The sequence below is a fragment of the Trinickia violacea genome (genome assembly GCF_005280735.1).
In the GTDB taxonomy this organism is placed as follows: Bacteria; Pseudomonadota; Gammaproteobacteria; order Burkholderiales; family Burkholderiaceae; genus Trinickia_A; species Trinickia_A violacea.
Genome location: NZ_CP040078.1, coordinates 3,198,376 through 3,313,718 on the forward strand (window position 1 = coordinate 3,198,376; position 115,343 = coordinate 3,313,718).

At 59.8% G+C, this 115,343-nt stretch carries 93 protein-coding genes and 20 pseudogenes (2 of these 113 only partly in view); 52 read left to right on the forward strand and 61 right to left on the reverse strand.

Annotated elements, in window-relative coordinates:
* On the forward strand, window positions 1-307 hold the 3' end of the coding sequence (locus FAZ95_RS36430; protein WP_175425854.1) for a S41 family peptidase. Its footprint begins 1,199 nt before the window's first position; the window shows 307 of its 1,506 coding nt (coding positions 1,200-1,506); its start codon lies off the left edge, out of view; it ends in the stop codon at window positions 305-307.
* 592 nt (window positions 308-899) lie between these two features.
* Here the strand turns inward: FAZ95_RS36430 and FAZ95_RS36435 are convergent.
* The 6 genes from FAZ95_RS36435 to FAZ95_RS36460 all read right to left on the reverse strand — a co-directional run bounded on the left by FAZ95_RS36435 (window position 900) and on the right by FAZ95_RS36460 (window position 8,040).
* The gene (locus FAZ95_RS36435; RefSeq protein ID WP_137337183.1) at window positions 900-1,637 is read right to left on the reverse strand and encodes an ABC transporter ATP-binding protein; all 738 of its coding nucleotides are present in this window, start codon (window positions 1,635-1,637) and stop codon (window positions 900-902) included.
* Window positions 1,638-1,640: 3 nt separating this feature from the next.
* A complete protein-coding gene (locus FAZ95_RS36440; RefSeq protein WP_254700162.1) occupies window positions 1,641-2,522 on the reverse strand; it encodes an ABC transporter permease in 882 nt (293 codons plus the stop codon).
* Between the two features lie 826 nt (window positions 2,523-3,348).
* Window positions 3,349-5,352 (reverse strand): filamentous hemagglutinin N-terminal domain-containing protein, encoded by a 2,004-nt coding sequence (locus tag FAZ95_RS36445; RefSeq protein ID WP_254700164.1) that lies wholly within the window; start codon window positions 5,350-5,352, stop codon window positions 3,349-3,351.
* A gap of 499 nt (window positions 5,353-5,851) precedes the next feature.
* Window positions 5,852-6,649, reverse strand: a complete 798-nt coding sequence (locus tag FAZ95_RS36450; RefSeq protein WP_137337184.1) for a hypothetical protein — start codon at window positions 6,647-6,649, stop codon at window positions 5,852-5,854.
* 671 nt (window positions 6,650-7,320) lie between these two features.
* The gene (locus FAZ95_RS36455; protein WP_175425856.1) at window positions 7,321-7,617 is read right to left on the reverse strand and encodes a hypothetical protein; all 297 of its coding nucleotides are present in this window, start codon (window positions 7,615-7,617) and stop codon (window positions 7,321-7,323) included.
* A gap of 162 nt (window positions 7,618-7,779) precedes the next feature.
* A complete protein-coding gene (locus FAZ95_RS36460) occupies window positions 7,780-8,040 on the reverse strand; it encodes a hypothetical protein (RefSeq protein WP_137337185.1) in 261 nt (86 codons plus the stop codon).
* Window positions 8,041-8,727: 687 nt separating this feature from the next.
* Between FAZ95_RS36460 and FAZ95_RS36465 the strand changes: the two genes are divergently transcribed.
* From FAZ95_RS36465 to FAZ95_RS40785, 3 genes are read left to right on the forward strand one after another with little or no spacing between them, the layout of a single operon-like run.
* Window positions 8,728-9,318: a hypothetical protein gene (locus FAZ95_RS36465; RefSeq protein ID WP_137337186.1), complete on the forward strand. Its 591-nt coding sequence runs from the start codon at window positions 8,728-8,730 to the stop codon at window positions 9,316-9,318.
* Between the two features lie 2 nt (window positions 9,319-9,320).
* On the forward strand, window positions 9,321-9,626 hold the full coding sequence (locus tag FAZ95_RS40780) for a ParB/Srx family N-terminal domain-containing protein (RefSeq protein ID WP_367873018.1): 306 nt from the start codon (window positions 9,321-9,323) through the stop codon (window positions 9,624-9,626).
* Window positions 9,592-9,948 carry a DNA-methyltransferase gene (locus tag FAZ95_RS40785; RefSeq protein ID WP_367873020.1) on the forward strand — a complete coding sequence of 119 codons (357 nt, stop codon included), beginning with the start codon at window positions 9,592-9,594 and terminating at the stop codon, window positions 9,946-9,948. The genes FAZ95_RS40780 and FAZ95_RS40785 overlap by 35 nt, the downstream gene beginning before the upstream one ends.
* On the opposite strand, the gene FAZ95_RS39670 is transcribed toward FAZ95_RS40785, so the two are convergent.
* The 5 genes from FAZ95_RS39670 to FAZ95_RS36495 form a co-directional block, all read right to left on the reverse strand.
* Window positions 9,930-10,154 carry a DUF3489 domain-containing protein gene (locus FAZ95_RS39670; protein WP_175425858.1) on the reverse strand — a complete coding sequence of 75 codons (225 nt, stop codon included), beginning with the start codon at window positions 10,152-10,154 and terminating at the stop codon, window positions 9,930-9,932. The genes FAZ95_RS40785 and FAZ95_RS39670 overlap by 19 nt on opposite strands.
* Before the next feature lie 279 nt (window positions 10,155-10,433).
* Complete coding sequence (locus tag FAZ95_RS36480) at window positions 10,434-10,859, reverse strand: anti-CBASS protein Acb1 family protein (protein WP_137337188.1); 426 nt, start codon at window positions 10,857-10,859, stop codon at window positions 10,434-10,436.
* 157 nt (window positions 10,860-11,016) lie between these two features.
* Window positions 11,017-11,406 (reverse strand): anti-CBASS protein Acb1 family protein, encoded by a 390-nt coding sequence (locus tag FAZ95_RS36485; protein ID WP_175425859.1) that lies wholly within the window; start codon window positions 11,404-11,406, stop codon window positions 11,017-11,019.
* Between the two features lie 811 nt (window positions 11,407-12,217).
* Complete coding sequence (gene terL, locus FAZ95_RS36490; protein ID WP_137337190.1) at window positions 12,218-12,553, reverse strand: phage terminase large subunit; 336 nt, start codon at window positions 12,551-12,553, stop codon at window positions 12,218-12,220.
* Window positions 12,554-12,967: 414 nt separating this feature from the next.
* Entirely contained in the window at window positions 12,968-13,450 is a 483-nt protein-coding gene (locus FAZ95_RS36495; protein ID WP_137337191.1) for a hypothetical protein, read from the reverse strand.
* Between the two features lie 1,037 nt (window positions 13,451-14,487).
* On the opposite strand from FAZ95_RS36495, the pseudogene FAZ95_RS36500 reads away from it, so the two are divergent.
* The 3 genes and pseudogenes from FAZ95_RS36500 to FAZ95_RS36510 form a co-directional block, all read left to right on the forward strand.
* A pseudogene (locus FAZ95_RS36500) lies at window positions 14,488-15,817 on the forward strand (transposase).
* Between the two features lie 516 nt (window positions 15,818-16,333).
* The gene (locus FAZ95_RS36505; RefSeq protein WP_137337192.1) at window positions 16,334-16,651 is read left to right on the forward strand and encodes a hypothetical protein; all 318 of its coding nucleotides are present in this window, start codon (window positions 16,334-16,336) and stop codon (window positions 16,649-16,651) included.
* 439 nt (window positions 16,652-17,090) lie between these two features.
* Window positions 17,091-17,736: pseudogene (locus FAZ95_RS36510) on the forward strand (tyrosine-type recombinase/integrase); the annotation flags it as partial.
* A 93-nt stretch (window positions 17,737-17,829) separates the two neighbouring features.
* Here FAZ95_RS36510 and FAZ95_RS36515 read toward each other — a convergent pair.
* Both FAZ95_RS36515 and FAZ95_RS36520 read right to left on the reverse strand, forming a co-directional pair.
* On the reverse strand, window positions 17,830-18,807 hold the full coding sequence (locus FAZ95_RS36515) for a phytanoyl-CoA dioxygenase family protein (protein WP_175425861.1): 978 nt from the start codon (window positions 18,805-18,807) through the stop codon (window positions 17,830-17,832).
* A gap of 229 nt (window positions 18,808-19,036) precedes the next feature.
* The gene (locus FAZ95_RS36520; RefSeq protein WP_137337195.1) at window positions 19,037-20,671 is read right to left on the reverse strand and encodes a tetratricopeptide repeat-containing glycosyltransferase family protein; all 1,635 of its coding nucleotides are present in this window, start codon (window positions 20,669-20,671) and stop codon (window positions 19,037-19,039) included.
* 423 nt (window positions 20,672-21,094) lie between these two features.
* On the opposite strand from FAZ95_RS36520, the pseudogene FAZ95_RS40385 reads away from it, so the two are divergent.
* The 11 genes and pseudogenes from FAZ95_RS40385 to FAZ95_RS36570 all read left to right on the forward strand — a co-directional run.
* Window positions 21,095-21,761: pseudogene (locus FAZ95_RS40385) on the forward strand (circularly permuted type 2 ATP-grasp protein); the annotation flags it as partial.
* Window positions 21,759-22,113, forward strand: a pseudogene (locus tag FAZ95_RS40390) (alpha-E domain-containing protein); the annotation flags it as partial. The pseudogenes FAZ95_RS40385 and FAZ95_RS40390, both read left to right, overlap by 3 nt.
* A pseudogene (locus tag FAZ95_RS40955) lies at window positions 22,061-22,339 on the forward strand (transglutaminase N-terminal domain-containing protein); the annotation flags it as partial. The pseudogenes FAZ95_RS40390 and FAZ95_RS40955, both read left to right, overlap by 53 nt.
* Window positions 22,340-22,709: 370 nt before the next feature.
* Entirely contained in the window at window positions 22,710-23,045 is a 336-nt protein-coding gene (locus FAZ95_RS40960; RefSeq protein WP_437437766.1) for a hypothetical protein, read from the forward strand.
* Window positions 23,042-23,935, forward strand: coding sequence for a proteasome-type protease (locus tag FAZ95_RS36535; RefSeq protein ID WP_137337196.1), 894 nt, complete (start codon window positions 23,042-23,044; stop codon window positions 23,933-23,935). Before FAZ95_RS40960 ends, FAZ95_RS36535 begins: the two co-directional genes overlap by 4 nt.
* Window positions 23,932-24,393 carry a response regulator transcription factor gene (locus tag FAZ95_RS36540; protein WP_137337197.1) on the forward strand — a complete coding sequence of 154 codons (462 nt, stop codon included), beginning with the start codon at window positions 23,932-23,934 and terminating at the stop codon, window positions 24,391-24,393. The genes FAZ95_RS36535 and FAZ95_RS36540 overlap by 4 nt, the downstream gene beginning before the upstream one ends.
* Window positions 24,378-25,796 carry a tetratricopeptide repeat protein gene (locus FAZ95_RS36545; protein ID WP_137337198.1) on the forward strand — a complete coding sequence of 473 codons (1,419 nt, stop codon included), beginning with the start codon at window positions 24,378-24,380 and terminating at the stop codon, window positions 25,794-25,796. The genes FAZ95_RS36540 and FAZ95_RS36545 overlap by 16 nt, the downstream gene beginning before the upstream one ends.
* A 694-nt stretch (window positions 25,797-26,490) precedes the next feature.
* A complete protein-coding gene (locus tag FAZ95_RS36555) occupies window positions 26,491-26,718 on the forward strand; it encodes a hypothetical protein (RefSeq protein WP_137337199.1) in 228 nt (75 codons plus the stop codon).
* Window positions 26,719-26,932: 214 nt separating this feature from the next.
* Entirely contained in the window at window positions 26,933-27,367 is a 435-nt protein-coding gene (gene tnpA, locus FAZ95_RS36560) for an IS66-like element accessory protein TnpA (RefSeq protein WP_137337785.1), read from the forward strand.
* The gene (gene tnpB, locus FAZ95_RS36565) at window positions 27,364-27,708 is read left to right on the forward strand and encodes an IS66 family insertion sequence element accessory protein TnpB (RefSeq protein ID WP_137337200.1); all 345 of its coding nucleotides are present in this window, start codon (window positions 27,364-27,366) and stop codon (window positions 27,706-27,708) included. The genes tnpA and tnpB (FAZ95_RS36565) overlap by 4 nt, the downstream gene beginning before the upstream one ends.
* Before the next feature lie 30 nt (window positions 27,709-27,738).
* A pseudogene (locus FAZ95_RS36570) lies at window positions 27,739-28,299 on the forward strand (transposase domain-containing protein); the annotation flags it as partial.
* Window positions 28,300-28,400: 101 nt separating this feature from the next.
* On the opposite strand, the gene istB reads toward FAZ95_RS36570, so the two are convergent.
* From istB to FAZ95_RS36585, 3 genes are read right to left on the reverse strand one after another with little or no spacing between them, the layout of a single operon-like run.
* Complete coding sequence (istB, locus tag FAZ95_RS36575) at window positions 28,401-29,159, reverse strand: IS21-like element helper ATPase IstB (RefSeq protein ID WP_137337201.1); 759 nt, start codon at window positions 29,157-29,159, stop codon at window positions 28,401-28,403.
* A gap of 9 nt (window positions 29,160-29,168) precedes the next feature.
* Complete coding sequence (gene istA, locus FAZ95_RS36580) at window positions 29,169-30,707, reverse strand: IS21 family transposase (protein WP_137337202.1); 1,539 nt, start codon at window positions 30,705-30,707, stop codon at window positions 29,169-29,171.
* Between the two features lie 53 nt (window positions 30,708-30,760).
* Window positions 30,761-30,946 (reverse strand): hypothetical protein, encoded by a 186-nt coding sequence (locus FAZ95_RS36585; protein WP_137337203.1) that lies wholly within the window; start codon window positions 30,944-30,946, stop codon window positions 30,761-30,763.
* A gap of 28 nt (window positions 30,947-30,974) precedes the next feature.
* Here FAZ95_RS36585 and FAZ95_RS36590 point away from each other — a divergent pair, with 28 nt between their 5' ends.
* The 4 genes and pseudogenes from FAZ95_RS36590 to tnpC (FAZ95_RS36605) form a co-directional block, all read left to right on the forward strand.
* Window positions 30,975-31,361, forward strand: a complete 387-nt coding sequence (locus tag FAZ95_RS36590; protein WP_254700156.1) for a transposase — start codon at window positions 30,975-30,977, stop codon at window positions 31,359-31,361.
* Window positions 31,358-31,693 carry an IS66 family insertion sequence element accessory protein TnpB gene (gene tnpB, locus FAZ95_RS36595; RefSeq protein ID WP_175425850.1) on the forward strand — a complete coding sequence of 112 codons (336 nt, stop codon included), beginning with the start codon at window positions 31,358-31,360 and terminating at the stop codon, window positions 31,691-31,693. The genes FAZ95_RS36590 and tnpB (FAZ95_RS36595) overlap by 4 nt, the downstream gene beginning before the upstream one ends.
* A gap of 65 nt (window positions 31,694-31,758) precedes the next feature.
* A pseudogene (gene tnpC / locus FAZ95_RS36600) lies at window positions 31,759-33,292 on the forward strand (IS66 family transposase).
* A 41-nt stretch (window positions 33,293-33,333) separates the two neighbouring features.
* Window positions 33,334-34,353: pseudogene (tnpC, locus tag FAZ95_RS36605) on the forward strand (IS66 family transposase); the annotation flags it as partial.
* Window positions 34,354-34,945: 592 nt separating this feature from the next.
* Here the strand turns inward: tnpC (FAZ95_RS36605) and FAZ95_RS36610 are convergent.
* The gene (locus tag FAZ95_RS36610; RefSeq protein ID WP_137337204.1) at window positions 34,946-35,740 is read right to left on the reverse strand and encodes a class I SAM-dependent methyltransferase; all 795 of its coding nucleotides are present in this window, start codon (window positions 35,738-35,740) and stop codon (window positions 34,946-34,948) included.
* A 955-nt stretch (window positions 35,741-36,695) separates the two neighbouring features.
* Between FAZ95_RS36610 and FAZ95_RS36615 the strand changes: the two are divergent.
* The 3 genes and pseudogenes from FAZ95_RS36615 to FAZ95_RS36625 all read left to right on the forward strand — a co-directional run.
* Window positions 36,696-37,348: pseudogene (locus FAZ95_RS36615) on the forward strand (hypothetical protein); the annotation flags it as partial.
* A gap of 226 nt (window positions 37,349-37,574) precedes the next feature.
* The gene (locus FAZ95_RS36620) at window positions 37,575-37,823 is read left to right on the forward strand and encodes a GlsB/YeaQ/YmgE family stress response membrane protein (protein WP_137337205.1); all 249 of its coding nucleotides are present in this window, start codon (window positions 37,575-37,577) and stop codon (window positions 37,821-37,823) included.
* A 15-nt stretch (window positions 37,824-37,838) separates the two neighbouring features.
* A complete protein-coding gene (locus FAZ95_RS36625) occupies window positions 37,839-38,633 on the forward strand; it encodes a glycosyltransferase family protein (protein ID WP_137337206.1) in 795 nt (264 codons plus the stop codon).
* Window positions 38,634-38,660: 27 nt separating this feature from the next.
* Here the strand turns inward: FAZ95_RS36625 and FAZ95_RS41025 are convergent.
* The 7 genes and pseudogenes from FAZ95_RS41025 to FAZ95_RS40965 form a co-directional block, all read right to left on the reverse strand.
* A pseudogene (locus FAZ95_RS41025) lies at window positions 38,661-38,894 on the reverse strand (hypothetical protein); the annotation flags it as partial.
* 225 nt (window positions 38,895-39,119) lie between these two features.
* On the reverse strand, window positions 39,120-39,368 hold the full coding sequence (locus tag FAZ95_RS36630) for a hypothetical protein (RefSeq protein WP_137337207.1): 249 nt from the start codon (window positions 39,366-39,368) through the stop codon (window positions 39,120-39,122).
* Between the two features lie 273 nt (window positions 39,369-39,641).
* Complete coding sequence (locus tag FAZ95_RS36635) at window positions 39,642-39,845, reverse strand: hypothetical protein (RefSeq protein WP_137337208.1); 204 nt, start codon at window positions 39,843-39,845, stop codon at window positions 39,642-39,644.
* Between the two features lie 571 nt (window positions 39,846-40,416).
* Entirely contained in the window at window positions 40,417-41,790 is a 1,374-nt protein-coding gene (locus FAZ95_RS36640) for a glycosyltransferase family protein (protein ID WP_137337209.1), read from the reverse strand.
* A gap of 250 nt (window positions 41,791-42,040) precedes the next feature.
* On the reverse strand, window positions 42,041-42,619 hold the full coding sequence (locus tag FAZ95_RS36645) for a hypothetical protein (protein ID WP_137337210.1): 579 nt from the start codon (window positions 42,617-42,619) through the stop codon (window positions 42,041-42,043).
* Between the two features lie 60 nt (window positions 42,620-42,679).
* A complete protein-coding gene (locus FAZ95_RS36650; RefSeq protein ID WP_254700166.1) occupies window positions 42,680-43,417 on the reverse strand; it encodes an OmpA family protein in 738 nt (245 codons plus the stop codon).
* 23 nt (window positions 43,418-43,440) lie between these two features.
* The gene (locus tag FAZ95_RS40965) at window positions 43,441-43,959 is read right to left on the reverse strand and encodes a YadA family autotransporter adhesin (RefSeq protein ID WP_437437803.1); all 519 of its coding nucleotides are present in this window, start codon (window positions 43,957-43,959) and stop codon (window positions 43,441-43,443) included.
* Window positions 43,960-44,098: 139 nt separating this feature from the next.
* Here FAZ95_RS40965 and FAZ95_RS40970 point away from each other — a divergent pair, with 139 nt between their 5' ends.
* Window positions 44,099-44,896: a hypothetical protein gene (locus tag FAZ95_RS40970; protein WP_437437767.1), complete on the forward strand. Its 798-nt coding sequence runs from the start codon at window positions 44,099-44,101 to the stop codon at window positions 44,894-44,896.
* On the opposite strand, the pseudogene FAZ95_RS40975 reads toward FAZ95_RS40970, so the two are convergent.
* Window positions 44,893-44,997 (reverse strand): annotated as a pseudogene (locus FAZ95_RS40975) (hypothetical protein); the annotation flags it as partial. The gene FAZ95_RS40970 and the pseudogene FAZ95_RS40975 overlap by 4 nt on opposite strands.
* Here FAZ95_RS40975 and FAZ95_RS40795 point away from each other — a divergent pair.
* On the forward strand, window positions 44,957-45,298 hold the full coding sequence (locus tag FAZ95_RS40795; RefSeq protein ID WP_254700173.1) for a hypothetical protein: 342 nt from the start codon (window positions 44,957-44,959) through the stop codon (window positions 45,296-45,298). The pseudogene FAZ95_RS40975 and the gene FAZ95_RS40795 sit on opposite strands and share 41 nt — an antisense overlap.
* 3,476 nt (window positions 45,299-48,774) lie before the next feature.
* Here the strand turns inward: FAZ95_RS40795 and FAZ95_RS40800 are convergent.
* A pseudogene (locus FAZ95_RS40800) lies at window positions 48,775-58,638 on the reverse strand (beta strand repeat-containing protein); the annotation flags it as partial.
* A 996-nt stretch (window positions 58,639-59,634) separates the two neighbouring features.
* A pseudogene (locus tag FAZ95_RS40980) lies at window positions 59,635-59,715 on the reverse strand (ESPR domain-containing protein); the annotation flags it as partial.
* Between the two features lie 1,294 nt (window positions 59,716-61,009).
* Between FAZ95_RS40980 and FAZ95_RS36665 the strand changes: the two are divergent.
* Complete coding sequence (locus FAZ95_RS36665; protein WP_137337211.1) at window positions 61,010-61,321, forward strand: DUF2968 domain-containing protein; 312 nt, start codon at window positions 61,010-61,012, stop codon at window positions 61,319-61,321.
* A 149-nt stretch (window positions 61,322-61,470) separates the two neighbouring features.
* Here FAZ95_RS36665 and FAZ95_RS36670 read toward each other — a convergent pair whose 3' ends face one another.
* The 8 genes from FAZ95_RS36670 to FAZ95_RS40410 form a co-directional block, all read right to left on the reverse strand.
* Window positions 61,471-61,827 (reverse strand): PleD family two-component system response regulator, encoded by a 357-nt coding sequence (locus tag FAZ95_RS36670; protein WP_137337212.1) that lies wholly within the window; start codon window positions 61,825-61,827, stop codon window positions 61,471-61,473.
* 185 nt (window positions 61,828-62,012) lie between these two features.
* Window positions 62,013-63,275, reverse strand: a complete 1,263-nt coding sequence (locus FAZ95_RS36675) for a glycosyltransferase family protein (protein ID WP_137337213.1) — start codon at window positions 63,273-63,275, stop codon at window positions 62,013-62,015.
* 195 nt (window positions 63,276-63,470) lie between these two features.
* A complete protein-coding gene (locus FAZ95_RS36680) occupies window positions 63,471-64,619 on the reverse strand; it encodes a DUF2827 domain-containing protein (RefSeq protein ID WP_137337214.1) in 1,149 nt (382 codons plus the stop codon).
* Window positions 64,616-65,191, reverse strand: a complete 576-nt coding sequence (locus FAZ95_RS36685) for a DUF4019 domain-containing protein (RefSeq protein WP_137337215.1) — start codon at window positions 65,189-65,191, stop codon at window positions 64,616-64,618. The genes FAZ95_RS36680 and FAZ95_RS36685 overlap by 4 nt, the downstream gene beginning before the upstream one ends.
* A gap of 121 nt (window positions 65,192-65,312) precedes the next feature.
* Window positions 65,313-66,467 carry a DUF2827 domain-containing protein gene (locus tag FAZ95_RS36690; protein ID WP_137337216.1) on the reverse strand — a complete coding sequence of 385 codons (1,155 nt, stop codon included), beginning with the start codon at window positions 66,465-66,467 and terminating at the stop codon, window positions 65,313-65,315.
* On the reverse strand, window positions 66,464-67,615 hold the full coding sequence (locus tag FAZ95_RS36695; protein ID WP_137337217.1) for a DUF2827 domain-containing protein: 1,152 nt from the start codon (window positions 67,613-67,615) through the stop codon (window positions 66,464-66,466). Before FAZ95_RS36695 ends, FAZ95_RS36690 begins: the two co-directional genes overlap by 4 nt.
* Before the next feature lie 115 nt (window positions 67,616-67,730).
* Entirely contained in the window at window positions 67,731-67,883 is a 153-nt protein-coding gene (locus tag FAZ95_RS40815) for a YadA-like family protein (protein WP_367873676.1), read from the reverse strand.
* Window positions 67,841-68,011: a hypothetical protein gene (locus tag FAZ95_RS40410; protein ID WP_254700178.1), complete on the reverse strand. Its 171-nt coding sequence runs from the start codon at window positions 68,009-68,011 to the stop codon at window positions 67,841-67,843. Before FAZ95_RS40410 ends, FAZ95_RS40815 begins: the two co-directional genes overlap by 43 nt.
* Window positions 68,012-68,921: 910 nt before the next feature.
* Here FAZ95_RS40410 and FAZ95_RS36705 point away from each other — a divergent pair.
* Together FAZ95_RS36705 and FAZ95_RS36710 are read left to right on the forward strand one after the other, a co-directional pair.
* On the forward strand, window positions 68,922-69,644 hold the full coding sequence (locus FAZ95_RS36705; protein WP_137337219.1) for a response regulator transcription factor: 723 nt from the start codon (window positions 68,922-68,924) through the stop codon (window positions 69,642-69,644).
* A 223-nt stretch (window positions 69,645-69,867) separates the two neighbouring features.
* Window positions 69,868-71,154 (forward strand): CHASE2 domain-containing protein, encoded by a 1,287-nt coding sequence (locus FAZ95_RS36710; protein WP_137337220.1) that lies wholly within the window; start codon window positions 69,868-69,870, stop codon window positions 71,152-71,154.
* Between the two features lie 227 nt (window positions 71,155-71,381).
* Here the strand turns inward: FAZ95_RS36710 and tnpC (FAZ95_RS36715) are convergent.
* The 5 genes and pseudogenes from tnpC (FAZ95_RS36715) to FAZ95_RS36735 form a co-directional block, all read right to left on the reverse strand.
* A pseudogene (tnpC, locus tag FAZ95_RS36715) lies at window positions 71,382-72,807 on the reverse strand (IS66 family transposase); the annotation flags it as partial.
* Window positions 72,808-72,853: 46 nt separating this feature from the next.
* Window positions 72,854-74,113, reverse strand: coding sequence for an IS256 family transposase (locus FAZ95_RS36720; RefSeq protein ID WP_137330674.1), 1,260 nt, complete (start codon window positions 74,111-74,113; stop codon window positions 72,854-72,856).
* A 30-nt stretch (window positions 74,114-74,143) separates the two neighbouring features.
* On the reverse strand, window positions 74,144-74,278 hold the full coding sequence (locus FAZ95_RS40615) for a hypothetical protein (RefSeq protein WP_302674749.1): 135 nt from the start codon (window positions 74,276-74,278) through the stop codon (window positions 74,144-74,146).
* Between the two features lie 65 nt (window positions 74,279-74,343).
* Complete coding sequence (tnpB, locus tag FAZ95_RS36730) at window positions 74,344-74,679, reverse strand: IS66 family insertion sequence element accessory protein TnpB (protein WP_175425850.1); 336 nt, start codon at window positions 74,677-74,679, stop codon at window positions 74,344-74,346.
* Entirely contained in the window at window positions 74,676-75,062 is a 387-nt protein-coding gene (locus tag FAZ95_RS36735; protein WP_254700156.1) for a transposase, read from the reverse strand. Before FAZ95_RS36735 ends, tnpB (FAZ95_RS36730) begins: the two co-directional genes overlap by 4 nt.
* Window positions 75,063-75,188: 126 nt before the next feature.
* On the opposite strand from FAZ95_RS36735, the gene FAZ95_RS36740 reads away from it, so the two are divergent.
* The 4 genes from FAZ95_RS36740 (at window position 75,189) to FAZ95_RS36755 (ending at window position 79,058) form a co-directional block, all read left to right on the forward strand.
* The gene (locus FAZ95_RS36740) at window positions 75,189-75,725 is read left to right on the forward strand and encodes a sensor histidine kinase (RefSeq protein WP_175425862.1); all 537 of its coding nucleotides are present in this window, start codon (window positions 75,189-75,191) and stop codon (window positions 75,723-75,725) included.
* 110 nt (window positions 75,726-75,835) lie between these two features.
* Window positions 75,836-77,020 (forward strand): EAL domain-containing protein, encoded by a 1,185-nt coding sequence (locus FAZ95_RS36745; protein WP_217497457.1) that lies wholly within the window; start codon window positions 75,836-75,838, stop codon window positions 77,018-77,020.
* Between the two features lie 1,426 nt (window positions 77,021-78,446).
* Window positions 78,447-78,698, forward strand: coding sequence for a hypothetical protein (locus FAZ95_RS36750; protein ID WP_137337788.1), 252 nt, complete (start codon window positions 78,447-78,449; stop codon window positions 78,696-78,698).
* A 36-nt stretch (window positions 78,699-78,734) separates the two neighbouring features.
* Window positions 78,735-79,058 carry a hypothetical protein gene (locus tag FAZ95_RS36755; RefSeq protein ID WP_175425864.1) on the forward strand — a complete coding sequence of 108 codons (324 nt, stop codon included), beginning with the start codon at window positions 78,735-78,737 and terminating at the stop codon, window positions 79,056-79,058.
* A gap of 65 nt (window positions 79,059-79,123) precedes the next feature.
* On the opposite strand, the pseudogene FAZ95_RS36760 reads toward FAZ95_RS36755, so the two are convergent.
* The 3 genes and pseudogenes from FAZ95_RS36760 to FAZ95_RS36770 form a co-directional block, all read right to left on the reverse strand.
* Window positions 79,124-79,414: pseudogene (locus FAZ95_RS36760) on the reverse strand (ATP-binding protein); the annotation flags it as partial.
* Window positions 79,415-79,792: 378 nt separating this feature from the next.
* Window positions 79,793-80,746, reverse strand: coding sequence for a LysR substrate-binding domain-containing protein (locus FAZ95_RS36765; RefSeq protein ID WP_137337224.1), 954 nt, complete (start codon window positions 80,744-80,746; stop codon window positions 79,793-79,795).
* 125 nt (window positions 80,747-80,871) lie between these two features.
* Window positions 80,872-81,681: a response regulator transcription factor gene (locus FAZ95_RS36770; protein ID WP_137337125.1), complete on the reverse strand. Its 810-nt coding sequence runs from the start codon at window positions 81,679-81,681 to the stop codon at window positions 80,872-80,874.
* A 381-nt stretch (window positions 81,682-82,062) separates the two neighbouring features.
* Here FAZ95_RS36770 and FAZ95_RS36775 point away from each other — a divergent pair, with 381 nt between their 5' ends.
* Window positions 82,063-83,016 carry a LysR family transcriptional regulator gene (locus FAZ95_RS36775; RefSeq protein ID WP_137337225.1) on the forward strand — a complete coding sequence of 318 codons (954 nt, stop codon included), beginning with the start codon at window positions 82,063-82,065 and terminating at the stop codon, window positions 83,014-83,016.
* Window positions 83,017-83,547: 531 nt separating this feature from the next.
* On the opposite strand, the gene FAZ95_RS36780 is transcribed toward FAZ95_RS36775, so the two are convergent.
* Complete coding sequence (locus tag FAZ95_RS36780; protein WP_137337226.1) at window positions 83,548-84,912, reverse strand: MFS transporter; 1,365 nt, start codon at window positions 84,910-84,912, stop codon at window positions 83,548-83,550.
* A gap of 56 nt (window positions 84,913-84,968) precedes the next feature.
* On the opposite strand from FAZ95_RS36780, the pseudogene FAZ95_RS36785 reads away from it, so the two are divergent.
* A pseudogene (locus tag FAZ95_RS36785) lies at window positions 84,969-85,462 on the forward strand (DDE-type integrase/transposase/recombinase).
* Window positions 85,463-85,814: 352 nt separating this feature from the next.
* On the opposite strand, the pseudogene FAZ95_RS36790 reads toward FAZ95_RS36785, so the two are convergent.
* From FAZ95_RS36790 to tnpB (FAZ95_RS36805), 4 genes and pseudogenes are all read right to left on the reverse strand, one after another.
* Window positions 85,815-86,090, reverse strand: a pseudogene (locus tag FAZ95_RS36790) (BrnA antitoxin family protein).
* A gap of 9 nt (window positions 86,091-86,099) precedes the next feature.
* Window positions 86,100-86,300, reverse strand: a pseudogene (locus tag FAZ95_RS36795) (hypothetical protein); the annotation flags it as partial.
* Between the two features lie 259 nt (window positions 86,301-86,559).
* Complete coding sequence (locus FAZ95_RS36800) at window positions 86,560-86,808, reverse strand: energy transducer TonB (protein WP_137337227.1); 249 nt, start codon at window positions 86,806-86,808, stop codon at window positions 86,560-86,562.
* A 465-nt stretch (window positions 86,809-87,273) separates the two neighbouring features.
* The gene (gene tnpB / locus FAZ95_RS36805; RefSeq protein WP_175425865.1) at window positions 87,274-87,591 is read right to left on the reverse strand and encodes an IS66 family insertion sequence element accessory protein TnpB; all 318 of its coding nucleotides are present in this window, start codon (window positions 87,589-87,591) and stop codon (window positions 87,274-87,276) included.
* A gap of 944 nt (window positions 87,592-88,535) precedes the next feature.
* On the opposite strand from tnpB (FAZ95_RS36805), the gene FAZ95_RS36820 reads away from it, so the two are divergent.
* Window positions 88,536-88,844: a hypothetical protein gene (locus tag FAZ95_RS36820; protein ID WP_137337229.1), complete on the forward strand. Its 309-nt coding sequence runs from the start codon at window positions 88,536-88,538 to the stop codon at window positions 88,842-88,844.
* The gene (locus FAZ95_RS36825; RefSeq protein WP_137337230.1) at window positions 88,819-89,205 is read left to right on the forward strand and encodes a hypothetical protein; all 387 of its coding nucleotides are present in this window, start codon (window positions 88,819-88,821) and stop codon (window positions 89,203-89,205) included. The genes FAZ95_RS36820 and FAZ95_RS36825 overlap by 26 nt, the downstream gene beginning before the upstream one ends.
* A gap of 187 nt (window positions 89,206-89,392) precedes the next feature.
* Here the strand turns inward: FAZ95_RS36825 and actP are convergent, their stop codons facing one another.
* The 8 genes from actP to FAZ95_RS36865 all read right to left on the reverse strand — a co-directional run bounded on the left by actP (window position 89,393) and on the right by FAZ95_RS36865 (window position 99,031).
* Entirely contained in the window at window positions 89,393-91,078 is a 1,686-nt protein-coding gene (actP, locus tag FAZ95_RS36830; protein ID WP_137337231.1) for a cation/acetate symporter ActP, read from the reverse strand.
* A gap of 3 nt (window positions 91,079-91,081) precedes the next feature.
* Window positions 91,082-91,399, reverse strand: a complete 318-nt coding sequence (locus FAZ95_RS36835; protein ID WP_137337232.1) for a DUF485 domain-containing protein — start codon at window positions 91,397-91,399, stop codon at window positions 91,082-91,084.
* 128 nt (window positions 91,400-91,527) lie between these two features.
* A complete protein-coding gene (locus FAZ95_RS36840; protein WP_137337233.1) occupies window positions 91,528-92,736 on the reverse strand; it encodes a CaiB/BaiF CoA transferase family protein in 1,209 nt (402 codons plus the stop codon).
* Between the two features lie 193 nt (window positions 92,737-92,929).
* The gene (locus FAZ95_RS36845) at window positions 92,930-94,009 is read right to left on the reverse strand and encodes a porin (protein WP_137337234.1); all 1,080 of its coding nucleotides are present in this window, start codon (window positions 94,007-94,009) and stop codon (window positions 92,930-92,932) included.
* A gap of 214 nt (window positions 94,010-94,223) precedes the next feature.
* Window positions 94,224-95,405 carry a lipid-transfer protein gene (locus FAZ95_RS36850; RefSeq protein WP_137337235.1) on the reverse strand — a complete coding sequence of 394 codons (1,182 nt, stop codon included), beginning with the start codon at window positions 95,403-95,405 and terminating at the stop codon, window positions 94,224-94,226.
* 87 nt (window positions 95,406-95,492) lie between these two features.
* Entirely contained in the window at window positions 95,493-97,034 is a 1,542-nt protein-coding gene (locus FAZ95_RS36855) for an AMP-binding protein (protein WP_137337236.1), read from the reverse strand.
* Between the two features lie 27 nt (window positions 97,035-97,061).
* Window positions 97,062-98,183, reverse strand: a complete 1,122-nt coding sequence (locus FAZ95_RS36860) for a DUF5938 domain-containing protein (protein ID WP_137337237.1) — start codon at window positions 98,181-98,183, stop codon at window positions 97,062-97,064.
* Between the two features lie 44 nt (window positions 98,184-98,227).
* Window positions 98,228-99,031, reverse strand: coding sequence for an SDR family NAD(P)-dependent oxidoreductase (locus FAZ95_RS36865; RefSeq protein ID WP_137337238.1), 804 nt, complete (start codon window positions 99,029-99,031; stop codon window positions 98,228-98,230).
* A 23-nt stretch (window positions 99,032-99,054) separates the two neighbouring features.
* On the opposite strand from FAZ95_RS36865, the gene FAZ95_RS36870 reads away from it, so the two are divergent.
* The 4 genes and pseudogenes from FAZ95_RS36870 (at window position 99,055) to FAZ95_RS36885 (ending at window position 102,538) form a co-directional block, all read left to right on the forward strand.
* Window positions 99,055-99,951 (forward strand): TetR/AcrR family transcriptional regulator, encoded by an 897-nt coding sequence (locus tag FAZ95_RS36870; RefSeq protein ID WP_254700180.1) that lies wholly within the window; start codon window positions 99,055-99,057, stop codon window positions 99,949-99,951.
* A 299-nt stretch (window positions 99,952-100,250) separates the two neighbouring features.
* Window positions 100,251-100,442, forward strand: a pseudogene (locus FAZ95_RS36875) (IS30 family transposase); the annotation flags it as partial.
* A 765-nt stretch (window positions 100,443-101,207) separates the two neighbouring features.
* A pseudogene (locus tag FAZ95_RS36880) lies at window positions 101,208-101,723 on the forward strand (outer membrane lipoprotein).
* 41 nt (window positions 101,724-101,764) lie between these two features.
* On the forward strand, window positions 101,765-102,538 hold the full coding sequence (locus tag FAZ95_RS36885; protein ID WP_254700182.1) for a peptidoglycan DD-metalloendopeptidase family protein: 774 nt from the start codon (window positions 101,765-101,767) through the stop codon (window positions 102,536-102,538).
* Window positions 102,539-103,156: 618 nt separating this feature from the next.
* Here FAZ95_RS36885 and FAZ95_RS36890 read toward each other — a convergent pair.
* Window positions 103,157-103,462, reverse strand: coding sequence for a YciI family protein (locus tag FAZ95_RS36890; protein WP_137337239.1), 306 nt, complete (start codon window positions 103,460-103,462; stop codon window positions 103,157-103,159).
* Between the two features lie 520 nt (window positions 103,463-103,982).
* On the opposite strand from FAZ95_RS36890, the gene FAZ95_RS36895 reads away from it, so the two are divergent.
* From FAZ95_RS36895 to FAZ95_RS36925, 7 genes are all read left to right on the forward strand, one after another.
* Entirely contained in the window at window positions 103,983-104,396 is a 414-nt protein-coding gene (locus FAZ95_RS36895) for a contractile injection system protein, VgrG/Pvc8 family (RefSeq protein ID WP_137337240.1), read from the forward strand.
* A gap of 52 nt (window positions 104,397-104,448) precedes the next feature.
* Window positions 104,449-105,300, forward strand: a complete 852-nt coding sequence (locus tag FAZ95_RS36900; protein ID WP_137337241.1) for a hypothetical protein — start codon at window positions 104,449-104,451, stop codon at window positions 105,298-105,300.
* 601 nt (window positions 105,301-105,901) lie between these two features.
* A complete protein-coding gene (locus tag FAZ95_RS36905; RefSeq protein WP_137337242.1) occupies window positions 105,902-106,318 on the forward strand; it encodes a lysozyme inhibitor LprI family protein in 417 nt (138 codons plus the stop codon).
* A gap of 1,232 nt (window positions 106,319-107,550) precedes the next feature.
* On the forward strand, window positions 107,551-108,012 hold the full coding sequence (locus FAZ95_RS36910) for a transposase (protein WP_137337243.1): 462 nt from the start codon (window positions 107,551-107,553) through the stop codon (window positions 108,010-108,012).
* Window positions 108,013-108,079: 67 nt separating this feature from the next.
* Complete coding sequence (locus FAZ95_RS36915; RefSeq protein WP_137337244.1) at window positions 108,080-108,829, forward strand: response regulator transcription factor; 750 nt, start codon at window positions 108,080-108,082, stop codon at window positions 108,827-108,829.
* 28 nt (window positions 108,830-108,857) lie between these two features.
* Complete coding sequence (locus FAZ95_RS36920; protein WP_137337245.1) at window positions 108,858-109,106, forward strand: DUF3824 domain-containing protein; 249 nt, start codon at window positions 108,858-108,860, stop codon at window positions 109,104-109,106.
* 203 nt (window positions 109,107-109,309) lie between these two features.
* Window positions 109,310-109,579, forward strand: coding sequence for a hypothetical protein (locus tag FAZ95_RS36925; protein ID WP_137337246.1), 270 nt, complete (start codon window positions 109,310-109,312; stop codon window positions 109,577-109,579).
* A gap of 91 nt (window positions 109,580-109,670) precedes the next feature.
* Here the strand turns inward: FAZ95_RS36925 and FAZ95_RS39680 are convergent, their stop codons facing one another.
* The 4 genes from FAZ95_RS39680 to FAZ95_RS36945 all read right to left on the reverse strand — a co-directional run bounded on the left by FAZ95_RS39680 (window position 109,671) and on the right by FAZ95_RS36945 (window position 111,024).
* The gene (locus FAZ95_RS39680) at window positions 109,671-109,943 is read right to left on the reverse strand and encodes an SOS response-associated peptidase family protein (protein ID WP_175425867.1); all 273 of its coding nucleotides are present in this window, start codon (window positions 109,941-109,943) and stop codon (window positions 109,671-109,673) included.
* Window positions 109,944-110,157: 214 nt separating this feature from the next.
* Window positions 110,158-110,358 (reverse strand): hypothetical protein, encoded by a 201-nt coding sequence (locus tag FAZ95_RS36935; RefSeq protein ID WP_137337791.1) that lies wholly within the window; start codon window positions 110,356-110,358, stop codon window positions 110,158-110,160.
* On the reverse strand, window positions 110,358-110,708 hold the full coding sequence (locus tag FAZ95_RS36940) for a hypothetical protein (protein WP_137337247.1): 351 nt from the start codon (window positions 110,706-110,708) through the stop codon (window positions 110,358-110,360). The genes FAZ95_RS36935 and FAZ95_RS36940 overlap by 1 nt, the downstream gene beginning before the upstream one ends.
* Window position 110,709: 1 nt before the next feature.
* Window positions 110,710-111,024 carry a hypothetical protein gene (locus FAZ95_RS36945; RefSeq protein WP_137337248.1) on the reverse strand — a complete coding sequence of 105 codons (315 nt, stop codon included), beginning with the start codon at window positions 111,022-111,024 and terminating at the stop codon, window positions 110,710-110,712.
* An 88-nt stretch (window positions 111,025-111,112) separates the two neighbouring features.
* On the opposite strand from FAZ95_RS36945, the gene imuA reads away from it, so the two are divergent.
* The 3 genes in view from imuA to FAZ95_RS36960 are tightly spaced (at most 58 nt apart) and all read left to right on the forward strand, a layout consistent with a single transcriptional unit that may run on beyond the window.
* A complete protein-coding gene (gene imuA, locus FAZ95_RS36950) occupies window positions 111,113-111,826 on the forward strand; it encodes a translesion DNA synthesis-associated protein ImuA (RefSeq protein WP_137337249.1) in 714 nt (237 codons plus the stop codon).
* Between the two features lie 58 nt (window positions 111,827-111,884).
* The gene (locus FAZ95_RS36955; protein ID WP_254700184.1) at window positions 111,885-113,222 is read left to right on the forward strand and encodes a Y-family DNA polymerase; all 1,338 of its coding nucleotides are present in this window, start codon (window positions 111,885-111,887) and stop codon (window positions 113,220-113,222) included.
* Window positions 113,223-113,225: 3 nt separating this feature from the next.
* Window positions 113,226-115,343: the 5' portion of an error-prone DNA polymerase gene (locus tag FAZ95_RS36960; RefSeq protein ID WP_137337251.1), read on the forward strand. Its footprint extends 1,029 nt past the window's final position; the window shows 2,118 of its 3,147 coding nt (coding positions 1-2,118); its start codon is at window positions 113,226-113,228; the stop codon falls past the right edge of the window.

Genomic DNA, 115,343 nt, shown 5'->3' on the forward strand with positions numbered 1-115,343 from the left:
ACCCGCTGTGCGCGAAATCGATCTTGCGAACCATTTGGCCAACCCGCTCAACCCAAACGAAGCGTTACTCGAGGTTCTGCACCAACGAGACGTGCTGGATACACTCCGCACAGTGGAGGCAAAGCAGCCCCACGAATCGTCGCCGCCTCGACGCCCCGGTCAGCGACGTCCGCCTGTCGAATTTGGAAAATCTAACGATTTCGTCTTGAAGCAAGCCTTGAATTGGCTTCGAGGTCGAATCGTCCTCCTGTCCAAAGCACAAAGCGTTGAATATTGTAATGGGGCATCAGGCAATGTTAGCCCATAAAGTAACAATTTTTTAACGCTGATTTCCGGTCGCGACGAGCGTGGCGCGCTACTCAATAGCCTATACGCTGCGAAAGGATTTCTGGTGCAGGTATCACGGGTGGACACGACACGTGTGACGCGTCTCGCCCGGCTGACTCACCGTGAAAGGCCAGTGATGGACATCGTGCACTCTGCAGACTACGTTTTGCAAGATTAGCAGAACCAGTTGGGCCCCTTTCTCGACATGCTTGTCCGGCTTCTGGTGTTGATTCGCACCCGAAATTGAGGTGACGACCGCACTAATCATTGATACCTGCGTCCGGATCAAGTCATCGCCGCGCGGAAGAATCCGCATTGATCGCAGGCGCTGCCCTGAACTATCCTTGAAGCCTTGTCCCATAAGGCTTCGAGAATAGTTCAGGCTCGACTACCGAAGCAAATCGACCCGGGCAGTGGTCTTGCGCTCCACATTTTCCACACGGTCTCCCTCATGAACAGCCGGTGCCAGGTACTCGCTTACGCGTGAGTTCATATTTCGGCGAACGTGATCACTGGTTCCTATTGATGGCATCAAGCAAATCACTCCAGCAGTGTGCCGTCTGTTTGTCTTGTCAGGCTACGCTCGCCGGCACACCCGACGACCGCTCGATGGCCTTGATGACCCCGTGCTCGAGCGTCAGCTTCACGTTGCAAAGATCGCTAATGATCTGCGGATTATGTGACGCCAGAATCATGATGCTCGCGCGACCGACGAACGACTGCATGCGTTCTTCAGCCTTCGCGACGAACGACGCGTCGCCGACGCTAAGCCATTCATCCATCAATAGGATGTCGGCTTCGACGCTGGTCACGATAGAAAACGCGAGTCGCAACACCATGCCGCTCGAATACGTCCGAACGGGCATGTGCAGGTACTCGCCCAACTCGGAGAACTCGGCAATCGACGGCGTCAACTCACGCATCTGTGCCTTTGAGGCACCGAGCATCAAACCGCGGAGAAGAATGTTTTCGTATCCGCTTGCCTCGTGGTCGAGACCCAACGTGACGTCGAGCAAGCTCGTGATGCGCCCCTCGCTGCGCAGGGTACCGAAAGTCGGTTCATAGATACCGGCCAGCATCCGCAAGAGCGTCGTCTTACCGGCGCCGTTGTGCCCGACTAAACCAACACGGTCGCCCGGACGAATATCGAGCGTAATGTCGCGCAATGCTTCAACCACCGTGATATTCCGGCTGCCCGCCGCAATGCGGCCGCCCGTCGCCGCCGACAACACCATCTGCTTGAGTGAACGGTTGCCCGTCCCGTAGACAGGCAGGTGCAGGGTGCACTTGTCAAGACTGAGATAAGCCATTGTTCAAATCCAAAACGCGATACGGGAGCGAAAACGCACGAAAAGCGGTGCCGCAATCAGGTAAAGAACGACGGTAACGCCGATTGCCCCACGGTAAATACCTGTAGAGGGAATCGTGCCGTAGATCGGTCCGCGCACAATCTCCATAAACAAAGCGAACGGATTAAACGCGGCGAGATACGCACGCGTTCCCAACGCTTCCGGTTTCCAAATGATCGGAGTAAGAAAGAAGGCAAGCTGCACGATACTTCCGACGATCGGCTGCATGTCGCGAAATCGCGTGCAGAAAATACCCAGGATAATCGATGCCGGAAATGCGGCGACCATGACGAGCAACACCCCGGGAATGGCCATCAGCCACGTCCAGCGAGGCGCGATGCCGAGCAACAGCATGATCGGCACATAGGCAAGGATGTTGTGGCCGAACATCACGAAATTACGCCACAAGGCGCGCATGACGTGCAGCGTCAGCGGCAGGCGCACGGACCGCACCACCGTTTCAACTGCGCTGAAACATGCACATCCGTCGAGAAGAAGAGATGAAAGCAGACCCCAGGTAATAATGCCGAGGGCGAGATACGGCACGAAAGTATTCACGTCAATTTTGAACAGCGCGCCGTAAAGCGGCCCCATACCCGCGATGGTCACCAACATGGTCAGCGTAATCCAGAACGGGCCAAGCACCGAACGCTTGTAGCGCTGGCGAATGTCTTGCCATGCAAATGTGGCCCACACTGGATAGTTTGTTACACCTTCGATGACGTCTCGAGCGGCTTTCGCGGCTCTGCTATCGCCGTTAGGGCTTAAAACGCTAGCTTGCATAAAGAATCCTATATGAGCCGTGATGTCGGGAGCGCCGGAAAATGTTGGAAAATATTCATTCACGCGAAGCCCCAGGGAGAAACATAGACATCCTGGTATATTTTCCTATGACTTCCGGCGCGTAGTAAGGCCCACCGATCAAAGTAATCTTCTCCAGTGGTATCGGCACGCATAGTACAGCGCCATCCAGATCGACAACGGTAACGTTCCATCCCTTGTCGAGAAGATAATTGGTCAAATGAAAACCAATGAATCCGAGTCCACAAGCTATTAATGCTCTCATCCCTTAAAATTCACCAGGCTATCTATTTGATACATGCGACGTCATGGACTTCTTAGATTTACTGCAGTATTTTGAGTAATATGAGTGCAATACCTGATCATTATTCAAAGACATGGATTCTTTAGCGCTTATCCGGCCGGGCGAACAAAACGCCCTAAGCTTCTCGCAATGGTGCGTCGCATTCATCCGATATCGTTGCAAGGCGAAGCGACGCCGCGGAGCGCAGCTCGAAAGGCTCATTTCTCCACACGGCGGATCACTAAATCTAAGCATCCGACGTTCATGTCCTCGTCAATGGTTGTTTTCGGCACGATTGTTGAGCCGCACGGTGGCTTTAAGGCTTATGGGCGGCTTCTCGCCAATTATTTCGGGAAGGTCCATCTTTGCTGCCGGGTAGCTGCGAACTTGGGCATAGAGGTTTCCGCGTGTCACAGCCTCCGAATGCCGCACCCGTCTAAAAGGGTCTTTACCTAAACCTCTCGGGGCGCATCCGCGGCAGCACGTCCGGCTTCGATCCATGTTCGTCGGCTACACGCCACGACGCGTACGATCGAGCAACCAAGCTGGGACCGAGACGGCAGTACCTTCGGACTGCGTAGCTGTTGACTACAGCCCAAAGGCGGTGGGCGTGGTAGAGCGATTTCGTCTTTTCATCTCCACAACCTTCGGTGCTACTACTTCAAAGCGAAAGAACTGTTCCATTTTCGATCCTAATAGCTTGGCATGCTTACATTGAATGCAGTATGGTATAGAGCCGCGCGACGAACTATTAACAATTGTGAACGGCAGTTGCGTAGCGCTGTCAAACCGCACCGAGCCCAAACGGATGCTATGAATGCGCTTGCGGGCAGATTCTGGCGCGTTTCCAACGGCAAATGATCCTGTTACCGGTGCGACACGCACGATTTGACCGTCACCGGGGCAACGCGGATGGATGATCCTCACCGGTTGATCGTCCACTTTAACAAATCGCAAATCCGCTCCCTTGACTAGGTGCGCGCCATCCTCGACGGCACGCGCGCGCTCGACTTTGCTCCCGCTGCAAGCCCCGGTGATCGTCATGAGTGGGTCGCCGCGGTGCCGCGCCGCTTCCCTTATAACCAGATCAAACGGCCTCATCGTGCGCTTGTCCTGCGCTATTCGCGACGCTTTCGCGGCTTCAGCCGCGCTCACATGAAAAGGTTGGTGCAGGGCTGGACACGCGGGCAGAGGCTCGCTTGGGTGAAGGGCGCGCCCGCGAATGCCTTCGCCTGTCGCTACACCGACGAGGATCCGTTCACGCTCGCTGGGGCCTGCGAGAATGCGAGCGTTGTCGTTGGTGATACTGCCTTGGGCAGTGAGCGACATCGCGCCGTTGGCGGCGAAGAGAATACCGAGGTTGGCCGCGCTTGAATCGTTCGTGATGTTGCCGCCTGCCGTGAGCGTCACCGTTCCACCCGTCGCGGAGCCGTTCGAGGCGACCTCCCCTACCTGGATGACGCTTCCCGTATTGGAGATGGTGCCGCTGTTGGTCAAATTCACTGACCCGTCCTGCGCAGTCAGCGTCGAGGGGCCGGTCGTATCGTCGGTCAAGGTGATGCCGCTCACGCGGACGCTCACGTCATTGGCCGCCGCCAAGTGCGTGCCCTGCAGCGAGACGGCGCCCGGTGTCGAGATGGAAATATCGTGCGCGGCGGTGATGGCACTGTCCGCCGCACTCACCTTCCCGTTCGTCGACACCACCACGTCGCCCGCGTTCGCGTATAGGGGACCGAGGCCGCGCACATCGGCGCCCTGGTCCGTCACAATCAGTTGCACGCGACGGGCCGTAAGTCCTCCCGTCGGGGTGATGTCCACCGCGATGCCAGGATTCGATGCGCCGGGCGACATTTGGCTGCTGAGCCAGTCGTGGGTGTTGTCCGAAGCGGAATAGCTGGTGTCGTAGGTCGCCGTGCTGCTACCGATGATGGCGCGAATACCGCTGGAGGAACTTGTGTAACTGTTCGTCACCGGATCATTCACCGCCAACTGCTTCGCGATGAGGTCGAGATTGACCAGCGTGCTCGACAGGCCGCCCAGGCCGATGGTGATGCCACCGTGGTTTGTGGTCAGGATGACGTTGCGCTGGGTGACGTCCGGCGCGAGCGTCAGGTCGTCGAAACTCACCTGCCCAGTCGAGAGCACGACGTGGCCCGCGTTCTGAAAGCTGCCGCCATCGACCGTGATTCCGTTCGGATTGGCCAGAATGACGTTCGCACGCGGACCAAGCACGTTGATAGCGCCCTGAATCAGCGACGAGTTCGTGCTCGTCACCTCGTTGACAATCGTCCCTGCGTTGATGCCCACGTTGTTCAAATCCGCGACAGCCGCCGAAACGTTGAACGACGAATAGGTGTTGTGCGAAACAGCGCCGACAGTCGGCGCGATGTTGACTATCTGGTGTCCATTGGCAGCGGTTGAAACCGATGTCGCGGTGCCGCCGTCCGCAACGATGGCCGCTGCGTTCGCTCCGGCGGCAAATACCGGCAGTACGGCCGGCACGAATAGTCTAGGAACCAAGCCCAAACCCAACGGGTAACGCCAACCAAATTTCATGGAAATTGGGAAATAGTCAAAAATTCGTATCCACATGGCAACTGCCGAACCCAGCGCCGTTTGTGGCCGTCGCACCACAGCCGAATACACTGCAGGCCGTCAGAAACAGCGCTACCGAAAAGAAAACCATCAGTCGAGCCAGGAGAAGCATTTCTACCACGCGGTTAGATATGCAAACCAACTCATTTCAAAGCCTCTTTCGGACTAGTCCCACAAACTCGCACGGCTCTCACTCCCGACGACTCGCGCATCAAGCGTCCCTGACGCTCTCAATTTCGACGTGAAGGCATGCCACACCAAAGACGAATGCGGTAATCGCCTTGCCCAACCAAACATCCAAGAAAGACGCGTTGCCGTCAAAAACATCAAATGCCTGATGCAAGCAATACACCCCGAACACAAATAGCGAAATTCCAGCGGTTACAAGAAAAAGGTGAACCAATCTATGATTGAAAATATTTCTCACGTCTCCATCGAAAGTAGCGTTTTGTGATGCACGACCGATGGCAGCGTTTCAGGCTTTGTCTGATTGAATTCATCCATAAATGAGCGCTCTCAGTTTCCATTGCAGGCTCGCCGTGTCTTCCCCGGCGAAGCAGTCATCAGACACCTGAATTTCGGTAACACCGCTCACTAGCCCACTCACGCGCAACCATTCAGCCGAATGCACACGCGCCCTGCTATTGGGCCCGACGCGAGCCCAAAACAAATCGCTTAGCCACATCGTTGCTCCTATCGCTTCCACGTAGCCACGCCGCGATTCCCAGTGCCCCGGGTTCTCGGAAATATCAATCACCGTCCGCTCGTAGGGCGGCGGCAATTCGTTCGACTCCATGGCCAAATGTGAGCAAGACCGGCCAGCGATTTCATACTCGAGCGGGTCTCGTACGTTCTGCCAATGGCCATACTGGACATCCGACACCCACGCTTGAACAAATCCGTGCAAAGGCAGGAAGGACTTCACCCACTGTTCCCATTTTCCCGCTGCACCGCCTTGAATTTCCCTGACAACGATGAAGGCGTGCTCGCGCGGACTAACCACCTCATACTGAAATGAAAGGTCGGTGGTTTCGAGATGCGCCCAAGTTCCTCGTAACGCTACCTTCCTTAAGATCGCCTCGGCCGAGACGGTTGCACCCAGCTCGAGAAAAGTCGTATCAATTTCAAGCCGCCTCATCACGTTAATGATCAGCTGTAACGCTTCCAAGCAGTCAATTGCAGCGCCTCTGGGCTGCAAGCTCACGGCGCCTCGAATTAACTCGATATCCTTCCAATTAACAGCGTCCCGAAGAGCAAAGACAAGCCTCAATTCTTCCGTTCTTGCGCGCGTCATCGATACGCCCCCACCGTCGGTGCCAACCTTGGATTGAGAAGGAACGTCACTGTTAGGCGCCCGACCCGTCATCACTTACGACCACCAGCCCATGGACTTAATTCGCTCCGCACCGCCCACACACCCATGAAAGCCAAGGCACTGTCAATATCCGCTAGGACTTTCACGCGTTCGTCTGCGGCCATCTTGATGACACTGCCCCCTGCCACGACCCAATCCGTTAGCGTATCCTCGTACACGCTGGCCAGCCCCCCGAGCTCAACCGTGACGCAAGCCATTCGCTCATCCCCAAAATATTCAACCTTATCGCGGACTACAATCTGTATGAGGAAGCCGTCCGAATGGCTCACGCATTGCGGCGAATGCCTTTCGAACACGCTGATTTCTTTCTATAAGGACGCCAGTCAAAGGCCGTCGCGCGGAATTTCAAGTTAATGGAGAGGCTCCCGGTGCTACCCTATGCCCCGTGTGACAAGCGATGTACCACACGCTCTACAGTCGAGTCTCAAAGCATGTTTAGCGATAAACGACCACTCTTTCAGACTTCTCTCCGGAACTAACCGGACGGACCGCTCGAAAGTTGTCAACAACGGAATTAACTGACACCGGGCTTGGCAGGCACCGGCCAGACTGAATCCGGCCGCGTGCCGCCACCACACGCATCGGGCCGGTCAATCGTGGTGATCGTCGTCGTGCCCGTGTTGCTTCGCCTCGTGCATCGGGTGTTTATCCCCATGCTCGTGCGCGACCTGCCGTTGATGCGCCTCCCAATCTTTCCGTTCCCACATGCGATGGCCATCGTAATAACGGTCGCCATGCCAACCTGGCGTTTCGACAGCCGGTGCTGCCGGGGAGTTAACCGCCGAGTCCTCACCGAAGTTGATTGTCACACCCGCATGGGCCGCACCGGCAGCGGCGAGTCCAAGGCAAGCGATGAGCGAGGGAACGAACGGAAGCTTCATTTTCATAAGGATGATTCCACAAAAAGCAAATTGAACAATTTCGACACCGATCCTTCCTTGCGTAGCGGAGCTCTCCCGCAGACTACGAACACTTTAGCCATCTTGAGTTTTGTTTTGGCTGCGCGATCGGTTCGCGCATGGTGTACAACGGGCAGCTGAATTGACACGTCAGGCGACCTTTCCAGCGACGAGGCCGATAAGGAAACAGACGGCGGTCACCAACCAAGTGACGATCTCGACGAAATCCTGCTCATCGAGACACGCCCCATGGAAACACCATATCTCCAATACCTCTGCTGCCACCAGCCAGATCAGGAGCGCTGCGACACCACCTTTCAGAACACTAAACTTGCCGATTCTGTTGTTCGTTTGCATGAGCTGCAGGCGAGAAGAATCGATCCATCCCGCGATGGGACGGCGCGGGAACATTTTGCTGGCGCGTCAGGTGCCCTGCGGCCGGCTACAACCCGACGTCGAGGTCGCAAACTCGCGCGACGATAAAGTCTATCGCCCTGCCCGCAAAACAACTGTCAATAATTGACACGCCGATTGGGCGTGGACGCCGCGCTCGCGGAGCCGCCAGAAAAATGCGCCATGCAAGTGGTCTGTGACGTGAGGTCGACAGTGGAAAACGTTGTGGAAAACTTCGTAAGGTTGAGGGCGTGATACGATGCGTAACGTTTAGGCAAACTGAGGATCTGGCGGTGTTGCGTGTGTAGCGGGCGTGCGGGGCGATGCAAGAAAGTTGTGCACAAGGATAGCGCGTGACAATGTGTCTTATTTCCACTTCGTGAGCAGGTGCCGCCGCTAAATGCCCCTCAACCAGGCCGACAGATTGTGTTGATTCGCACGGCATTCCTGCCTTTGCGAGGCCCATAAATGCTCGATCGGCGCGCACAGGACACGCGAAAGTACGCGCCTGGTACGTGCAAGGCCCCGTTTAGCGCGCATGCGCAGCAATACCTCCGCTACCCTGCCCCGCCGACATTTTTTACGTTCTGTTTGACAATTAACATTTCCGGTCTACTATCGCCTATTAATTGGAAGCTGTACTGGTGTGCCCGGAACCCGCCTCGTGCGGGTTCCGACCGTATACGGGGACGCTTTTCGTTCGCCATGAAATCCCCCTACACCGACACGGCACAGGCGCTGCGCGACACGCTGCGCCTGACGGTCGAGCGCAGCGCCGCATCGTCGCTCGCCACCCTGCACCAGCAGGCCATCGGCGAGACCGTGCTGCTTGGCGAGGCGGCCTGCGTCCAGGCCACCCGTATCCGCCGCCAGCTCGAACAACTGCCGCCCCTACAGCAGGCCCTGCTCACCGTCAGCTACGCGCCGCGTGAGGTCGTGTGCTGTCGCCGTCGCCGCCGCTGCGCCGGGCACTATCCCAATCCCGAGTGGGCCCACGCACTCGCGCTCGTCGTCGCGCACACCGCTCCGCTTTTCATCGCCCATAGCCCGAACCTGCGGCTGCGGCAAGCGCTCGTCGCAAACCTGCTCACCCATACGCATGAAACCGCCGTCGAACTGGCCGCGCGCTGCGGCGTGCACCGCATCACCGTCGCGAACCACACGGCCATCCTGTCACACGCGATGATCGGCACCCGCACGAAAGGCGGCGCCCTCAATCACGCGTCCGAGCGCATCGATACGCTTCTGCGCGACGCGAGCATCGTAGTCAGCGCGGATGATGCGCAAGCGGCCTGATCATGCAAATTGTGCAACGCGCGGTCACGGACCTTGTGCCGCACGAACGCAACGCGCGCACGCATTCGCCCGCTCAGGTCGCACGGATCGCTGCGAGCATCCGCGAATGGGGCTTCACCAATCCGGTGCTCATCGACGAGGCGAACCGCGCCCTGGCCGGACACGGGCGGCTCCTCGCGGCGAAAGACCTGGACATGACGCACGTTCCGCGCGTGGTGATAGCAGGTCTGACCGACGCACAGCGGCGCGCGTACATCTTGGTCGACAACCAGCTTGCGCTACGGTGCGCCGCACCGCTGGTGCGATGACCGCAAGCAGTCCACCGTGTGGACGTTCGAGCGGCCGGCGCGCAGTGGCGTGCACCCAACCATGAAGCCGGTGGCGCTCATCGAATATCTGGTTATGACCGGCAGCCGCGCGGGCGACGTGGTGCTCGACCCGTTCGGCGGTTCGGGCTCGACGCTCATTGCCTGCGCGCGAACTGGCCGCGTGGCGCGGTTGATGGAAATCGATGCCCGCTACTGCGACGTGATCGTGAACCGTTGGCAGAACTGGAGTGGTCAGCGCGCCGTGCGCGAGGCGGACGGCGCGGGCTTCGATGTTCGGGCGAATCAGGCTGCGATGCGGTAGGTTCGCTCACCGTCGACACGCTCGCTCTCCACGTTCAGGCCAAGCTTTTTGCGCACCGTGGCGCTGATAAATACGCGAACCGAGTGCGCCTGCCAGCCGGTGGCGGCCATCAAGTCGGCGAGCGTGGCGCCCGTGTCGGTAGCGAGCAAACGCAGAACCTGTGCCTGCTTCGAATCCTCGCGTGGCGCACGAGTGCCATCGGGCACTGCCACCGCTTCTGGCGCGCGTACAGCCTGCTGGCGGGCCCGTGTTAGCTTCGCTGTGGATTGCCTTGTAGGCATCGATGCCGTTGTCCTCTGGCGTGTAGCGGTGACCTTCCCGCTGGTTTTACGGGCGGGCTTAGTGGTGGTCTTGCGGGTCGTCTTTACTGTAGTGGCCATGCTCAGGTCCCGCTGGTTGGTAGCGAGAAAATCGGGTGTCGATGGACACCAGTAACGCATGAAGCCGTACGCGCGCTTCTCTCTGTTCGATGACGCCCGCGTTGATCATACCGATATCGATAACGGCCTCGACCTTGCGCATATTCGCCAATTGCTCCTCGGAGAGCGTCCACAGCGGGACGTAGCTGAAATCGATGTCCAACTCGATGGTGCCGAATAGCGAGAGCCGAACACGTGGAGCAGGCGCGTGAGCTGCGTCGTGAACAACGCTTCCTGCTGCGCCTCGATCCACGCATAGAAGGTGCGCAATTCCCCCTCGCTGGTTGCGTTCAGCCCCGACGGCGTGATGCCGAGCAGCACGATGAGCGGAATGCCGGTCACGGCCGCCATGTGTTCCTGCGACTGCGCCTGCAAGCAATCGAGACTGCCAAGTGGCGCCGAGACGTTCGCGAAGCCCTCGCTGTCGCGGTCGATCATCATCAGGTTGCGGTTATCGCGCGCCTGGTTGAACAGCACTGCGCGCCGCGACATCTGCTCGGCGTCTCCCGGCGCCGAGGACGGTGGCCAGATCGGTCTTGAGCACCATCTTCGAGAACGAGTGCAGCAGGTCCGACAAGCTTTGGCGCGTCCCGCGCCAATTATCGACGTACGGTTTGGCGCTTTGCGAGAGGCTTAAGCCTCCGAACGCTTACGCGGGTTTGAGCGGATCGGGCAGTGGCCGCGACACGAACGCCATTAGCCGGCTCGCATGCACTTCGCGGTTCATCACGATCCAGCTCTGTGGTCGATAGAAGTCGGCGGCGAGGCGATTGGTCGAGTTATACGTCCCGGGATAGGTCCACAACGGCTCGATGACGCGCAGGCCGCGCAGGGCGTTCTGGCCAATCTTGACTGGCGATTCGACGAGTGGCGTGAGGAGCTCGACCGGATCGTCACTGGCGCCGACCTCCACAAAAATCTGTGAGCGCCCGAAAAAGCCGACCTGTTCGGCGGCCTTGCGAAAGGCCGCCTGCACCCCTAACCGTTGCATTTCGGCCTCGGTGGCCGCGAGCTTGTCGCTCTTGTCCTCGTCACCCACGCCTTGCATGCCTGATCCACTTGCGGGTCATCTCCTGGGCCAGAATCTCAGCGGGCCGCCGGTACTCGGGACGCTGCGTGAGTTCAGCGAGATACGGGTAGCCAAGCAAGCCCAGGCCTTGTGCGAATGCGCTTTGCAGTGCCCAGCGGATCGGCGCATCGCGCCGCATCGCAGGCGAGTTTCGCGTCCTGCGCAATCACGCCCGGCCCCGCCTGCGGCAATGCGAACGCGTGTAGGCGCGGCAGCGGGGCGCCGATGACGCCTAGCGCCCCTTCTCGGATATGGCGGATGTCGGTCTGCTTGGATGCCGTTTCCGGTTTTGCATCCGGTAAAGCGGACCGCCCATCCGCAGGAGGCGCCTCGCGCCATCGCCAAAATCGTAGCCCTGGCATGACGATTTTGAATTTTTATCAAATTAGGCCCAACGGGTCGCTGGCTGTTTACTATCCGAACCGCTGGGCACGTGCACCGTTATCACATATGCCGGTGCGATGTTCCTGCGATGACGCGGCCTGATTGGGTACGCGAAAGTAAAGACGTACTGGGAGACCCACGTGTATCTGACCCACAAACAACGCCGTGAATTAAGGGATGTCGCCGAGCTGTCACAGGACTTCGACGCCCGGATTCGGGCGCTTGACATGCTGATTTCCCGTCTTCGCGCCGAGAATCCGAAGGCGTTCCATACCAGTGACACGCTTCAGTGGCGGGCATTCATCCACGAGCCACGACCAGGATCGCCCTGCAGTGCGTTTTCTTGTCCCTTCCCGAAGCAAGCCTGACGCATCTGGCGTGGAATCGGGGTGTACCGTCACACCGCTGCCAGTGCTGCATCGGAAATCCGCATCGGCCGCCGCTCAATCAGCAACGCGAATGCGCGCGAGAGCGCATCAACTTCATCGTCGTGCGTGCCGAACGGAAAGGTGCGCAGCTCGGCGATAAGTGACTGGTCCCAATCGCCGCGCAACATCAATACGTTGCCAGCGTTGACCTGAGCGGCGAACGGCTCAGCGCGCGTGACTTTGTCGCCGGTCTCGGGTGATGAAATGACCCGATAGCCCAGCAGTTGCCGCGTCAGTCGAAAATGCACTATTCCGGCAGGCCCTACGAGGACCTGCGGCGCGTGACTATCTAGCCATCCGCGCATTCCGGTCCCGACACGATCAGGGCCGGCCTATTCTCAGCCTGCCGACCGATACCATTGGCCTCAGTGCAGCAGGTCCACACCCTGCCCCATCTGCCTCTCTCGACGAACTCGTAGATGCGATACGTTACGCGCGACGAAGGGTGCAGCATGAAAGCGAGATGGACAAGGCCGGATCCGTGCACCACTAAAATAAAATACGCGCAGCGCGCGAAAGCCGAAGATTAGCAATTTACTGCGGCGTAGCCATAAATCCGGAATACGAATTGGCGTTCCGAGCACTTACCGCGGCGGCAGCACTTTGCAGCACCCTTGGGCTGCCGCTCCTCTGAATTCAGCATCGGTTGCGGCATGCCCTGACCTCTTCCATCTAAGTGTCTGCATCAGGGCGAGCGCCGGACAGTGTCAATGGCGCCATCAGTTGTGCAGCGCCCGCAGACGTTCGAACAAGAAATCAAATTCTCGGCCATCGAATGCCAGATAACCCAGCGCCAGAGCGGCAACAATTACCAGAGCGATGACCGCAAGCGTCCAAATACGCATTGGACGGCGTGGCTTTCCCGTTTCAGAGGCTAGCGTCGTCACAGGTTCCTTGACCTCTACCGCATTTTCACTATCGACGATATTTGTCCGCAACATGCGCAATTCGTCAACTAGCGAAGTGAGGCGTTCCACTTTCTTTTCAGCAATCTTCTTTTCAACGCGCGTGGCACTGATTTCCGTTCCAAGTCGCTCGATCCTTTCGTGAAGGTTATGTGCTTCTTCCTGGGCATGCCTGAGCAACACTTCGAACCCTTCGTCACGAATAGATTCTACAGATGAAGCAACAACGTCCAGGACAGGATCCGCAGGAATAGTATAGCTAGCGTTCCCCAATGAAGTAGCGGTGTTGATGTTCATACTTCCGAATCTGCTTGGTAATTTTTCTGGTTCCTCGAACATACTGGAATTATCCTGACGGTTTCGAAATTCACTGGTTCGTCAGCCGCAGCACACACTCGTGTTGCGAGCATGTAATTCTAGACCTGAGTGCGATACGCCGTATCAGAACTCTCGCTCTGACTGGCGGCGCAGCATCACCCTCGATGCCCAAAACTCCTCTCCCTTGTATATTAACCACCCCGCGAATGCATCGTAGCTGTACATAGCCAGCAGCATTGGTGCTGAGGTTTCGAGGCCAATTCGCATATGACAGCGGCGCGTCCTTTAGAGATACCGTAGGTGGGCCCGACAAAGTGTAACGACTGACCGGCTACGGTAGAAGGCATCAGAAGATTCACGTTGAGCAACACCATTTGGAAATCGTAAGCCGTACCGCTCGCCAGCCACTGGCAAGTAGGTCGACCGTCGAATGCTGCGTGATCACAATTGGGCCTTCGCGTCTACCTCTCCCCTGGAGCACGTTGAGCCTGGCCGTCAGGCCACCCGCGGCACATTCACTCGGCATGGCTCCATCAGCATGGTGCATGGCAGATCATCCTTCGACAGCGTTGCTGGCGTCAGCTACCATCCTGACAACTGCACTAGCCCGATACCGCACAACACTGCGCGCGCACCAACGCCCTCCCTGACTTTATGCGCCAATCGGCCGAGACACAGTCAACAATTCTCAAGGCTCCTCGGCACATCCCGACGCATGCACCACGACCCTGTCATCGCACGGTGTCCGAAGTGCGTGAGCACGCGAGAGACTCGCAACGGCAGCCAGTACTCTTGCGAGCGCGAATATCAATCTCTGACTACCTGTCGCAAACTCCGGCGGCGAGGCACGTGAGCAACTGATTGTCAGGACTCGCGCTACCGGGTCCTCAGAGGCAGCCCTTTTCAAGGTGTCGGGGACAGAAAGCTGGTAACTTGGCGAGCTATTCAACGCCAGGGACCAGGCAGTGATTGATGGGGTGATGAAGCATTTCGAGCTGCAGGCGCCGATATGCGTAATGGGGCAGCACGCTGTGCTGCAAAGGGCGAATATGCCTCAATGGGTTGATGGTGTGTTCGCCGAGCATCGGCAAAGGCAGTACCGGCGGGAGTTGCTGTTCTCGACCGTGGTGAAACTGATGACGTTGGTGTCGCTCGGGCTAAGCCCGTCGCTGTATGCGGCTGCGACGCGGGCCAGACAGTTGCCGGTGTCGCTGGCCGCGCTGTACGAGCAGGTCAACCGCACGGAGCCGGCGATCCTGCGTGCGCTGGTACAGGGTAGCGCACAATAACTTGAGCCGGTGCTTGCCGCATGGCCGGGCACGCCCAGCCTGCCCGGCTGGCGCATGCGTGTGCTCGATGGCAATCATCTTGCGGCCAGCGAGAAACAGCTGACGGCCTTGCGCGGGCAGTGTGGCGCAGTCTTGCCGGGACACGCCCTGGTGGTCTACGAACCGGATCCGGGACTCGTGACGGATCTAGTGGCCATCAAGAACGCACACGTGCAGGGGCGTTCGGCCATGGCTCCGTTGATCGGGTGCACGGGACTGGGAGAACTGTGGCTGGCTGGCGGACCGGAACTTCTGCACCAGCACGATCCTGCTGGGCTGACAACAGACGCAGGCCTGCTTCATCGTACGCGAGCATGGCAGAAACAGCTCGCCTCTTGAAGGCAACGGTGCTTGGGTGGACGGAGCACGTATCGAGACCGGTCAGGTGCGCGAGCAACGGCTTGATCTGAAGGCCGCCTTAGTCTGGCGCCGCATCGCACTGACGTTGGACAGTCCCACCGAGGCGGGCAACGCCGTGATCAGGCTGCGGAGCAACCTGCCTGCCACCGTTGGCGCACATGAGATAGCCCGTCTGTACCGTAAGCGCTGGCGTATAGAAGGCATGTTCCAGCGGCTCGAGTCAGTCCTGCATAGTGAAATCCGCTCGCTCGGGCATCCGCGTGCCGCGTTGCTGGGCTTTGCCGTGGCGATCCTCGCGCACAACGTGCTGGCCGTGCTCAACCGCAGGGTCGAGATCGACCATGCCCGAACTGATGAAGCGAACACCGAGGCCCCCGATGTTTCGACGTATTACCTGGCACTGGACATTCGCGCCCAGTACGGGGGTATGCTCATTGCACTGCCGACGCAGCACTGGTCGCACTGGAACGATAAGGCGCCGGACGTGCTGGCCGGCATGCTGCTCGAACTTGCCAGCCGCGTCGATCCGTTTCAGGTACGCACCCGCAAACGCGGACCGAAGACGCGCCAACCCGCTCCCTATGTTGATGCTGACACCGCGCGATCCAATCACAGCACCACTCGGCTGCTAAAGCAGGCCCGCGAAAAAACATCCTGATCCCTGCCCCCTTCGTTTGAAGACCTTGAAAAGGCTGGTCCTCAGAGGTCAACTGTCGTGAATTTTCCGAAACGCGAAAAGGACACTCGCGTGACCAAGCGATCATTTGCCGGATTAAAAGTGGGGTACGGTTTAAATAACTGCCGACCGGCGACTCAACTGACCCTTAGTGCAGATTTCACAATTGTTTGCTTTGGAGTGTGCGATTGACCGATATCCTTCCTGCACGTTCGGTATTGGCGAAAGCGAATCTGGGCACGCTTCGTTGAGCTGCCGATTGTTTAACAGTCGGCTCGCACCCAACGGAGGATCTGCTCGGATGAAATTGAACAACTGGATCGTCGTTTTAACGACCGGTGGCGCGGAAGGAGCATCTACCGGTGCACTGTTTCGTTTAACCGCGTCTGGTGCTAGCTCCTCGAACGTACAGCCAACTACATGACAGTTGCACATCGTAACTGTGGCTGCTGGATTAATACCTCAATTCTCGCTTTATTTTCTGCTTGAAATGGAACCATGAACGCGTGTTCAACGGACAGATTCGTCGCAGGTGTTTTGCTTGGAGGCTGCTTAACCGCAGCGTTCGTGGTCGCATTGATGTACTTCGGCTTGCCAAACGCGGATCACTCAAGCGTTTTTGAACGGCTCATAACACCGGTTCTCGCAGCCTCTTGCGTTTTGTATCCTCGACCGATCCTGCTCAAGACGGTCCTGCGCGACCGGCGCGATGCTTTTACGCTCGAGGAAGATATCGACGCGATGCTTCTAGGACGTACAATCGGCGTGCTTGGTGGGTTGGCGATGGGTCTGACATTGGTTACGGAAATCCTTTGACAATCTGATGCGGTGGAATTGCTATAGATAAGTCCTGGCGGAAGTGAAGATCAGTGTGACGAAGGTTTGCACTGGTCGCGCGCAAGATGCGTTAGTCTTAGATTCGGGCAGAACGTCAACCGTCCGCCCCTCTGCCTACGGTGGAGTGTCTTCTAACGACCGTTCCTCTTTCTGGAGTGGGTTTCTTCATGCTTTTGCGCCGGAAATCGTGCGATTGCTTGGGAAATCACCGACATCAACCTCGCGGTGACGTCGCTCGCATACCCCACTGATCGAGCAGCCGTGCAACATATAAGCCTGAGATGTCGTGGTCGACGACGATATCGACGTCCCTTTTGTGGCTGCCACGAGCAGCGACGGTAAATCCTTACGGTTAGACAAAATCCCATCACCGAGATATTGCCGTCGCCGGGTAAGCAGCACGAGTACGAATGCGAGGCTGCACCCCGAGCTCGACACAACGCGCCGCTTCACAGAAGGTGAGTGGCTATTGCGGACGGTCTCGAGTGGTCGTACGGCTGGTCCGGGCCGGCCGCACAGCGGTTGCGCTTCCTGCTCGACTTAGGCTACGCGACTGGCCTGCGCACAAGCGAGTTCGTCGGCGCTGTGCTGCGAGACATCCGCCCCGGCGGGCGCGGCGAGTCGTGGCTTCACCTCATCGGTAAAGGTGGCAAACCCGGCGGGGTGGCGTTATCGCCACTGGCGACCGAAGGGTTGCAATATCTGGTTGAGCGACGCCTGCCGGTCTCACGGCAGCGCTGGAACGCGACTACACCGATCCTTGCAAGCCTCGGCGAAGATGACGGCGCAGGGATTACGGACGCGCACCTCTGGCGCGTAACGCGCTGGTTCTTTCTGAAAGCTGCTGCCGTAATTGAGGGCGATCATCCAGTCCTCGCGGTGAAACTGCGCCGCGCGAGGCCGCACTGGATGCGGCACGCGACGCAGGGCTGACGAGTGTGCGCGACAACCTGCGGCACTCATCAATCTCAACGACCTCGATGTACCTGCGCGGAGATGACCTCAAGCGCTCCCGGCACACCGAGGCCTTTGGACCCCGCGACAAGAAACGGCGTGCCGTCTGATTTACGGTGAAATTGACCACGACCGAGGCTTACCGTACGTAAAAATCCGTTTCTTGAGGGCGCCCGTATTACAGCACGGTTGCCTCACCTGGTTCAGGTCGACAAGCGCCAGTCAGGTGGCAGTTCGTAGGTAATGCCCGAGAGTCCACTCGCAAAGATCACCCGGGCGACATCGCACCATTCCGGCGCAACGGCCGCGTGGCGTGAGTATTGCAAGATTTGCTTCGCGACCATCTCGAGCCGCAGACCAACCGAAGGCAGGACGTCTGGTTTCAGGAGCGGCAGATTCAACGGAGAAAGGCTCGCTACCTGAATCCCAATCGACATGCTAATGCGCGGAGTCTCCGAGAAGACGCTACCGCGACTCCCCCAATGCAGGAGTGCCTGATCCCACAACATCAGATCACCGGCGCAGCCGGGCAATGCTCGAATATCCCGCACGTCAAACGTGATTTGCGACACCCGATCTGTACCAAAATCGGGATCGCGCTCTTTAGGAACCACCATCACACAGCCCGTGACCGTGTTCACGTCCACAAGCGGAATCCAGGCTGACACAGCGCCAGTCTCGCGATCTGAAAGAAGAGATCTTGCGCCGGCGTCACGATGAATTGCCCAACCTGCTTCACCCTCTTTCGCATCCACGTGCCATACCCAAAAGTCTGGCAAGAGGAAGAATTCTCGTTGCCCGAGTGCGGCCTTGATGACGTTGTGAAACTCCCAGTAGGTCAGCCAGAATTCGTCATACACAAATGCGAATACGGTCGGGATTTTTGCACGCGCAAGGCTTACGACAACGTCGCGCATTTTCGCAATGTCCAGAGCGCGACGAATGTCCGGAGCCGGCTGGTAATGCATGTATCCCTCGACGTCCATTCGCTTCGCGATAGCTGACACCGACTGCTCACTCAATCGCATTGCTTGTCGTTGTAGCGTGACATGCGCGATATCGTCAGCGTGAAGATTTTTTCCGAATTGTCGAAAAGCAGCCACTGCGCGATCAAGTTTGAACCGTGATCCATCAGTCGTCGTACACTGCTCGATGAGAGGAGCAACTGAATTGATATTCATACGTTGTCGAAACGTAATCAAAGTAGGTGCGCGGTCAGCATCATCGTGTCGGTTGCTGACGCCGGAAATTGGTGACGTTATCGGATTGGCTTGACATGAGCGGAAGGCGGCAACTTCGAAGTGACATTCCACAACTGCAGTTCGTCGCTGCGAGGAACCGGATGGTCGACAACGCGACGACCTGGCCTCATCCCGTTGGCAACCGATATCGAGGCGTTCAGTATTCGCGTCATCGACCTTCGTTGCGTGCGAATTGCGACAAATCCCCGGCCACATCCTGCAGCACGGGATCCCACTGCGCGAACTGAGCCTGCCGGTACAGTCTCGTCCTCGGGTACCACGGACTGTCGCGCCGGTCAAGCAACCACGGCCAATGCGGGTTCGTATCCAGAAGAACCCAAGTGGGACGACCCAGCGCTCCACTCAGATGTGCCACCGACGTGCATACGGTGATCACCAGATCGAGCGCACTTACGAATGCGGCCGTGTCATCGAAGGTCCTGAACTCCGCTGTGTAATCCTCGAGAAGCAAGCCGGCTGCGCGTGCCGCTTCGATGTCGGCAGTCGCGCCCGGCTGGAGCGAGTAGAACGCCACCCCTTTGATGTCCTTCAGACTACGCGCGTAGCGCTCCCAGCCCACCCGCCGGAACGGGTTGCGCTGATGAGTCATGCTACCGGTCCAAGCCAGACCTACCTTGAGCCGCTTCTCACCCTTAAGGCGCGTTTTCCAGCTCGTCGCCAAGGCTGGGTCCGGTTTCAGGTAAGGCGCAGGAGGAATCGTTTCCTCACGCAACCCGAGCATGAAGGGCACGCTCAACAACGGCAAGTGGTAATCAAAGTGCGGTAGTGCGTCGACTCCCCCACCAGCGGTGAACCCGTCGACGTACCTGCCCAAGCTGCGCGTGAGCAATCCACCCATCTGAGGGAACGAGTTCCACTCGATGCGGCCGTTCTCGCGGTGTACCCGTTCGGCCAACTGCGGTATCAGGCGGCAGAACTGCAGCAGGTCGCCCATACCTTGCTCCCCCCATACCAGCAGCGTCTTGCCCGCCAGCGGTTCGCCGTTCCACCTCGGCCCGGGCAGTTCCGGAAACCTGCCACTCAGCTCCTGTGAGCCTTCCCATCGCGATTCGTGCTCGGCCCAGCCCTGCGCATAGTTGCCTCGCACCAAATGCAAAATCGACAAGTTATGCCGGTGAGACGCGTCCCCGTGCACAATTTTGCAGGCTGCCTGTGCACACGCTTCGGCCTCGTCCCAGCGCTGGGCCTCTTTCAGGGCGATAGCGTAGTTGTTGTGCGCTAACGCATCGCCTGGTACGAGCTCCAATGCCTGCTGACCCGCCGCCAGCGCGCCAGCCAGGTCGAACGCATCGCGACGCGCCATGATGAGGTTAATCCATGCAAGGCTGTCCTGCGGATGAACCTCGATCGCCTGCTCAAGCAGCATGCGCTGTTCGTCCAGATTGCCCTCAGACAAACGGATCGCAGCAGCCAGGTTGTTCCGCAATTGCGGGTAATCCGGGTCGCACGCCATCGCCTGGCGGTAGGGCGTCAGCGCATCGGCGTGGCGGCCTGCAATCTGCAGCGCATAGCCAAGCCGAAAGCCAGACGCCGCGCTATCCGGGTATAGCTGCGTCGCAGCTTCGGCGACGGCGATAGCCTCTTCCAGCGCAGCCTGAGAGATCAAGGCGCTGACTAGGTCAGAAATCGAAGCATCATCCGTTGCATGCAGGTGTGTGGCGGCTTCAAGCCAGAGTGCGTACGCCTCGTGTCGACCAGTCTGAAACGCCATCGCTGCGTTGCGCAGGAAAGCCACGAACGGCGGCATCAACAAAGAAATTGGAGAGGTTGAAGGGGCGGACATCACATTGCGCGCAGGTTCGGATCAGAAAACGGCTCAGCTCGATGGAGCTGTCCACGGCGAGGTCGATCGGTGAGTGGAAGCGATTTTCCCGAGGCGAAAACCGGTATACGAAAATTCACATCCACAACAGGATCGCAGAAAAACGCACCTAGAGCACGATATGTGACGATCGTTGACATTTTGCCCTGAGCGATCCAGGTATGATCAAATTCAGTCGACTCAGCCGGACGGGGGAGTCGACTCTCCCCTGACGTTTTTCAAAGCTGTCAAACGGCTGTCTGGCAGGTTTTTCTCGTCAGCCACCCTCCACTGGGCAATGTAAGGGCCTGCTGTCCGCGATGCTTGAATGGCCCGGATCGCACGACGCGACACTCCTATGACGAGATGCGAGTGGTGCTGACATTCACGCGCGAGAACAAGCCGATGCAAGTCTATGACGAGATGCGCGAAGCGGACGCAGCGCGCCCGCATTACGACCGATTCCAGAGCTGACTGGACCAGCAGACGGGCGGTACTGGTGCGTAAGCGCGCGGAGGCCGACCTGTTGTCCATGCGGATCAGCATCACGTTTGCAGTCAATGGCGACATGTCGGGTACCGAACGGCTCATTCCGTTCGACCTAATCCCGCGCGTCTTCCCTCCCGACGAGTGGGCGCTGCTCGAACGCAGACAGCATCAGCGCGTGAAAGCCCTAAATCTGTTCCTCCACGACGTCTATCACGAGCGCAATATCGTGCGGGCGGGCGTGGTTGCACCGGAGCAGGTCTATACGAACGCCCAGTACCGGCCCGAGATGCAGGGCATCGATCTGCCGGCCGGCGTCTATGCGCATATTGTGCGGATATCGAGATCGTGCGCGACGGCCGCGATGGTGAGTTCTACGTGCCCGAAGACAATCTGCGCGTGCCTTCAGGTGTCTCGTATGTGCTCGAGAACGCAAGATGATGATGCGGCTCTTTCCTGAATTGTTCGTACAACACAAGGTTGCACCGGTAGCACACTACCCCGATCTTTTGCTCGACACATCGCGTTCGGTCGCGCCGGACGGGGGGATGATCCCGCCGCCGTGCTGCTCACGCCGGGCATGTTCTGTTGTTGGACGTCGATCGTGAGTGCGGTGTCCGCGCTGGAAATCTATCGCACGGTGTATCGCACCGTAGCGACGCCAGCGCGTGTCGTCGAACTGTTGATCCCGAACCAGCATATGCCCCGATCGCCGCTGGCCTCGGTCGACTGCGTCTGCGCGAACCTCTCTCCTGCGCACCGAAGCGTCGCGCGAAGTCGAGCGAACGGCGGGCAAGCTGCGCGCGGACCTTCTTTACGCCGATTCGAGGCAGATTTTCTCCGTGGGTGTGCACGCCTTTCTGACGCAGTTCCTTATGCGCGTCTATGAGCTGGGCAACCAGGTCGCGCGCACGTATCTTATGCTGCCGGCCATTTAGCAGCGTATTCGCATATCGATATCCGATTCAACTTGCCAGGAAAGCTTCGTCATGCGACTCGCTATTCGCCACGACACATCTACGCTACGAAGCGACGGTGCACTATTCGGTCCCGCAATTGCGCATTTCGCCGTTCACAACGCCAACACAGATCGTCACCCAATGGCACATCGATGCGCCCAGCAAGCTCGAAGCTGCGCGCGACACGTATGGAAATGCGCTGATGACGCTCGTGCTAACGCCTCCGCACAGGGTAATCCGCCTGCGCGGGCGTGGAAAGGTCGAGACCGTACCACTGACAAACGGCCGGTTACCGGAAGGTGAAGGGCCGATCCCGATGCAACACCGTACCTTAGCAACGAGGCTCACCGAAGCGGACGAAGTGCCCGCGGACTTTGCCCAAAGCCTGCCCGCACTCGACGATGTGCGGGCGCTGCTGGATACGACCGCTCGTGTGACCCCGCGGGTGCGCTACGAATCGGGTGTAACGGATGTGACGCATTCAGCTTTGGATGCGCTCACACCCGGCCGCGGCGTGTGTCAGGATCATGCGCACGATCGCACTGTGCCACGCGCGCGGCGTGCCGACACGTTACGTGAGCGGCTACCTCGATCCAATCGACGTGTCCGATATGGCGAGCCACGCCTGGGTCGACGTCTGGATCGACAACGGCTGGGTGACGGTCGACGTCACGTACGCGTGTTTCGTAAGCGAAAAATATTGTTGGATTGCGATGGGGCGCGACTACGAGTCGGCCGTGCCAGTGCGCGGACCGCGCGTCGGCGGGATGAGCGAGACCATGTCCGTGAGCGTGCAGGTAAACACGCAGGAATCGCAGCAACAGGTTTCCCGATATAGCAACGACAACGGCGACGCATTTCCCATGAGAAACGGCGGCGCCCGCCAACAGCAGGATAAAGGAAACGCATGACGTATTGTGTAGCAATGGCGGTGGATGAAGGTCTCGTGTTCCTTTCGGATACGCGCACGAACGCAGGCGTAGATCACATCAGCACATCGCGCAAAATGGTAGTGTTCGAGGACCCAGGCGAGCGCCTGCTCGTGCTGCTCGTGGCCGGCAATCTCGCAATTACGCAGGCTACGCTACACGTGCTCACCGAACCCCAAGAGGGTCAGCGCCCTACGCTCTGGAACGCCCCGACGATGGTCGAGGCGGCGCGCATCATCGGCGACGCGGTGCGCGAAGTGTATCGGCGCGACGCCGAGGCGCTCAAAAGCTTCAACGTCGATTTCAGCTGCAGCTTCATTCTTGGCGGGCAACTGCGCGCGCAGCCCATGCGCCTGTTCCAGATCTACGCAGCGGGCAATTTCATCGAAACGTCGAGCGTCAATCCCTATTTCCAGATTGGCGAATCAAAGTACGGCAAACCGATCATCGATCGCGTGCTGACGCCACATACACCGCTCGGCGAGGCCGCGAAATGCGCGCTGATCTCCATGGACTCCACGCTGCGCTCGAACCTCTCGGTGGGCTTGCCGCTCGATCTGCTCGTGTACGAGCGCGACTCGCTGCGCGTCACCCGTTATGCGTCGCTCAACCAGTCTAACGACTACTTAAAGTTGATGCACTCGACGTGGGGCACGCGTCTGCGTCAGGTGTTCGGCGAGATTCCCGATCCCTTCTGGACCGACGAAGCCGGTGTGCCGCTTAGCGAACGCGCGACGCTGCCCGCTGCGGCGCGACCGACGCTTGACGGTCACGTATCCGAGCCGCGACCGGCCCAGACGCTCGCGCAGTTAGACCATGGGCACACGTGCGCTTTGCACGCCGTCGGTCCTGTCGTTCTGGAGGCGAGATGAAGATCCTATCGCTCGAAGACGATGCCGCGCACGCCGGGTTGATCCGCACAGCCCTGCAGGCGACCGGGCACGACGTCCTTGTTGTGGACAGCGGCCGGCTCGCCATCCGTCATCTGGAAACGGCTCATGTGAACCTGCTCATGCTCGACTGGCAGGTGCCGAACGTTTCCGGATTCGAGGTCCTCTGCTGGGCCCGCTCGCACATAGGCGAACGCATACCCGCGCTGGTTCTCACCTGTCGCTACCGGGAAGATCAGCTTGCAGCCATGTTCGACGCCGGGGCCGACGACTACGTCATCAAGCCCATCAGTGCGCGCGTGCTCGCAGCACGAGTCAACGCGCTGCTGCGCCGCGTCTATCCCGACTCGGCCCACAATTCGACCTGCATCGAAGCCGGGGCCTATCAGATCGACTTTCCATCTTTCGATGGTGAAAGCCAACAATGTCCGCAGAATTAGAACAGCAGTTACGTGCCGCGCAGACAAGTTACACAAGCGATCCACATAATCTCGCGATCGTGAACGAGATCTGCCACATACTGATTGCGCTCAAACGCGAAGACGCATTACTCCCTTGGGCGGAATACGCACTGACGCTCAGTCCGAACGCCTCCCAATTTGTTGTGATGCGCGCCCTTGCGTTGAACTTGCTGGGACGCCATGCCGAGGCAGCTGACACATGGGCGAGTGACGCATCGTTGTCGAGCGACCCCGTGCTCTATCCGCTGCGGCTCGGTTACAGCCTCATGATGGCCGGCGACCTCCAGCGAGCCATCCCATTGCTGGACAAAGCGCGGCGGGCGGCGGCGCTGTGCAATCCGCAGATCCTCGCGCCAGCCGAACACCTACTGGGCGAGGCAATGCTCAAGGCAGGTAACCCACGGGGCTTTGCGCACTGGCTGCTGCGTAACGAGGACCCGGACGCTGCAGGCAACTACTGTCCGCGCGGGATCCCAATGTGGGCCGGTGAAACCGACCTGCGAGGACGGCGCGTGCTGATCACACATCAATTGGGCTTCGGCGACAACTTCCTGCTGGCCGCGTGCGTGGCTGACTGGCTTGATGCCGGTGCCAACGTAATGATCACTTGTGACCCGCAAGTTCATGCGCTGATGCAAGCGTCGTTGTCCGACTGCGAGGTGGTAAGCGCACAACGTCCATTGCGATTACAGGAAGTAATGCCGGAGGATCTGCAAAGGCGTGTCGACGCATTTGCGCCGCACCTCTACGCCACACTGCTCCATCTTCCGCTTCAGAGAAGCGGGCAGATGGTGTCCTTCGGGTACCACTTCCGGCCCTACATCCAGGCACCGAGTTTGAAACAGAAGATTGCTGAAAAGTGGGCACAACGGCTACGCGCGCAGCATCCGGAGAAGAAGCTGGTTGGCCTGTTCTGGAACTGCGATCAGCGCCACAGGCCCGAACTGGGCAGCATCATGAGGTGTTGGGCTGCGCGTCGCAGCTTGCCACTTGACGCGATCAACTGGCTTGTAACGAATCCGACAGTAGCGGATTGTGTGCATTTTGTGAATCTTCATCACCCTGTGGTCGAAGCGACAGCCGGCATACCGAAAGAAAATATGAGCCGTTATCTCCCCGGCATCTGGCATTTCGATGATACCGCGGCCTGCATCGGGCAACTTGACGCTGTAGTCGCTGTGGACTCGGCGGTCGCGAATCTTGCCGCCATGATGGGCACGCCGACTTGTGTTCCAGTCAATACGTCCGGAGACTGGCGCTGGGGTAGCGAGGGGACCACCAGCCTGTGGATCAAGAACGCAACTGTGCTACGGCAAACTCACGAAGGTGACTGGAATTCCGTCGTATCGAACATCGCGTCATGGTTAGTTAAACGTACCTAATGTCGAGTGTGACCGATTGTCCGTTGGTAGATCAGGAAATTCTGCGATGCTCAGCTGCCAGCAACTCCAATTCGCTCCGAACGCGGTCAATTACGTACTTCCAGTCGCCCGGACGCGCCTGTCTGGATAGACGCGCAGGAGGATACCAAAGCGAGTCGTCGCGATCCGTCAGCCCGCGCCAGCAACTATTGAACCGTGAAAGAATCCACACCGAATGTAAAGGTGTCCCCAACGCCGTATGGACGATGTCAATTAAAATTGCCAGAGTAGAATCCCCATCAATAATGTATGTTCCGCCCCGGCATTGCAGGGCGAACGTTGTCGATCCGACGCACGTCAGTTTGCGTAAATGTATCCGGCCTCTCGCGAAGTCGAACGCGTTTGGCGTTCAGGCCATGATGAGATCTGCGCGTACCGTTCCTAAGAGGTTGACTCGGGCTCGGTGACCCGCCTTTTTTTGTTTCAGACTTACAGCACGCCAGTCAACCGTTGCCTCATCGCGATTTCACGTCCCTGCGAACTTGGAGCCCGGACAGACATACAGACGGTCGCTCGCATTCTCGCGCCACGCTTCAAAACTGATGGATGCGCCCGACAGCGCGCCAATATCGCCGTGACAAACGTTGACGGTAGCCGGTACCTTATCCGGTTACGCTTGCGGCTGTCCCGTCGATATCCAAGATGGAGAAGAACTGTGAGCCCCTTATCCCTGATTGATCTTTCGTACCTGGCCAACCGAATTCGTCCGCCTCAGCCCCTTCACGTCTCAGCGCCCGAAATTACGCCGGTGCCGCATGCAGAGAGCACGGCCGCCGATTTCGCGACACGGCACGCCGATCTCCTGATCCTGATCGGCGCGACCGCGGCCGGCGTCCTGATGCTGCTGGAAATGTTTGTCGCCCTTCACATCCTCCTTGACTGATTGCGCCCTTCCGTATGATGGCCTGGCACCACAGCCCGATGCTGGCGACCACGTCATCCGGATCGCTCGACCGCGATTTTCGTCACCTGCCCTCTCCGCCCGGGGTCGCCTTCAGATCGAGAATTTTGGCGGCCTCATCGAACTCCAACTCGTCTTCAACGTAAGCGGCTCACGTCGGCCGTTGTAGACGGTGACTGAGAGAGACATCAGAGTGATGGCCATCATTTCGGATTTGATGGGCATCACTTTGTCACAGTCTGCAGAGAAGAAGCCGGGTACCCGAATGGGTCGCCCCAACTACCCCCGGGATGTTCGTGAGCGGCTGGCGGCAGCGGCTTGCGAGCCGGGTGTATCGGTCGCGAAGCTGGCTCGGGAGAATGGCATCAACGCGAACATGCTGTTCACCTGGCGGCGGCGATATCTGGCCGATCGGCAAGCTCGGTCGGCTGGGCTCATTCCGGTCGTACTGGTAGGCGACACGCCGACGGAAGTCGTTGCGTCACCTTCGGTAGAACCGCGAGTGCCGGACACGAAGCCTGCATCACCTGTTGGCACGATCGAGATCCGTATCGGTCGTGCCGTGGTTAAGGTGGACGGCTTGGTTGATGCCGACGTGCTGCGAACCGTGCTGGATAGTCTGCGCTCATGATCTCCCTCCCGGCAGGCACGCGCATCTGGATCGCTGCGGGCATCACCGACATGCGCTGCGGCTTCCAGGGGCTGGCCGCGAAGGTACAAACAGCGCTTGAGGAGAATCCGCTGGGCGGCAACGTCTACATCTTCCGGGGCCGTCGAGGTGACCTGGTGAAGATCCTTTGGGCAACGGAGGACGGAATCTGGCTACTCGCGAAGCGGCTTGAACGAGGCCGTTTTATATGGCCTGAGGCAGACGGTGGCAAGGTCCATTTGAGTCCTGCACAACTGTCTATGCTCCTTGAGGGCATCGATTGGAGACAGCCCCGTCGCAGCGCCGCGTTATCGATGTTGTAAACCGCGCGGCAGACTCGTAAACTACGGCGCATGTCGAACGGCGCCGATCTTCCTGACGATGTCGATCTCCTGAAGGCCTTGCTGGTCGAGGCCCGTAGCCTGCTTGCCGAACGAGATGTCGAGATCGAGCAGCTCAAGGCCCAAATCGACAAGCTCAGGCGCATGCAGTTCGGCCGCAAGTCCGAACAGTTGCAGCGACAGATCGAGACGCTCGAGACTCAACTCGAGGATCTGGCCGCCGGGCGCGGCGTCGCGGATGTGCAGCGTGCGCAGGCCCGCCGTGCAAACGTCTCAGCGTCAAGTGCGGCGACGGGCGTTGCGGCTTCGAGGCAAGCGTTTCCTGCGCATCTGCCGCGCGAGGATCACGTGCTCGAGCCCGAATCGAGTTGCCCGGACTGCGGTCAACCGATGCAGACGCTCGGCGAGGACGTGTCCGAACAGCTCGCGCGGGTCGCTGCGGCGTTCAAGGTCATTCGCACGATCCGACGCAAGCTGGTTTGCCCATGCTGCTGCAGCATCACCCAGCTGCCGATGCCCGGCCTGCCTATCGAGCGGAGCATCGCCCATTCGAGCTTGCTAGCGGACATTCTTGCGTAATTCGTGGAAGCTGGACACGCGTTTCGCGTGAAGGTGGACGGCTGATTCTCGCGAAGCTGGACAGTCGGAGCGCAGCGACGCGGGGTTTTCGATTTTTACTCTGACCGGGGTTTGTCGGTCAAACTCTTTTTGTGTTTGCGCATCGATTCGCCGCTGAGATTGACGCGATAGGTGTTGTGCACGAGTCGATCGAGAATGGCGTCGGCGAGCGTCGGGTCCCCGAGTACCGCGTGCCAGTTTTCAATTGGAATCTGACTTGTCACGAGCGTCGAACGGTGGCCGTGACGATCATCAAGAATCTCCAGCAGGTCGCGCACGGCGCCGTCGCTCATGGGAGCCATCGCGAAGTCGTCCATCAGCAGGACATCCGTCTTTGCCCACTGCGCCAGCAGGCGTGCGTAGCGGCCGCTACCGTGTGCAATGGCAAGATCCTCGTTCAACCGGGGCATCTTCAGATACAGCGTTGAGAAGCCCTGACGGCATGCCTGGTTGGCCAGTGCACAAGACAGCCAGGTCTTGCCAAGACCGGTGGCGCCTATGATCACCGTGCTGTTGCGTTCGCGAATCCAGTTGCACGTCAGCAGCTGGCCGATGAGACTGCGGTCGAGTCCCCGTGCCGAGCGGTAGTCGATGTCCTCGGGCACGGCATCGGGGAACTTCAGTTTTGCGCGGCGTAGCCGCGCCGTCGTCTGCCGTGATTCGCGCACGCTGGACTCTCGCTCAACAAGCAGACCCAGTCGTTCCTCGAAGCTCATTGCTTCGATGTCGGCGAGTCCCTGCTGCTCGGTGAGCGCGGCGGCCATGCCGCTCAGGCGTAGCTCGTGCAGCTTCTCGATGGTCGGATGTCTGAGCATATTTCTCCTTCAATGGTAGTAGTTGGGCCCACGCACGTTGGCGTGCGTAAGCGGTAAGTCGGCCTGTACAGATGTCGGCGAGGGTTGCTGATCCAGACCGTTCTTCAGCGTTGAGGCGATGAACTTGTACCCCGGCGCTTTGAGATCGATGGCGCGGCAGCAGGCCACCTCAAGTCGCTCGTTGCCATAGTCCTTTGCGAGCCGAAGCACACCAAGACAGGTGCGATAGGCCTGCTGCGGATGCTGACGACCGCCCAGCAGATGCCCGATGACTGCGGCGGTGTGTGGGCCGATGCTGGCCGCCCAGTTGCGCAGACGCTGTGGGGCCCAGCCAGTGACGGCCTGATGGTTAGCGGGCATGTGTTCATTGAGCGTGGTATGGGCGCCCCGCCGGTCGCTCTTTGCGTGCGCGGCGATACGCTTGCCGCGATGGAAGATCTCGACCGTCGACGTGGTGTAACGAAGGTCAACCTGTTCTCGCGCAAAGCGATGCGGGACCGAGTAGTAATGGCCAGTCAGTTCGACGTGATAGTCGATGCCGACGCGGGCGACCTTCCAGTCGGCGTACTGGTACGGCAGCGCAGGCAACGCCTTGAGCGCCGGACGGTCAAGTTCCTCGAAGGCGCTGCGGCGTGAACCTGGCAGCTTCTTGAAGGCCTTGTTGTTCAGGCTGGCGAGCAATCCGGCGATTGCCCGGTTCGCCTCGGCCAGACTGAAGAAGCGCTGCTTGCGCAGCCGGGCGAGAATCCAGCGCTGGACCAGGAGTACGCCCTGTTCAACCTTTGCCTTGTCGCGGGGCTTCCCGCTGCGAGCCGGGAGGACTGTGACGCAATAATGCGCGGCCATTGCGGCGTAGGTGCGATTGATCAGCGGATCGTAGAAGCTGGGCTTGTGTACGCCTGACTTCAGGTTATCGGGGACGACAATCTCAGGACAGCCACCGATGAATTCGAACGCACGCACGTGCGAGCCGATCCAGTCTGGCAACTGCTGCGTCCAGGTCGCTTCGGCGTACGTGTAGTTCGACGCGCCGAGCACTGCGACGAAGAGCTCCGCCTCACGGATCTCGCCCGTCGCCGCATCGATGATTGCGACCCTGTCGCCGGAGTAGTCGACGAACAGCTTCTCGCCCGGAGCGTGCGTCTGGCGCAATGTCAGGGGCAACGAACTGGCCCACTGGCTGTAGTGCGTGCAGAACCACGTGTACGCATAGCCGTCCGGATGCTCGGCCTTGTACTCGTTCCACAGCAGATCGAGCGTGACGCCCTTGCGCGAGAGCTCGCGACGGACGGTGGGCCAGTGGGGTTCGGGCCGCTGCCCTTCGACCTGTGGCGGCGGCGGGTACAGCCGCGCTTCGAGTTCGTCGTCGGACAGCGTCGCCGACACCGCCCAGGTAAGCCCTGCGCGCTCCATGCGCCGCACATACTGTCCGACAGTCGTTGGAGAGGCACCGACTGCCCGGGCAATCTCACGCTGCTTGAACCCGCAGTCGAAATGCAGCCGCAGCACTTCACGAATTTTACGCATGGTCAACGTTGGATATGCCATGTGGCCTCTCGACGAAATCGTCGAGCGTGCCACGGTTGACCCGCGTCGCTACATCAGAGCGTTACTGTCCAGCTTCGTGTGAAATCGCTGTCCAGCTTGCCGTGAAATCCGTGTCCATCTTCGCGTGAAATGCCTGTCCAGCTTGCCGCGAAATCACTGTCCAGCTTGGTGTGAAATACGTAAGCGCCCGGGGAAGTCATCTTGATTGCGTAAGGCTCGAAGGCGAGGATCGTGTCCATCTAAATTTTTAATGGACAGATGTACACGATGGATGAAACCGAGGTGACGCAGGAGGTTGTGCAACCAACGCGACGTCGGCGGCATAGCAAGGAGTTCAAGGCACAGGTCATCCGGGCGGCGATGCAGCCTAACGTGTCGATCGCGGCGGTGGCATTGCACTATCGCTTGAATGCCAACATGCTGCGAAGCTGGGTGGCTGCGCAGGAAGAGCTGGATGCGGCCGAGGTTGCCCGCAAGTCGATGAGCGTGCCATCGGCAGAGTTTGTGCCGTTGCAGCTGGAAGCGCCCGGGGCTGCATCTAACGCGACAGAGATCCAGATCGAGGTACGTCGAGGAGCAGCGACGGTGACAGTACGCTGGCCGTTGTCGGCGGCGAGCGACTGTGCGGTGTGGTTGCAAGGATGGCTGCGGTGATCCGCATCGACGCGATCTGGCTAGCGACCGAACCGCTGGATATGCGTGCAGGTACCGATACGATTCTGGCGCGTGTGGTGAAGGTGTTCGGCGCAGCGCGCCCTCACCATGCCTATCTGTTCGCCAACAAGCATTCGACGCGCATGAAGGTGCTCGTCTACGACGGGTTTGGAATCTGGCTGGCCGCGCGTCGCCTGAACAAGGGCCGGTTCGTATGGACGAACGGCCACGAGGCAATCGCCGTCGCGTTGAATCCCCAGCAGTTAAGAGCGCTCGTGACGGGACTGCCGTGGCAGACGCTGACGCACGATCACGCGATCTGCGTGGTGTAAAGGGTCGCCGGCGCCGTAAACCGTTTTGCTTCCGTGGCGATACCGGCTCTGGCAGACTGGAGCGCATGAACCTGCCCGCGGACCTCGACGCCCTCAGCCCGGAGCAACTGCGCGCACTGGCCGCTCAGTTGATGACCCAGATCGGCGAGACGGAGCGAGAGCTGCACTATCGCCAGACGCGCATCGACCAGCTCACGCACGAACTGTCCGTACTCAAGCGCCTGCAGTTCGGCAAACGCAGCGAGCAGTTCGATACCGAACAGATGAGCCTGCTCGACGAAGCGCTCGACGCGGATCTGGCCGCACTCGAAACCGAACTCGAGCAACTGCAGCCGGACACCTCGCCGGGCGGACAAGGCCAGAAGCCCAAGCGTGCGCCGTTGCCACCGCAATTGCCGCGCACCGACTTCCATCACGAACCGACGGACCTGAGCTGCTGCGCCTGCGGTTGCCAGCGCGTGCGTGTGGGCGAGGACATCAGCGAAGCTGGACTATACGCCGGGCGTGTTCACGGTCGAGCGGCACATCCGCGGTAAGTGGGCTTGCAAGGCGTGCGAAACACTCATCCAGGCACCGGTTCCGCCTCACGTGATCGACAAGGGTATCCCGACCACCGGGCTACTCGCGCAGGTGCTGGTTGCCAAGTACGGCGATCATCTGCCCTTGTACCGGCAAGAACGCATCTTCGGGCGCGCGGGCCTGGCCATCCCGCAATCGACGCTGGGCGCCTGGGTGGGCGTATGCGGGGTGCGGCTGCAACCTCTGGTCGATGCGCTTCGCCAGGAACTCCTGCGCCACGAGGTGGTGCATGCCGACGAGACACCGGTGCAGATGCTGGCGCCCGGCAAGGGGAAGACACACCGAGCTTACCTGTGGGCGTACAGCACCACGCAGTTTGCCGATGTGAAAGCTGTGGTGTATGACTTCGCAGATAGCCGTGCCGGCGAACATGCCCGTGCGTTCCTGGACAAATGGCGCGGCAAGCTGGTGTGCGACGACTACAACGCCTATAAAGCCGGATTCGAGCTGGGCATGACTGAAATCGGCTGTGCTGCTCATGCCAGAAGAAAGTTCTTCGAGTTGCACGCCAACCACAAGAGCCAGGTCGCGGAACAGGCTTTGAAATACTTCGTCGCGCTCTACGATGTCGAGCGCGACGTCGCTGACCTGAAGAACGATCAAAGAGGTGTCGTTCGTCAGCAGCGAGCCAAACCCGTTGCCGACGCACTGCACGCCTGGATGGTCGGCCAGCGCAAGCTCGTTTCCGAGGGATCGGCGATCGCCAAAGCGCTCGACTACAGCCTTAAGCGATGGGAGGCGCTGACGCGCTACCTGCTCGATGGGGACGTGCCCATCGATAACAACTGGCTGGAAAACCAGATCCGCCCGTGGGCTCTCGGGAGGTCGAACTGGTTGTTCGCGGGCTCATTGCGCGCCGGCCAACGTGCCGCCGCGATCATGAGTCTGATCCGCTCGGCGCAGCTCAACGGCCACGATCCGTACGTCTATCTGAAAGACGTTCTCACACGGTTACCCACCCATCGAGCCGATGACATCGACCAGTTGCTGCCGCATCGCTGGGCTCCGACTGCCGCCTGACAAACCTCCGCAGTGCCTTCACCGGGCGCTTACTGAAATACGCAGACATTCTCGTGTCCAAATACGCAGACCACCAGCCGTTGTATCGGCAAGCGGCGATTGCGGCGCGCGACGGCGTGGCGCTCGATCGGGCCAGTATGGGCCGCTGGGTCGGCCAGTGCGAGGCATTGTGCGCGCCGCTGATAGAGGCGCTGCGCCGCTATACGGTGGCGGCCGCCAAGCTGCACGCGGACGACACGCCGATCCCGGTGCTCGCACCGGGCAACAAGAAGACCCGCACCGGCCGCCTGTGGGTCTACGTGCGCGACGATCACCGCTCGGGTTCGACTGAGCCTGCTTCCGTCTGGTTTGCGTACTCGCCGAACCGGCAGGGCATCCACCCTCAAACCCATCTCGCCGGCTTCAGGGGAACGCTGCAAGCGGATGCTTACGCAGGCTTCGACGAGCTGTTCCTCGACGGCTCGATACGCGAAGCGGCATGTCATGCCCACGCGAGGAGAAAGTTCTACGACATTCATGTGCGCACGCCGTCCGACACGACGCAAAAGGCGCTCGACTATATCGGCGAGCTCTACAGCATCGAGGCCACCATTCGCGGCAAGCCCGCAGCCGAACGGCTGCGAATGCGGCAGGAGAAAGCCAGACCACTGCTTCAAATCTACGAAGCGTGGCTCAGGGCGAAGCTCGAAACGCTGTCATCGAAGTCAGATACCGCCAAGGCGATCAACTACTCGCTCAACCAATGGGCCGCACTGACGCTGTATTGCGAAGACGGTACGCTCGAGATCGACAACAACATCGCGGAAAATGCATTGCGTTGTGTAAGCCTGGGTCGGAAGAATTTTTTATTTGCCGGCTCCGACAGTGGCGGTGAACGCGCGGCCGCGATGTATGCGCTGATCGGCACTTGCACACTCAATGACATCGATCCACGCGCCTACCTGGACTATGTCCTAACTCGCATCGCTGACCACAAAATCAATCGCATCGACGAGCTCCTGCCTTGGCGTGTGGCCGACAAACTGTATAAGCCAACCAGTCCACCGAATCCCGCTACCTGACCGGGCAGGTCTATATCACCATCATGCCTCACGCGCACGCGCATGGACGAATGGCCCGGGCGAGCCGCTTACTCTTCAACACGATAGCGGCGCGCTTCAACGAAGCCCAGATTGACAAGGAACGCGCACAACCGAGGGCTTCCGTCTCGCCCGAGGCGAAAGCGCGCATGCCTTCGGCGCCATCACGCTGCCAGAATTCGATGGTCGCTTGGCCCCATAAAACACCCGGCCAAACCGGAACAGTTGTCCACCGCCACTGCTGGAGTCGTTCATCCGTGACGCGGACGTATGGGTTTCACTTTTCTCGAGATGCGTCCGACCGTACGGCACCATTGTCCGCATTGTGAGACATCCGCCGCGTTAGCGCTCGTGACTTGCGCACACGAGAAGTCACTTTGCACACAGAGCTCTACCATCCTTGCCGGACACGCACGTGAGCGCATGCTGCACTACGTCGGAGTCGAACCACTCAATGGAGGGGCGATGACAGCTTCGATAATCCGAGTCGGGATGGTTTCCAGCTTTTCGAACTGTTTCCGCGTATGTTGATTACCGGAAATCTTACGTTGGCCCACGGGAATTTAAATCGCGGCTAAGACCAAAGCTCGTGGGAATAGCGTGTTGCCCATCCGGGAAGCGCGTCACGATAGAAAAAATGGACCCCTTCGTTAAATGAGCCCGCTTTTAACCCATGGCGATGCGCGATCGTTGCGAGCGCACCCGACGTGAAGAACGAAATGTGTCCGTTACGCGGTGCACAGTACCACCACTTGTCGATACCCGCCTCAAGAACACGTTCCGTTACGAGCAGTGTGCTGAAAAATATCGCGCCGTCTTCCTCGAGGAAGCGCACCATCATGTCCATCAATGCGTGTGGCTCAGGGTGATGCTCGAACACTTCAAACGCAACAACTGTTTTGTATTTCTCGGACAGTACAGAAGTATTTGTGTGCGTCGCATAAGGATCGTATGATTCGACCTCCAAAAAACCACGTGCTCTAAGCTCGCACTCAAGCAAACCGAGGCCAGAACCAAAATCGAGCATCCGTCCCTGAGCCATCTCCGGGAAGCTGTTGGCGATCATCTCCGCGTTCGAACTCGGACGCTTTCCTTTGTAATCTGGATCGTGGCGTTCGTAGTCTTTATTGTAAATGTGTCTGGCGAAATCCTCTGGCTCCCAGTTGTCAAAAGCACGTGTAAATACAAAGCCGCACTGTTCGCATCGGTAGTAGTAAATCGGAACCCCCGAATACGGCTCGACTTTCTTGCCTGCGGCATGATCAGCACCACAGCGAGAGAAATCAACAACTCCACATAGACGGCTTGTGCTACCACAGCATTTACATGCGGAGTCCTCCGGTGCAACGCACATCGGCTTCAAGGACATCAAAGACGCTCCCCAACGAATGAGTCTTCCCGATTGCGTTGCAATGCTCGACAAAGCAGCTTATCGATCAGACAGATCAGTATCTTCGGGATTATTCAATTCATCCCGATTTGCATTAGTATGTGAGCGTGCTGGCAAGCGCGCGCTGTGCGCCGCCGGCACGAACTCATGTCTTGCGACTTGCCCACGCGACTTGCCCACGCAATTTGCATTCACGCCCACTTTCGGCTGGCGCAAAGTTTCGATCAGTTTTCCTTCAATCGATCTCCAGGCAGTAGCCAATCTGATAGAGCTCACGCAGCCATGCCCCGTGACATAGGCTGAGCTCCAGCTTTTGACGCAGGCGGTAGATGTGAGTATTGAGACCCAGGCTCGGTAAGTTAAAGTTCCAAACGACGGCCAGGACAACGGAGAACCCCATTCTGCGGGGTAGTTGGAGGAGCTCTGACCGGGTAGAAGCATGGCGCATCACGCCCACTGAATTGTCAACTTTTGTAGCCGATGTCTCCAATGCTTAATTCCGCCTATGTTGCCTCTTGCGGCAGTACTTTCGTAGTCGACTGCGTTGTTCGCATGCGGTAACGTCTTGAACAAATTGATCAGATAAAGATAAAGATCGATGTCATCGGCGCAACACGTCTCAACGTACGAATCCAGGTTCTCAAGTCTGTTTTCAACGTGGCGGCATGGCTTCTCCCATTGTCTGTTGAGATATTCAGGCGGCTGCGCCATAAACTTTGCTCCCGCATGAGCTCCCTTCTTGGAAACTGGTTCATCAACAGACGCAACGCTGGATTCAGGCTACATGTTTCGTGGCCATGTTGAACGAACCGCGTTCGGTCATCCTTGGCCTTGGCACGCATGGCGAAAGTGGCCCATCTGCTGAGGCCGGTCTAGATGGGTGTATCGCTGCAATCGACTTGCGAGGGTGCCCGACCAGTTCCATCTCGAGGCATCTGGCAGCGTCAAGCAGGCGACGTTCTCCTATACGAGCGCAAGCCCGGTCTTCACGTCGGTCATGGGTCTCGCGAACGCGCCGGCGGGCGGCGAATACTCGATGCCCTTCCTCGGGCGGGATGCTAGCGCCGTCTACTATGCAACTGGCACGGGCGCGAACATGGGACCGATCAAGCAAACGATTGCGACGGGCGCCATGGCCGTGTTCGATCATCCCGCGGGTTTTGAAACCTACTATCCGATTGCGCGTGCGGACGATTCGGCGTGAACGCCGACGCCACGAAGGCCAAGCTCGGGTCGAGCTACTACAGCGGCCCGACTACGCCGCACAACCTGCTTTCGCAGGGGCACCCAGCTGCCGCATCGGCAAGCTATAACTCTCAACTGACACGCAACAAGACGTTCGACGGCAACACTACAAGCGCGCGTTGGGACTTGCCCGAAGGCGCCGGCGTCGATCGGCAATGAATCTCCGTGGATCTCGGTGCGGTGAACTGGCCCACGCTCGACTCGACGAGCGACAGCGTCTCATATGGCCACGTCACGCTCCCGAATCTCAACGGCCATGGCCGCTATGTCCGGATGTATGGCACGAAGCGCGCGACGCCGTGGGGCTACTCGCTCGACGAAATGCAGGTGTGGGGATCGTAAGTGCCCGTAGCGGGTCCGTCTTCGGACCCGCACGCCGTCGCCCACGGTCCGGAGAGTGTAGTCACATGGACACCTCATTGTGAACAGCCATTCGGCGAAAGCCCTAGGCCATCGCCCGTTCAATGACAATCGTTGACAAACCAGATCCCGTCGTACGCTAAAGTGAATTCGCGCGTGCACCCTTGCCTATTTCGAACACTAACTTTCAGCGCAGAGTATTGAGACGATGGAAGGCTTCATTGCATGGATTGTGATTGGTGCAGTTGCGGGATGGCTGGCGGGACTGCTGGTCAAGGGTGGCGGCTTCGGCCTGGTGGTCGACATTATGCTCGGTGTAGTAGGCGTATTCATCGGGGGATGGCTCTCGAACCTGTCGAGCATCTCGCTCGGCCGCGGCTTGATTGGCTCCCTTGTAACGGCGGTGTTCGGCGCGGTAATTCTGCTGGTCATAATTCGCCTCATCAAACGCGGATAGACAATCCGTTACGACATGACTCAATCTGATCCGGGCAGGCACGCTGCTCGCATATTTGTCGCTTCGCCGATCTACAACGACCAGTGCTTCGGCTCGTATACAAACTCGTTGCTCGGCCTGCAAAATGCGCTGTTACAGCGTGGCCACGAGTTCACTTTCGAGTGGACAAAGAACGTCAGCGCGATCGCTCGCGCGCGGAACATGCTGTTCAATCGGTTCCTGCAGGACACAAGGGCAACGCACCTACTATTCGTTGATGCCGATATTGCCTTCGAGGCGAACGACGTTGTTCGGATGCTCGAATACGATTACGAGCTCATGGCCGCGTTGTATCCCAAGAAAGTCATCAGTTGGGCAAACGTCGCGCGTGCCGCACGCGAGCATCCCGATTTGCCGGCGGGCAGTTTGCCCTTTGTCGCGGGTGCTTTCGGCACCTTCAATTTGTTGCCCGGGGACCAAGAGATCCCCATTGACCGGCCCTTCCCGATTGCCTCGGCAGGAACTGGGCTCATGCTGATTCGTCGCAACGTATTTACGCAAATGGTCGATGCCTATCCGGATCTCATGCTTCGAATAGGTGAAGGCGAAGTGCCCTATTTTCCTGGGGTCGACCGCTTGCCCGCTCTTTTCAACGAAATGACAACGGTAGGAGGACGGATTTTGGGCGAGGACCTGTCATTCTGCGAGCGGTGGCGGGCAATTGGTGGTCAGGTGCATGGTTGCGCCTGGTTCACGATTCGACACCTGGGAACCTACGAATACGCGTGCGATATACGGTCCATGGCGCAACTGAGACTGGTTGTTCAGTAGTGGGGCCGAATAGGGGAGAATGGAGCTCTAGTCCGAGTATTGAACCCGGACGTTCGCGACTCCCTTGGTACTTGTATTCACCCAGACTCGCCCTTGTGCCCCAGCGGTAGCAACGCCGGTACCAGTTGCGGCCGCGGGGGACTTCGCAAGAGCAGAAGCAACCGCAACACCCGCAACGGTGTTCGATGCGACATCCCACGACTTGACGCCGTTATGTCCAGCGCAAGCACCTTTTTTCGACGCGCCCGAAAAAGACGTACCGTCCTTGCAGAGTGTGCATCACTCCGGCAGATGCGCCGGCCGGAACCTGCGCGAAAGCAGCATTCGCGGCGAAGAGAAACGAAGCCACCACCAAGAATATAAACGATGTTTTCATTGCATATCCTTTAGACATTCTAATTGATAATGCTCTCTGAAAAGCGGCTTGTATATCGCTTTCCTCTCGTGCGAGGCAACAGTTTGTGTTCAGTGTTGGTCCATCCTCCCCTAACGCATTAGCCGGACCGTATCTGCCACATTGATGCCGACCTGCTCGTCCGCTGTCAATGTCCATACACGGTGCCCATACGCCCTGACTTGCCACACCAGTCTTTGAATCAACGCCCGTCTGAGCAGCATCCGCACCGTGCCATCGCATGTTCCGAGTAATCCGCTGATTTCGCGCACCGAGTATTGAGCCTTAGCAGTCGTGGCGGCCAACAGATCGCCAATCCCCTCACGCTTGATCTCTTCCATCCCCAACAACACCTACCCGCTTTCATCGGCCAGGCCGATCTCGACGCGCGGCATCATCGAGTTGGCCTTGCGGGAGTCGGTACGCGGGCAGTCGCGGCGCCAGCCAATGCGCCAGCATCGGCACGAACGCAATGGTGGCCACCGAAATAAATGCTGCTACGCAAGTCGTACGGATTATGCTGTCCACGTTTAACATCTTCAGGGATTCTTTTTAAAATAAATATCCGATGTCGCTCAAGCGTAAAATCGAGAACTAGAGTTCCCTGAGCTCCATCAACACCATCGTCCGCGACGCCCGCTTCTCCTGAATAGTACGGGGTGCAGCGCGTTACTGGAAATCAGGGCGACGATCCGCATGATCCTGACACCTTTCACACCTGTTATCACCGCCGCGTTCGGGCTGACTCGCGATTCGAGCAGCTCCAGCCGTTGATGTAAGTCCTCCACGGTTTTGACCGGACCGTCAACTGCAACCATCTGACTTCTCCTTCATGAAGGCCTGCCGAACGACACCACTTACGAGACCGCACCCAACGTGCGCGAAACAGGTAGGCCGGTCACTACACTTCTCGCAGAGGGATAATTCTATGGAGTGAATCGACGGCGCGCTGTCAATCTTTATCAAACACGCAAAGGCGTTTTTCGGAGGTTTTCTTCATGCGGGAGAGTTTTCGCAAAACCGCGTGGTGCAACGACACAAACCCACGCGTTCAATCCACCAGATCAGACAGGTCGTGCCAGCGCATTGACGTATTGCCTGATCCCAACTGACCGTGCGGAAAACACGTCACGGCAATCGCGTGCAATGCCCGGATGCCGAGCTCGGCATCTCCGCAGCTTCGTCTGATCTTGAGATCACGCACCCGCCCCTCGTCATCGAGCCAAACACGCGCTATTTACACGCTTCGAAGACGAATCGGAGTGCACAGAAGATGCTCGTGACAGGATACGGTCCATCAAAGACATGCCAAATGCTCCTGTTTGGTTACCAGTCCGTGCGCGATCTTAAGAAGCACGTAAAATACGTACGTGCACTCAAGGATAAAGATCACGATTCCATGCTCCAGCGATTCCAGACTTGCATAACCACGGCGCGATAATGATTGTGCTGAGCGGGGAAATGCACGAATCGATGTTTGCGGGTCGCGTACACAGGCGACGCTGCGAGCGTGGTCGCGTCAACGATATAGCGTGCATCAAGCATACCGAAGTATTCCATTCCCTCCTGAATCGCTTGCTGATCCCCGCCGTTGGAGTAGACGGACGAACGGTCTTCGACAGCCTCGATGCGAGCACACATATGCTCCACCACCTCACGCATCGCCTCCGTATTGCGCACGCCGATCATGCAGGAATTCACCGCCCATGCCGTATGGTCGATTCCAATCACGAAATCCCGTTCGTCAATTACCGGATCGATCCGCTCGAGCTGATTGATCGCGAGAATATCGGCATCCACCCAGAACACGAACGCGTGATCGCGCAGATGGTGGCGAATCAGGTGCAATTTTGCCCAGTTCGCGGTCACGCCAGGTGGCACGAACGGCGGCGGCATCCGATAAGAATGGTATCCATAGCCGTGACGACGGCAATAACGCTCGAAATTCTCTTCGTGAATGTCCCCGTAACCAGCAACGTCTCCCGTATGGAGCGTGACAAACGCGATTGGTGCACGTGAATTGACATGCAACGCAGGCTCGCGAGCGCGTTGTTGCGCGGCTTTCCACAACTGTGAGGCATCCGGGCGGTCTCCGCGTTCAACTAAGCTCGCGTCATGGAGAAGGGCAGTCACGTAGCGAAAATCATAATCAGCAGTCGGGTTCCAGTGCCCGTCCACGCATTGCCAACGCGGCGCATTATGCGCGACCAGTGGCATCGCATCGGCCATAAAGTCGATCGAGAGGCCTCCCTCCCATACGACCTGGACGGACGCAAGATGACCATTGGAAAGGCGGTCCTTGAACGAAAGCGGGATAAATGCGTCCCGCAAATACGACGCCTCGCAGCCGGAAAAGTGGCCGGGCAGATAAACCGCCCAGCGCCCGAGCTCGAGCACCAACCGGCGAACTCGCTCCCGCACATCGAACGTATTGCGGAAAATCATGCCGCTTGCAGCAGGCCACGGCGATCCCGGCGCCTGATTGGTCACGATCGCATCGTATCCGCGAGCAACGTCGTCCAGTGACTGTCGACCAAACACAACCGAAAACGGATCCAGAACGAGCAGCAATTCGCCGTCAGGCGCGCGGACAAGTTCGTGCATAATCGCCTGGTACTTGAAGAGCACCGCCTGCCGCTGGCCATAGATGTGCAATGCATCCGCAATCGCGTGCCGGTAGCCCCAAGCTCGTGCGTACTCCGCATGGTTATCAAGCAGCCCGTCAACCGGACGATTCGAAACCATCGTCAGCACCGTATGCATGCTTTCCCTTCTGCCATCCATACTCGTTCACACGCGCCCTGCTCGCTTCGACAACCCGCCTGGATAGAGCTACTCGAAAAAAGCCGCCAGTCAAAGGAATGGCAGCCTTAGGACATTTCCAAGAGGGCCGATTCGTGCCACTAAAACCGAACCGACTAAAAGTCATCGTAGCCGGATCGGTCGCGGGCAATTGTCAACCATAGTCACCACGAGGTATCGAGGATGCACTCGCCGACCCGTTGACGCTGCATCACTGCGCCGCTCCCCAATGAAACTCGACCTGTCGCCGCAAAACCAGGCACGATGGAGGAGAGTCGACAAGCGTAACCGTCTCCCGCGGCCGCGCCGGATGCGTGTAAACCGTCACGGCGCGAACGAGTTTCGTTGGGTGGTAGCCCGGCAGTTCGGTACGTGCAACTTCCTGGCACGATTCAGGCGCGCTCGAGATCCGCTCCACGAGAATGGCGCACCCGCCCGTTGGTGCGGGAACGGTTGCCAGCGACAGCAGCGCCGCACCGCGCTGGAAATCCATGCCAGACATGGAAAAGAATGGCCCGCCGTCGGGATTGGTGCGATCCCAATCCAGCAGCACATCCGCGTCGGCTGCACCGGTGAACATCCGGCTAGACACTGCGTCGATCGCCGGGCCGCAGCGCCGGATACCCGCAGCGCTCGCCGCACGGGACAGCACGGTCGAGCTTGCATTGCCGGGCGCGGGAGCAGCCCCGGGGATCGGCTGCGCACCAACCAAACTGGGTATGCACATCGACAGCGCGTAGCCGTATCGCCGCAAACGGCGACCAATTCCACGCCTTACCATGCTGTCCATTTTCGTTCTCGGTTCCGAACCCGCGCCCGTGCGCGAGTTCGACGTTGCAGACTGCTAATGCTACTTCGTGTCACCGCCAAACGAAACCTCTACTCGACGATTTTGCGACCTTCCCCCAGCGGTCTCGTTCGATGCAATCGGACTTGCTTTACCATAGCCGCGCGCAATAAACTGCTTCGACTGTAGACCCTGGTTCTTCAGGTAAGCCACAACCGACTGGGCACGTCGTTCAGACAGCGCCTGGTTGTATTTATCGCGCCCGACGCTATCCGTATAGCCGTTCGCCGTGACCGTATCGAATGTCGTACCACGTGCTTCGTCGATGAGCTTGTCCAGACGCTCCCGACCCTCGGGTTTCAGAATAGCCTGATCGAAGTCGAAGTTGGCATCGCCACCGAACGTCATCTTCCGTTCCGGTAGGCGCGGCGCCGAAGGGGGCAAAGCGGGCGCAGCGCGCGGAGGTGGAGGCGGGGCCGAAGCGACTGCCGGCACACCACACTGGAAAGTCAATTCGCGCGTGTTCGGCTCGGTACTGCCCTGCCTCAGGGGGCCCATATCTTGCAAAACACGCACCGGCTGCGTGTCACAAATCTCCCTCGCCTTGCGCTGACAGGTCTCAGCCCCTTCGAACACGCCAAAGCAATCGACGCGATATGCCTTTTCGCCGTTCGGCAGATTCAACGACCATGAGCTGTACGTCGGCCCCGATGCCGACGTACAACCCGTCAGCACCACTGCTGCAGCTACAAGAAATTTCGCTCTTGCTGTTTGAAACATCGAAATGACCTCTGCGTTCATAGGAGCGGTTGGTTTTTGCCCAATCACCACTGGTAACCAATACCCACGCCATAGGCGTAACCATCACTACTCGCACTCGCACCGGCGCGCAGCTTCAAATTCTCCGTAAGGCGGGCAGTAAATCCGAGAGCCACCGCGTGATAACCCTCGTACCCGCCGGTCGCGATGCCAACCGCGATCGTCTTGCCCTGGTCAACGTCCGGAATCATAGTGAGCGCAGTCGCTCCAGCCACACCTGAGTAGGCCTTGCGCGCCACGTTGTTAACCGTTCCGCCCAACGAATTCAGCTGCGACATATTCACGGCGTCCGTCGGATTAACGCCCGGAGCCACGTTCGTGATGCGTCGCTCGTTGTTCGGCGCGCCGACCGATACGGTGTTCGGCTGATTCGCGATCGAATTCGACCCGAGCGCCACCGAATTCGCCGCGCTTGCCGTGGCGTTGGTGCCGATCGCCACGGCATTCGCACCCGAGACGACCGATTTCGCGCCGATGACGGTTGCGCCTTCCGACATTGCGCTCGCACCGTTGCCGATCGCCACGGCGTTCGTGCCCGTCGCGGTTGCATTCGGCCCCAATGCCATCGAATCCACGCCGGTCGCGCCGCTGTTGTCGTAGTTTCCGCTTTGTGTTCCACCATCGTTGACACTGTAGTAATGCGTCCGTGTCGTCGAAACAGTAGTGGAAAGCGACGCGATGCCGGCTGCAGTCGACGTGGACAACGAGGTGACCGCACTGTTGGTCGTGCTCAGGCCCGTCGACAGCGAACTGACACCGGTCGACAACGAGTTGGCCGTCGTGGACGTCGAGGTCGACAGCGACGCGATCGAGCTGTTCGTCGAAGACAGGCCAGTCGACAGCGAGCTGATTCCCGTGGAGGTCGAGGTCGACAGGCTCGACATGTTGCTGCTGGCCGTGCTCAGGCTCGTCGACAGCGAGGTCCCCGACGTGGACAGACTCGCGAGATTGCTGTTGGTCGTGCTCAACCCGGTCGACAGCGAGCTGATACCGGTCGAGGCCGAGGTCGAGAGACTGCTGACACTGGTGGACAGCGAGCTGGCCGACGTCGAAGCCGAAGTGGACAGCGAGGTGACCGTGCTGTTGGCCGTGCTCAGGCCCGTCGACAGTGAGCTGATGCCGGTCGAGGTCGACGTCGAGAGACTGCTGACACTGGTCGACAGCGAACTCGTCGTCGAGGACAACGACGTGGACAGGCTGGTCAGGTTGCTGTCCGTCGTGCTGAGGCCTGTCGACAGCGAACTGATGCCCGTCGACGTCGAGGTCGAGAGACTGCTGACACTGGTCGACAGAGAACTCGTCGTCGAGGACAGCGACGTGGACAGGCTCGTCAGGTTGCTGTTGGTCGTGCTCAGGCCCGTGGACAGCGAGCTGATGCCGGTCGACGTCGAGGTTGAGAGACTGCTGACCCCCGTCGACAACGACGAGAGACTGTTGTTGGTGGTGCTGACGACCGCATAGAGCTCGCTGCCGTTGACCGCGTCCGTGCTCGTGGCCGTGATCTGACCTGCACCGACGTTGGTGAGCTGGCGCTCAGCCCCCGGCGCACCCACGCTCACCACGCTCGTCGGGTTCGTGCCGCCGGCAAAGCTGTACGTCACCCCGCCAACCGTCGCAGTCGCCGTTGGGTTCGGCGCTGCCGTCACCGAGCCCGCGCCCAGCGCGACAGCACCGGCGTTCGCCGCCGTTGCCCCGGCGCCCAGTGCAGTCGCGTTCGTCGCTGAAGCGAGCGCGGTCGTGCCGAACGCACTGCTTGTTGCCCCTGACGCCGTCGTGTTGTACCCAAAGGCCGATGCGTCGGTTCCAAGTGCGGACGAGAAGTTCCCATATGCCGTACCCGGATCGCCCGCCTGCGCACCATAACCGATAGCGACACCGCCGGCACCGCCGCTCGGCCCATTAGCCACTATGGTAGCGTCGGTGCCGATCGCGATACTGTTACTTCCAGTAGCCGGCGTTGTGGCGCCGTATCCCTCGGCAATACTTCCTGGGCCGGCTGCAATCGAATTCGGACCGATCGCGACCGAGTTGAGGCCGAGAGCCTGACTGTCCGGTCCGGTGGAGTTCGCGTGGAAATACTTGATGCCCTGACTATTGATGCTATCGATCGCGGCGCCCACGCTGTTGACATTGGTCGTCGTGCCGTTCGCGTTGTACATGGTGTACGACGGGGCAGAGATCGTGCCAGTCAGCGGGTTGTACGTCGCGCCTCCGCCAAGCGCCGCGGCAGCACTGTTGCCGAGGTTGTTGGTGTTGGTGGTGACTGTACTCAGACCCGTCGACAGCGAGCTGATCCCCGTCGACGTTGAGGTCGAGAGGCTGCTAACTCCGGTCGACAGCGAGCTGACGCCGGTCGAAGTCGAAGTCGACAGCGACGTGAGGTTGCTGTTGGTCGTGCTCAGGCCCGTCGACAGTGAGCTGACGCCGGTCGACAGCGAACTTGCCGTCGTGGACGTCGAGGTCGACAGCGAAGCGACGGTGCTGTCCGTCGTGCTCAGACCCGTCGAGAGCGAGCTGATCCCCGTCGAGGTTGAGGTCGAAAGACTGCTAACACCGGTCGACAGCGAGCTGATACCGGTCGAAGCCGACGTCGACAGCGACGTGAGGTTGCTGTTGGTCGTGCTCAGGCCCGTCGACAGTGAGCTGACGCCGGTCGACAGCGAACTTGCCGTCGTCGACGTCGAGGTCGACAGCGAAGCGACGTTGCTGTCGGTCGTGCTCAGACCCGTCGAGAGCGAACTGATCCCCGTCGACGTTGAGGTCGAGAGGCTGCTAACTCCAGTCGACAGCGAGCTGATACCCGTCGAGGTTGAGGTCGAAAGACTGCTAACACCGGTCGACAGCGAGCTGATACCGGTCGAAGCCGACGTCGACAGCGACGTGAGGTTGCTGTTGGTCGTGCTCAGGCCCGTCGACAACGAGCTGGCCGTCGTGGACGTCGAGGTCGACAGCGAAGCGACGGTGCTGTCCGTCGTGCTCAGACCCGTCGAGAGCGAGCTGATCCCCGTCGACGTTGAGGTCGAGAGGCTGCTAACTCCAGTCGACAGCGAGCTGATGCCGGTCGAGGTCGACGTCGACAGCGACGTGAGGTTGCTGTTGGTCGTGCTCAGGCCCGTCGACAGTGAGCTGACACCGGTCGACAGCGAACTTGCCGTCGTGGACGTCGAGGTCGACAGCGAAGCGACGTTGCTGTCCGTCGTGCTCAGACCCGTCGAGAGCGAGCTGATCCCCGTCGACGTTGAGGTCGAAAGACTGCTAACACCGGTCGACAGCGAGCTGATACCCGTCGAGGTGGACGTCGAGAGACTGCTGACACTCGTCGACAGTGAGCTGACACCGGTCGACAGCGAACTTGCCGTCGTGGACGTCGAGGTCGACAGCGAAGCGACGTTGCTGTCCGTCGTGCTCAGGCCCGTCGACAGCGAGCTGATCCCCGTCGACGTTGAGGTCGAGAGGCTGCTAACTCCGGTCGACAGCGAGCTGATACCGGTCGAAGCCGACGTCGACAGCGACGTGAGGTTGCTGTTGGTCGTGCTCAGGCCCGTCGACAGTGAGCTGACGCCGGTCGACAGTGAGCTGATACCGGTTGAAGCCGACGTCGACAGCGACGTGAGGTTGCTGTTGGTCGTGCTCAGGCCCGTCGACAGTGAGCTGACGCCGGTCGACAACGAGCTGGCCGTCGTCGACGTCGAGGTCGACAGCGAAGCGACGTTGCTGTCGGTCGTGCTCAGACCCGTCGAGAGCGAACTGATCCCCGTCGACGTTGAGGTCGAGAGGCTGCTAACTCCGGTCGACAGCGAGCTGACGCCGGTCGAAGTCGAAGTCGACAGCGACGTGAGGTTGCTGTTGGTCGTGCTCAGGCCCGTCGACAGTGAGCTGACGCCGGTCGACAGCGAACTTGCCGTCGTCGACGTCGAGGTCGACAGCGAAGCGACGTTGCTGTCGGTCGTGCTCAGACCCGTCGAGAGCGAACTGATCCCCGTCGACGTTGAGGTCGAGAGGCTGCTAACTCCAGTCGACAGCGAGCTGATACCCGTCGAGGTTGAGGTCGAAAGACTGCTAACACCGGTCGACAGCGAACTTGCCGTCGTGGACGTCGAGGTCGACAGCGAAGCGACGGTGCTGTCCGTCGTGCTCAGACCCGTCGAGAGCGAGCTGATCCCCGTCGACGTTGAGGTCGAAAGACTGCTAACACCGGTCGACAGCGAGCTGATACCCGTCGAGGTGGACGTCGAGAGACTGCTGACACTCGTCGACAGTGAGCTGACACCGGTCGACAGCGAACTTGCCGTCGTGGACGTCGAGGTCGACAGCGAAGCGACGTTGCTGTCCGTCGTGCTCAGGCCCGTCGACAGCGAGCTGATCCCCGTCGACGTTGAGGTCGAGAGGCTGCTAACTCCGGTCGACAGCGAGCTGATACCGGTCGAAGCCGACGTCGACAGCGACGTGAGGTTGCTGTTGGTCGTGCTCAGGCCCGTCGACAGTGAGCTGACGCCGGTCGACAGTGAGCTGATACCGGTTGAAGCCGACGTCGACAGCGACGTGAGGTTGCTGTTGGTCGTGCTCAGGCCCGTCGACAGTGAGCTGACGCCGGTCGACAACGAGCTGGCCGTCGTCGACGTCGAGGTCGACAGCGAAGCGACGTTGCTGTCCGTCGTGCTCAGACCCGTCGAGAGCGAACTGATCCCCGTCGACGTTGAGGTCGAAAGGCTGCTAACTCCGGTCGACAGCGAGCTGATGCCGGTCGAGGTCGACGTCGACAGCGACGTGAGGTTGCTGTTGGTCGTGCTCAGGCCCGTCGACAACGAGCTGATCCCCGTCGACGTTGAGGTCGAGAGGCTGCTAACTCCGGTCGACAGCGAGCTGATACCGGTCGAAGCCGACGTCGACAGCGACGTGAGGTTGCTGTTGGTCGTGCTCAGGCCCGTCGACAGTGAGCTGACGCCGGTCGACAGTGAGCTGATACCGGTTGAAGCCGACGTCGACAGCGACGTGAGGTTGCTGTTGGTCGTGCTCAGGCCCGTCGACAGTGAGCTGACGCCGGTCGACAACGAGCTGGCCGTCGTCGACGTCGAGGTCGACAGCGAAGCGACGTTGCTGTCGGTCGTGCTCAGACCCGTCGAGAGCGAACTGATCCCCGTCGACGTTGAGGTCGAGAGGCTGCTAACTCCAGTCGACAGCGAGCTGATACCCGTCGAGGTTGAGGTCGAAAGACTGCTAACACCGGTCGACAGCGAGCTGATACCGGTCGAAGCCGACGTCGACAGCGACGTGAGGTTGCTGTTGGTCGTGCTCAGGCCCGTCGACAGCGAACTGACACCGGTCGACAGCGAAGCGACGTTGCTGTCGGTCGTGCTCAGACCTGTCGAGAGCGAACTGATGCCCGTCGACGTTGAGGTCGAAAGACTGCTAACACCAGTCGACAGCGAGCTGATACCGGTCGAGGTCGACGTCGACAGCGACGTGAGGTTGCTGTTGGTCGTGCTCAGGCCCGTCGACAGTGAGCTGACGCCGGTCGACAACGAGCTGGCCGTCGTCGACGTCGAGGTCGACAGCGAAGCGACGTTGCTGTCGGTCGTGCTCAGACCCGTCGAGAGCGAACTGATCCCCGTCGACGTTGAGGTCGAGAGGCTGCTAACTCCGGTCGACAGCGAGCTGACGCCGGTCGAAGTCGAAGTCGACAGCGACGTGAGGTTGCTGTTGGTCGTGCTCAGGCCCGTCGACAGTGAGCTGACGCCGGTCGACAGCGAACTTGCCGTCGTGGACGTCGAGGTCGACAGCGAAGCGACGGTGCTGTCCGTCGTGCTCAGACCCGTCGAGAGCGAGCTGATCCCCGTCGAGGTTGAGGTCGAAAGACTGCTAACACCGGTCGACAGCGAGCTGATACCGGTCGAAGCCGACGTCGACAGCGACGTGAGGTTGCTGTTGGTCGTGCTCAGGCCCGTCGACAGTGAGCTGACGCCGGTCGACAGCGAACTTGCCGTCGTCGACGTCGAGGTCGACAGCGAAGCGACGTTGCTGTCGGTCGTGCTCAGACCCGTCGAGAGCGAACTGATCCCCGTCGACGTTGAGGTCGAGAGGCTGCTAACTCCAGTCGACAGCGAGCTGATACCCGTCGAGGTTGAGGTCGAAAGACTGCTAACACCGGTCGACAGCGAACTTGCCGTCGTGGACGTCGAGGTCGACAGCGAAGCGACGGTGCTGTCCGTCGTGCTCAGACCCGTCGAGAGCGAGCTGATCCCCGTCGACGTTGAGGTCGAAAGACTGCTAACACCGGTCGACAGCGAGCTGATACCCGTCGAGGTGGACGTCGAGAGACTGCTGACACTCGTCGACAGTGAGCTGACACCGGTCGACAGCGAACTTGCCGTCGTGGACGTCGAGGTCGACAGCGAAGCGACGTTGCTGTCCGTCGTGCTCAGGCCCGTCGACAGCGAGCTGATCCCCGTCGACGTTGAGGTCGAGAGGCTGCTAACTCCGGTCGACAGCGAGCTGATACCGGTCGAAGCCGACGTCGACAGCGACGTGAGGTTGCTGTTGGTCGTGCTCAGGCCCGTCGACAGTGAGCTGATACCGGTTGAAGCCGACGTCGACAGCGACGTGAGGTTGCTGTTGGTCGTGCTCAGGCCCGTCGACAGTGAGCTGACGCCGGTCGACAACGAGCTGGCCGTCGTCGACGTCGAGGTCGACAGCGAAGCGACGTTGCTGTCGGTCGTGCTCAGACCCGTCGAGAGCGAACTGATCCCCGTCGACGTTGAGGTCGAAAGGCTGCTAACTCCGGTCGACAGCGAGCTGATGCCGGTCGAGGTCGACGTCGACAGCGACGTGAGGTTGCTGTTGGTCGTGCTCAGGCCCGTCGACAACGAGCTGGCCGTCGTGGACGTCGAGGTCGACAGCGAAGCGACGTTGCTGTCCGTCGTGCTCAGACCCGTCGAGAGCGAACTGATCCCCGTCGACGTTGAGGTCGAAAGGCTGCTAACTCCGGTCGACAGCGAGCTGATGCCGGTCGAGGTCGACGTCGACAGCGACGTGAGGTTGCTGTTGGTCGTGCTCAGGCCCGTCGACAACGAGCTGGCCGTCGTGGACGTCGAGGTCGACAGCGAAGCGACGTTGCTGTCCGTCGTGCTCAGACCCGTCGAGAGCGAGCTGATCCCCGTCGACGTTGAGGTCGAAAGACTGCTAACACCGGTCGACAGCGAGCTGATACCCGTCGAGGTGGACGTCGAGAGACTGCTGACACTCGTCGACAGTGAGCTGACACCGGTCGACAGCGAACTTGCCGTCGTGGACGTCGAGGTCGACAGCGAAGCGACGTTGCTGTCCGTCGTGCTCAGGCCCGTCGAGAGCGAGCTGATCCCCGTCGACGTTGAGGTCGAGAGGCTGCTAACTCCGGTCGACAGCGAGCTGATACCGGTCGAAGCCGACGTCGACAGCGACGTGAGGTTGCTGTTGGTCGTGCTCAGGCCCGTCGACAGTGAGCTGACGCCGGTCGACAACGAGCTGGCCGTCGTCGACGTCGAGGTCGACAGCGAAGCGACGTTGCTGTCGGTCGTGCTCAGACCCGTCGAGAGCGAACTGATCCCCGTCGACGTTGAGGTCGAGAGGCTGCTAACTCCGGTCGACAGCGAGCTGACGCCGGTCGAAGTCGAAGTCGACAGCGACGTGAGGTTGCTGTTGGTCGTGCTCAGGCCCGTCGACAGTGAGCTGACGCCGGTCGACAGCGAACTTGCCGTCGTCGACGTCGAGGTCGACAGCGAAGCGACGTTGCTGTCGGTCGTGCTCAGACCCGTCGAGAGCGAACTGATCCCCGTCGACGTTGAGGTCGAGAGGCTGCTAACTCCAGTCGACAGCGAGCTGATACCCGTCGAGGTTGAGGTCGAAAGACTGCTAACACCGGTCGACAGCGAACTTGCCGTCGTGGACGTCGAGGTCGACAGCGAAGCGACGGTGCTGTCCGTCGTGCTCAGACCCGTCGAGAGCGAGCTGATCCCCGTCGACGTTGAGGTCGAAAGACTGCTAACACCGGTCGACAGCGAGCTGATACCCGTCGAGGTGGACGTCGAGAGACTGCTGACACTCGTCGACAGTGAGCTGACACCGGTCGACAGCGAACTTGCCGTCGTGGACGTCGAGGTCGACAGCGAAGCGACGTTGCTGTCCGTCGTGCTCAGGCCCGTCGACAGCGAGCTGATCCCCGTCGACGTTGAGGTCGAGAGGCTGCTAACTCCGGTCGACAGCGAGCTGATACCGGTCGAAGCCGACGTCGACAGCGACGTGAGGTTGCTGTTGGTCGTGCTCAGGCCCGTCGACAGTGAGCTGACGCCGGTCGACAGTGAGCTGATACCGGTTGAAGCCGACGTCGACAGCGACGTGAGGTTGCTGTTGGTCGTGCTCAGGCCCGTCGACAGTGAGCTGACGCCGGTCGACAACGAGCTGGCCGTCGTCGACGTCGAGGTCGACAGCGAAGCGACGTTGCTGTCCGTCGTGCTCAGACCCGTCGAGAGCGAACTGATCCCCGTCGACGTTGAGGTCGAAAGGCTGCTAACTCCGGTCGACAGCGAGCTGATGCCGGTCGAGGTCGACGTCGACAGCGACGTGAGGTTGCTGTTGGTCGTGCTCAGGCCCGTCGACAACGAGCTGATCCCCGTCGACGTTGAGGTCGAGAGGCTGCTAACTCCGGTCGACAGCGAGCTGATACCGGTCGAAGCCGACGTCGACAGCGACGTGAGGTTGCTGTTGGTCGTGCTCAGGCCCGTCGACAGTGAGCTGACGCCGGTCGACAGTGAGCTGATACCGGTTGAAGCCGACGTCGACAGCGACGTGAGGTTGCTGTTGGTCGTGCTCAGGCCCGTCGACAGTGAGCTGACGCCGGTCGACAACGAGCTGGCCGTCGTCGACGTCGAGGTCGACAGCGAAGCGACGTTGCTGTCGGTCGTGCTCAGACCCGTCGAGAGCGAACTGATCCCCGTCGACGTTGAGGTCGAGAGGCTGCTAACTCCAGTCGACAGCGAGCTGATACCCGTCGAGGTTGAGGTCGAAAGACTGCTAACACCGGTCGACAGCGAGCTGATACCGGTCGAAGCCGACGTCGACAGCGACGTGAGGTTGCTGTTGGTCGTGCTCAGGCCCGTCGACAGCGAACTGACACCGGTCGACAGCGAAGCGACGTTGCTGTCGGTCGTGCTCAGACCTGTCGAGAGCGAACTGATGCCCGTCGACGTTGAGGTCGAAAGACTGCTAACACCAGTCGACAGCGAGCTGATACCGGTCGAGGTCGACGTCGACAGCGACGTGAGGTTGCTGTTGGTCGTGCTCAGGCCCGTCGACAGTGAGCTGACGCCGGTCGACAACGAGCTGGCCGTCGTCGACGTCGAGGTCGACAGCGAAGCGACGTTGCTGTCGGTCGTGCTCAGACCCGTCGAGAGCGAACTGATCCCCGTCGACGTTGAGGTCGAGAGGCTGCTAACTCCGGTCGACAGCGAGCTGACGCCGGTCGAAGTCGAAGTCGACAGCGACGTGAGGTTGCTGTTGGTCGTGCTCAGGCCCGTCGACAGTGAGCTGACGCCGGTCGACAGCGAACTTGCCGTCGTGGACGTCGAGGTCGACAGCGAAGCGACGGTGCTGTCCGTCGTGCTCAGACCCGTCGAGAGCGAGCTGATCCCCGTCGAGGTTGAGGTCGAAAGACTGCTAACACCGGTCGACAGCGAGCTGATACCGGTCGAAGCCGACGTCGACAGCGACGTGAGGTTGCTGTTGGTCGTGCTCAGGCCCGTCGACAGTGAGCTGACGCCGGTCGACAGCGAACTTGCCGTCGTCGACGTCGAGGTCGACAGCGAAGCGACGTTGCTGTCGGTCGTGCTCAGACCCGTCGAGAGCGAACTGATCCCCGTCGACGTTGAGGTCGAGAGGCTGCTAACTCCAGTCGACAGCGAGCTGATACCCGTCGAGGTTGAGGTCGAAAGACTGCTAACACCGGTCGACAGCGAACTTGCCGTCGTGGACGTCGAGGTCGACAGCGAAGCGACGGTGCTGTCCGTCGTGCTCAGACCCGTCGAGAGCGAGCTGATCCCCGTCGACGTTGAGGTCGAAAGACTGCTAACACCGGTCGACAGCGAGCTGATACCCGTCGAGGTGGACGTCGAGAGACTGCTGACACTCGTCGACAGTGAGCTGACACCGGTCGACAGCGAACTTGCCGTCGTGGACGTCGAGGTCGACAGCGAAGCGACGTTGCTGTCCGTCGTGCTCAGGCCCGTCGACAGCGAGCTGATCCCCGTCGACGTTGAGGTCGAGAGGCTGCTAACTCCGGTCGACAGCGAGCTGATACCGGTCGAAGCCGACGTCGACAGCGACGTGAGGTTGCTGTTGGTCGTGCTCAGGCCCGTCGACAGTGAGCTGACGCCGGTCGACAGTGAGCTGATACCGGTTGAAGCCGACGTCGACAGCGACGTGAGGTTGCTGTTGGTCGTGCTCAGGCCCGTCGACAGTGAGCTGACGCCGGTCGACAACGAGCTGGCCGTCGTCGACGTCGAGGTCGACAGCGAAGCGACGTTGCTGTCGGTCGTGCTCAGACCCGTCGAGAGCGAACTGATCCCCGTCGACGTTGAGGTCGAAAGGCTGCTAACTCCGGTCGACAGCGAGCTGATGCCGGTCGAGGTCGACGTCGACAGCGACGTGAGGTTGCTGTTGGTCGTGCTCAGGCCCGTCGACAACGAGCTGATCCCCGTCGACGTTGAGGTCGAGAGGCTGCTAACTCCGGTCGACAGCGAGCTGATACCGGTCGAAGCCGACGTCGACAGCGACGTGAGGTTGCTGTTGGTCGTGCTCAGGCCCGTCGACAGTGAGCTGACGCCGGTCGACAGTGAGCTGATACCGGTTGAAGCCGACGTCGACAGCGACGTGAGGTTGCTGTTGGTCGTGCTCAGGCCCGTCGACAGTGAGCTGACGCCGGTCGACAACGAGCTGGCCGTCGTCGACGTCGAGGTCGACAGCGAAGCGACGTTGCTGTCGGTCGTGCTCAGACCCGTCGAGAGCGAACTGATCCCCGTCGACGTTGAGGTCGAGAGGCTGCTAACTCCAGTCGACAGCGAGCTGATACCCGTCGAGGTTGAGGTCGAAAGACTGCTAACACCGGTCGACAGCGAGCTGATACCGGTCGAAGCCGACGTCGACAGCGACGTGAGGTTGCTGTTGGTCGTGCTCAGGCCCGTCGACAGCGAACTGACACCGGTCGACAGCGAAGCGACGTTGCTGTCGGTCGTGCTCAGACCTGTCGAGAGCGAACTGATGCCCGTCGACGTTGAGGTCGAAAGACTGCTAACACCAGTCGACAGCGAGCTGATACCGGTCGAGGTCGACGTCGACAGCGACGTGAGGTTGCTGTTGGTCGTGCTCAGGCCCGTCGACAGTGAGCTGACGCCGGTCGACAGCGAACTTGCCGTCGTCGACGTAGACGTCGACAGCGAAGCGACGTTGCTGTCCGTCGTGCTCAGACCTGTCGAGAGCGACGCGATGGCGCTGGTCGACGACGACAGGGTCGACGACAGCGAGCTGACCACGCTGTTGGTCGTGCTCAGACCCGTGGACAGCGAGCTGATGCCCGTCGACGTCGAGGTTGAGAGACTGCTGACCCCCGTCGACAGCGACGAGAGACTGCCGTTGGTGGTACTGACAACCGCATAGAGCTCGCTGCCGTTGATCGCGTCCGTGCTCGTGGCCGTGATCTGACCTGCACCGACGTTGGTGAGCTGGCGCTCAGCCCCCGGCGCACCCACGCTCACCACGCTCGTCGGGTTCGTGCCGCCGGCAAAGCTGTACGTCACCCCGCCAACCGTCGCAGTCGCCGTTGGGTTCGGCGCTGCCGTCACCGAGCCCGCGCCCAGCGCGACAGCACCGGCGTTCGCCGCCGTTGCCCCGGCGCCCAGTGCAGTCGCGTTCGTCGCTGAAGCGAGCGCGGTCGTGCCGAACGCACTGCTTGTTGCCCCTGACGCCGTCGTGTTGTACCCAAAGGCCGATGCGTCGGTTCCAAGTGCGGACGAGAAGTTCCCATATGCCGTACCCGGATCGCCCGCCTGCGCACCATAACCGATAGCGACACCGCCGGCACCGCCGCTCGGCCCATTAGCCACTATGGTAGCGTCGGTGCCGATCGCGATACTGTTACTTCCAGTAGCCGGCGTTGTGGCGCCGTATCCCTCGGCAATACTTCCTGGGCCGGCTGCAATCGAATTCGGACCGATCGCGACCGAGTTGAGGCCGAGAGCCTGACTGTCCGGTCCGGTGGAGTTCGCGTGGAAATACTTGATGCCCTGACTATTGATGCTATCGATCGCGGCGCCCACGCTGTTGACATTGGTCGTCGTGCCGTTCGCGTTGTACATGGTGTACGACGGGGCAGAGATCGTGCCAGTCAGCGGGTTGTACGTCGCGCCTCCGCCAAGCGCCGCGGCAGCACTGTTGCCGAGGTTGTTGGTGTTGGTGGTGACTGTACTCAGACCCGTCGACAGCGAGCTGATCCCCGTCGACGTTGAGGTCGAGAGGCTGCTAACTCCGGTCGACAGCGAGCTGACGCCGGTCGAAGTCGAAGTCGACAGCGACGTGAGGTTGCTGTTGGTCGTGCTCAGGCCCGTCGACAGTGAGCTGACGCCGGTCGACAACGAGCTGATACCCGTCGAGGTCGAGGTCGAAAGACTGCTAACACCGGTCGACAGTGAGCTGATGCTGGTCGAAGTCGAAGTCGACAGCGACGTGAGGTTGCTGTTAGTCGTGCTCAGGCCCGTGGACAGTGAGCTGACGCCGGTCGACAACGAGCTGATACCCGTCGACGTCGAGGTCGAAAGACTGCTAACACCAGTCGACAGCGAGCTGGCCGTCGTCGACGTAGACGTCGACAGCGACGTGAGGTTGCTGTTGGTCGTGCTCAGACCCGTGGACAGTGAGCTGACGCCGGTCGAGAGCGAACTGATCCCCGTCGAGGTCGAGGTCGAAAGACTGCTGATGCCGGTCGACAGCGAGCTGGCCGTCGTCGACGTAGACGTCGACAGCGACGTGAGGTTGCTGTTGGTCGTGCTCAGGCCCGTGGACAGTGAGCTGACGCCGGTCGAGAGCGAACTGATCCCCGTCGAGGTCGAGGTCGAAAGACTGCTGATGCCGGTCGACAGCGAGCTGGCCGTCGTCGACGTAGACGTCGACAGCGACGTGAGGTTGCTGTTGGTCGTGCTCAGGCCCGTGGACAGTGAGCTGACGCCGGTCGACAACGAGCTGATACCCGTCGAGGTCGAGGTCGAAAGACTGCTAACACCAGTCGACAGCGAGCTGATGCCGGTCGAAGTCGAAGTCGACAGCGACGTGAGGTTGCTGTTGGTCGTGCTCAGGCCCGTGGACAGTGAGCTGACGCCGGTCGACAACGAGCTGATACCCGTCGAGGTCGAGGTCGAAAGACTGCTAACACCAGTCGACAGCGAGCTGATGCCGGTCGAAGTCGAAGTCGACAGCGACGTGAGGTTGCTGTTGGTTGTGCTCAGGCCCGTGGACAGTGAGCTGACGCCGGTCGACAACGAGCTGATACCCGTCGAGGTCGAGGTCGAAAGACTGCTAACACCAGTCGACAGCGAGCTGATGCCGGTCGAAGTCGAAGTCGACAGCGACGTGAGGTTGCTGTTGGTTGTGCTCAGGCCCGTGGACAGTGAACTGACGCCGGTCGACAACGAGCTGATGCCCGTTGAGGTCGAGGTCGAAAGACTGCTAACACCAGTCGACAGCGAGCTGATGCCGGTCGAAGTCGAAGTCGACAGCGACGTGAGGTTGCTGTTGGTCGTGCTCAGGCCCGTGGACAGTGAGCTGACGCCGGTCGACAACGAGCTGATACCCGTCGAGGTCGAGGTCGAAAGACTGCTAACACCAGTCGACAGCGAGCTGATGCCGGTCGAAGTCGAAGTCGACAGCGACGTGAGGTTGCTGTTGGTTGTGCTCAGGCCCGTGGACAGTGAACTGACGCCGGTCGACAACGAGCTGATACCCGTCGAGGTCGAGGTCGAAAGACTGCTAACACCAGTCGACAGCGAGCTGATGCCGGTCGAAGTCGAAGTCGACAGAGACGTGAGGTTGCTGTTGGTTGTGCTCAGGCCCGTGGACAGTGAGCTGACGCCGGTCGACAACGAGCTGATACCCGTCGAGGTCGAGGTCGAAAGACTGCTAACACCAGTCGACAGCGAGCTGATGCCGGTCGAAGTCGAAGTCGACAGCGACGTGAGGTTGCTGTTGGTCGTGCTCAGACCCGTGGACAGTAAACTGACGCCGGTCGACAACGAGCTGATGCCCGTTGAGGTCGAGGTCGAAAGACTGCTAACACCAGTCGACAGCGAGCTGATGCCGGTCGAAGTCGAAGTCGACAGCGACGTGAGGTTGCTGTTGGTCGTGCTCAGGCCCGTGGACAGTGAGCTGACGCCGGTCGACAACGAGCTGATACCCGTCGAGGTCGAGGTCGAAAGACTGCTAACACCGGTCGACAGTGAGCTGATACCCGTCGACGTCGAGGCCGAAAGACTGCTAACACCAGTCGACAGTGAGCTGATACCCGTCGACGTCGAGGTCGAAAGACTGCTAACACCAGTCGACAGCGAGCTGATGCCGGTCGAAGTCGAAGTCGACAGCGACGTGAGGTTACTGTTGGTCGTGCTCAGGCCCGTGGACAGCGAACTGACGCCGGTCGACAACGAGCTCGCCGTCGTCGACGTCGACGTGGACAGCGACGTGAGGTTGCTCTTGGTCGTGCTCAGGCCCGTCGACAGTGAGCTGACGCCGGTCGACAACGAGCTCGCCGTCGTCGACGTAGACGTGGACAGCGATGTGAGGTTGCTGTTGGTCGTGCTCAGACCCGTCGACAGCGAGCTGATCCCCGTCGAGGTCGACGTAGACAGGCTCGTAATACTCGAGAGCGTCGTGCTCGCTACCGTATAAAGCTGGCTGCCGTTGATCGCATCGGTGCTCGTCGCACTCACCAGACCCGCCGCAACATTCTGGATCCGGCGCTCCGCTCCAGGCACGCCGACGCTCACCACCCCCGCAGCAGCGCTAGCGCCCGCATACGGGCCGAAAGTCGTGCTGCCGATCGTGGTGCTGCTGACTGTACCCGTGCCGCCAGTCGCCGCCGTCGCCGCACCGGTCGTCACGGCACCGGAGCCCAGCGCAACCGACCCCGCCACGTTCGCCGCAGCCCCAGCACCGAATGCCTGCGCATTGGTGACACTGGCGACGGCATTATTGCCAACGGCGACACTGCCGACACCCGCCGCCGTAGCACCACTTCCAAACGCCGCAGCACCGCCTGCCGACGCAGTAGCGTTATTCCCAAACGCAGCAACGTTTCCGCCGACTGCAAGAGCCTGCGGCCCAAACGCCGCCGCCCCCCCTCCGGACGCAGTTGCCAGAGCCCCGACGGCGGTATCGTCAAAACCAAGAGCGGCAGAGGAATCGCCAACCGCTAAAGCTTGCGTATTAGCAGCAGTCGCTCCAGTCCCTACTGCAACACCACCGCTCCCCGAAGCAGCTGCGGAGTTGCCCAGTGCAATCGCATAGGTTCCCGTCGCAGATGCTGCATTGCCGAAAGCGGATGACTGAACGCCCGATGACACTGCGCCGCTGCCCACTGCAGTTGCGTTGTTCGCATTTGCTACTGCAGAGGTGCCTACTGCAATACTATTTTGTCCAGAGGCCGTATCCAGGTGGCCCACAACCGTCGCGTTTTGCCCCGTCGCTGTGGTATAGGACCCTACAGCTATCGCGAAAGAGGCAGTTGCCGATGCGCCGGTGCCAAAAGCTGAAGTGTATTGCTGGGTTGCAAATGCGGCCGTACCAACGGCCGTACTTCCCGCAAACCCGCTGGCGGTTGTGCCGTTCCCAATGGCGATCGCGTCTGACCCGGTCGCTACCGTAGTGCCGCCGAAGGAGCCGAAGCTACCGATCGCAAGCGACCCTATACCGGTCGACGACGCAGTGCCACCAATTGCTTGCGCACCGTTGGTGCCGCCGGAAGTGTTGCCGCCATTCAGCGCCTGGCCATACGCACTGTGGTAAGGCAACGCAGCCAAGGCAAAAACCGCACAAATCGCGACATAAACGTCGCGATAAATCATCGATTTCTTGGCGGGAGATTTCTCAGTTGGAGATACTTCACCGTCGTAATTAGCCTTTGTCGCCTTCCCTTTTTGCCGGGCCACCTCCGAGACAACGACCCAGCCCCCTGTCACCGTACTCCAGATGACTTTGTAGACTTTGTTCATACCAACCTATCCCCATAACCAATCTATTTCAGCTTTCCGACTGAATCACTGGTCGTGAAATTTCAATCGCGCTTTACCAAATCTTTCATTCCTAAGATGGACGAACACTTTGGAGTTCGTGGTGCGCAGCCCGGTCCACAACGGCGTGATGCTCGTCGAAGTGAACAGCGAGTTCGGCCCGACGTGAACCTTGTATTGCCTAGTTCTCACACTCAATATTCAGTTATGCTAAGGCAATACTGAACCGCGAAACTCGGCTGGCATCTCAACAGTGGCTGAGAACACGATTAACCGTTGCGGCGAAATTCGCATCACAACGCGTCCAGTGGATAAGTAATACTAAATATTTACCATTGTGCCGGAAAGAGTTTCCAAATGCCGCCCCACCGCTGCCAAATTCGTCAGACAGCGTTCGGCCCTGGCATTACCCGCGAACGATCCGACTTACCATTGGCGGATTGGCGCTTGCATGAAGTAGTCCATGAGCCACGCGCTTCAGCCCAGATCGTTCTGGCATGACTGGTTCAAGGCACGCATCTCCGCCAAGTTGTGCCCATCTGCACTGATTCGCAGACCAGCCAGATCTTCGACTGCGTATCCGGCAAACAGCGAATCAGGTCGCCTGCCCTACATTGGATAGGTGCAGTATAGGTTGATATAACTTCCGACATTCTGAACAATCGTGAACCGCCCCGGGAATCGTTGGAGGCTGCTTGGTTTAAGTTGATACGAGCACTAAAGCGTTATCGCCTTGCCTCAGCATCTCATCCACCTCCAGTTTCGGTTGCTTTGCAATTCGATCCCCATAAGGTTGGGAAATCTAGTCGTTTATCGGGAGCATAAAGATCTTCGGACACCAGTGTTCTTCAACAACGAAACCAATAAATGATCCTATTCGTTAAATAACGTCAAATCTCCACGCAAAAGTTGACACGGATATAATTTGACGCGCTTTCAAGGCAACCTTCCTCCAAAAGACAACACACTGGATGAGTGGCTTCTTAGCCTCGTCGTCAAGGACTTGAATTGAAGAATGTCCTGCACTCCCGAATTACGTCGCTCGTCACCAGCTCAACGTATTTCGCTCCCAGTGACGACTGGTGGCCCTGCCCAAAATGTCAACGACAATCTGAACGACGAATCGTCATCGGATCTTCCTGCTTCCTCGACCACTGAACCTCTCCCCACTGCGACGCCGATGTTTTCGCTGTGCGGCTTACCTTCGCATAAAGTCAGCCGGGCGCTTCAACTGGCCGACACGACTGATATCGAATGGCTTGCAGAGGAATAAGTAATGAGGTTTCTTCGTATCTTTTCGGGTTTCGATCATTTAGCCAGTCTGCTGCTTCACCAGAATGACCCGAACTATTACATCACGCTGTCTCATAACGGTACCCGATTGCGAGTACTGAAAGCGCCCGATCTCTATAGCACCGAAGCCGTGTTTCACAACTTCGAAGAACAGGTTGTCCGGCTATCGAAATACCAGATGCGGCAAGCCCAAACCGAAGCGCAAGATGAACAGCTCACACGTATGCTTGTGCAAGCAGAAGCACAGGTCAAACGGCTACGCAAGCACCTCCAACGTAAGACCAGCCAGGAGTAGATGGTCGCGAATCGGCAGAATCAGGTCCACAAGGAAGTCATCCAGAACGAGGCACAATGTGCCCCTCACTGGCTTAGCTCAGGGTGTCGGCACCGGCCAGCAAGATCAAAACACCCTTCTATCTCGTCAGCGTGCGACGTCATGAAAAATCAGGGAATATAGATCTCCACGGTCGACCGCAAGAGACGGACGATTTCCGCGGTAGTGAAATCAGTGATCTGGTCGAGAATCAGCAAATCGAATTCGTGACCGTCCACTTGCTCAAAGAACACTCGTGAACTGTTAAATTCATGGCAAGTGTGACCACCCTCCTGCAATACCTCACGTATGAAGCCCGTTTGCGGAAGATCATCGCCAAGGATCGCAATTCTCATTTGTTCACCAATCGACTCTTTCGTGAGCCATTTGATCCTTACCGAGGCGGTGCGCGACAGCATATTGGTATTCGCCGATTCGAAGCGGCATAGCGACAATTGTTCAAAAAGAAGCACGCAATCGAGCCACATCGAGTTCCATTTGAATCGCCTGCATCCTACGGCGTCTGCGGATTCCCCCGGAGGAAGGGCCCCGTTCCTGAATCATGCCGGATTTCTTCAACTCTGACTGGCCCGTAACTCCGGGTCAGCCTCAGTGCTGACTGGTACCCAGTACTTAAAACCTGATGCACTGCCAGCCTGAGAAAACAAACCCGTCAAGCGCTGCTGCTCTCGCATGCCAACGAACGTGCCATCTCTTCGAGCGGCGTGCTCCAGTCGCCCAGCCTGCGCTGCCTGAACAAGCGCATCGACGCATACCACGGCGTGAAGCGCTGGCAGTCATACCATCTGCTATCGCAGGCCTGTGAAAGCAACAGCCAGACAGGCCGCCCAAGAGCGCCTGCGAGATGCACCGGGCCAGTGTCGATCGCAATCAGCAAATCGAGTTGCCGCAGGATATGCGCGGTATCGGAAAACGATTGGATGTGAGTGCCAAGATCGATTGCCTCGTGACGTTCCAGAAGCGCGTGTTCATCCGGAGAAAGTCCGTCCATTTGCAGCGAGAAGAAACGGCAGGCCCTGGACTGCAGCAAAACTTCCAGCTTGCTCAGCTCGACGGAGCGAAACGGTTCATGACGCACCCCAGTGCTGCTGCGCCAGATGACACCGACCCGAAAACGCCCGCTCCCCTGGTCGAGGCATGCCTGAACATGCGGCGGCAGTTCGTGATTGGCCGGCGGTTCGATATAGGCGTCAGCCACGCTCGGAAAATATGGATTCCTCTGATATCTCGCGAAAAGGTTGAACGTCCACGTAATGTAGTCGCACTCTCTCATAGCTGCGCTCGTGTCCTCGACGACACGAATGCAGTCGTCCGACTTCAGGACTCCGTGCAACGACCGCGCCGCGAGAAAATATACCGCATGCGCCCCCTCCTCCTTCATCGCTTGTAGATAACGCGCATACATGATCAAATCGCCAACGCCGCCTTCCATCACGATTGCCACCCGCTTGCCAGCCAGGGACTCGGACAGGCTAGGGACTTTGTCTTCAATCCATTTGATCTGATCTTCGGTCTGTCCGTGGTAAAGATAGCGCACCAGCGTCGAACATCCATCCTTGTCTCTCAGTGCCCGAAATAAACGATGTGCTTCATGGAACTTGCCCAGCGAATATTGGGAAATGGCCAACTCCGAGTTCGCGATGTAGACATCTGTATCCGAAGAGAGATCCGAAACCGCATCCTTGAGCAGCGGTTCGGCACGTTCGAACATACCCAAGAAATTCATGTCGATGCCCAATTGCGCACGCTGCATCGCGTTTTCGGCCCGATCGGCCCATCGCTCTAGCAGATGAATTGCCTCGTCAGCCTGCCCCGCAGCCCGCAACGCGCGAGACAGTTGTATCGCAGACTCATAGTTCATCGCGCGAAGATGTTCCGCGTAGGCGTTCGTTACGTTGTCAAGATTGTGTTGCATGCATTTCGTCCGGTCATTCAGTTGACAACGTTTTCCCGGGCCCACATCGATTGTGATCGTCGCATTCGATGCAACGCAAGGCGAGCCCGCCGGGATCCTTCCCGACGAACGACGTCCTGCAGGCAAGACGCTCGCCACGCCGACGTCTGCCGGTCAGAAACGCCGACATGCCTTGCATTTCCTCGAACCCTCCCCTCATGCAGGCGCGAGGCGGATGGGCCGGCGCATCAGGTCCTCCAGCAGCGCGCTGTAGGTCGCAACAAGCTGCGCGTTATCCGGCAAGTAGCGAGAAATCAGCGCGCGCTGGCGTTCGCGATACCAAGCCGCCTGTGCATCGTGCGTGGCCATGACTTCGAGTACGCGGCGCGCCCCATCATGTACATCGTTATCGTGGTAGTAATACCCGAGATCGGAACAAAGCGACGCATTGTGCACAAGCGGATAGCCCTGCCAGCACGCCTCGAGATAGAGGTAGTTCAGCGGGTTTTCCAGCTGATGCGAGATCAAAATATCCGTGTGTTCCGCAAGAAATTGCGGCGTTTCGTGCCGGCCAAGAAACACCGCCTTATGCGCTCGTACGATATCCAATTGGTTCATCAGTGCGATGAAGTCGATACTATCCCGTGCAATCCGATCGGCATTCGTCACCTGAAGCAGCGCGATGTCATCCCGCCGTTCGCGGTACGCGAGCTCAGCGATCAGCGCCGGATACAGGCAGAACTTGGTGACATTGATATTGGGCTCGATTACCGAAAGGCGTTTTGTGCCGCCCGGACCGCGGTTCGGCCGGTATTCGCCGCCGTTCTGCAGTTTCTGCGAGCGCGCCTTAAGTAGTTCTGGACTCCATACGAACGGTACAACCCGTCCCGTCTGGCGGCGCAAAACCTCGAAATACGACCGGCTTATATTTGCAACTTGCGGAATGATCCAGATGTCATCGTAGCCCTGGTTGACGAACAGATTGCCACCCCAGAGCGGTTTGTTGAACAGCACCCCCTCCATCGCATGGACATACTCGAACCCGCAGCAGTACGAGACCACTCTCACGCCGCGTTGCTTAAGATACGCCGTTTGAGCCTGATCGATCTGACCGCCAAGTTCGATCAGCACATCGACGGAATCCTTCGCTGCTTCGAAAGTAGTGGTCGGCCAGCGCTTGAGATCCCACGGCAGCGAAGAGGTAACCGGAACGACGGTCGTGTTGACGATGACGACATGCTCTACGCCCGAACAGTGCCGCAATGCCTCCACCAGGAACACGGCATTCTGCTTGATGCCGTTATTCCAGAGTGTTTCCGCCGCGTCGTGCAGCCCGATCGTAATGCCGATGCGCAAGCCACTCATGGCTTGGGGACCTGTGCCGATTGCGCAGCCGAATCTTGTGACTTGCGTGGCACATAGCCGGTCAGATGCCACTTGCCGTCGTTCTCCAACCGGAAGCTCAACAGTTCGTAAACAGCCCCTCCCTGGACAAGTGCCGTGGTGAAGTTGACATTCGCATACAGACCAGCCGGAATGCCAGAAGCGTTTGCCGCGTAGCGAATTCGCGTCACGGACGCCCATCCGCGCGCCGCCACTGCGCCGAACGACTGCCGCGACGTTCTCGTGTCCAACACCCACTGATCTTTTGGAATCTTTGCCTTCACAAAAGGCGCCGTGTCGTCCCAGATTTCGCCGAAATGGCCTGCGTCGATCTGCTGAACAACGCCATCCGCGTCATGCAGCAGATCGTCGGCCGACGTACCCGGTTCAGCGAACGCAAGCGCCGTTGCGCATGCAAGCACGCTCGCGACAGTCAGTTTGGCAAACAAAAACTTCAAGATAATCTCCTTGCTGGCAATTACTATGTGGACGCCGGCGCCTTCGGCGAGAGTTTTACATAGCGCCCGATCCCAGACATCCGTATAGACGGTCATGTGACCGAGAAGCGGCGTATTCACAAAAACCCAACAACAAGACCCTCTTCAGCGCGGCGCGACACAGAAACCGCGCCAGAAACGAAAATGGCCTTATAGCAAGACATCCCGCCCCGTCGTCTCAAGCGGTCCGATAGAGCGCATCAATCGCTTCGCTATAGAAGCGAACGTTGGACTCGTTCTCTGGATCAAGGCCGCGCAGAAATTTACTAGCCGTCGCGCGATAGGTGTCGAGGTTTTCGTCGTGCTCCTCAAATGCCCGCACAATCGCACGACCGCCCTCTTCGCAATCGAAATCGTGATAGCGGTAGCCACAATCGCCAATCAGATGGGAATTGTGAATGAGCGGATATCCGCCATAAAGCGCTTCGTAGTAAACGTAGTTCTGCGCATTTTCCCAGTGATGGCAGACGATCACGTCAACGTCGGCGGCGACCACCTGGCAAAACGGAAATCGCCCTTCGAACGAAGTCAGGCCATGCTTCACGATGTCGAGGCTGCACGCAAAGGCGTTGAAGCTCACATGATCCTTGAGATGAAACGTGTTGTACGCCCACACGTGCTCGAGAATATCTGGCCTCGCGCGGTGCGCGGCCTCACAACTCAGCATCGGCACGAAGCTCGTTTTCACCATACAGATGTTCGGCTCGAATATGCCCGCCCGCCAGCGCCGGCGGCCGGAACGATAACCGAACTCGCGGCCTTCTGGAAGTTTCGCCGCTTCTCGATCGAGCGCTAGTGGACTCCACAAATGCGGCACCACTTTCACTGGTGCGCGGAACGTGCTTCCGAAATACGGTACGCAGGTTGCCTCATATTCGGCCAGCGTCCATACCTCATCATAGGGTGCCCCTGAAATCAGGAGACCGTGCGGCTTATCGAAGATCATCCTTTCGATATCGATCACATAGTCGTTGCCCACACGCATCGACACGATCTTGCCACCGCGCTCCCGAAACGCGATCGCCCAATTCCGATCGAGCTGCGCGCTCATCTCGATCATGACATTGACTTCCGACATCGCCGTGTTCATATCGATCAGCGGCACAGGCGAGTTCGCGAGGAAATTCTTCGCTTCGTCGGGGCCACCGTCCCCGCCGCCGACCACCAGATACGCCTGGGCGACGCGCGGCGAGCGCGCGAGCAGCATCACAAGAAACAGGCAGTTCTGGTAGATGCCGTTTTCCCAAAGCGATTGCTCGCCCTTGCGCACATAAATCGAAACGCCGATCCGCAGCCCAACAGCCGGTGCGCCCGAAGAAATTTGGACTGTCATGCGCCGCCCTTCTTGACCGGAAATGGTGTGGCTTCGCAAAGATGACGCAGTCTGTCCGCGTACATCTCGAGATTGCGTCCGCTAAATGGATTGATATCGTCGAAAACTCTCTTCGAACGCTTCCGGTAATCGTCAATCCCGTCACTGTGCTCCGTCGCCGCGCGCAGTAATTGCCGCGCGCCTTCGAGTATGTCGAACCCCGGATAGTAATAACCGGCGTCACGCAGCCAGGGCGAGTTGTGGATCAGGGGATAGTCGCCGTAGAGCACGTCGAGATAACTGTAATTTTGGTCGTTGCCCCATTGGTGCGAAACGACCGCATTTGCATGCTGGACCATGAAACCCGCGATGTCGTGGCGGCCGTGAAAGGTCGCCTTATGCTGACGCACCAAGTCGAGCGAATTGGCGAAATGCAGCATCGTCATGTGATCTTTCATGTGCAGGGTGTTGAGCACATGGATGGCCTTCACGCTGCCGGAATTCTCGCGATAGGCCTCGTCGCAAATCAACATCGGGATGCTCGAAGCCTTGACCACCGAGATATTCGGCTCGAACACGGCAACGCGCAAGCCCTCGCCAACGTCATCGTCGCTGGCGCGATCACGATAGCCGTATTCGTAGCCGTGCGCGGTCAGTTCCTGGATGCGCTGCTCCAGGAACTGCGGATGCCAGATGTACGGCACTTCGTATACGGGGCAACGGTGCAGCGTCCGCATCAGCGGAGCCAGCAATGCATCCTTGGGGAGCAACCAGACTTCATCGCAACGGTCGGGCCGCGCAGCATGCGTGGGCTTGTTGAAGACCACCGGCTCGGCAAGGCCAACGTAAGGCTGTCCGCAGCAATAGAACACCACCTTTTTACCGCGTGCGCGCATCAGATCGAGCCATTGGATGTCGAGCGCCCCCCCCATCTCGACAACGACATCCACCTCGTCGGTCGCTTCCCGCAAGGTCATGATTCGCAGGTTCAACGCATCCAGATCGACCGGTGCAGGCATCGCACGCTGGTCGCCCACATCGATCAGGACGACCGATCGCACGAACGGCAAGCGCCCGAACACTTCGGCAAGAAAAATAACGTTCTGGCCAAGTCCGTTTTGCCAGATGTTCTGGCCATCATGCGTGACAACCGATATTCCGATTCGCATATTCAACGTTCAATTAATGATGTGAAGCCGCGCATGCCGTACGCGCCGTCGGCGATTTGTCGGCCTATGACGTTATGAACCACAGTCGCCAGCCAATTTTCCACATAGGGCCGCCTTACCATGAATATCCGACTCCGACGTTGATCAGCATATGGAGGCCGCTCGCCGTCCTCACACCCATCTTGATGATCGTGCTGTCGCTAATTCTGGCACTGCCGCCAATCGCTAGCGCGGCAAAGCCGCCATAGTTGTCAACACTAGCTCCAATACTGAACTGAACGACTTGCCGGCCTCCACCTGCGGCAAGCCCACGAGCGTGTCGGCCATCGCGACGCCTGAGTAGGTGCTTACCCCAAGAATGTTGACGCTTTGCTGCAATGTCTGCAATTGCGTCATGTTGACCGCGTCGCATGAGGTCGCAAAGCTCGCGACCGTACTTTTGGTCATCCGCAAGAAAACGAAAGCGAATTGATAACGCGACCTTGTACTGATTGACACTTGGATCGGTGTGGCTCGGCGGGCATCGCAGATGCGGTCGAGGACACGATTAACTGCTCCCGCGAAATTCGGACACAACGCACCTAACGATAAGAGTGATGCTGGATATTGATCGTTGTGCGGGAACGCGTTGTCATAAACCGTTCCACCGTCAGCAAATTCGTGAGACGGCGTTCCGGACTCAGCCCTGGCCGCGACTGATTCGGCTTACCTTTGCCAGATTGGTGCTTGCATGTACTAATCCATGAGCCAAGCGCCGTACTCCAGATCGCTCTGTATGACCGGTTCAAGGCACGTGTCTCCGCCAGGCTGCATGCCCATCTGCAATGATTCGTAAACCAGTCAGATCTTCCACTGTGTATCCGCCAGACAGCGAATCAGTTCGCACGCCCTAAATTGAGTAGGCGAAGTGTAGGGTCCTACGACTCCCGACATTCTGAACAATCGTGAACATCCACAGAAAAATGTTACGCCGGCGCACAGCGGGCGAAAAGTCGGACTATTAAAATGATTGCCAGTCCGCCCTGCGCGTTAAGTGGGCCCCATCAGACGCAGGTCTCAAGCGTGACTTGATGATTGATCCAGGCGCCGCGAATTTATACAGAATCCGAAAATTCAAAAACGTTGACAAACCAACACACTTGAAAGCCCCATCATGAGCGCTATTACCAGCAGCCATGGCAACTGGTATCGGGGATCGGGTTCATCAATTCGATGCAAATATCAAAACGGACGGCGAAAGACTTACGCGATGCCCGCGTGATCGCTTCGACCACCCCATCAGACCGGCCGGACAAGTGAGATTCGTATGGAAATCCTGTCATTAGAGGACGATCACGCGCAGGCAGAGCTGATCGTTACATCACTGCAGGCAGAAGGTCACAACGTATGGACGTTTAGCGAAGGCCGCCAGGTGATCCGCCACCTCGAAACTGCGACGGTAGATCTGCTAGTGCTTGATTGGCAGGTATCGGACATTTCCGGACTAGATGTGCTCGGCTGGGTTCGCGAGCGAATCGGGCGCGATTTGCCCGTGCTGTTCGTGACCAACAGGTCGCGTGAAGACGAGATCGTAACGGCGCTGAGCGCAGGTGCGGACGACTACATGATCAAGCCCGTACGCCGCCGGGAACTGATTGCCCGCGTCGAAGCGTTGCTGCGGCGGGCCTATCCGCCCGTCAACCGCAACGAGACGCGCATCGCCGCCGGAGCCTATGTCGTCGACCTGCTCAATCGCATTGTATTGCGCAACGGTGAGCCGATGGATCTCGCTCCGAAGGAATTCGAAATTGCGGCACTTCTCTTCCGCAACCTCGGGCGCACGATGCCGCGCGAACAACTCGTCAAGATCATCTGGGGACGTGAGCTCGACAAGATTTCCCGAAGTCTGGATACCCATATCTATCGCCTGCGCTACAAACTAGGGATCGGGCCCGAGCATGGTTTGCGGCTACGCGCGGTCTATACGCACGGCTACCGGCTCGAGCGTGCAACCTACGACGAGGATGATCTGCGCCCCACGGAACATTGACGTCGGCGATCTTTGCCCCTCTGCCGCTCGATCCGACTATACGAATTGTCACGCCGCGCTTTTGCTGCAATCGGCCAGTCCCGTTGTAACCGCAGATGGGCTCCTCCGGTCGCATTGATAGCCTTCGAGATGCTCAGCAACACAGAACTGTCGAGCGTCGTCGACGAATGCTTACCCACGCTCCGTCGGAACGCCTGACGCTGAACCCGCATTGATACCGGTAATGCCGAACGTAACAACACGATTGCGCGATCTATGGCGAGGCTGGACCCTGATTGCCGCAACGATGGTCATGTTGACGGCAAATATCGCGCGGTCCAATTTCTTCGACCGGCTCAACCTGATGTTTTGCGATGCGTTTCACAGTTACTACGCGCCGGCGGCTGATCCGGATCTGCTCATCGTCGCAATCGACGATGAGAGCGTGAAAATTGTTGGCCGGTGGCCGTGGCGCCGGTCGCTGCAGGCCAGCTTGCTTGACCGTATCACCGAGGATCATCCCCGTGCCATTGGCATCGACATCATCTATGGCGAGCCGGATGACATGCATCCTGGCGACGATCGCGGCTTGGAGAGCGCCATTGCGCGCAACGGCCATGTCGTACTGGCCACAGTGCCTGGTGAGGACAGCAGCGGCTTTGCGCCAGATACGCTGAAGCCGCAGATGACTCAGTTCTCCTTTGGGATCGGCCATGTCAATGTCGAGCCTGACGTCGACGGAATCGTGCGGACGGCCACATTGTATGAAGCGTACCGCGGAAAATTGTGGCCGCATCTTGCGATCGAGCTGCTGCGGGCGGGCGGTGTGAATGTGCTTCAGCATGTACCTCTGAAAAGCAGCAGTGGACCTCTACTGAATTTGCCACGAAATTGCCTCGAACCCTACCGTGAGCCTCATGATGCTAGCGGTATTGATCTTCACGACTCTGTGCGCAAGCGTTGTTTCTCTGTCGCATCTGCGCATCTGTTCTTCAAGCCTGGCGCATCGGTGATCGGTTCACTGCTCGTGCTTCCGACCTGGATCTGGCTACGCCACCAAGCGGCGCTCGCCTATCTGACGCGCGAATACGACCGTATGCAGGGCGACACAGCGTTTCTCACCAGTGGAAAACCTAGGTCGATTCCGAGCGGCGACGTTGTTACCCGCCGCATCAACAGCCTGCAGGCGGCAGTCGCGCACATGCGCGCACAGCGTCAGTTCCTTGCAGACGGACTCGAGAATCTCCCTGCGGCGACGATCGTGCTGTCGTTCGAGGGCACGGTGTTGCTGGCAAACAAACATGCCGAGGCACTCGCGCACGCACGTGGACAGAACGACCAAGGGCCACTGATCGGCAGTCTGTCCTCTACTGCGATCAGGCGCATGACCGGCGATGAGCGTGCAGTCGCGTTCGTGACTTCGAAACTGCAGGATTCGCTGGCACGCCTGCCCGATCTACAGACCGAACCCAGCGAATTCGAAATCGCAACCGACGATGGCAGCTTCCTGATCATTCGGTGCGCCGCGTAAAGGCAAACGAAATCTTCGGCCCAACGTGGATCGTCCATTTCGAAGACGTGTCTGCAATCCGGCAAACGGCCATACAACGCGACCAGGCCCTCAATTTCCTGTCGCACGACTTGCGCGCCCCGGTCTCGTCGATTCTCGCCCTGCTCGAAATTGAGTCCGCTCGCGTCTCGACAACGGATCGGCGTCTCCTGTTCGTAAGCGCCCGGTGAAGGCACTGCGGAGGTTTGTCAGGCGGCAGTCGGAGCCCAGCGATGCGGCAGCAACTGGTCGATGTCATCGGCTCGATGGGTGGGTAACCGTGTGAGAACGTCTTTCAGATAGACGTACGGATCGTGGCCGTTGAGCTGCGCCGAGCGGATCAGACTCATGATCGCGGCGGCACGTTGGCCGGCGCGCAATGAGCCCGCGAACAACCAGTTCGACCTCCCGAGAGCCCACGGGCGGATCTGGTTTTCCAGCCAGTTGTTATCGATGGGCACGTCCCCATCGAGCAGGTAGCGCGTCAGCGCCTCCCATCGCTTAAGGCTGTAGTCGAGCGCTTTGGCGATCGCCGATCCCTCGGAAACGAGCTTGCGCTGGCCGACCATCCAGGCGTGCAGTGCGTCGGCAACGGTTTGGCTCGCTGCTGACGAACGACACCTCTTTGATCGTTCTTCAGGTCAGCGACGTCGCGCTCGACATCGTAGAGCGCGACGAAGTATTTCAAAGCCTGTTCCGCGACCTGGCTCTTGTGGTTGGCGTGCAACTCGAAGAACTTTCTTCTGGCATGAGCAGCACAGCCGATTTCAGTCATGCCCAGCTCGAATCCGGCTTTATAGGCGTTGTAGTCGTCGCACACCAGCTTGCCGCGCCATTTGTCCAGGAACGCACGGGCATGTTCGCCGGCACGGCTATCTGCGAAGTCATACACCACAGCTTTCACATCGGCAAACTGCGTGGTGCTGTACGCCCACAGGTAAGCTCGGTGTGTCTTCCCCTTGCCGGGCGCCAGCATCTGCACCGGTGTCTCGTCGGCATGCACCACCTCGTGGCGCAGGAGTTCCTGGCGAAGCGCATCGACCAGAGGTTGCAGCCGCACCCGCATACGCCCACCCAGGCGCCCAGCGTCGATTGCGGGATGGCCAGGCCCGCGCGCCCGAAGATGCGTTCTTGCCGGTACAAGGGCAGATGATCGCCGTACTTGGCAACCAGCACCTGCGCGAGTAGCCCGGTGGTCGGGATACCCTTGTCGATCACGTGAGGCGGAACCGGTGCCTGGATGAGTGTTTCGCACGCCTTGCAAGCCCACTTACCGCGGATGTGCCGCTCGACCGTGAACACGCCCGGCGTATAGTCCAGCTTCTCGCTGATGTCCTCGCCCACACGCACGCGCTGGCAACCGCAGGCGCAGCAGCTCAGGTCCGTCGGTTCGTGATGGAAGTCGGTGCGCGGCAATTGCGGTGGCAACGGCGCACGCTTGGGCTTCTGGCCTTGTCCGCCCGGCGAGGTGTCCGGCTGCAGTTGCTCGAGTTCGGTTTCGAGTGCGGCCAGATCCGCGTCGAGCGCTTCGTCGAGCAGGCTCATCTGTTCGGTATCGAACTGCTCGCTGCGTTTGCCGAACTGCAGGCGCTTGAGTACGGACAGTTCGTGCGTGAGCTGGTCGATGCGCGTCTGGCGATAGGGAGGTATCCGGATTTCTGTGTGTGAGGCGGGTTAAGACTCAGATTCCGATATTGAATCGCTCGGGGTAAAGCAGCGCGAACTGTGTCATCGCGCTTTTCCAATCGTGCCGAGAGCCGCTCCATTTGGCAACGACGTTGCGCAGCGCTAGCCAGATCAGCTTGAGCGCGGCCTCGTCCGATGGGAAGTGGCCGCGCGCCTTGATGATCTTGCGCAATTGCATGTGCAGCGACTCGATCGCATTTGTCGTATAGACGATTTTTCTAATCTCGGGCGCGAACGCGAAGAACGGAATCACCTGTTCCCAGGCCCGCCGCCAGAGCGCTGCGATCGGCGGGTATTTGGCGCCCCACGGGCCGGCGTCGAACGCGTCCAGGGCCGCGGCAGCCGCCTCGGCCGTTGGCGCCCGGTAGACCTCCTTGAGCGCTGCCGCAGCCGCTTTGCGATCCTTCCAACTCACGAAGTCCAGCGAGTTGCGAATCAGATGGACGATACAGGTCTGGACCGTCGTTTCCGGAAACACCGTGTTGATCGCTTCCGGAAAGCCCTTCAGGCCATCGACCACGGCAATCAGAATGTCCTGCACACCGCGCAGTTTCAGGTCGTTGACCACTCGTAGCCAGAACTTGGCGCCCTCGGTCTGCTCGATCCATAGGCCCAGCACGTCGCGTGTGCCGTCGCGGCGCACGCCCAGCGCCAGATAGATCGCCTTGTTGCGTACCACGCCTTCGTCACGGATCTTCACGCGCAGGGCATCGAAGAACACCACCGGATACATGGCCTCCAGCGGCCGCTGCTGCCAGTCGCGCACTTCGTTGAGCACCGCGTCGGTCACCGTGCTGATAAAGTCCGGCGACACCTCGATGCCGTACATCTCCAACAGGAAACCCTGAATCTCTCGCACGCTCATGCCGCGTGCGTACATCGCGATGATCTTGTCGTCGAAACCGGTGAAGCGCCGCTCGCCCTTGGCGATCAGCACCGGGTCGAACGTGCCTTCGCGATCGCGCGGAATCTCGACGTCGAACGTGTCGTCGTCGGTCGTGATGCGCTTGCGGCTGGTGCCGTTGCGGTGGTTCGTGCCGCCTTCCGGCTTGGCTTGGCCCTTCTCGTAGCCTAGGTGGTGCGTCAGCTCACCGCCTAGCGCGCGTTCGAAGATCGCCTTCTTGAGCGCAGCCAGTTGCTCGTTAATGGTCGCCCGGTCCAGTGTCCCGGGCACCAGTTGTTTGATCAGCTCCGGGTCCAGGTTCAACCCCTTGCCCGGTTCCACCGTCGTTTCTTCTTTTCGTTTGCGTGGCATAAAGCGGCTCCTTTGCCGTCAGTTTATGCCTCACACACAGGAAATCGGATAGGCTCGGCGATAGTGCAGCTCTCGCTCCGTCTCGCCGATCTGGGTCATCAACTGAGCGGCCAGTGCGCGCAGTTGCTCCGGGCTGAGGGCGTCGAGGTCCGCGGGCAGGTTCATGCGCTCCAGTCTGCCAGAGCCGGTATCGCCACGGAAGCAAAACGGTTTACGGCGCCGGCGACCCTTTACACCACGCAGATCGCGTGATCGTGCGTCAGCGTCTGCCACGGCAGTCCCGTCACGAGCGCTCTTAACTGCTGGGGATTCAACGCGACGGCGATTGCCTCGTGGCCGTTCGTCCATACGAACCGGCCCTTGTTCAGGCGACGCGCGGCCAGCCAGATTCCAAACCCGTCGTAGACGAGCACCTTCATGCGCGTCGAATGCTTGTTGGCGAACAGATAGGCATGGTGAGGGCGCGCTGCGCCGAACACCTTCACCACACGCGCCAGAATCGTATCGGTACCTGCACGCATATCCAGCGGTTCGGTCGCTAGCCAGATCGCGTCGATGCGGATCACCGCAGCCATCCTTGCAACCACACCGCACAGTCGCTCGCCGCCGACAACGGCCAGCGTACTGTCACCGTCGCTGCTCCTCGACGTACCTCGATCTGGATCTCTGTCGCGTTAGATGCAGCCCCGGGCGCTTCCAGCTGCAACGGCACAAACTCTGCCGATGGCACGCTCATCGACTTGCGGGCAACCTCGGCCGCATCCAGCTCTTCCTGCGCAGCCACCCAGCTTCGCAGCATGTTGGCATTCAAGCGATAGTGCAATGCCACCGCCGCGATCGACACGTTAGGCTGCATCGCCGCCCGGATGACCTGTGCCTTGAACTCCTTGCTATGCCGCCGACGTCGCGTTGGTTGCACAACCTCCTGCGTCACCTCGGTTTCATCCATCGTGTACATCTGTCCATTAAAAATTTAGATGGACACGATCCTCGCCTTCGCGCCTTACGCAATCAAGATGACTTCCCCGGGCGCTTACTCCTGTTCGAGCAAATACGCCGCTACGCCGAGCGGGCAATGTTGCTCGCCGACGACTTCCTGCTCATAGCGAGAACGCAGAATCAACCGATCGTCTATCGGCTGGTCGCGCTACCCATGGTACGGCTCGACACCATTGAGGATGCCTGGGTGCTCTCGCGAAAGCGCGACCAGAAATTCGATCTGGATTTCCCCGAAGAAGCATGGGTAATCGGCAACACCACACTGCTCAAGCGCGCAGCAATGAATCTTGTCACCAACGCGATCAAGTACTCGACGCCAGGTGACACAATCAAGGTCGCGCTCACCGACGCGGGACATTCCTGGACTGTATCGGTCATAGATCACGGCCGCGGCATCGGAGCCGACGACCAGAGGCGCCTGTTCGCCGAATTTGTCCAGTTGGCCGCTGATCCGCGAATCGAAAGGGGCGCCGGCCTCGGCCTCGCTTTCGTCAAGACCGCTATTCAGAAACATGGCGGCACGGTGTTCGTCGACAGCGAAATCGGTCGAGGCTCCACATTTGGATTCACGCTTCCGAAAGCCGATCCGGACGGAACACCACCTGTCGACTGAACGGACGACAGTCGCACCCAACGCCCATCCGTGACAAATGTTGACAGCGCGATTTGCCCGACGTGGCACGCTGTTGGATGGATTTTCACACTGTTTTCGCGAGACATTTCGTGACCACCGCCACGCCACCTGAGTTGACTCTGCTAACAGTCGGTCCACGAGACAGAACGTCTCGATTTAAAAGCATTGCACAGTCCCTGGGATGCCGCGTGGAATGCGTCGGTTCCGCGCAGGAACTACGCCAGACGCTGGGGCGCCAACGCGTTGACGCAGTTGTGCTCGACCCGGATCTCGAGCAGGGGCTCTGCTTCGAGTGCTTGATAGAACTCGGCGTGCAACAAACACTCGGCTCGATCTGGTTTGTTGTTGAACCGGGTTCAGCACTTATCAAATCTGCGGTCACTGTCGCGCAATCATACGATCTATTTGTTGGGGCCACGCTCGACGCCCCAGTCAACGCTGAGGCAGTCTCCCGTGCAGTCGCGGAACTGCCAGCCAATGCCAGACGAGCGTCGTCGCCCGCGACCACGTCAGCCGAAACCCTCGGCTACGCGCTAATTCGGGACGCAGTGGATGCAGGCCGGATCGTGCCGTACTGCCAGCCCATTGTAGACGTGCATACCGGCGCGCTCGTCAGCCTCGAAATGCTCGCGCGCTGGCGTCGCGGCGCCGGATATATCGACCCCGCCCGCTTCATCCCGGCGATCACGCGCATGAATCTCGACGACCGTCTGATGCACAGCATGCTCAGTACTGCACTCGCCGGAGTTGTACGCAGTTACATTGCGAGCGGGGTCAAGCTGTCGGTGAACGTCTCCGCGCGCGCCCTATTCGCGCCGGAATTGCCGGACCGGTTGATTTATGAGATCGGCGACTGCCCGCCTGCGTCGATCGTTATCGAAATCACTGAAACTGACGTAGTATCCGACGCTGAGTTCGGACTCTTCGTCGCGCGAGTGTCAATGCTTCGTTCGCTGGGTTTTTGCGTATCGGTCGACGACTTTGGACAAGGGCATGCATCACTCAAGCGCCTGGCATGCCTGCCCGTAACGGAACTGAAGATTGACCAGGCGCTGACTCGTCAGGCTCGCGATCACGATGACGCGAGGCAAATCATTCACATCTGCGCCGATCTCGCGCGGCGCATGAAACTTCATTGTGTTCTTGAAGGTGTAGAAACACCTGACGACATGGCCCTTGCCCGCACCGCCGGAGTCGATGCAGTACAGGGATACTTGGTTGGACGCCCTCAGCCGCTGGCTGAGCTTCAATCACTGCTGACACGGGCGGAGTGACGCGCCCGGCGATCTTTCTTTCTACGAGCCTTGGTCAAATCCGCGAGTTGGCCTTAGCGGGCTGGTATTTCCGGCAAACGGAGCCATCCGCGCGACTGACGAATACGGGCCACGCCCCACGAAGCGTCTCTGCCTGTAGATGGGTAAGGTCGACACGGCAAGCGCGATAGTAAAAATACCAACCTCCTGGTACTTCGACGGTTCTGTCCGGGTCGATCCGCAGCGGGCCCACCTCCAGCACGAGCAGAAACGTGTTGACATAGGTTTCCGCGATGTATGATGCCGCTGCGCGCGTTACCATCTGATTAGACGGCGCCCTGGAACCGATAGTCAAATCTTCGCCGTTATCCGACCGGGCCTCGGCCGCGTCAAGCCGCATTGCGTTTCGTTTGCTCAATTCCTCTCCCCATGACCAGAGGCATATCGCAAGCCCTGGTCAATATTCGGATGTCAATTCGACACGCCCTCAGTTATACGGCTACTGTGGAAATGCCATGTGAATCTTTGTCACGAAACATGGCAAAACCGAAGCGCGTACCGTCAACCGCGTTGCGGGCGTGCAGTACAACATTGAGCAGTCGAGGATGAACGAAACTGCGATCTTCAGACGATTGCGGGAATTATCACATCAATGTTTGCGCAGCATGAAACATCACAAACATTGACAATTTCACCCGCACCAGCAGATATAACTTGGAGTAGGTACAGAGGACCGGTGTTGTGCTGAGTCCTTTGGCCTTCTCCTTTTCCGCTTCGTCCATATGTCGCGCAATTGAACTCCATGAAAACCTCTGCCGTCACCCCCATTGGCCGGACCGCACACGCACTCGCAAACGCGGAAGAACATTCTGTTATTCTTCAAATCTTGTCCTCGTCCTGCAACTACGCGCCCCACAGTCGAGACACGCGATCAATTGGTGTAGCGTTAACGACGGATGACACGCATCAGCTGATATCGGAACTCAATCGTGCGTTGCTACAACTGGAAAGCGTAACTTAGGGATGACAAGACTTTCGATGGCGTTGTCGGGTAGTTGGACGCGGTTACCCGCGCCCAACTACCCGACAACGCCGGGGCAAATGCTGGGGTGCCACAGGCATATGGTGTGCAGGTTCACCTGTACCGCAACGGTGAAGACATCTGACTACCAATCCTGAAAGCCAAACTGCCGGACGGCGGACGAGTGGCCGCCCGTACTTCTGCGGTCCGCTTGGCCGCAGCGCCTCCGCTGACACCAGTTTGCGTCGGAGGCCACGATCCAATGTGTGACCATCGTTGACAGTTTGCGCACCGCACCGCGCCGCGCTTATGCTTGTGCGGCCGAACACATTGCGCCCTTGGGCTATACCGGTCCCGGTGATACCGGGAATGTCCGCGGTAGCCACGCGCTACCTGCGTCTCTTTGATCCTGTCTCCGAATACGACATGAAGCGTCTTCTGCCGATATCGCTAGCTACGGGCATTGGCCCCGGTTTCGCCGGTGCAGCATACGCACTCAACCTCGACGTCAACGTTGGCACCCCGGCCCCAGTGGTTGTTGCGCCCGCGGTAATTGGGTGGCATGGCGACTGGTACTGGGATGGTCACCGGTACTGGGCGCGTCGGGACTGGGAGGAACATAACCGCCATCCTGGCGAGCATTGCCCACCGGGGCATGCCAAGAAGGGCGAGTGCTGAGCTGCTAGCGGCTAGCCTTTCATAGGGGAGCGGTTCGTGAAAAAGATCTATCCATATCGGGGCTTCGAGGTCTCGGTGGAGCTCGAACCCTTGTTTGAACCTTCCCGCAGCGTTACCTTGCGTGCGCCGACGGGCTTTTTCGCCGTGGTCCGGCTCTTCCGGGCGGGCGCGACGCTGGCCATGGTTGCGTCCCTGCGCTTGCCGGCGGCCGGATCGGGGCCGTTTCATACCGAGGCCGACGCATTGATGGCGGCGTTCAGTGCCGGGCAGCGGCTCATCGACGGCACCATGACGGATGTTCGCGGACGTGGGAGTTGGTTGAATGCGTATTTCGGGGAAGCTGAACGCCCGTTTCGGTGAAGTCAAACAGGCCAGGAGGGAGGTGCTGCGTAGTGCTTAGATTATACGGTGGTTTTGTGCATGCAGATCCAGGCATAGCTGGCGAGCGTGGCGACGACACCCCTGTTGAGAGCACAGCTCTGCCGGTACTCGATGTCCTCAATGCAGGCTTGGAGATTCTTGAGTTTCGCAGACTTGAGCAATTGCTCGAGCCGCCAGGTATCGCGCCAGGCGATCTCACGATCCACGACCATGCCGAAGCGCTCCTCGAACGACAGGCTCGTGCTGGCCGTCAGCGCCGTCTGCTCCTCGAACGCGCAAGCCATGCCGTCCAGCTTGAGGGCCTTGAGCTGGGAGAGGGTTTGCCGCATCAACATGCGTGACCTCGTTGGGTCAGTGGTAATACTTGGGTCCTCGCACGTTCTCGTGCAGGGGCGACTGCCCTTCAGTCGCCCCGCTTTGTGGCAGCGGCTGCTTGTCGGAGCCTGTTTGCAGGGTGGTGTCCTGCTGCAGATCGTCGAACGCGGACGGGCCGAGGACTGTACTGCAGCCTTTGATGAGGTGCAGTGATCCATTCGCTTTCGTAAGGCCGAGTGGCCGGTCCCAGGGGCCACGTTACTAGGACGTCCTCGCCGAGGATGTTGCCGCCAGATCCAGCGCAGCTCCGCGTATAGCGGAGTGACAAATGGCGGCAGGCAGTACCGCGAACGTTCGGGTCGCACGCGCCGCTCGCGTTTTCCTACGCAAATCTTGCTTCAAAACAGTAACTTCAGCCGGTCGAACAGCATGCGGTTCGCTTCGCCCGCAGATCGCGACCGCGATCGGATGACTTTGCACAGGCAGTCGATAAAGCATTTCGCTGCCTGGCTGAGCGTCGCGTTGCGCAGGCTGATTACGCTGACACGACGGGTATGAAACTGCTCATCCAGTCTCAGCGGCTGCGCCCAGTTGCGCATGGACTCGCAGTGCAGCAAGGGTTCCGGGCATAGGGTGAGCATATCGTTGTACCGCACCAGATCATTCAATAGTGAATACGAATGCGCACAGTGCACGCGGGCGGGGGCAGCCTTTGCCTCGTGTTGCCAGAACAGGTCTTGCATCAGGCTTTCATAGCTGGCTGGCGTGAAGTTGAGCGCCCAGTCCTGGTCGAGCAGATCATGCAACGAGCGCCTGCCGAGGGTCGGATGTCCGCGGCGGGCGATTATGCGCGGCTCGTATGCAAACAGCGGTTCGATGTCGAATTCCTGGTCCGTCAGCGCCACTGGCAGCGCCAGGATGCCGAAATCCAGCGCGCCTTCCCTCAGGCGCGGTAACGCCACTGCGGTCAGTCCTTCGAAGATCTCCAGCTGAATCGCCGGCATCTGCTTGCGGAACAGCGATACCGCCTCTGGAAGAAAGTTGACCATGACCAGCGGGGTGACCGCGATGGCGAGCTTGCGGGCCTGATCCCCGCGCAGTTTTGCCAGCTCTTCGCTGGCGCGCTCCATTTGCCCGATGACCAGTCGCGCGTGCTTCAGCAGCCTGTGCCCGGCATCCGTGAGGCTCACGCCCCCGGCGGTGCGCACGAGTAACGCAAGCTGTTGCTCGCTTTCCAGCTCGCGCAGCGCCTTGGTGACGGCTGCCTGGGACAGCTGCAACAGGCGTGCCGCTGCACGGATGCCTCCGGCGTTCGCAACACAGACCAGCGCCTCCAGTTGATGCAGTTTCATGTCTTTGCAGGCAGGCGGGTTGCGTGGCTACAACCGCGGGTTAATGCGGTCAATATGAACGTTTGGGTCGGTTCATTCCGGAGTTGGTTCATAAACGAGCGGAGTCAGATTTTCGAACTGGCCGCTCAAGCGAGAGCTGGTGCGGGAGTGAACACTTTTCCTTTGCAGGACAAGCAACCGATAATGCCGCTCTGTTCATCGGGGGTATCGTACGATGCTGCAAGCGAGGTCGCATCGCATCCAGTCGTCAAGGTTTGCTCCAGACAGTAGCCGTGCTGGTAGACCGAGCGCAGACGCAGGCCATGCTCGCGCAGTTCGAGCTTCCTGCGCAGCCGGTACACATGCGTGTCCAGGCTGCGCGAATCCCAGGTCATCCTGTCCCTGCCCCACACTCGCGTGAAAAGCTGCTCTCGCGGCACAATCTGCCCCGCGCTGCGAAACAGCAGCCAGGCAAGCTCGAACTCCCGCGGTGTGAGCGACAGGATTCTGTCACCCACCTTCGCAATGCGCTCGCGAAGGTCGAGCCTGTAGGCGCCCAGCTCGGAGAATTCGGTGCGACGCGTTGCCTCCGGATAGGCGCGACGCAGCAGCGCCGTGACGTGGGCCATCAGTTCGCGCATCCGCATAGGCTTGACGAGATGCGCATCGGCGCCGCCCTCCAGCGACTGCACGGCATGATCCTCGGTCGCATGGTTCGTCAGCATGATCACCGGCAGTTGGTGGCCGAGGCGCGTGCGGGCCCAGCCGAGCACCTCGATCCCGGTAATATCCGGCACCTTCCAGTCGAGTATCAGCAGATCGACGGTTGCGTTCTCGAGATGACGGATCGCGGCACGCCCGCGCTCGAATGACCACACCTGATGCCCGGCAGCCTCCAGGGCCGTACGGACCAGCTCCGCCTGCGCGGGTTCATCTTCAAGGGACAACACTCTCATGCAAATCTCCGTCGAGGGGCTGCTTACATTGACTGAAGTCCGCGGTGTTGGTCCCGGGTCTGAACTTGTACGAATTTCGTAAGCGCAGAATCAAGCGCAATGGAAGCTGATGGCCGGCTGCGCAGAATATGCCTGCGGGTTTTTACTGAGGCACCCCAACCGCATCCGGGGGATCGCCTGCCCCGCATTGCGAATCAGCGGCGACGCGGGCTCGAACTCGCGAGGCGCCAGGGCCAGCAGGCTGGCCACTGGAAGTCGCGGTGCGCGACTGTATGCCGACTGTCACGGATCATAGGATTCGCACCGCCCGCCGGAAAGACTGCGCCTGGTTATACTGAAAACCCGCGGTTGTCGCCCTACAGCAGGCCTTGCCGGAAAAACATGAAACTGCATCACCTGGAGGCGCTGGTCTCTGTTGCTGACGCCGGAAGCATCCGCGCAGCGGCACGCCTGTTGCAGCTGTCCCAGGCAGCCGTCACCAAGGCGCTGCGCGAGCTGGAAAGCGAGCAACAGCTTGCGTTGCTCGTGCGCACTGCCGGCGGCGTGAGCTTCACGGACGCCGGACACAGGCTGCTGAAGCACGCGCGACTGGTCATCGGGCAAATGGAGCGCGCCAGCGAAGAGCTGGCAAAACTGCGCGGGGATCAGGCCGGCAAGCTCGCCATCGCGGTCACCCCGCTGGTCATGGTCAACTTTCTTCCAGAGACGGTATCGCTGTTCCGCAAGCAGATGCCGTCGATCCAACTGGAGATCTTCGAAGGACTGACCGCAGTGGCGTTACCGCGCCTGAGGGAAGGCGCGCTGGATTTCGGCATCCTGGCGCTGCCAGTGGCGCTGACGGACCAGGAATTCGACATCGAACCGCTGTTTGCATACGAGCCGTGCATAATCGCCCGCCGCGGACATCCGAGCCTCGGCAGGCGCTCGTTGCATGATCTGCTCGACCAGGACTGGGCGCTCAACTTCACGCCAGCCAGCTATGAGAGTGTGATGCAGCGAGTGTTCTGGCAGCACGGGGCGAAGATTGCCCCCGCCCGCCTGCACTGCGCGCATTCGTATTCACTATTGAATGATCTGGTGCGGTACAACAATATGCTCACCTTCTGCCCGGAACCCTTGCTGCTCAGCGAGTCCATGCGCGACTGGGCGCAGGCGCTGACACTGGATGAGCAGTTTGAGCCTCTTCGTGTCAGCGTGATCAGCCTGCGCAACGCGACGCGCAGCCAGGCAGCGAAATGTTTTGTCGACTGCCTGTGCAAAGTCATCCGATCGCAGTCGCGATCTGCGGGCGAAGCGAACCGGATGCTGTTCGACCAGCTGGACTTGCTGTTTTGACGTGACATTCACGCACGATGCTGCGCAACGTGACGCGATGAACTGACGCGCCCTATCTGCGCGGTGCCAACCTCCGCGGAAAGGAACTTCATCTCTGACTCAGGGGAGCAAGTCACGGTACATCGGATCCATATCGCCGATCATCCGGCCAATAGCATCAAGGAGTTGCTACCATGAACCGTAGCATCGACGCTGCCGCCCTCTACTCGAGGCGAACCGGTCTAGGAGCATTCCTCACGTCCGTCGTCAACGTGCTGTGCTACGGTGCTCTTCGAGTCCTTACGGCGTCGCGTCGTGCAGTACGTCAACTAACGGAGTGAAATTTGCGGTCGGTTGCTCCATAAAGGAGCGCAGATTGCTGTTCGCGGCAGCTCTCGCTCTAGCTGCAGGACGTTGTGCATTGGTAATGCCTGAGCCACGCAGGGCTTGATCATTGCTAGAAAATCCGTCGATCGACCTGCCCGTGTGGCGCCCGTGCGATGATCATGCGAAACACATCATCGCCCGACATTGCAGCGGCCATAACGGCAGTCAGCCGATCGGCCGCCCCGCCGTCTCGCGCACGAACGGCAGTGCCAGCAGCGACACGAGTCCGCAGCCGATCAGATACCACGCGGGCGCAAGCGGACTGCCCGAGAGCTGGATCAGCCACGTCGCGAAGAACTGCGCGAAGCCGCCGAAGATCGACACGCCGAGGCAATAGACGATCGACATCCCGGTCGCCCGAATCTCCCGCGGAAACAATTCGGGCAGCACCACGATGTTCGGCACCGCGGTGAACGCGACCAGCACTGCCAGAATCGCGACCACTGCCAGCAGCACCGGCACGGTTGGATAGACGTTGATGAGCTTGAACGCTGGATAGATCGCGAGCGTCAGCAGCACGCGCGACACCCCCAGCACGGGCTTGCGGCCCACCCGGTCCGACAGCGCGCCGGCAAACGGCGAGCAGATCACGGTCATGAGGGCCGCCGTCCACGATGCCCACAGTGCTAGCGACATCGGCATGTTCAGCATCCGGATCGCGTAGGTCGACAGATAGAACAGCACGATGTAGTTCGCCGCCGTGCCGCCGATCGTCGTCACTACGCCAGCCGTGATCGCGCCCGCATGGTGGCGGAAAAGGGTGCGCGCGGGATGTACGCGATGGGCGGCCGGCTCGGTGTGGTTGGCGGTGAGCAACGCCTGTGTCCTATGGTCATCAGTTTGGATGCCGGCTAGCGTCTCGTGCAGATGGCGGCGGATATAGGTGCCGATCGGCCCCATCGTCATCCCGATCGCAAACGGGACGCGCCAGCCCCAACTCTCGAGCGACAGTGTCGTCAGGCTCGCTGCGAGCACGACGCCAAGCAGTGACCCGCACAGCGTATTGAGCCCCTGGCTCACGTACTGCCAGCTGCCGTAGAATCCGCGCGCGCGGTCGCTACCGTACTCGATCAGAAGTGAAGTCGACGCACCGACCTCGCCGCCGATCGCAAAGCCCTGGATCAGCCGCGCGAGGATGATGAGCGCAGGTGCAGCGAGCCCTATCGCCGCATAAGTCGGCGCGAAAGCGATGATCGCGGAGCCGAGCGTCATGAGCCACAGCGTAAGGTTCATCGCGGCCTTGCGGCCGGCGCGGTCAGCGTAAGCACCAAGCACGACGCCGCCGATCGGCCGCATGATGAAGCCAACGCCGAACGTGCTGAGTGCAAGCATCAGTTGCTCGAGCTGCCCCTCAACCGGGAAGTACAGCTTGCCGATGATCGTTGCAAAGAAGCTGTAGATTGTGAAATCAAAGAATTCGAGGCCGTTGCCGACCGTGATCGCGGCGATCGCCTTCCACTGGGGGATGCACCTCGTTAACGCGACGTCGACGCTTTGCACGCCGGTCGCTTCAGCGGCTGAATTGTCCATTTCACTCGGCTCTGTCGCATTTAGGCGGTCAGGTAGAATCGGTCGGACCGTCACGCATGACGAGCATGATGGCAAAGAAGAACACACTAGGCAAGACACTGCCTGCTGGTATTGGCAAGGTACTGAAGCGACTGCACTATCCGCTGGATGTGATCCTAAAGAGATGATGGCCGAGCGCGGCATCAAGGTGGATCATTCGAGCGTGCACCGCTAGGTCATCAAACTTGTGCCGCTGCAGGACAGGGCATTTCACCGCCGCAAGCAGCCGGTGGACAAGAGCGGCGCCAATCTGGCCGCGCTCGAAGCGCTCAACGCCGAACGTTCGACACCGATCAAGGTTCGCCAGAACAAGTACCTGAATAACATCGTGGCGCAGGACCACCGCGCCGTCAAACGCGTCATCAAACCCATGATGGGATTCAAGGATTTCCGCTGCGCGCGCATTATCCTGTCCGGCATCGAAATCATGCACATGATCCGCAAGGGGCAGATGCGTGATGATGACGTCGCTGCGACTGCAGCTGAACAATTCTATTCTCTTGCGATGTAAGCCGTCCTCTAAATCTCGGACACTTGCTCGTCACACTTTCCTTATCACGACACAACCGTGATTTGAAGTGGAATGGGTGCTGTCGCGACGCGAAACTTATACCGTATATCGGCAAGAGTTCAAGCCAATGTCATCAGTGCTACGGCAGCAAGATACTCTGCAAATCCAAAGAATTTCGGTGCGTCCTTCGAGAGATGGAAGAAGCAGACCGACAGATAGCAATGATTCTGCATGAGCGAATTCCCGCGCCTCGATTGTAAAAAGGGGCGCAACAAGCGCCCCCTCTCATCTCAACTGTCTTCGAACTTTGAAACTATATCGGCCCCACAGTGACGGAAGGCTGCTGTGCAGCTCATACGCGATGTGTCGTAAGCCAATCACGCAGAGCATTATTCATCCGCGTTTGCCACCCCTCCCCACTGGCCTTCAAGCGTTCGACGATATCCGCATCCTATCGTACCGTCACCGCAACTTTGGGATTCGCAAGTTTCGGCCGTCCGCTACGTCGCTTCATCTGGGTGAACTGTTCGTCGGTCGGTTCGAACGTGTCGGGGTCCGCAGCGATGCCGCGAGCGATCGCCGCTTCTTCTTCGGGCGTGTTACGGATCAATTTGCGTGGTTTGCTCATAGCGGTCAATCTCCCGGTTGTTGGCTTTGCGCAGACTGATAACCCGGCGTCGCGCACTTCGAGCTCCACCGCGGTCGTGAACCCGCCCTCCCGGAGCGCGTGTGTCGCCTTCTTCACGAGCCAGGGCGTTTCGTCGATTTCAGCTTTGAAGCCTGCAGCGGTCTCGGGCAGCTCAGGGAAAATCTCGGCCTGCCCGAGCCCGAGCGTGTACCCACCCATCGAGCCGATGACATCGACCAGTTGCTGCCGCATCGCTGGGCTCCGACTGCTGCCTGACAAACCTCTGCAGCCACTTCACCGGGCGCGCTTACGTCAGGCGCTCGAGAAGCGCGAGTGCTCGTGCGCTCAAATTTATTGGCGTGGTGATGACTTCTCGCTCAACGGCCGTTCTAGCCAGGAGCAACTCGGCCTGGATGCATTCGCTTCAACGACTAGGGTTACCACTGCAAGCGGCAAACCCGAAACGACTTCACGCTTGTGTCGTCCACGCGACATCATGCCAGCGGCGCCACGTTTTCGACCCCAATCTCGTGACGGAATACCGCGCCTTCTCTAACTCGACGAGCGCCCGCTCATCGATTTTTGGATCACCACAGCTTCGCTTTAGCTGCACCGCCTGCACTCTGCCCGCGTCGTCAAGCAACACTCGCGCAATCACCCGTCGACGTGAGTCATCCGCAGGGGGCGTTTTGGCAAGCAATTTTTCAATCAGGCTCATTTCACGCGCCACTCCCTATGAAAGAAGCCCCGACCGCCAGATAGCAGTCTGGGCCTCAGTTGTCTGAGCAAGTCTCACGCGGATTTAGCAAACCACATCGACCAAATGCGGCTCACGAGCAACCATCATTTGATGGACGTTGGTGCACCGTTCAGCAGCGGCGCACCCATGAAGGATAGCCTCGAATTCGCTTTCAAATGGCTTGCCACCAGAGTCGAGCGAAAACGAATCCAGTCGCAGCACGGAGTCAATCTTGCGGATGCGTACGATGCACCGGTAACGCACGGCATCGTAGGGTTGCAGGTGGCGAGCGCACGCTGCAAGCCGTTGCGCCTGGAGACCCGAAGCCGCGATAGAGATAGAAGCGCTCAGGTTCCAACGTCACATCCTCTCTTCACTTCATCAACCTGCGACTTACGTTACGCTGCTCCCACGGTTTGAGAGTGAACAATTGTCAAATAGCGTTTAAGGGGGCATTCGACGAAAGGGGCGCCAATGTACGCTAATATGTTCGGTCATCGGTTCGTTCACCGCCTGTTGCCGACGTGGCCAGACAAAGTGATCTTCCTCGAGACGCCGCAATATCAGCCAGAAGCCGGAGCGCTCATAGAACAGCAACTTGACCCGGTTGCGTCGGCGGTTGTGGAAGGCAAATACGGCGCATGCAAATAGGTCGAGCTGCATGGACTGCTCCACGAGTGTCACCAGACTGTTGATACCGGCCCGGAAGTCAATCGGGTCACGATGCAGGAAGACCTTTAGGTCCGACGCGAACCGGAACATCAGCGCGCTCCGAGTGCCGCAATCATCGCGCTCACGAGTGCGGCATCGTGTCCTGAACATTCGAGCTCAAGCTTCACGCCGTTGGACAATCTGGCCGACAGTCGCGCACCCTGTGTCGCCGGTGGCGATAGGTCCGCGTGATCTAGTTCAGGCGCTGGGCGCGGAACATGTGCCGTTGCCGGTACTGGTGCCGCGTCATCGATTGAGACGACGGGTACGAAGGCTGGCAACCCGACAGCAGTGTTGCTTCTTGCCGGGGCAGTTGACGAAGGCGTGACCGTATTGCGGCAGGCGCAATAAGGCAATTGGGACTCCGTCATGCAGGACGCAGCATCGTGGCTGGCCGATAGATGACGAATGCTCACGGCGTAGCGGGCTTCCCCTGCGATGCCGATGACCAGAGCAGTGCAACGTCATACACGGTAAGCGCTATATTTCGCGCACCTAGCGATCCACCGGGCCGCCGTTCCCTGCCCACCCCAGCGCCAGTCTCCGGAGGTGTCGACCAGCACACAAGTTGGCGGACCCATCATGGCCCCGAGGTTGGCAACCGCCGAGTCCACCGCAACTCCCGCATCGAGCTGCCCGATGCAGGCTGCCGTATCGTCGAAGTGCAAGGACACCGGGCAGATAGCGACTGACGTTGCCTGCTGGAGTGATGGTCCCGCTAACGCATCAGGTAACGCTGAGGGTAACGGTGCGGCTAACGCCAGTGGTAACGCTTTGACTAACGCTGAAGGTAACGCAGACAGAAACGCTTCAAACGTTACCGGAGCGTTACCTAGAGAAGAGAAGAAGTAAAACCAAAACCTTTACGTTCTATCTCATCACGAGATCCAACGCTTAAGGCACGCGTACCGCTTTGCGAACGCGGCACACGGCTGCCCGGCGACCGGCACCTGCCCGACGAATGGGCACAGTGGGCCTCGCGGCAGTGCGATTTCGTGCATGCGGTGGTCGTGCGGATCGCCGACGAATTCGCCGACCACTGGCACGCCGAATCGCGAGCGATCGGCTGCAAGCGCGACTGGTGCGCGACGTGGCGCAACTGGTGCCGCCGCGAGCTGCGCAGTGGACACTGGCCACAGGGACCACCGCCTACCTCCCCCTCGCCTCGCGACCTTCGCGAGGCGAGCGACCGCGATTTCGTGGCCGCTGTGACCGGGCGCGACTCGATGCGCTCGCCTGACGACGATGTGTTCGACCTGCAACCGGAGGACGTGCGCCATGTCGGCGACGATGACCGGGGCTGAAACCCGCGGCGAGTGGCTGTTTGCCAGATGCATGCGCTCTACGGGGCGCTTCGTGGCGATGTGGCGGCACGTCGACACCGGCGACCTGGTCCGCGCATGGACCCAGGCGCTGCAAGGCATGCCCGAAGACACGCTCGTGGTGGGCATCGAGGCACTGCGTAGCGTGCCGCATCCGCCGACCCTACCCGAGTTTCTCGATCTGTGCCACCAAGCTCGGCTGCAATCGAATTCCCGCTGCGTGCTGCGTCTACCGCGGTGCTGCCGCGCCGATCCGGCGGTGGTCGACGCGAGCCTTGACTGCCGGCACCCCAGCTCGCCTGTACGCCACTCATGCGTAGCGACCCGAGTACTCCAGAGGTAGCAGCGCTGCTCACCGGCGCGTCAGAGTATTACTACACGGCGCATTGATAGATGCCGGGATAAACGTGGTTCTGTCCGACTGCGAAAACCATCTGCGCCGGCTGCTGGTACATAGAGGGTCACGCTGGTCTGCTTGCGATGAAGCGGTTTGCCCGCGTATGCGTCCGCGGCCCACCAGATCTCGAGCATCAATGGGGCAAGGCTTCGCTGGCGAGCAGGCCTGTCTGTCCGTAAAAGTCCTGCAGCGCGAAGGCTGCGCGTTCCCGCTGGGCACGCACGCTGCGGTCCAACGTAGAAAACAACCAGATGCCGATGAAGGCGAGCGGAACCGAGATCAGCGCGGGATTGTCCAGCGAGATCGGCGCATGCGCGTGGTGCAGGACGTCTACCCAGACCGCCTTGGACGGCACCGTCAGCAACAGCGAGGCGGTCAGGCCCAGGCTTCCTCCCGCGACAGCGCCGCGTGTAGTCATGCCACCCCAAAAAATCGATGACAGCAGAACCGGGAAGTTGGCGCTGGCGGCAACGGCAGCCACGAGCGTGACCATGAACGCGATATTAATATGTTCGAACGGGATGCCGAGACCGATTGCGATGGCGCTCAATACTACTGTCGCGGCTCGCGAAATGCGCATCTCGCGACTCTCGTCAACCTGGCCGCGAGCAAGCCAACAGGCATACAAGTCATGCGAGACGGTCGTCGCGCCGGACAGGGTCAAGCCCGCCACCACCGCAAGGATTGTTGCGAACGTGACCGCGGCTATAAAGCCGTAAAAATAATTGCCGCCTACGGCGCGGGCCAGGTTGACCGCGACCATATTCGAGCCGCCGAGCAGATCGCGCGTGAGGCTGAAATGTCCGTCTGCGCCGATTTTGAAGAACTCGGGATGCTGGGCGAGCAAGGCGATTGCCGAGAATCCGATGACGATAGTCAGCAAATAGAAGTACGCGATAAATCCCGTGGCAATGAACACGGATTTGCGTGCTTCGCGCGCGTTCGGCACGGTGAAGAAGCGCATCAGGATATGCGGGAACCCGGCCACGCCGCAGATTGCCGCAACGCCGAGCGAAAGCGCGTTGAGCGGGTCCTTAATGAGTTTGCCAGGGCCCATGATGCCAAGCCCCGCGGGGTGCGCCGCGACCGCATGGCGAAACATTTGCTCCGGGCTGAAACCGAACTGCGCAAACGCGGCAACCACCATGAAAGACGCACCGCAGAGCAACAGCACCGCCTTGATGATCTGCACCCACGTAGTGGCCTTCATTCCACCGAAGAACACATAGATCACCATCAGCACGCCCACGATCACTTCCGCCATCCAGTACGGCAGCCCGAACAGCAATTGAATCAGCTTGCCGGCACCGACCAGTTGAAGCACCAGATAGAGGATGACCACGACGAGCGAGGTGCAGGATGTCATCAAGCGGATTGGCGCCTGCTCGAGGCGGTACGCGACCACGTCGACAAATGTGCATTTACCGAGATTGCGCATCGGCTCGGCAAGCAGGAACATCAAGAACGGCCAGCCGACGAGAAAACCAACAGCGTAGATCACGCCATCGAAGCCATTCAGATAGACCAGCCCTGACAAGCCGAGAAACGACGCGGCTGACATATAGTCCCCGGAGATCGCAAGGCCGTTCTGCAAACCCGTGACCGCGCCTCCCGCGTTATAGAATTCGGCGGTCGTGCGCGTTCGGCGTGAGGCCCATCGCGTGATAGCAAGCGTAACTAGGACGAACAGCACGAACATGCCGATCGCGACGGGATTGAGTCCGGTATGCTCAGCGGCTGGACCGGCGGCGGTTGCCGCATGGCTTTGCGTCATCGCGACTGCAAAGCAGGCGCCGGACAGTAAGCGCGTAGATTTCATTGCTCAGTCTCCTTGCCGGGATTGGGCGATAAGTTCGTCCATCAGCGGATCGAAGGTGCGGTTAGAGCGGACCACATAAGCGCCCGTCAGCCCGACCGAAATCAGAATTACGGCGATACCGAGTGCCATGCCTACGCTGGTGACGGCGCCACCGTACAGCGGCTGCGCAAGCCATTGGGGAACAAGCGCGACGAGCACAATGAACCCGTAGTAAGCCGCGATCATCAAAGCCGTGAGTGCCAGGCAGAAGCGACGGCGCGCCCGCGTGATCCGCCCGTACGAGGGGCAGGTTCTTATCGATTCGATGAGGTGTTGTTGCATGAGTGTCTCCAACCATTCATGAGCGAATATCCGCTCCGGTGATCGAGATGTGTGGGCACCAGAGATATTCGCGGTCACTGTAGTCTGCTCGGGGCAGCGTTTATTTCGACGTTGTGGCTTCAGTCGCGTTAGACGACGCCCTCAGCTTTCAGTCGGTCGATATCCTTGTCCGGTACACCGAGCAGCGAGCGGAGCACGTCGTATGTGCCTTCGCCCAGTACCGGCGGCCCAAGACGCACCGGTGGGCGCTCACCGTCGAACCGGTACGGCGGCGCAAGCACGTGCATGTGTCCTCCCTCTGGATGCGGCTGGATGGCCACGAGACCGCCGGCCTGTGTTCTCTGCGAGGTGAGGGCTTCATGCAGGCCGAGCACGGTGCCACACGGAATTCCGGCGCGTTCAAGTCTTTCCAGAAGCACTTCGCGCTTTCTCGCCTTGATCTCTTGCAGCAACCTGGGAACGAGCGCTTCACGGTTGGCCGCACGATCGATATTGGTGCGAAAGCGCTCATCCTCGACGATGTCGGGACGCTCGATGACTTCACGGCAGAAGCGTCCGAACTGGTGGTTGTTGCCGACCGCGATGACCAGTGACCCATCGCTCGCGTCGAATACGCCATACGGCATGATCGACGGGTGCGCGTTGCCGTAGCGCGGCGGATCTTCGCCTTTGATCAGCGCTTCCAGGCCATAGTAGGACGTGATCATCAGGCCGCAGTCGAACAGCGCCATTTCGATGTGCCGGCCCTTGCCAGTGCGCTGGCGCTCGTAAAGCGCAGCGAGCACGGCTTGCGCGGAATACATCCCAGTGAACAGATCGACGGCGGCCACGCCGAATTTCAGCGGTGGTTGCCCGGCTTCGCCATTGAGGGCCATCAATCCGGTTTCCCCTTGAATCACCAGGTCGTATCCGGGCCTGGCCGCTTCCGGTCCTGTGCGGTCGTAACCCGAAATCGAGCAATAGATCAGATCCTCTTGCCCTTCCTTGAGCTGTTCGTAACCCAGGCCCAGTTTTTCGGCGCCGCCGAACTTGAAGTTCTGAATGACGACGTCGCTCTTGGCGGCCAGCTCACGCAGTAGCCGTTGGCCTTCGGCCTTTTGCAGGTCAAGCGTCACGGAGCGCTTGTTGCGGTTGACGCTGTTGAAATAGGCCGTTTCGGTGGAGCCAACACGTAGGCCCCAGTCACGGGTATCGTCGCCACGTTCCGGGTGCTCGACCTTGATGACTTCGGCGCCGAGATCGCCGAGCACCATGGCGCACCATGGCCCGGCGAGCACGCGGGAGATGTCGAGAACGCGCACGCCGGCAAGCGGCAGCGATGCAGTCTGATTGAACATGGGAAATCCAGATTTGCTGAGTTTGCCCAAGATAGGGCTGGTAATTCACGACGTCAGAGCGCTAAAGTCGAAAGCCTACGTAGCGGTTGAAACGTAAGCAGTTGGACAAGCGTTAGCGGTCTGGTCGAACCAGCGGCCTGATCGCTCCACACCAGCCGAATATCCAGACGGCCTCGCCACGAGCTGGCACGTGTCAGAATAGATGGCGAATGCCGACCGCAGTGCCAAACGTTTTCCCCGACACGCCGAACAGCGCACCGTTGATCGACAGTCCGGTGTCCATCAGGCCGTAATTGTCGACGAAGCCAACCTGCGCATATAGCAACGTCGCCTTCGACAAGCTGTATGTCACGCCTGTTGCGGCCAAGATCGAATGGTTGTGCGTGTCATTGCCGTCGCTCGTGTACCAGGCGCCGGCATCCGCGCCTACGGCGGGCGTGAACTGGTAGCGTAGGCCACCGCTGTACACGCGCTTGTCGAATGAACCCGCAACCTTCAGGTTCATGTATTGCGCCTTCACGGTCAGGTCGCTGAACTGATAGCTGGCGCCGATCGTACGGCCCGAGAACGGTACGGTGCTCGGCACCGGCGTCGATGCGGCAGTGCCGCCCGCGTTACCGCTATACATCGCGGCGCTGACGAGCAGCGGGCCATACGTGTAGTTGAGGCTCGCCGAATACTGCCGGCCCGCCTGGAAATCGCCGGCAATGCCGCCAAGCGCGAGCATTGCACTGCCCTGCAAGCCTGCAATCGTGGGGCTTGTATACGAAATCGCGTTCGCATTGAAGACGCCGGTGACGAGCACGGTGTTGATGTAGATAGGGGCGCCGCTTCCGAAGTACGACACGTTACGCCCGTCGGTCGCGATCAGCGACGCCACGAATGGCGATTCCTGAAGACCCGCCTTTACTGTGCCGTAATGACTCGCGATGCCCACCCACGCCTTGCGGCCGAAGAAGTTACCGTTCGAGTCGTTAAACCCACCGTTCGACATATCGATGCCGCTCTCGAGATCGAAGATCGCCCTCACTCCGCTGCCTAGGTCCTCGGCACCTTTCAAGCCGAACAGGGATGGGGTCATGCCTCCGGTGATCATCTGGAACTGATGGCCGGCATTCTGCCCGGTCGCCGAATTGAGCGACTTGCTCGTATAGAGCAGACCGGCGTCGACGATGCCGTACAGCGTTACGCTGCTTTGCGCATACGCGGAAAGGCTGACGCTGCCGAGCAGCACGCCCGCGATCAGGATTATCTTGGAAAAGCTAAGCCTCATCACTAAGGTTTCCTTATTTATCTACTAACAATTAAGATTTCGATTGGCAGTATGGCCTGCACCCATTTCACCGGCTCGTTATAATTCTTCGACCGGTTGCTATCGTTCCAGCAGTTGCGTCCCCGGCGCGGGACACACCTGTCGATGCTCGATGGCCCCCATGACGACGAGAAGCCTTTGCACGTACAAAGTCGCTACCATCGGGCCACCCTCTCTAATCTCGACGATACAGTGTCACGACGCACGCGCCGCCCAGCCCGATGTTGTGCTGCAGCCCTACGCGTGCGCCCTCAACCTGTCTCGATCCAGCTTCGCCGCGTAGTTGCCAGACTAGTTCTGCACACTGCGCGAGCCCAGTCGCACCGAGCGGATGGCCCTTCGAGAGCAGGCCGCCCGACGGATTGGTAACGATCCTGCCGCGGTACGTGTTGTCACGATCGCGGACGAACTTCTCCGCGCAGCCCTCGGCACACAGTCCGAGCGCCTCGTAGCTAATCAGCTCGTTACTCGTGAAGCAGTCGTGCAGTTCGACGACATCGAGCTCCTCCGGGCCGATGCCGGCCGACTCGTACACCCTTCGCGCAGCCGCCGCGGACATGTCGTATCCGACCATCCTGATCATCGACGCGGGCGCAAAGCTGGTCGGATAATCGGTCGTCATCGCCTGCGCGGCGATGTAGACCGAATGCCCGTGCCCATGACGCATCGCGAACTCGTCCGAGCACAGCACGGCGCAGCCGGCGCCGCAGGTCGGCGGACAGCACTGGAACCGGGTGAGCGGATCGAATACCGCGTCCGAATCCATCACCTGCGCCAAATCCAGCGGGTCGCGAAACAGCGCGTACGGATTCCGGCTGGCGTGCTCGCGCGCCTTTACCGCGACCATCCCGAACGTTTCCCTCGCCGCGCCGTAACGCTCGATATATTCCCGGCCCGCTCCACCGAACATCCGCACCGCGAGCGGCGCGGATGTCTCGCCCTGCACCGCGTCAGCGACGTGGAGATGCAGGTCGAGCGGCGACGCGCGGTCGTTGAACTTCGTTGTGAGCGCGCCCTTCTCCATCTGCTCGAAGCCGAGCGCCAGCACGCATTCGGCCGCACCGCTCTCGATCGCCTGCCGGGCGAGCCAAAGCGCGGTCGAACCGGTTGAACAGTTGTTGTTGACGTTGACGACGGGCACGCCCGTCATGCCGATCTCGTAGACGGCGCGCTGCCCGCAAGTTGAATCGCCGTAGACGTAACCCGCGTAAACCTGCTCGATCACGTCGTACCGGATGCGGGCATCGCCGAGCGCGATCCGCGCGGCTTCAGCCGCCATTTGGTAGTACTGTGGGCTCGCGCCCGGCTTCGTGAACGGGATCATCCCGACGCCGATGACGTTGACTCGACGGTTCATGCCTCGCTCCTTTGTGAATTCAAAAGATCTTCACGACGCGCAACTGAGCGCCGTAGTTTTGACACGCGCCTGCCGGAATCGCCTGCTTTACCCGGCGGCCGTGTCGCCCCTCAGCCGCGCCTTCACCTCGGGTTTTGAGACCTTGCCAACCTTCGAGCGCGGCAGGTCGTCCCACACCTCGACCTGCTTCGGTGCTTTGACGCTGCCAATCCGCTCCTTCACGAACGCGACCAGCGCCGCCGCGTCGATCCGCTTGCCGTCGCGGGGCTGCACCACGGCGACCACGCGCTCGCCCCATTTCTCGTCGGGCAGACCGATCACCGCGCAGTCGCGCACGTCGACATGCGCGAGCAGCGCCTGCTCGACCTCGATCGAGTAGACGTTGAATCCGCCAGTGATGATCATGTCTTTCGCGCGATCCACGATGAACAGAAAATTGTCCGCGTCGAGATAGCCGATATCGCCCGTGTGATGCCAACCGAATGCGGACGCCTCGGCCGTCGCTGCGGGATTTTCGTAGTAGCCCTTCATGACCAGTGAACCGCGCACGACGATTTCGCCGCGCTCGCCTGTCGGCAGGAGATGCCCTCGCTCGTCCATGATGCCGACCTCGACAAGCGGCGTCGGCCGACCGGCGGACGACAACCGTTCGACCGCGATCGTGCCGTCCGGCCGAAAGTGGTCGGCGGGCGCAAGCGTCGACACCATCATCGGCGCCTCGGTCTGGCCGAACAGTTGGGCCATCGGGCCGATCCGCTCGAGCGCCTCGGCAAGGCGATCGACCGAGATCGGCGCGGCGCCGTACCAAAAACACTGCAGTGAATCGAGACTGGTCGACGGCAATTGCGGATGATCGAGCAGCATGTAGATCACCGTCGGCGGCAGGAACGTGTGCGTGACGCGTTCGCGTTCGATCGTCGCGAGGAACGCACCGACGTCAGGATGGCGCATCACGACGATCTTGCCGCCGAGCGTCATGACTGGCAGGCACAGCACGCCCGCCGCGTGCGTGAGCGGCGCGAACGCCAAGTAGACCGCTCGACCGTCGAACGGATAGCTCATCAGAGTGAGCGCCGTCATCGTCTCCAGGTTCTGCTCGGTCAGCATCACGCCCTTCGGCACACCTGTGGTGCCGCCCGTGCCCGGCAGCATCGCGACGTCGGTGACCGGTCCGCGTTCAAACGCGGTGTCGGGCAGGTCACCCAACCAGTCGTCAAGACGCTGCGCGAACGGCAGTGTCTCGTCCAGGCAGATCACGACGCGCAACGCTGGAAGATCGGGCAACATCTTGCGCACCATATCCGCGTACGCGCTGTGGAACAGCAGCGCACGGCAGTCGAAGTTCGCAAGCACGAAGCGGTTCTCGGCGACCTCGTTGCGCGGGTTGACCGGGCACCAGACGTTGCCCGCCCGCGCGATGCCAAACACGCAGGCAAACGCGACCGGATCGTTGCCCGACAGGATCGCCACCTTCTCTCCAGCGGAAACGCCCGCGCGGACAAGACCGCGCGCGACACGGTAGGTGAGGCGCTGCACCTGCGCGTAGGTCAATATCTCGTCGTCTGCGACGAGACACGGCCGGTCGGCGCCGAGCGACGCACCCTTGTCGAGATAGCGGGTCAAGCGCATGACGATTCTCCCGGTAAGCGCGGTGCGTCAGTCCTGCACGGTCAGCACGGGTTTCATCACAAGGCCGAAGCTACGCAGCTGGCCGAGCAGCGCGTGATGACCGAAAGCCTGGCATCCGGACGCGAAGCCGACCCGTCGCGGCGGCGCCTGTAACAGCGAAAACGCCGCATAGGCCTGCAGCAGGCCGGTCTGCTTGTAGTTGCAGACACCGTGGATCACGCAATGCGCGCGGCCGAGCGGGCCAGATGCATGCACCGAGTCCACTGTCGTGTTGAGACGCGGATTCTCGCGCGGTGGCATGCTCGCCTGCATGCTGTTGGCGATCTCGGCGAGCGCGGCTTCCTGCTGGTCAGGTGGCAACGGGCGGATCTTTTCATCAAACATCTGCGTCGTCTTGCGTACGCCTTCCATGACCGCGCGCGCCATTACGCCGCCAATCGCGCGGCAGTTCGACACGCGCGGATCGTCCTTGAACCACACTGGATGCGCGGTGCCGCCCCACGGCACCGCGATAGCCGTTTCGTGCTGCCCCGGCACCAGCACCTCCGCATGCGCGGTTGGTTCCCACGCGACGTATTTGTTCTGTTCGAGGTAGTACCAGGTGGCCTTTAGGATCGTGAAGATCGTCTGCGTCGACGCGTAGGTGGGAAAGCCCTTCCACAGCACCAGGATGTCGAGCGTGTCGAGCCCCGGTGTCTCGAGACACAGGTTTGCCGCGATTTCCCCGGTCGTGTACATCTGCGCGATGTTCGGCGCGAGCAACAGTTCCCTCTTTGCGAACGCATCCCCCCAGTGTTCCTTGGCGTGCAACACCCAGTCCTGCTCGCCCGTCGTGTCCGAATAGTGGCAACCCGCCGCGAGGCAGGCCTCGACGACCTCGGCGCCATACTTGATGAACGGCCCGACCATGTTGCTGACGAACTTCGCGCCTTTGAACAGCTCGGTCAGCGTGCCAACCGAATGCTCGACCTCGACGATCTCATAGTCCGCGCTCTCGATGCCGGGAATGCGTTCAACAACCGCTTCGATTCGTTTCCTGTCCCGCCCGGCGGCGATGAACGGAATGTTGTACTCGCGCAGGTATTCGCATACCAAGCGTCCGGTATAACCCGACACACCGTAGACGACCACTGGCTTCTTTGCGCCCATGTTTCTCCTCCATCCAGAAAGAAAGATTCGCCCGCGGCACTGTGCTACATGCCCATACCACCGTCGACCGGCATGCCGGCGCCCGTGATGAAGCGAGCGTCGTCGGAACACAGAAAGACGATCGCGTCGGCGATCTCGTCAACCGTCGCGAGGCGGCCCAAAGGCGTCTGCGCAACGACGGCTGATACCGCGCTCTCGACGTCCGGGGCCAGCTTGTTGGCTACGATGTCGGTCGCAAGCTTCATCCCCATCTCAGTCGGCGTGAGGCCTGGGTAGACGCAGTTGACACGGATGCCGTAACCGAGCTTGCCGGCTTCCATCGCCGCCACGCGGGTCAAGCGATCGACCGCGGACTTGGTGGCTGAATAGCCGGCGATCGCGGGAAAGGCGATCGTCGCTGCCACGGACGACACGTTGACAACGGCGCCGCCACGTCCCGCCTCGCCACCGGGCCGCATCGCCCGGAACGCATGCTTGAGCCCGAGGCCGACACCGACAACGTTGATCTCGCACATCCGGCGGAGATCCGCCGCCTGCAGGTCCGCCACGAGCGACGTGATCTCGATGCCCGCGTTATTGATCAGGATGTCGAAGCCGCCCAACTCGTCGACCACCGTGCCGACGGCACGCGCCCACTGCGCGTCGTCGCTAACGTCGAGCGCAACCGCGCCCGCGCGGGCACCCGTCTGCGCGATGCCACGTGCTGTTTGCTTTGCGAGATCGGCCAGCACGTCGCCGATCATTACGGCCGCGCCCGCCTGAGCGAGTGCCTGCGCTACCGCCGCGCCAATACCCCGCGCGCCACCCGTTATCAGGGCTTTGCGCCCGTCCAGCCTTCCATTTGCCATGTCTCCCTCCACGCTTCAAAGTTGTGCCGGACGACGTGCAAACCGGGCAGGTCTGCCGGAATCCGACGACCTCTAACCAATTGGAAAGATATTTTTTACCGGATGGTGATTTTTATTTTTCCGACTGTCAAGATTTATTTGAACGACCGAAAAGTTTTTCCTTGACAGTTGTTTCGCTGCTTCGCACAATGAAGTCACCCGCTGACGGCGATCCGTGCATGCCGCGCGGCATCGTGCGGCGCGCGGCACAGTTGAAGGGAGACGACAGCAGGATGACGAGGCAGGACGACATCGCGCCCACCGCGACGAAGCAGCGTTCCGCGCGACCGAGGCGCAATCCGGTGGACAAATACGAAGCGCGCCGCGTTGAGCTTGCGGAAGCCGCGCTGAAGGCGCTTGCGGAGCTGGGATACGCGAAGACGAGTCTGCGCGAGATTGCGCAGAAGTCCGAATTCACACACGCCGTGTTGCCGTACTACTTCGAGGACAAGCTCGACCTGATCCGCTGCAGCATCCGGCACTTGAAGGCACAATGTGCGACGCGCTACGACGTCGTAACAGCTGCCGCTCAATCGAGTGAAGAGCTGATGAACGGCTTCCTCGACAAGCTCGCGGAGACCATCCGCGACGAACCGCAAATGCACTGCCTTTGGTACGACTTGCGCGCGCAGGCGCTGTTCGAGGAGGCGTTCCGCGACGTGGTGAATGAGATCGACAAAAGCCTCGAGGACATGGTCTGGCGTGTCGTCACGCGCTATGCCGAACTCGGCGGCGGGCAGCCGACGATCACACCGGGCGCCGCGTATGCACTACTCGACGGCCTATTCCAGAAGCATTTACTTCGACACATATCCGACGATCCCAACGCTGTTTCAGATCTGCTTGACGAAGTCCGAACACTCTTACCGAGACTTATCTGATCGTTTTCCTGCTTGATCATTCCGGGATGGCCTCAACGACTACATGGCGTTTGCCTATCAAACGGGCGCCTCATGCTGGTCGTGCCTGCCGCCAGCGTAACGCGGTGCCGGGGTATTGTCGGGTAGCTGGGCGCGATTACCCGTATCCACCCTCCGCAGAACCGCGCGTGGGTCTTTCGATCCACACGGCTCAAGCCTCTGCAAAGGCATCTCGCGACGCCCGGTTTCACAACGGCATTTCGGCAGACTAATGATTTCTACGGCGAGATTGAGTGCTTGAAGATTACTCGCTGCGTCTCTGGCAACCCGGCTCGAACGAAAACACGAGTGAGCTTCTGACGCAGCACTTCCCTAAAGGTACCGATCAGCCTGTCTATTCACAGGCCAAGTTTAATGCCGTCGCGAGGCGGCCCAATGAGCGCCCACAAAAAACACTAAACTTCGATACGCCGGCTGAGCGATTTCATCAAACCATTGCATCGACCGGTTGAATCCGCAGGTAAGAGCGGTTGTTCAATTCATTTTTGTTCGACACATTGGTAGACGCGCCGTGATACCAGTAAGCGTCAAAGGAAATTGACAACCTTTCTCAAGTCAGCAGTGCATAAACAGGGCTTCCGCATCAAATGTTAAATTCCTGAAACCCTTGTCTGGCTCTAGATCAGAGCGGCGAACGTAAGTCCTAAGCCATGCAGACTTCTGACTCGTACGAGTCGCTTTCATGCCTGCCGCTAGCGAAACATCCTGATAGCAAAGGCGATGCAGCCGCTGTTTGCTCGCCTCTTGATAACTCATATATCTTTAGGCATGCTTTATGATATGGCCTTGGACAGGCTGCGATTCTGGCGGCGGTGAACGTCAAATTTTGCAAAACTTGCCTCGCGTCACCTTTGCAGCGTCAACGCCAGATCATGTCAGACGTTCCTGGAAGGACCGGTCGACTGGCCGGTATGTTGAAGCTGGTCCTTCGAGGAAACGAAATCATGAAGAAAGCAATTGTGGCCGCAATGATGGGCTTCCTGTCGATCAATGCGCTCGCGCAGGCGTCAGCACCAATGGCCCCCCACCGACAATAAGACGCCTGCGGTTCACCACCATTACAGACATCACCACACGCAACACCGCCACCATGCCGCCACCGCTCAAGGTGATGAGGTCGTGAAGCCGTAAGGGCGTATGCGGGCAGGTGAAATGCGGCGCGCAGCGCGAACCGGAAGTCCCGTTTTGCCGCCCGCGCTTCCTGTGAGAACCGACACATGCCACAAACCAGCACGACAGTCCTAGCGAAACTCATTCCCATCTCCGTGCTTGCCAGTTCACTCATGTTTGGCGGGTGCGCCTATAGTCCGAGTTCGACCGACACTTATCTCGTGTCGCAGGCACAGCGCGAGGCAACGGTCAGTATCGCGACGATAGAAAGCGTGCGGCCCGTGAAAATCAGCTCGAGTGACGGGCAACCCAGCGGACTCGGTGCAGTCGGCGGCGGCACACTGGGTGCGGTGGCCGGCAGCACGCTGGGCGATGGCAACGGTTCGCTGGTTACCAGCATCATCGGTGGCATTGTCGGTGCAATTGCGGGTAACGCGATCGAGAACGGCGTGGCTATTCATGATGGACTGGAGATCATAGTGCGCTTCGACAACGGTTAATTGTGGGCCATCAGCCAGGACACGAACGGCGAGGTGTTCGCGGCAGGTGACCGCGTGCGCATCCTGCGGGCCGATGGCATCGCGCGCGTGACGCATTTCGCCGCATCCAGCGTCGGCACCTGACATTCGCCTAAATTCTTCCATTTCGGATCGCTTCAACTCCGATGATCCAGAACCACAAGAAAACCGCATGCGCGCCGCTGACACGACTGACATTCATGGTCTTTCTGTCAGTAGTGCTCATGGGCGCGAGCGGCTGTACCTCCCCTTCGTGGACCAGGCCGCAATCAGATAACACGAGCGTGTCGCGCATGACTGTGCCGCCCGGCTACTACCGTGTGAATCCGGGTGACTCGCTTGACGGCATCGCGACTGCATTCGGCCGGCGCTTACAGGACGTTGTCCGCTGGAACGGGCTGGCTGGCAGCGAGGCCATTGTGCCGGGCCAGTTACTCAGGGTTGCACCGCCGGTCATTGCGGACCGCCAGCCGCCAGCGGTTCACGACGTTGTGCTGGAGGTGCCAGAAACACTGAAGGCGTCAGGCTTCATCTGGCCAGTGCAGGGACGTGTCATTGAGCCGTTCGTCGCGGGGAAATCACACGGGGTGCTGATCGGTGGCGCGCCTGGCGAACCTGTGAAAGCGGCCGCGGCCGGCCGTGTCGTCTACGCGGGCACCGCCATCGCGGCGTACGGGCCGCTCGTGATCATCAAGCACCGCTATGGTCTGGTGACCGCCTATGCGCAGAACGGCAGATTGCTGGTGAAGGACAACGAGGCCGTGACGCAGGGGCAGGTCATTGCCGAGGTGGGTGTGAAGGAAGACGGCCATAGCGTGCTGCAGTTCGAGGTGAGGCGCAATGGCAGGCAGGTCGATCCGTTGTCCCTGCTACCCGCCCAGTCCAGGCGCGAGATCCCGAAAGGAGGTGCTCATCGGTGACTGGACCGTGTATGACCTGCCGCGGCTATGCTGCACGGCGCGTCTAACTGGAAATCAGAAGAGACGGAACATGCGACTTCGACCCGCATTGCAGGTGCTGTTCACGGCGGCTCCTCTGGTGACGACCAGAAATCCTGCAGGCGTGTATCGCGAGCAATGGCTCAGCGCCAGTCAGCTCGCGCAGGGGCAGGCTGCCGTCCGCAAGGCACAACCTGCTACGCCCGGGCGGGGGCTCAAGCCTGTAGTGCGACCGTTCGGGCAGGCTGCGGGCGAGCGAGCGGGGCCAGCGGATGACTTCTCGGACCCCATCGCCCCGTTCAACGATAACCAGCGCTTTCGTGTTCACGCTCCATCTTACAGCCGGAATCCCCCTCGTCAGCGATGAAAGAAATGGCACTTCCGCTCGCGGTACGCCTGCGGGAAGTGATGAAGGATGGCTGCGAGCGCACGGCGTTGCAGACTGGAAGGCAACTTGGCGTCAGGCCAGCCACCGCGAACTTTGAACTCCTCAGGGCGTGCTGGACGGCACGACGCATATCGTCCGGTACACGTACACATTGCTACTCTGCGGGTTCACGCCGGCAAGACACCCGTCTCCAGGACGGGTGTCGTGCGTTATTACATGGTGGGCATGGGCATGTATTCGAACACCTCGATGCCACCGCCATTGGCAAGGTGTGGATGTCCGGCCGTCAGCGCGACGGCCTGGTCATGCGATTCGGCCTGGATGATCGAAAAGCCCGTGGCAGCACTGGCTTGCGCGGTACCAAGCAATGTGCTGGCCGGAATCAGCGGCGTGCCGTGATCAACCAGTGCCGAACCGAGTTTGCCAAAATAGGACATCCATGCCGCCATCTGCGCTTTGGCGTCTTTTTCTTTGGTGGGCTTGCCACCACCGGAATACAGATACAGATACTTCGTCATCGACAATCTCCTTTGTGCGAGGGGGAACAACGCGTCTCGACCTGCGAGACGGAACTATCAGGAGCAAAGGCCCCCTGAAAGTCAGATAGCGCTGTGCTGATGCATCACGCTCTCCGCCGCGTAAGTCAAGGCAGCACACTCTTCGGCGGTGCGACATCAGTCGAATTCGATTCCAGGAGCGCACGCGCCTTCGTACCACCGTTTGTGCCCGGTCAGGACTGTATTCGCGAGTGCGGTCGCCAATGCTAATCTCAATTCCGATACGACGCCGTCTAAACGAAATGAAAACATTCACCTCAATGGCGTATTGGTCCATAAAGCTATTAGATCATCGTAACTTGTCAGATATTGCTTCCTGACAAAAAGTGACATTTAAAAGGGCTCCGAACCATTGATTCATGCCATGGCAGAGGTTATAAGGTTGAGTCGCCCGTAAAAGGTCACTATCACGGCTCGCTCCTCCTTTGCAGCCCATTCCTTCTGGCCGTGTCTCCCCGAAATCAGCACTGAGGCCAAGCCCATGGCGAATATACAAGCAGCATTGCAGGACATACCGGGACGTCAGGCGTGTTTTCTCGATGTGCCCAGTACTGCTAGCGCGGCACTGCTATCGGCTGTGGAGTTCAATGCAACCGAGAAGATCGGTTCGCCCAGTGAGCTGAGCATCGTACTTACCCACCCGCTTCAGCTCACGCGCACCGATTACCTGAGCCGCGATGCAGCTTTCACGATTGTGCCGGACGACGCAGCCATACGAAAATTCTCCGGGTACATCGCGGGTTTCTCCACGATCCAGACGACGAAGGATTACACCAAGTACCGGGTCGTGCTGAAGTCGCATTTTGCATGCTTGCAGGGCGTCACGAACACCCAGACGTTTCAGCACCTCACCACGCCGCGGCTCTGTCAACTTGTCGATATCGAGACAAGTTGACAGAGCCCTTAATAGCCGTCCATTCGTGACGCACGCAAGTACGAGGAAAAACATGGAATCTTTAGATATCGCAGCACTATGCGAAAGAATCGCCGTTCACCCACCTTATTTTTCGTTCTCTAAGTTATCCAGAGGACATGACCAGTCCGTTCGGGGGACATTCTCACCGGAGCAATTCGTGGGCCATGAGCGCGGGGCAATCGCGTCCGCGGAAGTTGGCAGACACTTGGCCATCTTAGGCAGTTGCGCCGCGGCGGCCGGCGGCCCAGCAGAAATGACCTATTATCTTGCAACGAAGGGACGTCTGACGATGCTTGGTGGCAGAGCAGGTACGACCGGGACAGGAGCATTCGAGGCCGTCGCCACGGTGCGGCATAAGGGCCGCCGGTCAGTCATTGCTGACGTGGTTGCGAACGACGGCGAGCCATTCGCTCACCTTCAATGCGAATATCAGGTCTTGTCAGAGTCGACGTTCTCCCGGGTATTCAAGCAGCATTACACTGGGCCCTTTGAACGACCAGAGGACTCACCATACCGCAATCCGGTACCTTTGGAATATGAGGTACCTGGGGAGCGATCGCTCGCCGCACACAGCCGCCCATTGCCATTAAGCAATTTTGCGGGACATTTCGACGAGTATCCGTCATGGCCTGTGGCTATCGTGGCAGACACATTCGCGCAAGTGCGAAGTCGACTTTTGCATCATTTGCTGGACGATGAGGTCGATTATAAGGTGGCCCGCCTTGATGTTGATGCTCATCGTCTGGTACCTGCCTCCGCCTCATTGCGATTCGAGGTCGAGTGCACTTTTGCGAATCGCACGCTGTCGCGCTACATCTTCTCCGCCCGTGTTATGTGGGGCGCGACTTTGGTTTCCGAAATGCAATCCGAGATCTACGTATAGTGAAGCTGCTGTGGGAAAACGTGCAGGTCCTAATCCAGCGCTACCTCGACGTGATCGAAGCGCCGGTCGCCGTGTATCCGCGCCGCTAGCAAACAAAAGGACGCATAAAGCCCGCCCCTCTCGGGAGCGGACTTTATGCCGCAGTTAATTGTTCGTCCTACCGCCGCCCATAAACGTGGACAGCCATCGTTGAATCTATAACCTCGCTTACCACAACGTTCCCCGTCTTGTCCGAAGAAGTGACCCATGCATGCTTTTTCCCGCGGCGTACATAGTCGCTTTCTGACCCAGCCTGTGTGAAAACGTGTTGATCACCTGAACTGAATCAACGCACTGAGGCCGGGTGACTCACGAAGCGATTCGTTGAAAGCGATAACCGCAAACAGATCGCACTATTTCTCGTGTCCAGTTTTCGTCGCCTTTGTCTTGCCGTCGCTGCAATGGGTATCGCGCTGTCCGCGCATGCCGCGGGCATAGACTGTTCCAATGCGAAAGCTCACAACGACCGTCTGATCTGTGGCCGCAATGCGCTCGTGTCAGCGGACGGTTCGCTCGCGAGCGCTATGACAGCGCCATCGACACTGCCGAAGACCAGGGGGCGGTGATCCAGTCACAACGCGCGTGGCTCAGGCAGCGCGACGCGTGCAGCGATGTCGCCTGCATCGCTGGCGCCTACCGCGAGCGCATCGAAGCGCTAAAAGGGGTGAAGCGCGCGGGCTGGAAAACCTATCGGGATCCGGCGCTGGGGATCTCGTTCGACTATCTCGCGAACCGGCAGGTGAAAAAACCGTGTCCCGCTCTTGGCGGCGACCGCTGTGTCGCGATCGTCGGCCGCAACACGTGGAACAGTGATTATTTCATTTCGTTCGAGATTTTCGACGGAGCGCTCGAATCCGTCGCCGAAGAGAAGGCCGTATTCGAGCGTGATGAGGGCGGTAAATGGACAACGAACGCCGGACCGGGCGTCCCCCAGAGGCGGAGCGCTTCTCAGGGCGTGGCTGGCAAGGCATGCGTGTGACAATCACCTGCGGTATCAGCGATCCGGAGTCGGGTTTTCATGCCGCCGGCGGTGAGTGCTACTGGGCCGTGCTGAGCAACGGCAATCGCTCCGCCTTCGCAAACACACAGGGGATTGTCGAAACGGATGACGCAACGCTGCATAGCGTCGCGACGTTCAGGTTCGACCGGTGACTTGAGCGTCACGGCACCGCACACGAACGTACGCGGCTGCACCTGCAGACGGCACAGGAGTGCGCCGGACGCGCGAAAACCGGAGCGGCAAACAACGCGAGGGCTGAACAACGAGCTCAGGAAAGCGCCAGTCAGGCGAATCGGGAATCGAAGCCTGTCCGTGCGAACACGCTTATGTGCACTTTCCGTTCCGTTGGTCCCCAAAGGCCGTTCACGCGCTTAACCCGATACGAAAGGAAGGAGCGCAATACGGGTTTCCCCGACCTGCCCGGACACATGAAGCGAAGCCGCACGCGGCTACGCGTCTTTTCACCCAGCTGCGCTGGGTGCTGGTGCCGATGTTTTGTCCGCGTCGCGCGCGGTCGTTGGGATCAGTCTCGCCCGCGAGCGCGCACGAAAGAAGCGCCTGGTGCTCCATCGGAGCACCAGGCGTCGAATCTTGGCATGCAGAAGCGAGAGCGTCGGTCTCGAGGCGGCGGCCACCGCTAGGGGCGGCGGTTTATTTGGTAATTCATTTCAACTTCGGTGACTCGGCCGCAGCCATCAGCTCAGCCGGATCCGCACTGTGGATTAGGAAACCGCAATGGAAACCGAACGGACTAAAGAACCCCGGACGGCAGCCCTGAGGCGAACCCTGTCACCGGTCTCAAATTGACAATTGTTTGCACTTCTGCTCTAGGGCATCGATATGCTCCTCACACATGTCGGTTGATGTCGCATGCCAGGGTACAGCGCCCTGTTCGCTACGTGCCGAGCCAGCGCCGGTTGAACCGGCATATCGTGCAACGCATTGACCGGAGCGGTAGCGATGAAGTTGAACAACTGGATTGTGGTGCTGGCCAACGCCTATATGGAATACACCACGTGGCAGGGGCGTAATGTCTATCGGCGTACAGTCTCCTATGATCGTGTCGTGTGGTGCTAGCCGACCGTCGCGTTGCTCGGCAGCCGTTTGATCGCCTGCCTGTCGGTCCTTCACCGACGCCGTAGCAATAAATAAAGAATCCATGAACTCGGGGTTTCGACGGCACGGCCCATCCCGGCTGTGTGGGAAAACGCATGAGCTTTGTTGAACTCACCGACCATGAATGGACGCTGCTCGCTCCGCTCTTGGATGACACACCGATCGTCAGTCTCAGTCGGCGCGGCAGGCCGCGCGTGCAATCGCGCGACGTGGCCAACGCGATCCTCTGGGTGATCACAACCGGAGGGCCGTGGACGAGATTGCCGGCCGGCTATCCATCCATGCCGACGTGTCGGCGCCGGTACTGTGCGTGGCACACGGACGGCGTGCTCGAGGAGATGCTGCAGATTCTGACTGACGCAGGGCGCATCCTTCCGCGTCGTCTGCAGTGGTCGAGTCAGGCTTCACAGGTTAGTCCACGTGATCCGCATGGTCCGGAAAGCGTTCGGGATCCCCAGCCGTATCCGGAAAATTCAAGCGTGCCCGCGCCGCATCGCGTGTTCTGGAGCAGTCCCGGTTCATGGCGGTCGCCGTCGACGACGTCGAAGGATGCGTGACCTTGCCGTCGAGCTGAACGGTATGAATTCTGCCCAGTTGGGATTACGGCGTCGTTTGCGGAGAACTATGCGAATTGCTGTATTGGAGGACGATCCCACTCAGGTCGATCTCGTCACTCAAACGCTGACGGCCGCAGGCCATACGTGTTATGCGTTCAAGGAAGGCAAGACATTGCAGAAGCGCCTGCGGCGCGAAACCTTCGATCTGCTGGTGCTCGATTGGATCGTGCCCGATATGTCCGGCGAAGCCGTGCTGAAGTGGGTGCGTGCGAATCAAACCGAGCACCGTCTTCCGATCGTCTTCTTGACTTGCCGCGACGATGAAGCGGGGATCGCGCAGGTCCTCAACGCCGGCGCGGACGACTACGTGGTCAAGCCGGTGTCCGGCCCGGTCCTGTGCGCGCGCATCGGCTCGTTGCTGCGCCGCGTGTATCCGGTCAATGTTGAGGCCGCGGTGCGCGAATTCGACCAGTTCAGTTTCGACGTGAAGCTGAAACAGGCGTACGTCGGCAACACGCCGGTGAGTCTCACGCAGAAGGAGTTCGAACTTGCGCTGCTGCTGTTCCTGCATCTCGGTCGCCCGCTGTCTCGCGCGCACATTCTCGACCTGGTGTGGAAACAGGCGACGGACATCCTGAACCGCACGATCGACACGCACATCTCGATGCTGCGCACGAAGCTTGGCCTGCGCCCGGAGAACGGCTACCGGCTCGCGCCGATCTACGGTTACGGCTACCGACTAGAACGCGTGATGCGGAGGACGCGGAGTGATCAACAGTATGACGCCGCACACGATGCGCGTCGTGCGCGGCCCTGAGCCGCGCGTAGATGGTACGGGAGGGTCGATGAAGATGGGTGACAGACTGCAGGTCCGAACGGCAGGGCCGGTTTGGGGATTGATCTTCGGCGTGTTCCTGACAAGCGTAGGGATGGGCCTTTGGATTTATGCAACGGCGCTTCACCGTGTCAGCCAACAGGATGAGTCGCTGGCAGTGGCCGCGGCGATCATTGGCGTGTTTCTGGTGGTGTACGCTGCGCACGAGCTGCGAAGCACGCGACAACGGCAAAGAGCGCTACGCGAGAGAATGCGATGAGTCCTTTTATCGACGGTAGGATGAAACTCGCTCGAGGTTCTTGGCGCAGTGTGGGCACCACATAGCCACCTCCGTATGAGCCAGCTGTAGCGCTGGGAACGCCAACGGAAAGGAGCTATTCCGTTCGCATAACTACACATTTTCTCACTCAAATCCGGTCGACACTGGCTGTAATTTTCACTCTGAGAGGTAGGAGACATCACGTGCTAGAGCGCTTGTATCACTACGACTATCGGGGCTTCGAAATCGGCCTACAGCCGCAGTTGATTGTGGAATCGGCGCAGGTCTTTTCACCATCCTACCTCGTACGTTATCGCTGTCTTGTCCGCATCCGCCCAATCGGATCCACGCGCGGCCTGGATACGTTCACGCTCGAGCGCAACAGCAATCAGCCGTTCGAAGATGAATTTGAGGCTGTGGCGCATGGTCGGGAGGCCGCAGAAGCGCACATTAGGACAGAGCTTGGGGAATGAGCTTCGGCGTGTCGTCGCCCACTGAGGTGCCGAAAAAAGAAAAAACGCCTAGGCTTTTGCCCGAACGCTGCAGCACAAACCGCTAGATCAGCTACGATTTACGCTGCTTCGTCCTGCGCTTCTCGCCGACGGTCTCCGAGCGCGCGTTCATCGTGTCGAAGACCTTCACGCCCACGGGGATGTGCTTGCGCGGCACCATGCCGAACGTGGCCAGGTCGGCGCGGCGGTCGCCCTCCTCGCCCCGGCGCAGGATCGGCGCGCCATAGTCCTTGTAGACGTCGTCGCGCCATTCATCGGCCGGCGGCTCGACGCCGTAATACTTTTCAAAGACGCGTCGCCGCGTGGCGGCGTAGTTTGTGCACACAGCAGTCTCCTGTAAGCCGTCTCACTCGCCATATTGTGCGATGACGCCGATCCGGATCCGTTCCCTTTTCACCATACCCGGTAGATCGCCTCGTGCAAGGTTTCGCGCAGCCCAGTAGATAGCTGCTTGCAGGCGATCCGCGAATTATCCGTCCAGCCAGCATTGCCGCAGACGACGTTCATGATCTATTCCTGCGGCGTGGGGAGGCGACCTCTCAGCCGTGGTTGTCTACCCAGGCGCGGCACCAGTTGAGACCGACAAGTTCTGCTTTTTCCTCGGTTTCAAAACTGCCCAGCACGCCCGACGTTTCAACGAGCTTGTTGTCGCGCGTGATGGTGCCGCCGGCGGCATACCCCGCGCCCTGGCCGATGGCGTGTCCCCAAATCGAATACCCTTTATAGAACTCGGCATCCATCATCGCACCACCTGTGGCTGAGCTTCTTGAGCACCGACGCGCAGCACATTGCCTTCTGGGGTCAGCAAAGGCGGGAAATCCCGCGCTTGGGGAGTGGTATTGACGGATACGGCATGGGCCGCTCGGACATGTTTGGCCGGCTTTGGCGAGCTCGTCACCACGTGGTACGGTTTCACCTTTGCCGCGTGGGTGGTTGCCGACACACGATGTGATTTAGGTTTTAGCGCGGCGTGACTGCCGGCATGTAACGCTTGCCGGGCTTCGGGCGGATTCCAGACTTCCACGTAGTGTTCGCCTGCGTTGGCAACGGAAGCGCCAGCCAGCAGCATTACGCCTAGAACTCGCAACATTTCATCTCCCTACCTTCAAGCCAAATTCGGCTACCTGACTGCACCGGATGTCCTGGCCGATGCATGCACCGTCACATCCAGCGCAATAGTGCCGGTCGTGCAACGCCTCGTCGACTTGCCAGGCGTTCTGCATGGTCGGACTGGCGGTCCCGATAGACCGGCCATTTTCGCATGCGTAGAACGTCGGCTCACCTGCTTTACCGCGTCGAATTGCTTCGTCGATGACCGCATCGCCGAATGCTGCTTTCAGCTCTACGACGAAGGCGGCCATCTCCGGCATCGGATGAGCAACCTGCTTGCGTCCGCGGGCGTCCATGGGGCCACCCTCCCAAAAAGTGCCAGTTCACAATTGGCGAATTGCGTGTAGCATACTGTATAAATATACAGGTATCCATGCTTTGCCCATGTCCGTTGCCTCCGTCCATGCCGAAGAGATTCATCCGTACGTGTGGCGGGCGTCGCAGCTTGCCGCGCCGGTGAGCCGCACCGTTGCGAGTGGGTTTGCCGATCTGGACCGCGAGCTACCTGGCGGTGGGTGGCCGACAGGCTCGCTGATTGAGCTGATGATTCCGCAGCCGGGATGCGGCGAGCTACGGCTGCTTCGGCCCGCCCTGGCGACTCTCGCAGCGCGTCCGTTGATTTTTCTGCAACCGCCCCATCGCCTTCAACCTGCCGCCTTCGATTGGTGGGGTCTCCCAACCCGCAACCTCACGGTATTGAAAGCGGCAAACACGGCCGACGCGCTGTGGGCTACCGAGCAGGTACTTCACGCTGGAACGGCCGGTGCCGTCCTCTTGTGGCAATCGCAGATTCGGGCGGAGGCGCTGCGCCGGATGCAACTCGCGGCCCAGCGCTCGGACAGTCTGTTCATTCTGTTTCGGCCGCTCGCCGCGGCCGCGTCCACATCGCCTTCGCCGTTGCGCCTGCTCGTGGCGCCCTTTAGCAGCGGCATCAGCGTGTCGTTTGTGAAGCGCCGCGGCCCCTCGCGCGACGAGTCGCTTTTCGTGCCGCTTGCGCCCTCCCCGATTTTGTTTGATCGAAATGCATTGGATCGGTCTTCATCTGCCCCGCCTCGCCCTCGAGAGCTTTCTCCCGAATTGGTTCACGACATCGTCTGAGGCGGGCGTGGTCGTGATCGACAAAGGACGGGTCCTTGACCTTGACGACACCGCGCGAATGCTCGGTGTCGTTGCCGGCATGCGACGCGGTGGCGTGCTCACGCTTGCGCCCAACGCGGTGGTGCATGACCGCGATACAGGCCGCGAGGCCGAGCTGCTGCGTGGCCTGGCCATCGCGATGATGCAGTTCACGCCATGCGTGACGATCGCCGACGAAGCGATCGTGCTGGCTGAGGTGTCGGCGAGCATGCGGCTCTTTGGCGGACTGCGAAAGTTACGACGGCGCGCGCGAGAAGCGGTCGTCGCTTTTGGCCTGACGGTACAACTTTCGCTCGCACCGACGGGCGAGGCCGCGTGGCTTTTGGCGCGCTCGATCGGTGGCGTTGCGTTGTCGCGGCGCTCCGTCGAGCGGGCGTTTCAACGCGTCAACGTGCTGACCTTACCGCTCGCACGTCGCCATGCAGAGTGGTTCGACGGCTTGGGATGCGAAACAATCGAGGATCTTCGACGTCTTCCGCGTGCGGGCCTCAAGAAGCGATGTGGTCCAGCACTGCTCGACGCGCTTGACTGTGCGGTTGGCGTCGCGCCCGAAGCGCATCGGTGGCTCGAAATGCCGCCGAGCTTCGACACTCGAATCGAATTGCCGAGCCGCGTCGAACACGTCGAGGCCGTACTTTTCGCCGCAAGGCGGCTGACTCTGCAGATGACTGGATGGCTCGCGGCGCAGCGGCTGGCCGTCGCGCGCTACACGCTCTCGCTCGAGCACGAGCGTGGCCGCACGGCCATTGCTCCGACTGCCGTTGAAGTTGCGCTGGCCGAGCCAACGTGGCACGAGGAGCATCTCGTCCGGCTGCTCAAGGAGCGGCTCACGCGCGTCGAGCTCGCTGCGCCTGTTGTCGCCTTGCGTCTCGAAGTGAAGGATGTGCGCCAGGCGGAGGCATCGAGCGACTCCCTGTTTCCTGAGCCAGGCGGCTCGCCGCAGGATCACGCACGGCTCATTGAGCTGCTCGTCGCGCGGCTAGGCGCCGACAATGTCTTGCGCCCAAGCCCGGTGGCGGACTTTCGGCCAGAAGTGGCCGCACAGTGGGTACCGGTCGGCAGCGACGCGCCGTCGGCGCGCGCTGACGTTCCACCAGGTTTGCCCCGCCCCACCTGGCTGCTCGACGAGCCAATCCAGCTCATCATGCGCGGCCATCGTCCACTCTACGGCACGCCACTACGCATGGTTTCGCCTGGCGAGCGTATCGAGTGCGGCTGGCAGGATGGCCATATCGTCACGCGCGACTACTTCGTTGCCGAGGCCGAGAACCACTTGCACTACTGGATCTATCGCGAGCGCGTCGGTAGTCGCGACGAACGTGCGCCGCGCTGGTTCCTACACGGTCTCTTCGGGTAATCGATGACGGCGCCGACTCTCGGTGCGCTGCCCGACTATGCGGAACTACAGTGCGCCTCGAATTTCTCGTTTCTGCATGGTGCATCGCATGCAGAGGACCTTGCCGCGCGTGCGGCGCAGTTAGGCTACGTGGCGCTCGCTGTTACCGACGAGTGTTCCCTTGCCGGCGTCGTGCGCGCGCACGTCGAGGCAAAGAAGGCGGGCATCCCGTTCATCGTTGGCTCCCACTTCCGGCTCACCAACGTTGACGCATCGACCGCGCTGTCATTCACGGCGCTGGCGATGACGCGCGAGGGCTACGGCAACCTCAGTGAGTTGATCACGCTCGGCCGCATGCGCGCAGAGAAAGGTAGCTACCGATTGGCGACGCGGGATCTAGACCACCCAGAGCGCCCGCACACGCATCTCAGGGGCCTGCCTGATTGCGTCACGATCCTCTCGCCGGAGTTTCCCGCCAACGAGGCGCGGCTCAGCACGCAGGTCGAGTGGTTCGCGCGTACATTCGGCGATCGCGCGTGGATCGCGCTAACGCTGCACGCTCGGGCGATGGACGACATCCACCGCGGCGTAGTCGAGCGGGTGGCCACGCGACATGGTGTTCCGATCGTCGCCACTGGCGCGCCGGTGATGCACGTGAGGTCACGCAAGCCGCTGCAAGACGTGTTGACCGCTATCCGGCTCGGCCGGCCGGTCACTGAGTGCGGATACGACCTCGCGCCCAATGCAGAGCAGCACCTCCGATCTCGCCTGCGTCTGGCGAATTTATATCCGGCGCATGCGCTTGCCGAGACCGTGAACATCGCGCGGCACTGTATCTTTTCGCTTGACGAGTTGCGCTACGAATACCCTGACGAGTTGGTGCCCGCGGGCTTTACGCCCGAGACCTATCTGCGGCAAGAGACGTACATCGGGGCAGCCCGGCGCTGGCCAGCGGGTGTTCCGCACAAGGTGCAGCAGCAGATCGAACACGAGCTCGCGCTGATCCAAGCGCTGCGGTATGAGCCATATTTCCTCACGGTGTACGACATCGTGCGCTTCGCGCGCAACGAGGGCATCCTTTGCCAAGGACGCGGCTCAGCGGCCAATTCGGCCGTCTGTTTTTGCCTCGGCGTAACCGAGGTCGATCCGGCACGCTCGTCGATGTTGTTCGAGCGGTTCATCAGCAAGGAACGCGGTGAGCCGCCAGACATCGACGTGGACTTTGAGCACCAGCGCCGCGAAGAAGTGGTCCAATACATCTATCGAAAGTATGGCCGTGACCGCGCGGCGCTGACGGCTGCCGTGACCACCTACCGGCCGCGCAGCGCGCTTCGCGAGTCAGGCAAGGCGCTCGGCGTTGATCTTGCAATCATCGATCGCGTCGCGAAGGCACATCACTGGTTCGATTCGAGCCGTGATCTGCTCGAGCGCTTCGGGGAAGCGGGTCTTGATATCGAAGCCCCTCTCATTCGACAGTGGGCGCACTTTGCCGCCCTGCTGCTCGGCTTTCCGAGGCATCTGTCACAGCACAGTGGCGGGTTTGTCATCAGCCGGGGAAAGCTATCGCGCCTGGTACCCATCGAAAACGCAGCGATGGCTGAGCGCTCCATCATTCAATGGGACAAGGACGATATCGAGGCACTCGGGCTGTTGAAGATCGACATTCTCGCCCTTGGCATGCTCTCGGCGATTCGGCGGGCGCTCGATCTGATTTCGGAAAAGCGTGGCGAGGTTTTTGAACTTCAGGATATTCCAGCGGAAGACCCTGCAACGTACGAGATGATCTGCCGCGCTGATACGGTTGGCGTCTTCCAGATCGAGTCGCGTGCGCAGATGAGCATGCTGCCGCGACTGCGGCCGCGCTGCTTTTACGATCTCGTGATCGAGGTGGCAATCGTGCGTCCGGGCCCGGTTCAAGGTGGCATGGTGCATCCGTATTTGCGTCGACGACAGGGTATCGAGCCTGTCAGCTACCCGAGTCCGCAGATGGAGCAAGCGCTGTCGAGAACGCTCGGCGTGCCCATTTTTCAGGAACAGGTCATGCAGGTCGCGATGCTCGCGGCGGGCTTTTCCGCCGGCGAGGCCGACCAGTTGCGTCGCGCGATGGCTGCGTGGCGCCGTAAGGGAGGCTTGGAAGCCTAT

Bases quoted from the DNA above. Each gene is read 5' to 3' on its own strand.
- FAZ95_RS36955 (WP_254700184.1), top strand. From the start codon at position 111,885: ATGCTCGGTGTCGTTGCCGGCATGCGACGCGGTGGCGTGCTCACGCTT.
- FAZ95_RS36625 (WP_137337206.1), top strand. From the start codon at position 37,839: ATGACTCAATCTGATCCGGGCAGGCACGCTGCTCGCATATTTGTCGCT.
- FAZ95_RS36650 (WP_254700166.1), bottom strand. From the start codon at position 43,417: ATGAACGCAGAGGTCATTTCGATGTTTCAAACAGCAAGAGCGAAATTT.
- FAZ95_RS36775 (WP_137337225.1), top strand. From the start codon at position 82,063: ATGAAACTGCATCACCTGGAGGCGCTGGTCTCTGTTGCTGACGCCGGA.
- FAZ95_RS36885 (WP_254700182.1), top strand. From the start codon at position 101,765: ATGATCCAGAACCACAAGAAAACCGCATGCGCGCCGCTGACACGACTG.
- FAZ95_RS36735 (WP_254700156.1), bottom strand. From the start codon at position 75,062: ATGGATGAAACCGAGGTGACGCAGGAGGTTGTGCAACCAACGCGACGT.
- FAZ95_RS36850 (WP_137337235.1), bottom strand. From the start codon at position 95,405: ATGAACCGTCGAGTCAACGTCATCGGCGTCGGGATGATCCCGTTCACG.
- FAZ95_RS36865 (WP_137337238.1), bottom strand. From the start codon at position 99,031: ATGGCAAATGGAAGGCTGGACGGGCGCAAAGCCCTGATAACGGGTGGC.
- tnpB (WP_175425865.1), bottom strand. From the start codon at position 87,591: ATGTTCCGGTTCGCGTCGGACCTAAAGGTCTTCCTGCATCGTGACCCG.
- FAZ95_RS36690 (WP_137337216.1), bottom strand. From the start codon at position 66,467: ATGACAGTCCAAATTTCTTCGGGCGCACCGGCTGTTGGGCTGCGGATC.
- FAZ95_RS40410 (WP_254700178.1), bottom strand. From the start codon at position 68,011: ATGACGCAATTGCAGACATTGCAGCAAAGCGTCAACATTCTTGGGGTA.
- terL (WP_137337190.1), bottom strand. From the start codon at position 12,553: ATGCGCGGATGGCTAGATAGTCACGCGCCGCAGGTCCTCGTAGGGCCT.
- FAZ95_RS36465 (WP_137337186.1), top strand. From the start codon at position 8,728: ATGAAATCCCCCTACACCGACACGGCACAGGCGCTGCGCGACACGCTG.
- FAZ95_RS36610 (WP_137337204.1), bottom strand. From the start codon at position 35,740: ATGTCCTTGAAGCCGATGTGCGTTGCACCGGAGGACTCCGCATGTAAA.
- FAZ95_RS36845 (WP_137337234.1), bottom strand. From the start codon at position 94,009: ATGAGGCTTAGCTTTTCCAAGATAATCCTGATCGCGGGCGTGCTGCTC.
- FAZ95_RS36750 (WP_137337788.1), top strand. From the start codon at position 78,447: ATGAAGCGTCTTCTGCCGATATCGCTAGCTACGGGCATTGGCCCCGGT.
- FAZ95_RS36800 (WP_137337227.1), bottom strand. From the start codon at position 86,808: ATGAGCCTGATTGAAAAATTGCTTGCCAAAACGCCCCCTGCGGATGAC.
- FAZ95_RS36620 (WP_137337205.1), top strand. From the start codon at position 37,575: ATGGAAGGCTTCATTGCATGGATTGTGATTGGTGCAGTTGCGGGATGG.
- FAZ95_RS36835 (WP_137337232.1), bottom strand. From the start codon at position 91,399: ATGCAACAACACCTCATCGAATCGATAAGAACCTGCCCCTCGTACGGG.
- FAZ95_RS36765 (WP_137337224.1), bottom strand. From the start codon at position 80,746: ATGAAACTGCATCAACTGGAGGCGCTGGTCTGTGTTGCGAACGCCGGA.
- FAZ95_RS36630 (WP_137337207.1), bottom strand. From the start codon at position 39,368: ATGGAAGAGATCAAGCGTGAGGGGATTGGCGATCTGTTGGCCGCCACG.
- FAZ95_RS36505 (WP_137337192.1), top strand. From the start codon at position 16,334: ATGAACGCGTGTTCAACGGACAGATTCGTCGCAGGTGTTTTGCTTGGA.
- FAZ95_RS36665 (WP_137337211.1), top strand. From the start codon at position 61,010: ATGAGGTTTCTTCGTATCTTTTCGGGTTTCGATCATTTAGCCAGTCTG.
- imuA (WP_137337249.1), top strand. From the start codon at position 111,113: ATGTCCGTTGCCTCCGTCCATGCCGAAGAGATTCATCCGTACGTGTGG.
- FAZ95_RS36455 (WP_175425856.1), bottom strand. From the start codon at position 7,617: ATGAAAATGAAGCTTCCGTTCGTTCCCTCGCTCATCGCTTGCCTTGGA.
- FAZ95_RS36825 (WP_137337230.1), top strand. From the start codon at position 88,819: ATGTCGGCGACGATGACCGGGGCTGAAACCCGCGGCGAGTGGCTGTTT.
- istB (WP_137337201.1), bottom strand. From the start codon at position 29,159: ATGCTCAGACATCCGACCATCGAGAAGCTGCACGAGCTACGCCTGAGC.
- FAZ95_RS36915 (WP_137337244.1), top strand. From the start codon at position 108,080: ATGCGAATTGCTGTATTGGAGGACGATCCCACTCAGGTCGATCTCGTC.
- FAZ95_RS36935 (WP_137337791.1), bottom strand. From the start codon at position 110,358: ATGGATGCCGAGTTCTATAAAGGGTATTCGATTTGGGGACACGCCATC.
- FAZ95_RS36695 (WP_137337217.1), bottom strand. From the start codon at position 67,615: ATGCGAATCGGAATATCGGTTGTCACGCATGATGGCCAGAACATCTGG.
- FAZ95_RS36710 (WP_137337220.1), top strand. From the start codon at position 69,868: ATGCCGAACGTAACAACACGATTGCGCGATCTATGGCGAGGCTGGACC.
- FAZ95_RS36645 (WP_137337210.1), bottom strand. From the start codon at position 42,619: ATGGACAGCATGGTAAGGCGTGGAATTGGTCGCCGTTTGCGGCGATAC.
- FAZ95_RS36450 (WP_137337184.1), bottom strand. From the start codon at position 6,649: ATGACGCGCGCAAGAACGGAAGAATTGAGGCTTGTCTTTGCTCTTCGG.
- FAZ95_RS40615 (WP_302674749.1), bottom strand. From the start codon at position 74,278: ATGAACCTGCCCGCGGACCTCGACGCCCTCAGCCCGGAGCAACTGCGC.
- FAZ95_RS36720 (WP_137330674.1), bottom strand. From the start codon at position 74,113: ATGCCACGCAAACGAAAAGAAGAAACGACGGTGGAACCGGGCAAGGGG.
- FAZ95_RS36740 (WP_175425862.1), top strand. From the start codon at position 75,189: ATGTTGCTCGCCGACGACTTCCTGCTCATAGCGAGAACGCAGAATCAA.
- FAZ95_RS36780 (WP_137337226.1), bottom strand. From the start codon at position 84,912: ATGGACAATTCAGCCGCTGAAGCGACCGGCGTGCAAAGCGTCGACGTC.
- FAZ95_RS36675 (WP_137337213.1), bottom strand. From the start codon at position 63,275: ATGCAACACAATCTTGACAACGTAACGAACGCCTACGCGGAACATCTT.
- FAZ95_RS36495 (WP_137337191.1), bottom strand. From the start codon at position 13,450: ATGAACATCAACACCGCTACTTCATTGGGGAACGCTAGCTATACTATT.
- FAZ95_RS36890 (WP_137337239.1), bottom strand. From the start codon at position 103,462: ATGACGAAGTATCTGTATCTGTATTCCGGTGGTGGCAAGCCCACCAAA.
- FAZ95_RS36585 (WP_137337203.1), bottom strand. From the start codon at position 30,946: ATGGACACGATCCTCGCCTTCGAGCCTTACGCAATCAAGATGACTTCC.
- FAZ95_RS36855 (WP_137337236.1), bottom strand. From the start codon at position 97,034: ATGCGCTTGACCCGCTATCTCGACAAGGGTGCGTCGCTCGGCGCCGAC.
- FAZ95_RS36770 (WP_137337125.1), bottom strand. From the start codon at position 81,681: ATGAGAGTGTTGTCCCTTGAAGATGAACCCGCGCAGGCGGAGCTGGTC.
- tnpA (WP_137337785.1), top strand. From the start codon at position 26,933: ATGGCCATCATTTCGGATTTGATGGGCATCACTTTGTCACAGTCTGCA.
- tnpB (WP_137337200.1), top strand. From the start codon at position 27,364: ATGATCTCCCTCCCGGCAGGCACGCGCATCTGGATCGCTGCGGGCATC.
- FAZ95_RS36535 (WP_137337196.1), top strand. From the start codon at position 23,042: ATGACGTATTGTGTAGCAATGGCGGTGGATGAAGGTCTCGTGTTCCTT.
- FAZ95_RS36445 (WP_254700164.1), bottom strand. From the start codon at position 5,352: ATGTGGATACGAATTTTTGACTATTTCCCAATTTCCATGAAATTTGGT.
- FAZ95_RS36705 (WP_137337219.1), top strand. From the start codon at position 68,922: ATGGAAATCCTGTCATTAGAGGACGATCACGCGCAGGCAGAGCTGATC.
- FAZ95_RS36920 (WP_137337245.1), top strand. From the start codon at position 108,858: ATGAAGATGGGTGACAGACTGCAGGTCCGAACGGCAGGGCCGGTTTGG.
- FAZ95_RS40780 (WP_367873018.1), top strand. From the start codon at position 9,321: ATGCAAATTGTGCAACGCGCGGTCACGGACCTTGTGCCGCACGAACGC.
- FAZ95_RS36680 (WP_137337214.1), bottom strand. From the start codon at position 64,619: ATGAGTGGCTTGCGCATCGGCATTACGATCGGGCTGCACGACGCGGCG.
- istA (WP_137337202.1), bottom strand. From the start codon at position 30,707: ATGGCATATCCAACGTTGACCATGCGTAAAATTCGTGAAGTGCTGCGG.
- FAZ95_RS36590 (WP_254700156.1), top strand. From the start codon at position 30,975: ATGGATGAAACCGAGGTGACGCAGGAGGTTGTGCAACCAACGCGACGT.
- FAZ95_RS36860 (WP_137337237.1), bottom strand. From the start codon at position 98,183: ATGGGCGCAAAGAAGCCAGTGGTCGTCTACGGTGTGTCGGGTTATACC.
- FAZ95_RS36435 (WP_137337183.1), bottom strand. From the start codon at position 1,637: ATGGCTTATCTCAGTCTTGACAAGTGCACCCTGCACCTGCCTGTCTAC.
- FAZ95_RS36635 (WP_137337208.1), bottom strand. From the start codon at position 39,845: ATGGTTGCAGTTGACGGTCCGGTCAAAACCGTGGAGGACTTACATCAA.
- FAZ95_RS36900 (WP_137337241.1), top strand. From the start codon at position 104,449: ATGGAATCTTTAGATATCGCAGCACTATGCGAAAGAATCGCCGTTCAC.
- actP (WP_137337231.1), bottom strand. From the start codon at position 91,078: ATGAAATCTACGCGCTTACTGTCCGGCGCCTGCTTTGCAGTCGCGATG.
- FAZ95_RS36460 (WP_137337185.1), bottom strand. From the start codon at position 8,040: ATGTTCCCGCGCCGTCCCATCGCGGGATGGATCGATTCTTCTCGCCTG.
- FAZ95_RS36840 (WP_137337233.1), bottom strand. From the start codon at position 92,736: ATGTTCAATCAGACTGCATCGCTGCCGCTTGCCGGCGTGCGCGTTCTC.
- FAZ95_RS36545 (WP_137337198.1), top strand. From the start codon at position 24,378: ATGTCCGCAGAATTAGAACAGCAGTTACGTGCCGCGCAGACAAGTTAC.
- FAZ95_RS36910 (WP_137337243.1), top strand. From the start codon at position 107,551: ATGAGCTTTGTTGAACTCACCGACCATGAATGGACGCTGCTCGCTCCG.
- FAZ95_RS36945 (WP_137337248.1), bottom strand. From the start codon at position 111,024: ATGGACGCCCGCGGACGCAAGCAGGTTGCTCATCCGATGCCGGAGATG.
- FAZ95_RS36515 (WP_175425861.1), bottom strand. From the start codon at position 18,807: ATGAATATCAATTCAGTTGCTCCTCTCATCGAGCAGTGTACGACGACT.
- FAZ95_RS36520 (WP_137337195.1), bottom strand. From the start codon at position 20,671: ATGTCCGCCCCTTCAACCTCTCCAATTTCTTTGTTGATGCCGCCGTTC.
- FAZ95_RS36685 (WP_137337215.1), bottom strand. From the start codon at position 65,191: ATGACCGTCTATACGGATGTCTGGGATCGGGCGCTATGTAAAACTCTC.
- FAZ95_RS36895 (WP_137337240.1), top strand. From the start codon at position 103,983: ATGGCGAATATACAAGCAGCATTGCAGGACATACCGGGACGTCAGGCG.
- FAZ95_RS36480 (WP_137337188.1), bottom strand. From the start codon at position 10,859: ATGTCGCGGCGCGCAGTGCTGTTCAACCAGGCGCGCGATAACCGCAAC.
- FAZ95_RS36940 (WP_137337247.1), bottom strand. From the start codon at position 110,708: ATGTTGCGAGTTCTAGGCGTAATGCTGCTGGCTGGCGCTTCCGTTGCC.
- FAZ95_RS36670 (WP_137337212.1), bottom strand. From the start codon at position 61,827: ATGTGGCTCGATTGCGTGCTTCTTTTTGAACAATTGTCGCTATGCCGC.
- FAZ95_RS36640 (WP_137337209.1), bottom strand. From the start codon at position 41,790: ATGCATACGGTGCTGACGATGGTTTCGAATCGTCCGGTTGACGGGCTG.
- FAZ95_RS36540 (WP_137337197.1), top strand. From the start codon at position 23,932: ATGAAGATCCTATCGCTCGAAGACGATGCCGCGCACGCCGGGTTGATC.